The sequence below is a fragment of the Paenibacillus sp. 2RAB27 genome (assembly GCF_052115445.1).
Classification (GTDB): Bacteria; Bacillota; Bacilli; order Paenibacillales; family NBRC-103111; genus Paenibacillus_E.
Map to the genome: position 1 here is coordinate 1 of NZ_JBFRGR010000004.1, position 115,343 is coordinate 115,343.

Consider the following 115,343-nt stretch of genomic DNA (forward strand, 5'->3'; position numbering starts at 1 on the left):
ACCAATATCGCAAAATGAGTAACTTGGAAGCTATTAACACGACTCTGTAGAAGATAGAACGCCGTGTGCGGTTAAAGTCGCACGCACGGTGTGGCGGAGGGGAAAAGACGGAGATTATTTCAAAGTCTTACCTATTCCAATCTTATGATCTAGTAAAGTCAGTTAGAGGGAACGCCGGATGCCGGGAAACTGGCACGTCCGGTGTGGCGCAGGGGAAAAGCTGGAGATCACATCAAAGGCTTACCTATTGCAACCTATAGTTCAAGCACAACACAACGGCAGCCAGTACTTTCGGCTGCCGTTTCCACGCTGAGGGGACAGTATTGCTAAAGTGTTATTCGGAATAAGAGGAGAATTATAGTTATCATCGATATCCTGATATTTTGGTGCAGAAAATGCACGGTATTCACTTTTGAACTGAGATAAAATTTATCTTGAAGGGAGGGAAAACGATGGATTGGTTGGATAGGATGAAAAGCGCCATGGAATATATTGAAACAAACCTAGCGGACAATATCTCATATGATGAAATAGCGCAGAGAGCCTGTTGCTCTACTTATCATTTTCAACGAATGTTTCCTTTTATTACTGGGGTATCGTTATCTGAGTACATTCGACGTAGGCGGTTGACATTGGCAGCATTTGAACTACAGACAACAGATGCAAAGGTTATTAATGTAGCTTTGAAATATGGATATGATTCGCCAGAAGCGTTTGCACGGGCGTTCAAGAATCTTCATGGGATAATGCCAATATCTGCGCGCGATAAAGGTGTTACTCTAAAAGCCTATCCTCGAATGTCCTTCCATATTTCAATAAAAGGAGATGTCGAAATGAATTACCGCATCGAACAAAAAGGTCCTTTTGAGATGTTTGGAGCATATGGTATGGTCAATTCTGATCCCCAAAAAGTATATGCTGAAGTTGCTCAGTTCCGTCAACAATGTGATGTAGATGGAAGTGTTGAAGGGATGAATGGATTATTGGGACGTTTTAGTAACACCATCTTGCACGCTGCCTTATATGATCATACTGGAACATCTTTTAAATACATGGTGAGCTATTTCTTACCAAGAGGACTTGAAATTCCGGAGAGATTTACAAAACTTTCTGTCCCGGCACTAACGTGGGCGATTTTCCCAGAACCGCAATGTGATTTAATTAAGTTATGGGGAAGGATTTATTCCGAATGGTTTCCGACATCGGAATACGAACAGGTTGAAGGCCCTACCTTTGAAATGTATTATGGAACGGCAGGGTATGTGTCTGGGGAGATTTGGATTCCGGTTAAGAAAAAATAACTTGTTACCCCAAACGCTACGCATGTGTTTCTCATCATGCTCATGTTGTACTATATTGCACTAACGGATAATGAGAGTTCAATAACAAGAAGAGTAGGCGGCTGATACAATTGGATCGGCTGCCTTTTCTTAAAAAACGGGCAGAAGAGTGGAAAATAGACCCATTAAAGTTGCACAAATTATGTTAGTATTGATCTGGGATTTAAATGACGAGTATATCCGAGGTGTACTAATGGACAATTGGGTTCCTTTATCAAATGAACTTTATCGGCTAGTATGGGATAAATTTTATAAACATTTCAATTTTAAACCAAGTGTTCATAGTAGCGATTGGCCTTCCTTTAGTTTACCATCGCCATATATTACTTATAAATTGACTAGTTATACGGATGACGACATAGACGATTTAGAGAGAAATTGCGTTGCATGCCTTAAATTAGTAACTGAACCTGATGAATATCTTTATGCCTTAGACTGGCAACACGAATCGTTTCAATATAATCCCCATTTGGGTCCACCGAGTACTATTTCCTTTTACCCAGATGGTGATTATTATCTATTTATTAATAAAGATTTCAAATGGGGATATTTAGGGCATCCATGGGAACAAACAATTAGCATCTTTGGCGAAGTTTTAATTCAACAGTTTGAAATTAATAAACCAAAATTATTTGGAGAAGTAGTACGAAGTAGTAAATAACGGATTAAGCTATAGAGGAACGTTACTTAAATAGAGGGATCGTCTGCTGCCGCGTAGTCAGACGATCCCTATTTTTGCTGAAGTTACTGGCAGATTTGCTGAATTACAAAACTCCATATTTAAGTCATAAAATTCCATTTATAACCAAAAATAAGAAGCATATAATTAGGTCACTTAGTCTATGAATTGAGGGGTAACAATGGCAGATTACATTCAAGATTTACGGCGACTAGTTGGTCAAACGAAAATAATTATGGTGATAGCAGGGGCTTTTGTCTTTAATGAAAAACATCATATATTATTATATCGTCGTTCAGACAATGGTTATTGGGGACTTCCGCGAGGAATTATAGCTCAATCACTACATGACGGTAGCTGGCACACGAATCGGCTGCCGTTGTCATTGAAGTATCAGGCAGAAAAGCATAATGGATACAAGCTGCACGTACCATAAATGTGGTTGCTGAAACATTGAACTGCTTATTAATACTCCGTTTTTCTGCTATTGAGGATCATTTATCAATATTAATTCAACCAACAGGCAGCTTTTTATTTATTGTAGATATTAGAAAAAAAGGTACATTTTTATATTATTTTGTAAAGGGATGTGAAGGAGAGAGGATGACAAGGAGGTTTTGGCATCTGTATTTTACTGTTTTTATTAAATCGCCAATAGCTGCAATTCTTATTATTGGTTTTCTCGTCTGTGGTCTTATTTATCTTGTGAATAGCGTTTCTGTCAGTCAATATATTTCGGCAAAGGGAATGATCTCGATTGTAGAAAGTCAAGTTGATATAGTTGTACCCATCCCTGACAAACAGACAGAAGTAAACATCGGCGATCGAGTAACCTGGTTTGTACAAGAAAGCGGGGATCGCTATGAAGGTATAATAACAAGTATTAAAACCGAGGCGGACAGTAGCCGTACGGTTAGGATTGTCGTGAGTCATGAAGAGTGGTTGAAAGATCAACTGGAGCTAGCTTCTAATGAAAGAAATGTACATGTAGAACTGCCAGTTGGGAAACAAAAGGTTAAAGATCGATTGTTTTATTCGGGAGAGGTCAGACAATGAAGCAACCGCATGTTTGGATATATCTAAAGGCATTGTGGCCGATTATTCGGACATATAAATGGAGCTTTCTGAATTTGTTTATCTGTGTACTGGTAACTTCTGTAATCGGTATGCTTTATCCATATATATTCGGTTTGCTAGTCGATGAAGTGTTCTATCACCGCAATTTGGCTTTTCTAAAGGTTATCGTTATCGGTTACGGGATGATTTATCTTGGCGAACAAGGTCTTCATCTAACCTTGAACAGTGTCTGGTCGTACTTGGTTACCCGGTTCTCTTTTGATATCCGAAAAAAGCTATATGACAAAATGTTATCCCTGAAAGCTCCCTTCTACCATGGAAGCCAGACGGGAGATTTGATGACGATTATTAATCGAGATGCTAGTCAAGTCATGGAATTGATTCATTGGAATATCTTTTACCTGTCGGCTAATGTACTCCGTCTATTGACTGCAATTATTTTCGTATTCTATATCAACATCTATATCGGACTGATGATGGTGATCGTGATACCTGTCGTTGTAGTCACCACGTTACTCTTCAGTAAGAAAATGAAAATGGGGATGAACACCCAGCGTTCTAATTACGGTAAGCTTATGAGTTGGTGTGTAGAGATGCTATCCGGCATGCGAGACATTCGACTTTTAGCTGCTCAAAATTATACGTCTAGGCAGTTTGTTCATCTAGTAATTGAATTCATCCGATCCAATAACAGCATTAGTCGCGTTCAATATGTATCCGAGCGAGCTGTTAGTTTGATTACATTGTGCTCCGATTTGGCACTGTATACGGCTGCTAGCCTGCTCATTGTTCATGGACAACTTACAGTTGGCGGGTTTATCGCTATGATCGAGTATTTCTCTCGGGCCAACGGACTGTTGAAAAACATGAGTGGTGCTAATGGACGGCTGCAACAAAATAAAATCTCACTTGAGCGGATGTTCCACTTATTGGCCGAAGAGGAAGAAGACATACGTAGAAGCAGCGGCAAACCACTGTTTATAACGGAGGGTGCTATCGAGTTTCAACAGGTAACTTTTCAATATCATTCGGATACACCTGTTTTGGATGGCGTTAGCTTTCGGATAAAAGGTGGCGAAACGATAGCTGTCGTTGGGAGAAGCGGCTCGGGGAAAAGCACGTTGGTTTCTTTGCTGTTACGGTTTTACGAGCCAGCGGAAGGTCGCATTCTTGTTGATGGTACGCCGATTGATGCGTGCAGCCTGTATTCATTACGTCAGCAAATTGGTGTTTCGTTGCAGGAACCTACGCTTTTCGAAGGTACGATCCGCGATAACTTGCGATGGGGAAGCAAGTCGGTTAGTGATGCTGCACTTTGGGCGGCTTGTGACCGTGCTGCTATTTAGAAGTTTGCCCCGTGGCTTCGACACGATAGTTGGAGGTTCAGGTATTCAGATGTCTGGTGGGCAAAAACAAAGAATCGCCATCGCAAGAACGTTCATAAAAAAGCCGGGCATACTCGTGTTTGACGAAGCGACGTCAGCGTTGGATGGAGAGGCGGAAGCAGCTGTTAGACAGGGCTGGAGAGAAAATGGCGGGCAGGTAACGACAATGATCATTGCCCATAGACTTTCGACCATTTTGGATGCAGACCGGGTGGCTGTTCTCGAAGAAGGACGGATAGTCGCGTTTGGACATCATACGGAATTACTTAATTCCAGCAGTACATATAGGAAACTATTCGAGGAGCAATATTCAGAGCATAGGGAGGTCGCTTCGATATGAAGTTGTATGTAGTAAGCCACCGGCGGAAGTGGTTAAAGGCCTTTGCACGTGAGCTGAAACCGCATAAATCCCTCCTTCTCCTACTACTTACGCTCAAAATAGGGTTGATTTTGTTGGGGCTAACCTCTCCACTTCTCTTCAAGGTATTGATCGACGATGTAATGGTAGCTCAGAAATCGCAATTATTACTCTATGTTTGTCTTGGGTATATAGGTATCTATGTAATTGAAAGCTTCATTATGGCTCTCTATGCCAAGAGTGGGAATGCGCTGACGAATAAATTATCGTTTACTTTGCGCAGTACCATATGGAAATATTACTCCCGCATACCGCTTAGCCGATACGAAAAGATGAATGCCGGAGATTTGAAAAATCGGATTGATGGTGATGTTGAAGCTGTGGATCGGTTTGCTAAGCTTTACCTCTTAGAATACAGCTATAGTATGCTTTTTGTTCTGGTAAGCGGCTTCATGATGTTTACTTTTAATTGGAAGCTTGCTTTATTCGGCATGCTGATGGTACCTCTTTCCTTTTGGATGACGCGCTGGTTAGGCAAGGGAGCCAAAATAGCAGCAGAAAACTATCGGGAAGTAGACGGGAAATATCAAGGTTGGTTGCAACATTCACTTCGAGGATGGCAGGAGATTAAAGCAGGTGGGTTAGAAAAGAGAAGCTCACTTACATTCACTGAATATTGGCATCAACTAAGCGAAGCATTCTTCAGAAAGCATCTATTTTGGTATGGTAATCGGACATTCCAAGCTATCAAAGATTTTTTTATTACACGGATGAATTTGTATTTTGTTGGAGGACTGCTCATTATCTACGGTGAAATGTCGATCGGGACACTGCTCGTATTCATGAAATATTATGAGCAGTTTTTCACGGAAATGGCGAAAATCAATGATCTTGATATGCAATTCGCCAGCGATATCCCTTCTTTGGAGAGAGTGAGTGATGTTTGTAGAGGGCAGGATGAAGAAATAACGAGTACGCTTCCCTTTAAATTGGAGAATGGAAGCGTGTCGTTTGAGAAGGTTAGCTTTACATACGAAGAAGCGAACGAAACGGCGGTTAAGCAGGTGTCCTTCCATATTCCTGCAGGTAAAAAGGTGGCCATCATCGGAAGAAGTGGTTCTGGAAAAAGTACACTGATTAAGCTACTGTTAGGCCTATATGAGCAAGAGTCAGGACGAATTGTTGTTGATGATACGGATACACGGCTCATCCGACCGGTAGAGCTTCACCGTGCAATCGGCGCCGTCATGCAGGATCCTGCCGTATTCAATATGTCCATTCTCGATAACGTTCGATTGGCTAATCCTTCGGCAAGTAACGATGAAGTGATGGCAGCATGCAGGAAAGCTTATATGGATGAGTTTATCAGCAAGCTACCGGATAGGTACTCAACCTTGATTGGCGAGAAGGGGGTTAAACTTTCCGGCGGTCAGAAGCAAAGGCTTGCAATGGCTCGCGTCATTCTAAGTGGTGCGCCGATCATTGTTTTTGACGAAGCAACATCGCAGTTGGATCATGAGTCGGAGAAAGAAATTCATTCCATGATTGATCAGCTAGCCGGCGATAGGACAATGATTATCATCGCACACCGGCTCTCTTCGATCATTGGATCGGACCATATCATTCTGATTAATAATGGAGAAGTGGAAGATCAGGGTAAGCATGAGTATTTATGGCACAACAGCGAGACCTACCGTTCCTTGTTTCGCAAACCGATTAATGCAGCGGGTGCATGAATGGAGTGATGGTGTGAATACCTGCTTTTTGAATGCCCGAAAGAGGAATACAACAACCATACATTACTGGGTAGTTCGAGGGAACGCTAACAAGAAAACTATAGAGGAGGTGCTTGCTTAGCGGCAACACCTCATTTGATTTATTAAAGTAACGGTACAAGGGAGATGATTTGCAGCAACTCCTTTTTCATTAATGAAAACTGACACTTAGTATGCAACTTCTACGATGGTAGAGTAGGTATTTCTGTTGAATAAAAATATGTTATGGTAGTAAACAACCTAACCATAAGTAAAAGGGGAAGTATATGATAAAAACTAAGTTCATGGAAAACAATCTTGAAAATAGCGTCGTTACCCAAATATTAATCGAGGCAAATGATATTGGATTTAATCTTTCATGTGATAGTCATACTGGTTCACTATTAATGACTTTAGCAGCATCCAAAAGAAACGGACGATTTCTTGAATTAGGTACAGGGGTTGGTAGCTCTACAGCTTATATTCTTGCTGGTATGGATTCTAAATCCTCTCTTATAACGGTCGAATTCGATGAAAAATTGCAAGACATAGCAAAGAAATACCTAAGTGTGGATGAAAGAGTGCAATTCTATTTAGGCGACGCTGGTGAGTATATAACGAAAACATACGATCAAAGGTTTGATATCATTTTCGCTGATACATATCCAGGTAAATATACATATTTAAATGAAACCTTAGAATTATTAAATATAGGCGGGCTATATGTAATAGACGATTTGCTTCCAGTAGATGAAGATGATGATGATCCCAAAATGGAGGAATTAGTAAGAAGTTTGGAAAATCGATTGGATTTAATAATTACAAAACTAAATTGGTCTACTGGGTTAATCATTGCCACGAAGATTAGTAACTGATCATATTTTTTTAACAAGAATGTAATGTAGCACTTGATGAGTTCCGCTAACACAGAACGTTTGTTCAATAAGCATCTAAACCAGGTTGACGCATAAATAAATCGCGGCAGCCTATTTCGCTAACGGGCAGTTTAGCACGGTAATTAGTCAGTTCAAATTACGTCCCCAATAATGTTGTTATGTGATACGCTAATGGGAGAAGATACTCCAACCCATATCGCAGTTAGAAGGAGATTATCATGAAAATTTGGAAGATGACGAATGTTTCCGAGCAGTTGCAGCCGCTGGAGAAGGTACAGCAGCAGCAGCAGGCATCTTAGGGAAAATCATAAATTGGGTTAAAGGGTTACCAAACTAGACCAGACTGAGGAGGTTGCATGCATGAAGGATTATAAGTTATATATGCTTTTCCTTCCCGAAAAGATATATTCGATCGAATTTATTAAACAAAATGGAGTATTAGAAGGTACGCTAGCTATATCTGAATTAGTCAGAGAGGTAACGGAGATAATTACTTCAGTACCTAATATATCAAATAGTTCACATCCATTCACAGCCGTACAAGAAGACGAACAAATAACTATTACTTTTGTAGGATATCAGTCAAATTATTTAAATTGGACTGATTGGATGGAAGGAACTATTTGGTCTGGTCATATTTCTAGCAAGAATTTAGTATTAACAGATAAGGATGAATTTCAATATGAGTTTACATCAGGCGAGCTAGAGGAATTTCACAATCGATTAAACAAGTTATACGACCTTATTGGCTGATTTCAACCACCTTGCGACACCATCGTAGAGTGGTTTTCTTTTTGTCTGCCATTGTATCTTAACAGCTATTTCTTATCAATTAACTTAATCCTCTATGGAAACCGTTAATAAACGTTAGATAATGTTAGTTCTATCAAAATTAGGGAGCAGAACGCCGCGACAGTTGCTCCCTTTTTCTATTAAACTAAAGGGCAGATTAGTTGAATTGAAACAAAAAAGAAGTTTTTCTTCTAAGTAAAAAAGGAGTGAATGACGATGAAAAAACCATTTAAAGGTGGGGTACTCATGCTACTGGTGGTCTTGAGTTTAATCAACTTAACTCTGAATGGTTGCAGTAATCAAAAAATCCAGAGTAATAATAGTGGAGATGTTGTCGCCGGAGATACGTTGTATGTGCACGAAGGATATCAAAAAAAACTAGAGTCACTAAAATTAACGGAAGTAGTTGCAATGCCGTATTTTAAAAGCCCCTTTATTTCTGTAGCTCAAGATAGCAATGGAACCCAGTTTGCTGTGATTTTTCGCGAATCTGGAGAAATTTATCGTGAACAACTATCAGTAAGATACCAAGAAATTATTAATCTAATTGAAAGCAAAGTAGGTTATAAAACTTATCTTTCCGACGAAAATTTCAAAAACATCCACCTATTTGAGATTAATGGAAAACTTGTTTGGAGCTATGATGACGGAAAGAATAAACTTTATTTAGACAAAGAGGGTCGCGAAACCGAACCATTTATCAATAAATAATTGAAGAGCCTTGATAAAATTATGTCGGATGACAAAACATTGTCCAATTCCCGAGAAGATTAAAAGGGCGCGTTCAGCTAACGGGCAGGATACCATGGTAATGACATCCATGTTAAAATGTGGTAAACAAACTTAATGAGGGTGACAAACCAATATGGAGAAATACGCTACAGTAATGGGAGTAAAATTTCCAAAAATGACGTTAGACCGAACTATAGAGGTTCTTACTGATGTTATTGAAGAGAAAAGATCCGAACTCTTTCATGTAATAACGGTTAACCCAGAGATCGTCATCGCTTGTCAAAAAAACACATCGTTACGAGCAATAGTTGATGAAGCAGGTCTAATTACAGCTGACGGTATTGGAATTGTAATGGTGTCTCGTTTAAGAGGCGGAAATCTTCCAGAAAGGGTTACTGGGTACGACACGTTGTTACGGTTACTTGATTCTGGTAACCAAAAGAAATGGTCATTTTATTTTTTGGGTGCAGATCCTATCACTAATGAGAAAGTCTGTGAGGTTATTCGCAAAAAGTATCCTGACCTTTCAATATTAGGTAGGCACCATGGTTTCTTTAAGCAAACTGAAGAAGATAAGATTATTGAAGAAATTGGAAACCTAAAGCCTGATATATTAGTGGTTGCACTTGGAGCGCCTTTTGCAGAGAGATGGATTCATAATAATAAATCAAAATTAAATGCGAAGATTGCTATTGGTGTTGGAGGTAGTCTTGATGTAATTGCAGGAAAAGTAAAAGAGACTCCAGAAAGTTGGAAACGGCTAAACATAGAATGGCTTTTCAGGTTGATTCAACAACCTTCACGATGGAAGCGACAGTTGATCTTACCTAAATTTGCATTTCGTGCACTGACGTTTAGAGAAAAGTAAATCGCCGTTCCATTAAACGAACGGAAAACTATAGCTTCATGACAATGGGCTACCGAATCTATCGGTAGCCTGTTCAACTAAAGGGCAGTTTACGCTAACGAAACCTCTTCAAATGGTAGCTAAAAATGCCAAAGGAGCTGCAGCTAGTTAGTAGCTGCAGCTGATGATTTCTACCGGTTAAATATCAAGTTTACGTTCACCAATCCATTTCACCATTGCAGGATCACGATGGGAGAAGAACAGGCTCTCTTTCGTATCCAACGTAGCAATCGACTCCATATCCTGCTGGCTTAACTCAAAGTCAAAGATGTTGAAGTTTTCAACAATTCTTTCTTTACGAACAGACTTTGGAATTACAACAACTTCTCTTTGTGTCAGCCAACGTAAAACCACTTGAGCGACAGATTTATTATACCTTTGAGCTATGGATACCAATACTTCATTTTGGAACAAGTTATTTTTTCCTTCAGCAAAAGGAGCCCATGACTCGATCTGAACACTGTTTTCTTTCATGAATTTTGCATTTTCGATTTGCTGGTTGAAAGGATGCGTTTCTACCTGATTAACGGCAGGAACAATTTCATTATGAATAATCAAATCGATCAGGCGGTCTTCGTGGAAATTACTAACCCCGATTGCACGCACCTTTCCTTCCCGATATAACTCCTCCATAGCACGCCAAGATCCGTGCACATCGCCATATGGCTGATGAATCAAATACAAATCCAAGTAATCTAACTGCAATCTTTGCAGCGATTTTTCAAATGCCTCTTTAGTGCGCTCATATCCCGTATCCTGCACCCAAAGCTTTGTCGTGATAAATAAATCCTCTCTTGCTAAACCACTTCGCTTGATTGCTTTGCCCACGGCTTCTTCATTCATGTAAGAAGCAGCTGTATCAATAAGACGATAGCCTGCAACAATAGCGTCATAAACGCTTTGTTCGCATTCATTTGGATCTGCAATTTGAAATACACCAAAGCCAAGTATAGGCATCTCAACGCCATTGTTCAAAATTACTTTTTGCATAAAAATCCTCCATTGTTTTAAGTATTATGTGTAAATCAACTCGATGTATCCGCGAAACAGAAAGCTTTTTACAGTTTTATTATGCACCTAATGCAAAAGGGTGCGTTATAATGATCTTGTCAAATGTTTGCCTAATTCTCTCACAACTATTTATGTGACAAAAGAATACGACTATAATCGAACTATAAATATGACGGAACGAGGATGGTTAAATGTCTGAAATAATCACTATGCAGCAAAATGAACTTGCCAAAATTATCAATCGCCACGCTAAAAACGAAGGTGTTTACAATACTGCTATTCCATCATTAGTTTTCGTACGTGACTCTAATGGATCTGTACCACGCCATGGAGTCTACAAACCTTCCTTTTGCATTGTAGTTCAAGGCGCGAAGGAGGTCTGGTTGGGGGAAGATTGCTTCAAGTACAATCCTGCAGATTACCTTATTTCTTCCGTTCACTTGCCTGTTATAGCTAAAATCACCGAAGCGTCTCCCGACGTTCCGTATTTGGGTTTTATACTTGAATTTATGGCGAATCAAATTTTAGAGATTTTGCGTGATTCTGAAATCCGGGTTGGGACGAAAGAACATGCAAAGCGAGGTATGTTTGTTAGCCGAATGGAGCCATCTTTATTGGATGCAGTCACAAGGTTGGCTCGGTTGCTTGACAATCCAAAGGATATTCCAATACTTGCGCCGCTGTTCACCAAAGAGATACTGTATAAGGTTTTGCAAGGTCAGCATGGGGGGAGGCTCGAACAACTTGCTATAGAGGGTAGCTCTGCCCATCAAATAAATGAGGTTATTGAACATATCACGAATAACTTTGATAAATCGTTTCGAATTGAAGAGCTAGCGGAAAAAGCGAGTATGAGTGTCTCGTCGCTTCACAGGCACTTCAAAGAGATAACGGCCATGAGTCCTGTTCAGTTTCAAAAACAACTGCGACTGCAGGAAGCTCGTCGCCTGTTATTAACCGAATCAGCAGATGCCGGTGATGTCGCATTTCGAGTTGGGTATGAAAGTCCTTCGCAATTCAGTCGGGAATATTCCCGGATGTTTGGTTATCCACCTAGACAAGACCTGCAGCGTTTAAAAACATAAAATGAAGGTTTGAACACTCCAGTTAATGAATTGTGGCCATTTAACGATTAAGCTAACGGATACGATAGCTCAATGCGCGGTGAACCGTACCATAAATAAGGGAAAGTTTTTTGATGATATGGCATGTGTAACAAAAATGTCTAGAAATGGTTCTAAGCTAATGGGAATATAGCCCAAGAATTCATTGAATTAATGAAAGAGGTGTTTTGCTTTATGGATCGGATTACTCTTCACCAGTCCGAATACTCTGATGTTGAGACAATTGCAAATTTACGGGCAATAGTACTACATGATGATTTAACAAGGTTAGGTAGATTTAATGAAGACAGGGTTCGCCAACGTTTTCGGGATTCATTTGATCCGAATCATACATGGATCATAAAAGCAGAGTCTAACTTTATTGGGTGCATTGCTTTCAAAATGATATCTGATAGGTATTTATTAGAGCATTTTTACATCCATCCTGATTTCCAAGGTAAAGGAATTGGCAGCCAAGTATTAACTTATTTCCTGAAACAAGATTATGTCGTAGGAAAACGGGTTACTCTGAATGTTCTTCAAGGAAGCGCGGCTAAACGCCTGTATGAACGGTTCGGGTTTGCAGTGGATAGTGAGGATCCCGTAGATATTTTTATGTCTATTGTAGTAGGCTCGCAAAAAATTCCGGGGTTGTAAATCCTGCAAAAGATACCGAGAAAAGATTCATTTTCCACGACACTAACGGGGAACGATTGTTTTAATCACAACACGACGACAGCCAGCACGTTTAGCTGTTTGCTTAAAAGCCACTACAATTTAGAAGTGGCTTTTGCTGTAGATATATAAACTTTAAGTTTGAATAACTTTATGCGTCTCCGGCCATTTGGCACGAAGGATGGGAAGGCAGCATAACGGTAAGTTTCAGTTGAATCAAAGCATTGAAAGATAAATAAAGCGAAGATTACCTCTTCTCCTCATCATCATTCATATATTCTTCGACAGTATTGTTAAACCCGATAGGTCCTTCAACACCTAGACGATCATGAATAAAGTCAGCTTTTTCCGCCATACCTTCATAAAAATCGTTTTCATTGTCATTTTTCCCTTTATCAGCCAATCTTGAACACCTCCATAATTTATCGAAGATAGTTTACACAGAATTAGGAATTTTATCCAAGCGATGAACTCTTTGGCGACTACGCTTGCGAGAAACGTTAGTGCAATGTCGAACTACTACCAGGAGTTGCCAGTGGGCTTCTCATAAGTTGAATGTAGTAAATGCGAAGGTGGAATGTATGACTAAAAAACTGTTTATCTCCTTGTTCGTATCCTGTGTATTGATTCTATTGAGTATCGGGATAGTTTTATTGTCTGCTTTTGGTGTGCCAACAAAGTACAAAGTTACGAAGATATGAAAAATGCTCAATTTGGATTTCCTATCTCCTTTATAAAGCAGGATCTTATAAAATCAGGAATTACAGGATATGAGGGTGGATTTCCACATCGTTTCGAAATGCAAACAGACTTTCTTGATAATGATATAACCATGGATTTTTCAATGATGAATTTTATCTTCTCCACGGTCATTGTTTTCGGAATGGTACTGCTACTATACATACTATTACGAAAATTTGGGTCAAAATTATGGTATGGCTGACGATATGAAATTAATGAAGTTGATATGATTTAACATGAATCTTAAACACCGAAGAGGTCAGAGGGGCGGCAGTCGTTCACTCCGCTAATGCAAACTATAGCACCACAACATTAAGCTAAAAAGGAGCAATTTAGCGATGTACGAACATCTCGTTGTATTCAAGTTCAATACTAATGTCACGCCAATCAAGCAACAGGAATTGCTGGATCAATTGTTAACGTTTCGGGATCGTATCCCCGGGATATTTGATATAAGTGCAGGCATCAACGTAACTGAAGAAACGGAAAATATTAAGGGCTATACTCTCGGATTGCGGGTAACGTTTGAAGACCTTGAGTCGCTGCGTTCATATGGTCCGCATCCCGTTCATCAGGAATTTGTTAAATCGCTGGATGGTATATTGGAAAATGTTATTGTAGTTGATTACCCATTGGTTTAAGCAACCACAACGAGGCTGCCGATATAGATCGGCAGCCTCGTTGTGCTAACGGGCAGTTTAGCGCAACTTCCAGTGTATGGAAACGTATAATAATTAGGTTATAAATGGAAAAAATTGATTGTATGTATAGTAGATGCTAATAATCATTAGTAAAGGTGGGCAATCAATGCAAGGAATTACCTTAAATATAATAAGCTTTTTTATTGGCAGTTTCCTTGTGCTGCGTTTGTTCAGTCCATGGGCGAAGACTTATTGGAAAAAGGAATTAATTATTGCCCTAATACAAGCAGTGGTTTTCACAATCGTTCTTGTCTCCATATCTCATCATAACAATAATAACACTAATAAATTTCCTTTAATCATCCATCTATTTGTAAAAAATACTACGGAATTAAACAGTCAACCAGGTATCATTCGCACTGGTATAGCAAGTGATCAAAATAAGAACTTAATAAAAGTGGGTATAGGTGTTGACCACACAAAAATAACAGACTATCGTCTAAAACAAGTCGTTGAATCTTATTTAAGTAATTCTGCGGCATTAACCAATGAACATGATTGGAAGAAATTACTGCTACCTTACACATTGATAATAGAAGACATCGGAGATGCCAATAGCGGTAGAATATTAGCTCAAAAAGAGTCTGGAAAGACAGATTTATTATGGTCAGAATAAATAAAAACAAAATAAAGAATTATGAGAAGTGTAAATACGATTCTTGTAGTATTATGGGAGTATTTTTAAGCTAACGGGAAACGATAGTTAAACAAACCTAAACAGACTGCCACGGGTAGCTTATTGTGCTGAATGGACACGTATCTCTAATAAGAAACCATAAAAGTATATGCAATTAGATAATTTATAGAGGTGTTAGAACACAAAATGATACGTTTAGTACAAGCATTTCTATTAATTTTAATAGTGTCACTTTCTGGATGTTTTATGGAGGATGATTCAAAAATGAAAATAAAAAAGAGTGAATTTAAAAACGTCGCACTAAGGTTTTTGAAATCCATACGCTAACTTGGGAACGATAGCGTGTCGATGGAACCGATCCATCGTTTGTTTTCTTTTCTGTGCGATCCACTCATCTATCGGGCAGTTGTCTTCAACTTACTATGTTATAATTTGGTAAACTAGTAGGAGAGAAATATGATGGATATATTGCGTTATCCGATTGGATCGTTCACAATGGTGCTGGAACCTACCGAAGAGCAACGAAAACAATTCATTGAATCAATTGATGGGCTGACTGATAAGCTTCGCCAAGCGGTTGAGGGTTTGAGTCTGGGTCAACTGAATACGCCTTACTGTCAAGGAGGATGGACTCCGCAACAAGTAGTTCATCATTTAGCCGATGCAGAAATGAATGCATATTTTCGATTTAAACGTGGTTTAACCGAAGTACATCCTATTGCTGGGACATTTCGGGAAGAACTGTGGGCAGAGTTGGACGACTGTAAGAACACACCGATCGAAACTGCAATAATACTTTTGGAAGCTCTTCACATCAGGTTTGTGACACTAAAATAAGTCGATTAAAGCCTTCGGACTTTAAAAGATTAGTTACGAGTCCAGCATACGGGGATATGACTTTAGATGAAGCTGTACAGAGGTTTTCCTGGCATGCACGACATTATATTGCCCAAATAACTGCTTTACGGGATCAAATGGGATGGTAAATTGTTTTTTTTACATTATTGCACTAACGAAAGAACGAGAGCTCAATTAGCAAAGTTGCCGTCCAGTAAAAGAAATAAAGCCTCGATTTAGACATTTTTAAAATTGAAAGAGACATGAAAAAATATTTGTGGCAGTAGACGATCTCATGTTTGTAAATTCGATCTTATTATGTCCTCACTGGTACATTATTATTAGATTAACATATAATAAACGAACTACTAATCTCAAAGAGATCAATAGTTCGTCAACTGTTCTGTGATAAAAAATTATTATTTTGACTATTTAATCACGCGTCGTGCTGTCATGTAGTGAGAATTCCAGTAGGAGTTAATCGTAGTAATTTTCACACCACCAGCACCATAAGTGTTTAACATTTTGTTATTTCCAAGATAAATGCCTACATGACCGACGCCTGGTCTGCCAGGGACGGAGAAGAATAGCAGGTCGCCTTTCTTCCAATTTTTTTTCGAAACATAACTACCGACTTTAGATTGCTGAGCAGCTGTCCGCGGTAGGCTAATGCCGTATTTTCCGAAAATGTATTTCATTAAAGTCGAGCAGTCGAAATTGCGTGTTTGTCCAACTTTAGCACCGAATTTATAAGGTGTGCCTAGATATTTTTTCCCTAAAGAAATAATACTATCAGCTTTCGTCGATGCGGTTATTGTAGCAGTAGCAGCTTGAGTAGGATTTGGACTACTGATTACCCCTCCTGAGATCGCAACGGTTGCTCCAATTGTCATAATTGCCAAGCGTTTGCTCCATTTATGATGTAATTTCATAGTTGTTGTCCTCCTCCTTGTTTTTGAGCGCTGTTTTCTTAGCTAAGCCTAGTATAGCAGAATGGAATTCTCCTATAATTTGCTAGAAGTGAAGAAAACCGTGGAGTTGGAGAGGACAAGCCCACTTTATTAGAAAACCATGAGAATCTCCTTTGAAAATTATTCTTGACAAGCTTAGATTAACAAAAAGCTTGATCTATCAACGGTTTTATTTAAGCTATCGTAGCGATAACGATAGTTAACAAGCAAGGGGTTATCGCGTGGTTGCTCTTAACCCCGCTAGCGGGTAGTTTAAGGGAGAGTTGCCGCGTTGCATGACGAACGGCTGCCTTTGCCACGAACGGGCAGGATAGTAATAACCACTGGCGTATTATTATGTAGATATAGTTGCTTGAAAATATACGAAAAGTATAGGAGTAATCATGAAATTTCAGATAATCTGGAATGCATTTTTTAACGTTAAGAATGAGGAAAAAGCAGTTCGCCTTATTAGTCAGATTGAAAATAGAACAGGTCACACAATTGTGTCGAAACAATTTGAAAGATCTAAGAGGGATCCATCACTTTTAGGAGCAACGTTTGTAAGTAAATTAAAAGATGATATGACTATGGAGGCAGCTGTTTTCCAAACACTTCAGATAATTAATATGCTCGGTACTGCCTGGACCGTCTACAGTCCTTCAATAACTAATGATCCTGAGAATCCATCACAGGTTCTGCTTTCTTTTGAAGGCTTCCACAACAAGCCAACATTTACTGGTCTGTCGTGGGTTCGATTCCAATTAGAAACGGACACGAAACACGAATATGGATGGGAGCATACCAGCGCTTACGGGACTTATTTTGTAAATCAGTTAGAATAACAAGTGTTTGTTAATCTTCAGAGATACCATCAGACGAGGTTAAGCTAACGGAGAACTTTAGTTCAATATGTTTGAGGTGAGGTATATGCTTGAAGAGATACTTTCAATTATTTTTGGTGTTGTAATATTCCTAGTTTTTATATTGAAATTAAGGAAGACAAATTTTCATGGAGAAATACATATTTGAATTAATCGGGAATAATTTCAAACAACTATATTTCCACTATATATATTTTACTAAGTAAAGTTTAGCGAAATAGTTGTTTGACATCAAAATTAGAATCATTCACAAAGCCTTTGTGAATGATTGGCTTGGTATAACGCGTTAAAAAAGTTAGGATACTTCTAAAATGGTAACAACCTAAGTTTTGTCATCGAGGATGTGTCGATTACCTATACCCGGCACAACAGACCAGTATCAAATTCTAGGAACCATCCAGTCGCGGATGGTTCTTTTCTAATTACCAATAACGATTATTTTTCAAACGCTAACTTATCTCTATTAACAGCAAAGGGTGGTTGCTCCATCCATCCGTTATCAATCAAAATTTTCGCTGCATCTTCAACAAATGATGAGATTTGCATTAATGACTTTGCATAGAGGACTCCCATATCATGTCTTCCGTTTACAGCCGCAGAATTTCCAAACGCTCTAATTTTCATTGAAAACATATCAATCTTATGAAATAACATTAACTTATCTGAAAATGGAGAAAACGTTGATGTTGTAACCAAATGATCAAGAAATGATGGTGAAGGTAGATTTTCATTATGTAGTTTTTCCATATATTGTTCAATGCTTTTATGAGTCAGATCCTTACCTTCTATAAACAATTTTCGAATCTTTTCCGATTTTACTACTTGGCTAAATGCCATGATTAATGCTTTGCTTGTTGCATTGTTTTCAATATTATCATATAAATGAGCAATTTCTAATGCGTGTAAAGGACGTACATGTCCCCAAAAACCATTTAAAAAACCATGATGAACAAATTCCACTTTATCTGGAACTGGAATAATAGGTGGTTTAATGATTAATCCTTTATTCATTAATATATCTTTGATTTGTCCCATCAAAGCCATGGTAGATTCCATAGAATAAATAAAAAACTCCTTTACATCTTTCCTATAAACAAGTGGTACGGCTACGTTATAAATACTCATTCCTGCTTTACATGCATATTTCAAGTAATGAACATAGTATACATCTTCAAACAAACGAGGAGCACCAAGGTTAACGTCTTCTTCTGAAAAACCGTTAGGAATTGGGAAGTTTTCTTTCTTAAAAATTTCTTTCGTTGTTTTCATGAACTCTACGCTTAATTTTAAAGCATTCTCTAATAAAGTCTTGATCTCTTCGTCTTCAACGTGTTGAAGATAAAAGCTTAATATACATTTTGACATGCTGTTTCCCATATATGTAGCCCAAAGTTTACCCATTTCTGCTGATGTTAGTTTTTCACTGATATTCGATTTAGTTGAACCAAGCTGAATGGGTTTAAGTATTTCCATGATAAAAACTCCCTAATTAAATTTTTGATTAGTATTTTCCTTCATTCGAAATCATATTCTTAACGCAACAATGAAATTGGACTGGAGTATTAGCCTGAGAAAAAAGGCAGCCGAATTGAAGGCAGGCCTTGTCTTATCTTGATGTTAATTGATCAAATGAAATAAAAAGCCGCCATTAAATTTAACCGTGTTAGGAGGTCGTGAAATGGCGTTTCCGACACATATTGTATCCGCAGGCGGAATTGTAGAAGATGGAAATGGAAATTAGTATATATATAGTTTAGTTTTAGTGGGCGACCAGATTGGAAAGGGGTGTTTTTGTATTGGGTTACATAATGGAATTAAGGAAGTTAGTTGGGTCAAGACCACTTATAATGACAGGTGCTTGCGTTTTATTGTGTAATAATCAACGACTATTATTACAACGTAGAACCGACAATGGTTTGTGGGGATTACCTGGTGGTTCTATGGAACCTGGAGAAAGTCTTGAGGAGGTTGCTAAGAGGGAACTCTTTGAGGAAACAGGGCTTGAAGCTAAGTGCCTTGAAATGTTTAGCGTCTTCTCTGGAAAAGATCTGTATTATAAATATCCTCATGGTGATGAAGTATATAATGTTGTTTCCGCTTATTTATGTTCCGACTTCGAAGGAACCCTTAAAAAAGACGGAGTCGAAGTGCAAGAATTAAGATTCTTTAGCTTTTCTGAAATTCCAAACGAATTATCGGCCCCAGACAAACCTGTAATTTATAAATTCCTCGAATCATTAACCTAACGGAAAACAATAGTTCAATATCAAAAGAGCTGCCGCGAGGCCAATGTCATTAAGTTACGCTCAAAAACTAGGATGAGAATAAAATTGTAATCTGGAACGGCATGGAATAAGCCCTGTGCCGTTTGTTTTTTTTGCAAGCAAGAAAAAACGCGCACAGCAAACAAAGCGGATGGAATATCCACTTAAAAAATTTTCATGGAGCCGAATTATGCTACTCTGTAGACGAAGCTAACAGCTGATTTATAACGGATTTTGCGCGTATTCTGCTGTCCTGGGCGGATGGGTCGAATTGGCAAAATGTTTTTGCAAATCAGTGCTTCAACATCGTGCGGGGGTTCATCGTCCCTTGAGCGCAGGAGATGTCTACAAACATGAACGGCAACCGTGAAATTGACTTGATAGTGGTGCCGTTTATCCATTTGGGAAATGACGACATGAGAGGTCATCATTTCAACAAAATTGTACATGATCAATCTTGCGAAAATTTCTTGGGTGATGGACTCTTGTTTCTTTGCATGAAAACTCGTCAACCCGACGGTGTATTTCAACGCTCTGAAAGAGGTTTCAATGCCCCAGCGCATGTTGTAAATGGACTTGAGCTCCTCGGGTGGGAAATCATCAGCAGAAAGATTCGTGATAACGGTTTCATAAGCTCCACTCGGCAGGACGAGACGAACAACCCGAAAGGAAATAGGGTAAAAAAAGTTCTCATGCAAATCTAAAAAATCAAAGGTAGACGAGGATGGGACGTATTTGTAAATCTCGGGATGAGCCTTGATCGCTTTTGTTTGTTTTTTGGTGAGTATCAGTTGAATGTTTCGATCAAACTCTCCGCCAGAGGGCAAACACAAGCCCGAAAGAATACCACTCGAATCCAAATCCTTTACTCTTATGACATAGTTCCATCCTTTGCGTTCAATATGCGCGAAATTATTGTAACTTTCATAACCTCGATCGGCAATAACAATGGTTTTGCCCTTGATGGGGGAACGGTCGACCATAGCAGCCAGAGCCTTTCCCTCGTTACGCAACCTTCGCGGTTGAACATTGGCATCTAAGTACAGTCTGTTGCAGAGGTCATAGGCTGCGTTCAAATGCAGAAGGTTATAGCCTTTCGTGTTGGGTTGACTTTGACAGTAAGTATCTCTGTCCGCAGGGTCCGTTGCGATATGCAAATCCGAACCGTCAATGGCAATTAATCGATACCCTCGGTAGTTCTTGATATCCGTATGCGATTGCGTAAATTTGTGAAACAAGCATTCCACAGCAGACGGCAGGATTTTATTTCTCTGCTGGACAAAAGCAGAAGTGGTTGCGGTATTTACGTCATAGCCTTGTGATTCCAAGATCTCCTTGTATATGCTGTTGCCACCCATGGAGATTAGGAGTTGCATGACCGTTTCAAAGGGAAGCTTTTTCTTTCGGGTAAAATCTTTCTCAGGGTTTTTGACATATGGTGCTGGTGTGGCTGACATTTCTCGTATAAGTGATGTCAGCGTTTGTTTTAGCGAATTTGCGTACTCATTCATTGGCGTAACCTCCTCGTTTTTCAAGGGGCTTCGCCACACATTTATACGTACTTGTCAAGTCTTACTTCTCTTCTTCGTGCAAAAAAAAGAACGGGCTATCTTTTCGATAACCTGCTCTTTTTCTTGATATTTGAACCCGCGCCTTAACTAAATGACATTGGCCGCGAGGCAGCTCTTTGCTTAACAAATTTATGAGTCATGGTAACCATATTCATTACATTGGGCATGGACTAGATTTAAAGTTGAATCTTTTGCAGCACCAGAGAAGGCAGTCGGTCATTTTTGGCTCGATTGCCTTTCCTTATGTTAATTGCAGGGGAATCTTATTTATCCACGAATAATCAATGTATGGAAAATTGTATTAATGTGAAGTATGCGTATTGGTAATCGAGGATTTCGATGATTCCTGCTTAGAGAGAATTTACTCAAACATTAGATGATATGCCCCTTAATCATTGTCCATTGCACTTGGAATTGTTCATTTAACAAGACAAGATCAGCGTCAAAGCCCGTGGAGATTCTGCCTCGGTTATCAAGGCTTAATATTCGTGCAGGTGTGGTTGAAGCCATTTGAACCGCGTCTTTTAAAGAAATGCCGGTTTCTACGGTTAGACGAAGTGCCTCATTCATCGTAACCGTACTGGAGGCTAAAGTCCCATCCTCTAGTCGAGCTACACCGTCGGAAACAGTAACATGATGTCCACCGAACACATAATTCCCATCACCTAGTCCCATGGCTTGCAAAGCATCTGTGATAAGTACCATGCCATCTGGTCCTTTCAGACGATGCATCATTCTAACGATCGCAGGATGCAAATGAATACCATCCACAATTGCTTGGAGGCTTACATGTTCTTCTTCAAAAGCGGCTACAACCAGACCGGGATCACGATGATGAATCGGACGCATGCCATTGAAACAATGCGTAACGTGACTCGCTCCGGCTTCAAAGGCTTGCTTTGCTTCCTCATATGTGGCATCCGAATGCGCAACCGCGATTATAATGCCATTTTCTTTCAGAAAAGAGATGAGCTCCATCCCGCCAGGTAATTCTGGGGCTATTGTAACCATCTTAATCAGTCCATCTGCTTCGTTAAAAATTTCTTTCATTTCAGTAAGATTCGGATGTCGTAAAAATCGTTCATTTTGCATACCTTTACGCTTCGGATTCAGGTACGGACCCTCTAGATGAAGCCCGGCAATTTTGGCCCCGACTTCACGCCCAATTACACGTTTCACACTACGAATCATGGCTAGTAATTCTTCAATTGTAGAGCTAACGGAGGTAACTAGAAATGAGGTGCAGCCCGTTTCAGCACAAGCACGCGAAACCTCCTGAATACTCGCCTCACTGCCATCCATCATATCGAACCCGTTAGCACCATGGATATGCACGTCGATCATACCAGGTATCAATAAATGTCCTTGTCCATCCATAAGTTCATATTCGCCCTCCGGAAGAGAAGAAAGACCACTTTCTAGCTTTTCAATAATTCCGTTTCTTATCCAAAGTGTGGCAGGTAGAACAAGGTCGTCTGGTTGGATCACGTTTACATTGTGCAAAATTTTAAGACTCATCTTTGTTATCCTCCTCGTATTTGTCATTCTCTTCACATTGAATAATCGCTATATTTTTATTATGGAGTACTTCTCTTATTTCGTTAGGCACCTCTTGATCGGTAATCAAAATATCCACAAAGTCAAAATCTAAACGATAAACCGATTTGCTTGTAAACTTCGTGAAATCAGCCACGACGATTACCTGATCCGATCTGCGGGCCATCTCTTTTTTTACAGAAACATCATCTTCGTAAGGAAAGTAAAGCCCATCAGTTCGTATAGATGTAGCGCCGATAAATGCCTTATCAGCTCTTAATTCTCTTAGTTTATCAATGACGGAAGGTCCATATAATAACCGATTTTTGGTATGTAAATAGCCACCTAGCACATATACTTGCAAATCTTCCCGTCCTGAGAGAATCCCTACAATGTCTATGGAATGTGTGACAACTGTAATATTTTTAGCTGAAATTTGTTCTGCTACAGACTGTACCGTAGTTGATACGTCTAAAATGACTGTTTCCCGATCTTGAACTAGTTTAGCTGCTATCTTCCCAATTTTACTTTTACTGTCTGTTTCGTCAATTAAACGTTCCTGATAGGAGGCAATTTCCTTCTTCAATTGAGGTAAAGCGACGCCTCCATGTGTACGAATAACGACCCCTTCTTGTACTAATTTAACAATATCTCTTCGGGCTGTATCCCTAGATACATCTAGAAGAGAGCAGATGTCCATAACACTCATCGCATGGTGTTCATTAATATAGTCGAGTATTTTCAGTAACCGTTCTTCTTGATACATCATCATCACCTCTTATAAGTAATATTATCATGAATTATAAGTTAATTAAAGATATTTTTAAGTATATTTAAGTATTTTAGTAATTCCCCTATTTCATTTGGCCAATTGATAGGCTTAATTTGTAATTGCCGTATATTAAAAGCTCTTCGAGCAAAGCATTCAATTCTATGGCTGTTGTGACACTTACCCTTATCCAGTAGTAGCCTTCTTCGCTTACGCGGTGCGCTTCAATGACATTATTGTTTTGTTGAACAAACGATTGAAAAGATTGTGTTAATGTTCAAAATTCATGAGCGTAGAACGAAATACGAGGTTTGAACAATAAAAAGGCTCCTTGGTATGATGTTAATGGATCTCAGTTGCTGGCGAGCGTCGGATCCAAAAACAAAACCAAGGAGACTACAACATGCATTCTACTCAGTTGTTCATGAGTTGGTTCCAGGAGATTTCAATGGAACAAGGGCTCCAAGACGTGACAATTATAGTGACTATGAGGATACTAGGGGAGATTTCGAAGAAGGTGAGTCAGGCAGTCAACCCTGAACCACCTAACCGTATCGATATTACTAGACCCACAGCTCGTAGCTGTGGGGTCTCCTTTTGTTATCCAAGGACTGTTTAATGGAATTATGTGGTAAAAAGTTTTGTAAAAGAATTGGAATGGTAAGAGCAACTTTTACTTCATCGTACCGTCTATAATTCGTAATGGTAAATAAAGGGAGTGTTTGAATTTTGGGATAGTTTGTTTAGGTCTAACTTAAGGAGTTGAGATTTTTGAGGAAATTTATTCTTGGAATAGTTGTAGGAATGTTTTTATCCATCTCTACTGCGGTGTTTGCTTCAGAATCAGTTCAAACATATTTGTTTCCAGCATTTTTCAATATCAATGGTCAAAATGTCCCTTTAGACGACAAAGAGTATGCGGTACTTAATTATCAAGGGCACGCTTACGTTCCTGTCCGATTTATAGCTGAACAGTTAGGGGCTTTTGTAGATTACACAGACCAAGGTATATACAAGGACATTATAATTAATCATTTCCCTTCAAATGTTCCCATACTTAAAGATGATAAATATGCCAATATTCACTTTGGTTTGCTCGACTTATACTTAGATGGCGGATATACGGGTATTCGAGGATTATTAGCTTTAGATCATGACAAAGATTCGATTACCGAACATGACATTGAGTTTAAATTGCATTTTTATGATGCGAACGATAAGCTGATTGGGACGGCATCAGGCACGTCCAAACCTGGTAGCTCTGACCAAAAGCAAACCATTAGCATGGGCGAAATTAAGTGTGTTTCGGCTGGCGAAGTTGGTGATTTCTCTAAATATGCAAAAGTGGATTTTGAAGTCACAGCCTATAAATAATCCTCGTTGGAGGCTAAGGATTTAAGTTCCGTGATGCTGATGTAACAAAAGATATGGGCGAAAATCAGTTTAAATAAGAAAAACTATTGGCGAAAAGGTTACATGTCTGAAATATTGAAGTTGCTTATATATCTAAGTAGGTACAGTCAGGAGGAGTTTGAATGAATTCCAGTCTTATAGTACGTGAATATGATCCTAGTTGGATTCAGTTGTTTGAACAGTTACGAGGCTTTGTACTTCCTGTTCTAAGCGATTTTGTAGTCACAATAGAACACGTTGGCAGTACATCCGTTCCGGGGTTAGCAGCGAAACCGATTATTGATATCGACGTGGTGGTGTCTACGCAGTCGGATGTTCTTACAGCTATTCAAAGGCTAGCTACCATTGGCTATGTTCATGAAGGCGATTTAGGAACTACGGGACGAGAGGCATTTATTCCTCCCGTCGATGTAACTTGGCATCACTTATACGTATGCACTATGGAAAACGCTGAATATAAGCGTCATATCCTCTTTCGAGATTATTTGAGAAATCATCCAGAGGATGCCAAGCAATATGGTGACTTAAAATCGGAACTCGCGCAACGATTCCAGAATGACCGTTTGGCATACACGAATGCTAAGGGGGACTTTGTGAGAGAGATATTACAACGTACGGGTTGGAAATGATGTCTATTACTGCTTCTTCAGAAACAACGCTTCGCTCTTTTAATGGACTCTCTCCAGTTTCTCTTGTGAATATCGATAACTCGTCAGAACGGAATCAAATCTTTCGTCATTAATGTAGAATTCGAAGAATGGCGGATCCAAGTTTTTGGAAATTTTGACGTATATTTTGCTTTTGTAATCGGAAAGACCAGCGGACCAGCTGCTCTCTTCTGCTAACGTATCGGCAAAGGCCGCACTTCGTTGAAGGTTGCCGTTATGCATATGGATGACCATTACGTCCGGCAACTGCAAATGCATGCCTTGAAACTCGAAGACGAATTCATTTTGTCCATCGGCGTCGAGGTCCTTAAAAGAGGGGCTGCCCCATTGATCAAAAGTATACCAAGCTTTTTGCGAGAAATCGTAGACGATGTAAAGCATGAGCCCCGGACCGTTCGCAGACAACTCAACCCCGCCTAAGAAATAATAATCCTTTGAACCGGACGAATATGTTTGGTTGAACACGACTGTGTTATTGACTGCTTCTTTATCTAGTAGATCGTGGGAAACGTTGTTAATCAGGTATGTTATTCCTTGCAGGTTCATTTCAATGTCCAACTGTTGCGGTAGAAGCGAAGCTTCGTCTTTCGGTTGTTGATAAACGGTCAACTCGATTGGCTTTCCTTGGAAAGCGCCAAACGAAAGGCTACGCACACTTGCCCATTCTGCTTGTGGCTTACCTACCTGTAACTGGCTCAGCTGAATAGGTTGAAAGGACAGATTTACTGTTTGAGGGAATGCCTCCGCAACAGGTGGAGCTGTGTTTGACAGCTGGTTAGGCTGAACCGATGCGACGTTCGGTTGGGGAGTGCTTGCAGGCTCGCGTACAGTTGCCTGATTGCCTGATGAGCAGGATGCAAGAAGTATGCTTAAACAAAGGATGACGAAAACAAGAAGCTTCTTCATGATTGGAACCACACCTTTACATATTTAGCATCCATTTTTCGTTTCTTTCCCAACAAATTAGACGACTCTTCAAAATAATAGTTGCATCGAAAATTATAAAGAATCTCTATGTTTCAATTTAATTAATCCTCAAATGCGGAATTAACTGAGTAAAGATTTTGTAAATTATATTTGTAATTAGAAATAATTGGTATAATTACCCAAGTGAAATTATTTAATAAATTCGAAATTTTATCAGAGAAAGGTGTATGTGCATGAAAAAGGCGGCTAAGTTTGCACTGGCGGTGTTAGTATTTTACGGTGGGTTCAGTTTTTTAAGCACCTCAGCTGCGGCGACAATCGATTTGATGTCAAATAGACAGTTGGTTGTTCTATCGGAGACGAAACTGCTAGATGACTATAGAAATCCAAATTCTATCGTAGGCTCGATTTCTGGTATGCAGATGGTAGAAGTGGCTTGTACTCTGAATGAACCGAACTGTTTAGCAAGCATCCTAGGTAAAGATTATATACGTATAAAAACCTGGATGGGAGAAAAATGGATCGAGGATGATAACAAAATTACTGCTGGCGGCTATTGGGAAAAAGATAGGGACATTACCCTTGTTGACGATATGAAGTTATATGACCAACCCGATGTCGGTATTTATTCCAAAGCCGAACCACCTAAAGATATAATATCACCACAAAAAGTGCATGTAACAGCCGTTTATAATTATTTATACAAAGGGGCTCATACAGGAAAGGCAATGTTGGAAGCTCCAATGTGGTATCGAATTTCTACTAAACAACAGGGGCAGAAGTGGATTGTTGATCCATTTATCCCTGAAGACTTTCAGCATGTGGAGAGATCAACTGACAGAGTCGTTAAAATGACTGGGAACGAATTGCTTTATGATCATCCCTATGAAGTTGAGGGAAAAGGAGTGAAAGCAACTCCTGGAATAGTTCAAGCGGTTGCAAGCTCCATTTTCAACATGAAGACTCAAATTTATGGATGGTTCAAGATTCAATTACAGGATGGAACTTTTAAATGGGTTAAATCGTTTCCCCTATTTGAATCTGAGAGTGGTCCGATAATGCAAACCGACTTAGATAATGAAAAGATCACCCTGCGAACCGCCACACGTTATTTCGACATCGACAGTGACGCAAGTATTAATTTACAAAATTGGCTACAGCCGGGAACATATGTAGCTGACAAAATAATGAAGGTTGGGCACGTATCCAAACCCCATTCGGTTGGAAAGTGGTCAATCTGGATAGAGCACCATTTGAACGACCACAAGGCATTACAATAACACAAGAGAAAGTAAAATTAACCTCAGAAACTAAAACCTACTATTTTCCACGAACAGGAGAAGTTCTCCATCAAGCAGGCACCTTCAAAGATCAGGAAGTCCTATCTTTTGAAAAGTGGATTTCCCCAGAGGGGGTCAATTGGTATCATATTTCAACTTATAGTGGCATCGTTTGGGTACCGGATAAACCGTTACAGGAATGAACAAAATACGGAAAGTAAAGCACAGGAATCTCGCAAAAAGTCGATTTTTGCAAAAGGTCATCGTGGATGATTGGATTCTTAGCTTTTAGGTTGATCAAAGAATTATTTGGAAGAGAAGAAGGTTACACAGATGGGAAGCAGTTGCTAGTGGGAAAATCGCCAACAACCTGTTTGAATCATATTTTAACAAGTAATTTCATTCTGAGATGCTATAAGTCTATATGCGTTTAAATAAAAAACAAAACACTGCGGTGTTTTGTTTTTTTATCTCCATTTTGACGTCAGCCGACCGTGATTTATCTTGATTTCGCAAGGATGTGCAAACCCGACAAGATAGTTGCAGGCGGAAATGCACAGTGTCAAAATAGTGCGATTGTTAGGGCAAAGTGACTTCCTATATAGTGCTTATATAGAAGGAAGTAGTTATTCACTTATCAAGGAGATGAGCTTACATGGCCCAGTTTACGATGCAATCTTTTGCACAGCCGGAAGCGACTTACCGGATTCATCCGTTTTGGTTTTGGAATGGAGATATGAACGATGAACAGATTCGTTATCAGATCGATGAGATGGCGGACAAGGGGTTGGGGGGATTTTTCGTCTGTGCGAGACAGGGGCTTGAGGTACCTTACTTATCCGATGCCTGGTTTCAAAAAGTACGCGTAGCGGTTGAAGCGGCGGAGCGCCGCAATTTGCAGGTGTGGCTCTATGACGAGTACCCATATCCGAGCGGGATCGCGGGCGGTGAGGTGACGCTTGCGCACCCGGAAGCTAAACACTACACACTCGAGCATCGAGCAGAGCGGGTGCAAGGTGGAGAGCACTTGTCCATGGAGCTGCCGTGGGCGCGTATTTTATATGCAAAAGCGATTCCGCTCAGTCCGGAGGGCGCTAAGCTGTGGAATATGGCGATAGACGTCCGTTCGTCGATCGGGAACTTCCAGGCGGAGCCGATTTTTCAGAAAGCAGGCTTGACGGCTTACAACCAAAAGCGGTTCTTTACGTATCGCACCGTTCAGAAAATGGAATGGACGGCGCCTACAGGCGATTGGGAAGTGCTGATTATGCAGGAGAAGGAAATCGAAGATTTCAAATACTACGGTACGTTCGTCGATCCATGCAATCATGAAGCGATGGCAACATTTATTCGATTGACCCACGATAAGTACGCACAGCATCTGGGTGAATACTTTGGCGGTACGATTAAAGGCATGTTTACCGACGAGATCGGGCTGTTGGGCAAGTTGCCGTGGTCTCCGAGGCTGCCGCAATTTTTCCTGGAACGCAACGGCTATGATTTGCGGGAGCACCTTCATGCGCTGTTGTATGAAGAAGGGGAACAATCAGCCCGTATTCGTTATGATTACTATCAAGCTATTCATGAGCTGCTGCTCAGCACTTACCATAAACAGGTGCACGACTGGTGCGAACGGTACGGCTTGCAGTACGTGACCGAGGTGCCTTCTGTGCGGCATACGACACAGCGATACAGCCATGTGCCTGGAGGCGATACCGCACATGAGAAACTCGGACGTTCGCTGGATTGGATTTTGAATAACCAGGCGGAAAGCTTTCGCTCGAGTGCCAAAATGGTCAGCTCCATTGCCCGTCAATTCGGTCGTGAGCGCAATTTGATTGAGTGCTTCCATAGTGTGGGATGGTCGATGACGCTTCAGGATGCCAAGTGGATGATCGATCGTATGGCTGCGCAAGGCACGAATTTCTTTAACTTTCATGCCTTTTTCTATACGCTCGATGCATTAATGAAGCATGACGCGCCGCCGTCACAGTTCTTACAAAATCCGTATTGGCCGCATTTTAGACAACTCGGCGATTATGTCGGCCGGATCAGTTACGTCATGAGCTGCGGCGAAGCAGACATTCGAACAGCGGTGCTTCAGCCGACAACCTCGCTGTGGGCACACATGGGCAATCCCTTCCACCATTTTGATTACGGTGGCAATAACGCCGATGAGAAGCTTAAGCTTAGCGACTTGAAAGCGTGGTGGACACGCATTTGCAACGAGTTGACCTACAGTGGCAGGGATTACGACCATCTGGATACGGAACTGCTAGCGGAAGCCGTAGTAGAGAATGGTCAGATTCTGCTTGGCAATGCCAGCTATTCAATCGTGATTGTGCCGCCAATAACTAATTTGGAGAGCGGCGCATGGGCGAAGCTGGATGCATTCCTTGCGCAAGGCGGAACGGTCATCAGCATGGGGCAATTGCCGTACCACTCGATTGAAGTAAACGGCTGGGACGTAGCTTCAACGGCGAGTACTTTCGGTTTGCCACAGCCTGTCGCCGAGCTTTTCTGGAACGAAGGCGCCGAATCGGCCTTGTCGTGGTCCAAAGGCACAGGAAGCGCATATCACTTGCCGTTCGCGGCGTCGGCAGACGAAGCTGCGACGCTGGGCAGCATGACAGCGCTCCTCGAAGAGCTACAGCCGCTGGCTGTGAAACTGAACCCGGCATACGGCGGGCGCAGTATTCTTATGCAGACGCGCCGGATTGACGCGGACAGCTTCCTTGTTTTCATCAGCAATCAGGAAGAGGCGGAACGTGATTTGTCTTTACAAATTTCCACGGCTCTTTGGGAGGGGAATGACGTGAATGCCGCTCAGTTTACTGAGCTATCCTTAGATCGCGGTGACGAGGCACCTGTTGAGGCTGAGCTCTTCGTCAACGGCTGGACATTGCCGGCTCCGCTCGGCGCGTACGAATCCAGACTGTTCCGCATCACGCGCAGCAAAGCTCTTGCAGTCACAGAAAGCAAACCATGGACTTTCAAAATCGATACGTCCGACTCAACTTTATGGACGATGCAGACCGATGAAGATAATGCGGTACGTTTGGATGCTTTCCATCTATCCGTGCAAGGTGTAAACAGCTCGGAATTAGGTGCACAGGACGCACTTCCAAAGGTACAAGTGAAGACATTCATTGATCAGTGTGCCGACCTTGCTGATTCGACAAAACTGCCAGTGAACATGAGCCAGTTGTTTGGGACGCCGATGCGCATCCAGCTAGCGTACCCACTACAGGCGAACTATACGGCAACCTTTGTTATAGAGAAGCCGCTCGATCGGGTTCACCTAGTGATGGACCAAGGCGCGATCTCTGGTGAGGGATCGATTTTGATAAACGGCCATCGTCTCCATAAGTCGGATTTTATGCGACACAATGTGTATGACTTTATGAACGTGGGCAGCGAGATTACCGCTTATTTGAAGCCTGGTGTCAATGAAATTGCGGTAGAGGTTACGATTGAGCAGGATTGGAACGGCCTGATCGATGCGCTGTATGTAATAGGGAACTTCCAAACTGGCTTTGACGCGGAGCAACGTCCTATCTTGAAGCGTCCGGTTGTTCAGGTACAGCCGCTCGCTGCGAGTCCATACGCGGGTTATCCGTATTTTGCCGGAACCATGAGCTTTAAGCGTGAGCTGAAGCTTGAACGATTGCCAGTGGAAGAGAGTTTCGAACTTATGTTCGAAGGGCTGGACAGGGAGTTCCACGACGTGGCTGAAGTGCTGGTGAACGGTGTTTCCCTTGGCGCACGCACATGGATGCCCTACCACTTCCGTGGCCAGACATCCATGTTGACGGAAGGTATGAATCGTATTGAAGTGCGAGTGACCAATACGTTAATAGGTTTGCTGGAAGGGAAGTATTTCGATTATGCGAAACACGAACTGAAGCCGGTATACGCTGCTGAGCGCGTGCGATCATACCAGAGCCAGGAAGGGGAGTGAGACGTCTATGCCACACAACACAGAACATGCTGCGTCTAAACCTAACATTATTTTTTTCATGACGGATCAGCAACGCTGGGATTGTATCGGTACATACAACTCACATATCCATACACCGAATATCGACAAGTTGACTGCACAGGGCATCACTTATAGTCAGGCCGTATGCCAGGCACCAATGTGCGTGCCGAGTCGTACTTCAATGATGTTTGGCTATTATCCATCGCAGCTCGGGGTTCGAACTAATCATGGCGGTTTATATGATGAGGATAAGCTGCCAAGCGATCCGCTCCCGGAATTGATGCGCCAAGCGGGGTATCAAACTGCAGGCTTCGGGAAAACGCATTGGAATCACGGCGTGAAAACTGAGGTCCCATCCACGCGAGGCTTCGAGGTGCGGGCTATCGGGCTGTCCCGTGATAGTGGACATTACGAAGACGGCGCCGTCATGATGGGGGATGTCGATCCGGAGGGACTCGCTGCTTATTATGAAGAAACGAAAGACTACGGCGGTGGCGAGGAAAATTCGAAAGGCTACATCGGCTGCACGAGTCAAGTGCCGACGCCTTGGCACCGTGACGGCTGGGTGGCGGAGCAATGTTTGAATTTCATCGACGAGGGGCTGGATGAGTCGCGCCCGCTGTTTCTATATCTTTCCTTTCTAAAGCCGCATGCCGGCTTCAATGTGCCGAAGGAATTCGAGGATCTTTACGATTTGAACGACATCCCGGATATCGTTCAACCCCCTTGGGAGCTCGAGCAGGATACACATCTAGCCGCGACGGACGCTGTTAATGAGAGCAGTCAGATCAACTATTGGGAGAAGCGGCATGTCTGGGAAGCGATGACACCGGAGGAACGTAAGCGGACGACGCTTCGCTATTGGGCGAATTGTTCCTGGCTCGACGATTATTTGGGCCAAGCATTGGAAAAGTTAGAGCGGCAAGGGCGGCTGGACAATGCCCTGATTGTCTTCGTCTCCGACCATGGCGAGATGATGGGCGAACGGCAGCACCGCTTCAGCAAATACTGCTTGTACGAGAGCAGCGTACGTGTGCCGATGATCTTGGCCGGCAGCTATTTGCCGCAAGTGGCGCACGGCACGGTGGACGATCGTCCGGCTGAGTTGGTGGATCTCGTACCGACTTTGTCGAAGGTAGCGGGATTGCCACGTAATCCGCAGCTGCCCGGACTCGATTTACTAGGCGAGACCAAGCGTCTTGGGACTTTCTGCGAGTTTCATGGCAAAGGGACGGAACCGCATCATTCGGCTCCCGCTTTGATGTGGAGAAAGCAGGACTACAAGTTGATCATGTATATGCCAGGCACGCTTGGAGGGGCGATCGGCCGAATCGGCGAGTTCCAAGGGGAGCTTTACGATCTGGCTGCGGATCCGAATGAATGGCACAATGTATATGGCGATGAGAAGTATGCGGCGATCCGTGAACGGATGACCGGTGAGCTGCTTATGCATTTGGCCTGCGTCTGGTCCCGCGGCCCGGTCTTTTATGACCGGCATGGGCTTGCGGCGCTGGAGTAATCGTCTTTTTTGAACGTCTTGAATGAAAGAAGGGGCTGTCCCACACGTCAATGACGAGGGGGATTGCCCCTTTTCATTTGGACGGGAGCTCAGCGTTAAAGAGTGGCAGTCTCCAGCAGTATGGCCCTCCTTGCACGCCATTTTCCCCGTCATGACGCCATTCTTAGGCTACTGTACAATATTGTCTCAATCGGCAAAATAGTCGCAATCCCCATTCCAGTTGCGACAAAATTGCCATGTACCCAAACAATATTGTCTGATTGTAAACGGTATGAAACTAGTCTAAGTTGATAACATTCGATAACATAACTGGAAAGGGGAATGAGAGGATGGCAATGGTACAACCAGAATCTGCAGCATCCGGCAATTCTGCGAAATCCCGAACTGTTCGCAAGGGAGGTCTTTTACGGGATTTAAGGCGTGACAAATATTTATATGTACTGGCGTTGCCAGGTGTGTTGTTTTTTATAATTTTCAAATTTGTCCCGATGTGGGGCGTGGTGATTTCATTTCAGAACTTTTCTCCGTTTGCCGGCATTACCGGCAGCGAATGGGTGGGATTCGAGCACTTCCAACGGTTTTTCACCAATCCGGACTTTATGCTGCTCTTCCGTAATACGATGGCGATCAATCTGATGAATCTCGTCCTCTTTTTCCCGCTGCCGATCGTACTCTCGCTGCTCTTGAATGAGCTGCGGAGCGTGTTGTATCAACGGGTGATTCAATCGATCGTGTATATGCCGCATTTCTTGTCGTGGGTCATCATCTCTGGCTTAACATTCCTGTTATTTGCCAAGGGAGAAGGTTTGGTCAACAAAATGCTGGAAGGGTTAGGCTTTGCTAGAATGGACTTTTTAACGAATCCCAATACGTTTTGGGCCATGCTCACTGTTCAATCCATCTGGAAAGAATGTGGTTGGGGGACGATTCTGTTCCTGGCGGCGATGGCCAGCATTGATCCTGGGGTTTATGAAGCAGCCAAAATTGATGGAGCGGGACGTTTTCGCCAAATGTGGCACATTACGCTCCCGGCGATTCGCACGGTTATCATCACGCTGCTCATATTGCGGCTTGGACATATGTTAGATGTCGGTTTTGAACAGGTATTCCTGATGTACAATGGCGCTGTTTCGCAAGTGGCTGAAGTGTTCGATACGTATGTGTACCGGGTTGGGATTCAGCAAGGTGAGTTTAGCTACAGTACCGCTGCAGGTTTGTTTAAATCGATAGTCGGCTTAGTATTGGTTGTCATAGCGAATTGGATTTCTAAAAAGATGGGCGAAGAAGGCGTATATTAAACGTCACTTCTAATCGAAAGACGTAGCTATAGCAATGTCCTTAGGAGGGAATTATATGAAAGTAGGGCTGAGCAACCGGTTGTTTAACATAGCAAATATTGCTGTGCTGGGGCTGGTCGGTATCATCACTTTTTTTCCATTGTATTATGTGTTTGTCGTTTCTTTTACCGACCCGACGGAATATCTGAAAGAAAGCTTCGTGCTTTTCCCAAAGACGTGGTCGCTGGAATCGTATAAATTTCTAATGGCGACGGGCGCTTTCCCGAGATCGATCGGTGTGAGCGTCTACGTAACCCTTGTCGGTACGGCATTGAGTTTGGTCGTTACCGCTTCATTGGCGTATACTTTGTCTAGAAAAAGGCTTCGCGGAAGACGATTCGCTCTGCTTGCGATTCTCATCACCATTTTGTTTAATCCCGGTATGATCCCGAACTACATGTTGGTTCGTGAGCTGCACCTGATTGACAGCTTATGGTCGTTGATTTTACCGGCACTTGCCAGTGGCTGGAATGTGATTTTGATGAAAGGCTTTTTTGACAGCATCCCCGCTGAGCTGGAGGAGTCCGCTTCGATGGACGGGTGTAACGATCTGTCGACGTTTTTCCGGATCATTTTACCGCTGTCACTTCCTTCGTTGGCCGCATTCGGATTATTTTACGCAGTCGCGTACTGGAACCAGTTCTTTAATGCACTGATTTATATTAACGATGCAAGCAAATGGCCGCTTCAGGTTATGCTGCAAAACATTTTGCTCAATGCCAATAATGCGGACCTCCGGATGGATGTCTCTAGTGTTCCGCCTCCATCTGAAACGTTAAAAATGGCAGCAGTGATCGTCGCGACGGTTCCGATCTTGCTGGTTTATCCTTTCTTGCAAAAGCATTTTGCCAAAGGGGCTATGGTAGGCTCGGTCAAGGGGTAGCAGCCTGAGGGGAGGGATTCCAGTCCAAGATGTCGAAGCGTGTAGAATATTAGTGATTGGAAGGTGAACATCTTGGCTGGAATCTTCAAACATGCACTCGGCTATATTCAGAAATATAAATATAACAAGCGGTTTTTCCGGAAGAGCCTTGTCATGATTCTGATTATGGCAAGTATTCCTGGATTGATTATCGGTCTGAGCATTTATTGGATCGCAACGAAGAACGTGGAAAAAGAACTGCAAGGGCTCCACCAGAACCAAATTTCTAATCGGGCGGCCAATATTGACGATCAGCTCGCATTTCTGGAAATGACAGTATCACACTGGGCGTTCGATTCCAAGTTCGATGAGAAGCTGAAAACGATTAATTTTGCTTATAATTACGATACGGTTCAGGATATGTACCGAACCCTCTTGTCGCTGGAGAGCTCACATCCTTTTCTGCAAAAGGTGGAGTTGTTTCTGGACAAGCCGCGTCCGCTTGTGTTCTCAACGGAACGATACACATTTCTCAGCAATCAGTCCGACATCGAAAATTATGAAAACTTGCTCCAACATGATAAGTCGATGTTCTGGATGTTACGGAAGCCGCAAGGAACAGGTAAGCAGGGCCTTGCCATTATAAATAAAATCCCCGGCGACAGCACCGAACCCTTCGGTGCTCTTGTTGCCACATTGAATCAGGATAAACTGCTGAAGGTGTTGAAAACGTTGACTCCCTATGATGAGGGGGTCACAATGCTGTTCAACGAGAAAGACGAATGGAATTTATCAAGCAGCGGACCCGGAGGATCGGAATTAGATCTCGCGCTCAAAGAGGCCTATGCGAAGCATCAAACGGAGCTTGGCGAAGCGGCAGTGAAAGATGCGAAACCGGAATCATTTTTATTTGATTACAACAAGGTTTCGTACTCGGTTTCTTACGGTCATTTTAATCGGTTGGGTCAAAAATGGGTTTATATCTCTGCTGCGCCGCTATCGTCCATTACCGCGCCGGTCATTGCTATTTCCAAATGGATCTTGGTGATTAGCGTCTCAGGTCTGCTTTTTGCATTGCTCCTTTCGTGGTTCGTATCCCGCCGGATCTATCATCCCGTGCAGCGTTTGATGACGCTGTTGTCTGGTGAAAAGAACGATGAGGTGAAAGACGAATTCGCCATGATTGAGAAACATTGGCAGCATATGTCCAGAGAGAGCGAAACGATGCGTCATAAGCTTGAGGAGCAAATGCCGCTTTTGCGTGAAGGCTTCTTCTTGCAACTGGCACAGGGTTACTTGATTTCCCTGCAAGAGAACGACATGAAGGAACGGATGAAGCGATATGGTTGGGAAACGGAGGATCGTCAATTTGTTGCGTTGGTGTTTCAATTGACGGGTTTCGCAAACCTAGAGGGAAGGTTCTCTCAGGGGGATGAGAGCCTCGTAACTTTCGCTGCGTCCAACATTATCGATGAGTTGATTAGGAGCCAATATGAGCAGGCAGAGATTATTAATTTCCATAATTTTTCAATTGGCGTCCTGCTCTCCTTTCCGTTATCTCATCCGTCGACATGGCTCGAGGACGATTTGGAGCAGGTGTGCCAAGAGATCATTCGGGCCATTAATGGGATTCTAAAAATGCAGGTTACCATATCGATCAGTAAATGGGTCCACACCGTGAAACAAATTCCACATTTGTTCGAGGAAGTGAAGCAAGCGTTGGTCTATCGGGATCTGCTCGATGAGAATCAGATTATTAAGACGGAACAGCTTTCCAAGTTAAACGTTTATAAGGAAACGGGCTATCCCTTCACCTTGGATAAAGAAATTATTAATGCGATCCGCAACGGCCAGGAATCAGGTGCCATCGACCTTATCGCTCAGTTCATGAAGGAGTTGGCTGCCAATGGTTCTACGGAATTCATGCTTCAGCAAGGCATGCTTCAGCTTCTGGGGAGCATCCGCTACGCATCCCTGCAATCCGGGATGAATCCGGTGCAGTTGTTCGGCAGCGTGAACTTGTTCGAGCAGTTGGCGCAGATTAAAGAGCCAGAAGAAATGCTCAAGTGGTTCCAGCACAAAGTGATCGGTGTTTTCGTGCAGGAGATGATTTCCCGGCAGGATTATCACTTCAAACAAATCATTGAACAGGTCATCGTTCATTTGCGCGAGCAGTACATGACGCAGCTGTCGCTGGAATCGTGCGCAGATTTATTTGGCACCAGTCCATATACATTAAGCCGGGCATTCAAGCAGATCACAGGCATTAATTTCATCGATTTCTTGACGAACATTCGAATCAGCAACGCCAAGTCGCTGCTTATTGAAACCGATATGAAAATCAATGAAGTCGCCGATGCCATAGGCTATCAGCACAGTTATTTTAACCGGCTATTTAAAAAGTACGAAGGCATTACACCAAGTCAGTTTCGCGAGCTAAACCGCACGGAATAAGGGTTTTCTGGCTTTATGCATCGATGTGCAAGTTGCAAGATAGTCCTAAACCTGCTGAAATGGCCGTACAAAAAAGTCCGATTGTCGATCAAAGCGGAATGTACTAATGTCTACCTTGTGCTCTGTTGGAGCGATTGATACGAAGAAGTTCAGAAGTTCATAACAAGGGAGGATCACTCATGAAAGTAAGAAAAAGCAAAAAAGTTGTCCTAGGTTCCATGGTTCTTATGTTGGCGATTTCTAGTCTCGTTGCAGCATGCGGAAATAAGAGTACGACAGGAAACAGCGCAGCAGGCGGGAAAGAAGCACCGCTAGACGTCAGCATCATGACGATCTTGCTTACGCCGTCTCCGGCAGCAGATGATAACAAGATTAAGCAGGAGATTGAGAAAGCCACGAACTCTAAAATGAAAATTCAATGGGTGTCTGGCAACAACTATACAGATAAGCTGAATGTGACGCTGGCTTCCGGCGATATTCCGGATTTGATTACGATTAACGATCCGTTCACGCCAGTGTTCCGCAACGCGGTAACGCAAGGTGCTTTCTGGGATTTGACTCCCTATATCAAAGATTACCCTAACTTGAGTTCCAAGGTTTCCAAAACAGCCTGGGATTTGACTAAAATGCAGGATGGCAAAAATTACGGCATTCCGCGTCCGCGTCCAGCTGAAGCTGATTCTTTCTTCATTATTCGCAAGGATTGGCTCGACAATCTGGGACTTAAAGTGCCGACAACAACTGACGAACTGTACGACGTTATGAAAGCCTTTGCGGAGAAAGACCCTGATAAAAACGGCAAAAATGATACGACTCCGCTAGCAGCCTTTATGACACCTCCAGCCGATATGGGCACGCTGGCTACAATCGAGAACAGCTTTACTGGCGCGAACGTGAAGAACGACAAGTGGAAATTAGTTGACGGGAAAATTGTAAATACAGCGCTGCTGCCGGAAACTCGCAAGTCCATTGAATATTTGACTAAAATGTACAAAGATAAGCTGCTTCCGGAAGACTTCGCATCATTGAAGCTTTCCCAGGCCTCTGATTTGTTTAACGGCGGTAAAGCAGGCATCATCATGGATAAAGCGGGTACGATGAACGATCACTATGAACTGCTCAAAAAAATCGATCCGAATATGAAGCCGACTGATTTCTATCCATTGACCAACATGAATGGCTACAATCCGAAAGGTCCTGGTTTTTCCGGGATGGTTTCTATTCCGAAATCCGTACCTGAAGCTAAAATGAAGCGCATCTTGAAAATGGTAGATACGTGGATGAACGACGATGTGTTCGCGATTCAACAGTACGGTATCGAAGGTGTGGATCATACGGTCAAGGATGGTCAAAAAGTGATCAACACCGAGCAATTGGCGAAAGATAACGGTCCTGACTTTAACCAAATCGTCTATGTCGCGGATCCTTATGCGAGCTCCACGAAGGTATATTTCCCGAAAGAAGCCAACGATTTGTTCATGAAAATTCAAGACGAACGTGCCAAAACAAGTGTCGCCGATATCAGTATCGGTCTATACTCGCCGACGGCGCAAAAGCTGTTGCCTGAATTTGAGAAAAAGGTGCAAGATTTGAAAACGAAGATTATTCTTGGCCGCGAGCCGATTACGGCTTGGGATGATTTCGTTACCAAAGCGAAAGCAGATGCAGATTTGGCGAAAATGAGCCAAGAAATGACGGAAGCTTATCAAAAACGCAGCGGCGGCGCTGCAAAATAAGATCTTGTTGTGCGAATGAATTCTAGCAAGGGGCGGGGAGACTCCGCCTCTTTATTTATTGAAACGGGAGAGGAAGCGACCATGACGGAGCGTTACATCGACATCAACGAAAGCATTTTTACGAAATGCGGAGACCGTGTAAGCGAAATTTTAGCTACAGTAGCTGACAGATATGTAGGAAACAACCCGCCTCATCCGATGGCATACCGGGCTTTTTGTGCCAACGGGATTAGGAAGAACCACGATTACAGTTATGATTTTAATTTCGTAAAACGGTTCCCCGAACTGCAGAACGGACAGACCGTCTATGCATGGTCGCAATATTGGAGTGATGTGGAAACGCCGCTCAATTTCATTTTGCATTGCTACGGACCGCTCATGTTGTATGCGAACGGGCAGCCCATTTATAAAGCGAATATCGCAGACGAACTAAATCCGAAACGAAGAACGGTCGTTACGATTCCGATGCATAAAGGCTGGAATCACTTGGTGTTCCAGTTTACCAAAACGGAAGCGGGCTGCGGAGGCTCTCTAGGGCCAGGTTCCTATAAGAGTAATCCGGTGCATTTCCTGGCACCTTCACCCGAGCGATTCGGCCACGAAGGTTGGATCTACTCTGCGCCGCAGGATCATGTTTGGAGCGAGCTTCCCGGCGAGGGAAGCTCGGAGGCTGATCACGGCGTCGCTTGGTATCCGAAGTTGGCGTGGAGCGATGACGAGCAGGCGAAGACCTCTGTTGCACGCATCTTCGGAGAACTGAACGGCAAGTATGCAATGGCTTGGACGAAGCTGCGTTCATTCTCGTCTGAACTGCGGAAGGTTGAATTAAGCGGTCATGCGGAAGGAAGCATTGCGATTTATGTGGATGGGAAACTGCAAACCCGAATCGACCAAGCAGGCGCTTTCCGTGTTGAACTGCAGGTAGCGTACGGAGAGCATAACCTTGTCATGCAATGCTTTGGAACGAATGGGGGCGCAGGCTTTCGTCTGGATCCGCTTTCGGTTGGCGTTCAGCTCGTGGAACCATATCCTGTACATGGTGCTAAGGATGCTTGGCTATATTTGGGTCCGTTCCTTGCAGATGAAACCATCCCTGATGTTGAGAATTCGCTCCTTGCCTTGGTGGAGACGCAGGAGGGCGGAACGTTCTGGCGGCTGGATCAGCCGAACACGTGGGTGCGACCGTTCACGGAGAATGCGTTGTTTGGCAAGTGGAACTATCCGCTTGGCGTAACGCTGTATGGGATGCTCCAAACCGGGAAGCTGCTTGGTCGTGTCGATTTGCTGCAGTATGTGTATAAGCATATTGAAACATGCACGCGGCTGTACACTTATGCCAATTGGGATAAAGCGCAATATGGCGCTTCGGGTGTGCTGAACACACTAGCTACCCTGGACAGCCTGGATGACTGCGGCTCGTTCGGTGCAACGATGCTGCTTGCGCTGCAAGATCAGCCGCTTCAAGGCGCTGAGCGGATTGCGGATGTGATCGGGGATTATATTAGCAACAGACAGGATCGGCTGCCTGATGGTTCCCTGTACCGGAGGCCGAAGCATGTTGATTTCCCGAATGCGACGTTGTGGTGCGACGACTTGTACATGAGCGTGCCGTACTTGTGCCGCTGCTACCAGCGGACTGGAGAAATTAATTATCTGGAGGATGCAGCCAACCAATTTATCCAGTTCAAGAAGAAATTATACATCCCTGAGCTGCAAATCATGTCTCACGTTTATGACTTTGGTATCGACAAGCCGACGAAGATTGCTTGGGGCCGCGGCAATGGCTGGGTCATTTTCTCCTTATCGGAATTGCTGGCTGTGCTGCCGGAAAGTCATGAGCAACGGGGCGAACTGCTGCAGTTCTTTAATGAATTGAGCGAAGGCTACTTGCGTCTGCAAGGGGAAAACGGCCTGTGGCACCAAGTGCTGACGGAGCCGGCTTCATATGAAGAAACCTCGTGCACCTCGATGTTTTTGTATGCTTATGCGCGCGCTGTAAGATATGGCTGGATAACAGATACAGAGAAGTATATCGCAGCGATCTATAAGGGCTGGAACGGCATGGCCCGCGTCTCTATCGATAAGTTCGGCAATGTGTATGGTGTGTGCCGCGGTTCAGGTTACTCATACAGTGTTGGTTATTATAAGGACGATCTCTCATGGCTGCTTAACGATACGCATGGTATCGGCATTGTTTTGCTAGCTGGCATTGAAGTGCTGCAGTTGGAACGACATTTGGTAGCAGGGGAGGTCTAGGTAAAACTGAATATACGATAAGTGAAGCTGGCCTTACGAGAAATCGTGGGGCTAGTTTTTAATTCTAGTCAAGGTAAATAGCAAGAGACCTTTGAACAAACTTAGATTCCATCTTGTTCATTTTTTGTTTATCCGACATTTGTATAATAATCCCGATTACTGTCGAAAAGTTTCGTGAAGTTAGGACTAGAGGCCGGGGGTTGGTAGGTCTATAAGCTGCTATGCCTACGGATACTGTTGATGAAAACTAGGAAAAGAGGGATGAATGTTGAATAGACGTCGGAAAGCCGGATGGGCCAAACTATTAATTGCTGCATTGCTATTCCAGTACATACCGTTTCTATACGGCGGTTCGAGTGTAGCTCAAGCTAAAGATGTGGCTCCCGGGACTAACACAGTGCTGCAGAATACATACGGTCCTGCAACCAAAATTACGGATTATACTTGGCAGAGAGTAACAACGAATCTTTCACCTGGTGCAAGACAGGGTGCAGCCATGATCTTTGATGAGATGGCTGAGAATGTGGTTATGTTCGGAGGTCAGGGTAACAGTGGCCTTTTCGATGAGACTTGGATATGGGACGGCTATGAGAAAACTTGGCGGGAAGAATTGCATCTTGCTTCCTCTCCGTCCAAACGCAAAGGCGCAGCCATGGCTTATGATCCATCCACTGGAAAAGTTCTTCTATTCGGAGGCGAGGGTCAGTCCGGAGCGTTGCTAGGTGATACTTGGCTGTGGGATGGCATGGATGCCAAGTGGGAGCAAGTTCAAGGGCTTACGGACTCCCCGATAGCTCGCGGAGGGGCTCAGCTTGCCTATAACGGCGATCAGTTGGTTCTGTTCGGCGGATATTCAGGCAGCGGAAGTTCTAAGCATCTTCAGGACGATACTTGGCTGTGGAATGGAACTGGCTGGACTCAGGCTACGCCTGATGATAAGCCACCTGCAGCGTATGGCGGGCAAATGGCTTTTGACGGCCAAACGGCAGTGCTTTACGGTGGGAACAAAGGCCAAATCACTGCGTCCTACACAGGTACCGCTACAAAAGAAACGAAGACGATCACGCATGATGATAGCTCTCCGTTATTATGGAAATGGAACCGGGAAGCAAAGAACTGGAGTTCGATAGCTGGTCCAGAAGCTTATGGTCGATGGGGACAGGCAATGGCCTATGATGGGCGTCGAATTGTCTTCTTTGGTGGAGAACGAGACTATGTACATGATAACAATGCGGTATTGGTTGAAAAATTAAAACTGCCATCCAGCACATACCCTCCGACGAGGGGGAGTATGGCTTATGGATGGAATGGAAGTAAGTGGGAAACTTCTCCATTAAAATTCTCCACCGGAGTTATGTATAAAAGTAATATGGACGAAAAGGGAAAGGTTTATGAGGTCCAGGGGCAACCCAATCAGGTGCCTTTCCCATTAACCAATGCGAACATAGCGTTCGATGGTAAAAATTTTGTCATGTTTGGTGGAAATCGCGACGAAATTATGATCATGGATAAAGTTTTCGGCTCTAAAGTCGGTGTTGAGCCTGCAGCGATTATGAACGAAACTTGGTTGTTCGGGTATACACCTCCGACAGCGCCAAGTGTTAAGCTTACGGTGGATCCGATTCTTCAGTTTGATCTCAAGCATATCGATGATATTGTCAGTGTGATTACAAATGTCTATGATGATGGAACAAAAGACATTACAGCACGAGGGGTCGAGTATCGAGAGTACTCAGATAAGGGCGATAATAATTGGGTTCGAGTACCGTACACAGGTACAGAAGAAGGAACAAGCTCATTTACGGTTGTTCTAAAAGGCCTTACGTGGCATAAAGAATATGAAACACGTGGCTATGCAACGAATATCATTGGTACAAGCTACACAGATATAAGACGATTTATCATGAAAGATGATCCGAACATGTTACAACCGGATGTTGATTATGACCGTGTAGGCGCTTCGGTTCTGCATGTGAAAGACAAGAAACGATTGGTTGCAGTCGGTACGGGTATTCCTAATTTGCTTCGTAAGCCTTTAGCCGATATTCATTACTATTTACAAAGTAAGGACGGCACCAAATATACACTTTCTTACAATGTCATTAATGAACGTCAGTTAGAATTGACATGGAAGGATGAATTGCCACCGGGCAAATATGATGTACACCTGGAGCATGATTTCTATGAGGATTATGTATATACGGAAGGTTTGATGATAACAGCACAAGACTTCTACAAACCAAGAAACTTCGCTAGAGTAGATGTGCCAAGCACGTCTGCTAGCAACGAGGCAAACAGTCTTGGTCTGCAAGGGCCGTTCACGGAGAATCCGGATACGGCTGGTCTCTATACACTTAATGACACTACCGAACCGGTAATCATTAATGACTCGGTCATGTTCAAGGGAACCAGCCTTACTGTGGACAAAAGAGTAAATCCAGCGACAATAACCGGCGATGGCCGCTTATATGTCAACGGCGGTGGAGCACTCGGTTCGAATGTGTCTTATACGATTCATGAGGGGCCTTTTACCATCACGTCAGACAAGTTCGCTTTGGATTTGAGCAGCTCGCAAGCGACGGACTACTTGAACATGGATATGCCGGTCAAGGCAAGCTCGTTTATTTTTACAAAGGACGGCCTGCGTCTAACTGGTGATCTGGAAATCGGTTTGCAAGTAGGAACTCAAAAAGTTAAGGAAACGGTGCCGTTTGAAGGCCTGCAATTCCGTAACAACCGCTTCGATTTGTCGGGTACCTACACGATGAAGAATAGCTTTCAGGTGGGCCCAATCAAAGCTAGTGATACTAAATTCGTTGTGGAAAGCCGCATTCCTTATGTCGGTGTTCAGGGAACAGGCAGCTTGCCAGATACGAACTTAAGCTTCGATTTGAATATGAAAACCAAACAAGGACGTTTGGATGGCGTAAGTTTTGGGATGTACAAGAAAGTGAAGCTTGCTTCGACAGGTCTACAAGTCAATTATCTATTCGGTAATGTGGACAAACTTGCAGAGAAGTCGCAGATTCCTCAGAAGTTCAGTGTCACTGGATCTGTGAATGATCTCATTGTCCCTGAACTGAAGCATCCGCAGGCCAATTACAAGTTTAATCTAATCGGTACCGATTCCATTGATATGAATCTATCGAACTACGGCTTTAATGGCAGTGGAATTGAATACTACTATTGGCTGCCAGTGAAAAACATGGACATGCAAACAGTAGTGAATCCAGCAACCGCTGGAATCAAAGGATTTTCTGCACCGGGCTTTGCAACGAAAGGCGACATCAACCTTTTTGAAGTCGTCAAAGGAGCAATTGGCACGTACTCTTTTAATCAAAAGGGATTCAACGGTGCTATTAAAGGAACGGTTTATGTTCCCAAAGGGATTCCGCGTATTGGTGGAGCGACGGTGAGTAACGTTGCACTTAGTGTAAATGAAAAAGGCATTAGTGGTACTTTCAGACATAACGGGGTAGGCGCTAATCTGAAGTATACGTTCAATAACAATACCATTCTGTTCGAAGTGGAAGCAGAGCCGCCTAAGAAGTCTTGGTGGGAAAAGGGTCTGGATTTCGTGAACAGTGTTTCTGATTTTATGGACGCAGCAGAACCATGGCTGGACATTGCGGAAGAATTGTTCCTAAGGAATACAGATTCGGGCAAAACGGTGAATGATGTTAGAATTGCTGCTGCCAATCCGCTGAAGCGAGTCTTTGATCTAACACCGGTTAGTTTGTCTTTCCAACCGGATGAGTCAGTTCATATCGATGCGAAAGCGCGCATTGTGAATGGACAGCTTACGTCAGTGGATCAAACACCTCTGATCACAACAGAAACAAATGCTTCAAGCGGGAAGTCGACAGCTACTTTTACGGTAGATCGTTCCTACACGGCACTTATTGCCTTAAAAGGAGATCAACGAACTGCTGCACTGAAAAGTACTGCATCTAAGCAAAGTTATGAGCAGACTATGTATCCAGAAATCAGCTATGATGCTGACAGCCAAATGACATATATGCGTGTAGCGTTGTTTGCAGGCAAATGGAGTCTGACAACAAGCGGTAATAGTCATATCCAAGTGAATGAACTGTTATTTGCCAGCGAGTCGCTGAAGTTGGATGAATTGGCGAAGCTGTGGTCGCAAACACCAGATCGCTCGGTTACTTCTCTTACAGTGAAAGAGCGTGGAAGCTACATCCTTAAAGTTGGTGAAGCTCAAGGTGATATTATTGTGTACAAGCCAGATGGACGTCCTTATAGTCTACAGACGGCACAGAACGAACCAGATTGGAATGCTTTCGAAGATAAGGGTTACGTGTACACGTTGGTGGATGCGGTTGAGGCAGGAACTTGGATGATCAGCGCAGGCACAAGTCCAAGTGCCGTATTAAACAGTGTTCCGTCCAAAACGAAAATAGAGGATGTTCAGCAGTGGGTGCAGGATCAAGTTTATCCTACCGTGTTTGACATGACTCAAACAGATAATGGCCAAGCGATCGTAGAGATTTATGGCGCAAATGAACAGACAAAACTGTATACGCCAAAAGGTGATCTTTACAAGCTTCAACCTAATGCGGATTTGCCAGGAATGAATGTTCTGTATGACGAATCGCAGCAGAAGAAAACGATTTTCCTAGATGATGTTGATTTGAAGGGACAGTGGAAAGTTGTAAGCAGCAGTCATACAAGTGTTGTTGCCTACAAGTCAACTAGGAAGTTAAAGTCCATTAAACCATTGGCGATGGAAGGCCGATTCAGCAAATATCTCGAAATCGCCGAGAATGGCAATTACATGCTAACGGTTAGCGGCGGCAATGCCAATACTGTCATTACAGCGCCTGACGGTTCGCCATACACACTGAACTTCGATGCTCCTGATGGCAACGCCTATTTACAACCGGCGTTAGATCGAGTATCAAGTACAAACTCAAGCGGAGATCCGCTCCAACAGACGAAGATCTCGACACCAAATCCAGTGAATGACGGCAGGGATACACTATATGTTTCGCTGTTGAATGCGCCAGCTGGCAATTGGATGATTCAAAATGCTACAAAAGTTGATCTGCAAATTCAAAAATTAATTCCTCTGCCTGAGATTAAAGCTTCAGTAAATGCTGTAGCTGGCGTGGAAAATCGTATTCAAGTAACGTGGTCTATGGAGAATGCATCGTCTGATGCGCAAGTAACCATGATGTTAACAGACAGTGCTGATCAATGGGTTGGAGAAGTTATTCAAAGCAGTTTGCCATCATCCGGCAGTAAAGCTATTGATCTTCCGACTTCCTTGCTGCCTGGAACTTATTATCTTTCTGTTGTAGGAGAAAGTGCAGATCAAGCACCGATCCATGCTATTACGGATGCAACTGTAGAGGTGACTGCTCCTATTTCGCTGGATACACCTGAGCAACCTGAGGTTCTTTCTACTGGGAATGGAGAAATATCCTTGCGCTGGGCTTCTATTGCAGGAGATGTGACAGCTTATCGCATTTGGGCTAGTGAAAGCACGAGTGGTAAATCTGCAGTTCCAATCATGGATCTGCTACCTCAAGTGGGAAGTGAGCAGAATGCTGTTATTACCGAGTTAACTTCTGGTAAAAAATATGATATCTTTGTCTCAGCTATTGGTCATGAGCAAGGACGTATTGTGCTTAGTCCAATGTCTACGAGTGTGTTGACAGATTTGCCAGTTCCACAACCGCCAACGTTATCAGTGGTGATTGACGCAGGTGCAAAAGCAGTCATTGAACAAGCGTATACGTCATATGACGGAAATAAAGAGAAGCTAATGCTTACAACAGCTGAACAAGCCTCCTTGAAGGTGACTGCTGATCAAGACGCAACTGTGACTTTATTCGTAAACGGACAGCAGCTCGGCAGCCATGAGCAAGTAACAGCAGGAGGAACTGCCACATTTGTTCTGCAAGATCTGCTTGGAGTTGCCGTATTGAAAGAACGGGAATATAACGTGTTGGTTGAATCTGTGAATGTGCGCGGTGACCGCTCTACGGCATACCGCAAGTTGTTCATTGACCGCACAGGACCGATGTTGATCGCTTCCGGAGGCAATGATGCTCAGGGCAACCCGATTTCACTGAATGGTATTGTCACAGATATCAGCAGAATGTATATAACCGGCCAAACAGATGCGGGAACTAAACTTGTTGTTAATGGTACGAATGTTCCATTGGATGATAAAGGGAAATTCTATTATTACGCACCATTGGCGTGGGGAGATTCGACGGATCGCGTAAAGATGACGATGACGGCTACTGATGGAGTTGGCAACAAAACCGAGTATGGATTTGAAATCATCCGAGGTATACCTGAAGCGATTCCGGCAACCCCTAGCGATCTTGCGGCACTGACAACGGGCAATGCACAGATGAGTGCTCCGTATCAATTCGGTACAACTGCTTATCAAGCAGTAGCTTATTCAGACAATGTTCGTGTATATGCAGTTCCGATGGCGGCTACTTCGGTCGTGACGATCGACGGCACGACAGTTCCTGAGAGCGGTTATGTCGATGTCGCAGTACCTGTTATTGGGAAATCGGTATCCATCAAAGTTCGTTCTGCTAGCGCAGGTGATAAGTTCTACACACTTACTCTTGATGGAACGGGTTCCAAAGAAGCCCTATTGACGTCATTGAAGCTGAATAATGCCACGGCTTCGCAACCGGGAGATGTACTTCCGGCGAAAGCCTTCACAGGGACGGAAGAAAACTATGCCGTTTATGTGGATAATACCGTGGACACAGTAACCTTGACACCTGGTGCTATGAAAGCCGGTTCAGGTATTAAAGTGAAAGGTCAATCCGTTCAGGGCGGGCAAGCTTCTCAGGCGATTCAGCTGCAAGTTGGCGAGAATCAAGTCCCTGTGGTTGTGACCTCACCAGACGGATCGGAAACACGCAACTACCAAGTAACTGTAGTTCGAGAACTAAGCGGTAATGCACAACTGCAAAGCTTGGGACTTGCTACTGACGGAGCTCAGTTGTTAACTGACTTCAACCCGACAGTAGCAAATTATGAGGTTCTTGTACCTTATACAGCTGGTGAGTTTAAGCTTCTACCAGTTGCTGCAAAATCGGATGCAGTCATCTACATCAATGGTCAAAAGGTAACGAACGGAACAGTCTTGTCACTTCCATTTACGAAGGATGTACAATCCTTTACTATTAAGGTGGAAGCTCAAGACGGTACCGCACTCACCTATATTGTATCTGTATTGCGTAAGCAGACAGTGCCTGGTCAGCCACCATTATTGGCGAGTTTGCAGGCAGATACCATCTTGGACGGTGCTTTTACGCCATACAAGCTTAAATACGGAACGATTGCACCAACCGAAAGCTCCAACGTGGCAATCAAGGCGATTACCGATGATCCAGAGGCGACAGTAAGAGTGCGGAATGTAAAAATTAAAGGCGGTGGCACCTTTACACTTGCTATAGGAATTGGAAGCAATACCATAATCGTCAATGTGGAATCAGCCGATCTGATGTCTTCACAGACGTATTCCATCGACGTAAAACGTGTAGAGGAATCAAGTACTGGCCCTAAGGTTCGCCAAACGACGGTTGCAGGAAGTTCCGGAGGTTGGACATTCGAAACCAACATCCTGAGGACTCAATCGTCAGAAGGTAAAGCGCTTGATACGGTGAAATTGAATACTACAGATGCACGTAAGATCTTGGAAAAGGCTGCAGAGAATAAGGATCATATTGCTCGCATCTATGTAACGGACTTGCCAGAAGATCCTGCAGATGAGCGAATTGTCAGCTTAAATGCCGAAACGGTAAGCTTGCTTGCAGATGGAGGAATGGCGCTGCAGTTGGTGCTGCCTGATGGGCAGATCACCGTATCCGTAGAGTCCCTACAGCAAATGGGCAAAGACGGAAAAGATGCCTACTTCCGAATTGTTCCGGTCCGTGCAGAGGCTGAGCGCAGTGAAGTAACAACACGCGTGAAAGCTGCTGAGCTTGTGCTCAAAGATGCAGGAGGTCGATCGATTACCATAATCGGTCAACCGGTTAAGATTGAAACCAACTATTCGGGATACAAGACGGAAGTCGTGTTCCCACTGAATAACTTGAGTTTGCCAGAAAACGCAGCAGCGGCCAAACAAGTACTGGATGGGCTTGCTGTGTACATTGAACATAGCGACGGCGAAAAAGTGCTTAAGCAAGGAGAAATCCGTTATGATGCGGATGGCAAACCAATCGGTATTGCTATTGAGATCAGTAAATTCAGTACATTTACGATTATTCAGAAAAATGGAGCGGGAGCGCTGAAACCTTATTTGTCCGGTTATCCAGACGGCACATTCCACCCATCGCAAGCCATTACGCGTGCGGAATTGGCGACAATTTTGAATCGTATTGGCGCTGGTAAGTCGAGCAATGCTTCGGCTTCGGCACCTAGTGGTTATCCGGACGTTGCCAAAGGACATTGGGCTGCAGAAGCTATTGCCAATATGCAGCGCGCAGGAGTGATGCTCGGGGATGATACCGGCTTCCGCCCTAATGATGCGATTACTCGCGGCGAGATTGCCAACATTGCTGCTAGACTGCTTCAAGTTGGAGCAACTGGAAACACTTCTTATGTAGGTTTCAGCGATACGCAAGAGCACTGGGCTTTTGAAGCGATTAAGCAAGCTTCGCAAGCAGGCATTTTGCAGGGCTATTCCGACGGCACCTTCCTGCCGAATAATCAATTGAATCGTGCGGAAGCAGTAACGATATTAAACCGATTGTTCGGGCGGCCGACAGCCGACGTAAAGTCATCAAGCTGGCCGGACGTTCCGCAAGAACATTGGGCACTTCGGGAAATTGAATCAGCCTCGGGCACTGTACAAGTGTTGTCTGATGGCAGTGTTTATGTGGTACCTAATCATTAATAAGTTTTAAACATGACAGCCAATGAGCTGGTCATACCCTTGTCAAGTAGACAGATGAAAAAAGCTATGCTGTGAGCGCGTGCCGATACTCAATTGGCGCGCGCTTTTAAGTTTGAAGCGGTTTTATTTTCATTTTAAGCCGCATACCGAATAGGAATTCACGATGTCGACAACGAAATAGTTTATATCATTAAGTAATTGTCTAGGGAAGAGGAGGCGAACCTGATTCGAAACGAAAGAATATCTTGGCTTGCAAGGGTCTTGCTTGTCACTGTGATCGGATTGATCGGTTTTTCGCTCGTACCTCTTTCTGGAAAGATCACAGGTGGCGAGCAGCAAAGCCAATGGATCGTTCAGCATGGCAACTTGGATCTTGAGCGGTGGAATCCCGAAATCGATCCAGTTATCCCGTTGGACGGAGAGTGGGAGTTCTACTGGAACCAGTTGCTTACGCCGGATGATTTCCGACAGCCATCGAAATTGCCCGATGCCAGCGGTGTTTCTTATATGAAAATCCCATCCCCCTGGAACGGAAAGCAGCTTAACGGCGTTAAGCTGCCGGTTTACGGAGCGGCTACATACAGGATGGTGTTGACTGGGCTTTCCTATGCCGGAGAGTTGGCGCTGAAGAAACCGAATATTCGTTTTGCCAGTGAGATTTATGTGAATGGAGACAAGCTGCTGGCTGATGGGCAAACGTCCACTGACAAATCGGGCTATCGCTCGGGTAACCGCCCACAGCTTGGCGTTTTTTCCGCGAAACAGGGGCGCATCGAAATTATCGTGCAGGCGGCCAACTACGATTATGTAAATTCAGGTATCGTCGACTCGCTGCGCTTTGGGCCTGCCGATCAATTAATCTCTGAACGGCAGTTAGCGCTCAGTAAAGATTTTTTCGTATTGGGCATTCTTGGTACTCTGACGCTGATTTATTTGATCTGTTTCGCGGCTGCCTCCGCTTATCGCATCAGAGACCATTCACTCTTGCTGTTGGCGTCGATCTGTCTGATGTTTGGGCTGTATCACGGACTAATGGGAGAGCGATCGCTTTTCTTTTTGTTGGAAGGCCGACTATCTTTCGAAATCCTATATAAAATCAAGGATTTCGTTTCGGTTTCCGGTTGTTTGGCATTAGCGCTTTTTTACCATCATTTGCATAGAAGCAAGCTGTCATTACGTATTACACTAGCGGTAACGTTCGTGCTGATTGGATTTATGATCCTTATTCCGATGCTATCCATCCGGGCGTATACGCCAATTCAGTTCTATATTGTTCTCCTGTACCAAATCGTTCAATTTTGGAATTTTCTCGTATCTGCCCAATTGTTCATGAAAGGCGAGCGAGGAACACGGTTTAAATTACTGATGCTGTGTGTGGCTGTACTGATGATTAATATGTATTCGCTGGATGTAATATTTTTCGCACTTGGGATCTATAAAACCGCCTGGCTGGCACAGTTTTGCATCATTATTTTTAATGCCGTGATGGTACCTGTTGTCGTACTGCGATTTTTTGAAGCTTACCAGACGGTCGACAGGATGAAAGACCAATTGCTGCGGCTCGATAAAATCAAAGACGACTTTCTGTCGAATACATCTCATGAATTGCGGACACCGCTGAATGCGATCGTTAATATTTCCCAATCACTGCTTAAGGGAGTGGAGGGGACACTGACAGACAAACAGGCTCGCAACATGTCCATCGTGGTTGACAGCGGCAGAAGGCTGATGATGCTCGTAAACGAATTGCTCGATTACTCAAAGCTTAAGCACGGTGATCTGGCGTTACAAAGAAGAGCAATCGATGTGAAATCGTATGTCGAATCGGTTATCCAGATTCACAGCTTTTTGCTAGAGGGCAGAAGCACGAAGCTGATCAACAGCGTGCCGGATCATTTGCCTCTTGTTTATGCGGACGGTAATCGACTCATTCAAATTTTGCACAATTTAATCGGTAATGCGATTAAGTTTTCTAATCAAGGGACCGTCGAAGTGAGCATCGAAACTAGGGGAGAATGGATGGAAGTGCGAGTGAGCGATACCGGGCTTGGGATCGCTGCAGATATGCGCGAACGCATTTTCCTGGATTTCGAGCAAGACGGAGCGGCCGATTACGGCGGCACCGGGCTTGGGCTCAGCATTACGAAGCGTCTGGTGGAGCTGCACGGCGGACATATCGAAGTTGATTCGGAGACTGGCAGGGGGGCGGCTTTCCGCTTCACACTGCCTCTAGCAGATGATAATTTGAAACTGAACGGCGACGGAAGGATGGCTGAATCAGTCGAATTGCCATTGTCCAGAACTGTCAGTGTGCACTCTCAAGAGTATCCGCTATATGTTGCGGGTAAGGAAAAGGAACCGATTCTACTGGTGGATGACGATTTTGCGAATCTGCAAAGTATGATGAACATGTTCAAATTGGAAGAACGCACCTTCATCGTTGTTGACCGAGGGCAACTAGCTTTGGAAACGTTGTTCAGTTATCCGGATATTTCTCTTGTCGTGCTGGATCTCATCATGTCGGACATGTCCGGCTACGAAGTTCTTGGGCGCATTCGAGAAAGATTCTCGCCGTTCGAACTGCCAGTGCTCGTGCTGACGGCCCGAAACAGCAGCGAGGATATTCGAATAGCGTTGGAGAACGGAGCGAACGATGTTGTCGCGAAGCCGTTCGAATCCGAGGAACTGATGGCCCGCGTACGTAATTTGACCGAGCTGAAATCTTCGGTCAAGCTAGCCAGGAATGCAGAGATCGCTTTTCTACGTTCGCAGATTAAGCCGCATTTTCTTTATAACGCGCTTACGGCGATCGCCGAACTGTGCGTGATCGATGCCGGACAGGCAGAGCAGCTTACGCTTCGATTGTCGAGCTATTTGAGAAGCAGCTTTGATTTCAAGCACCTCGAAGCCTTGACTACGCTGGAGAACGAGTTGGAGCTCGTCCAGTCTTATGTAGCCATTGAACAGGCGAGATTTGGTGCGAGGCTGCAGGTGGATTACGTTTTGGAGGCAAATCTGGGGGTAATGATTCCCCCTCTCGTTATTCAGCCGATTGTGGAAAATGCGATTCGACACGGCGTTATGTCCCGCTCGAAAGGGGGGACGGTGAAATTGACCGTTATCGAACGGGCACAAGGTGATGTATTGATACGAATTGAAGACAATGGCTGCGGGATGAAAGAAGGTCAGTTGGTGTCAGTTATGAAGCCCGACACGGCAGTCGGGGGCATCGGATTGTGGAATATTAGCCAACGTTTGCGATTGCTGTATGGCACAACATTAAGCATCGACAGCCGAGAGGGTGAAGGCACGCGTGTGGAGATGGAATTGTCGACAAGACACATTTTAGAAAGAGGGGAGACGTAGCGTATGCTGCGATTGATGATCGTAGACGACGAGGAAATGGCGATAAGGAGACTGAAGCGTCTCTTGTCGGAAATCGGTGGAATCGGAAGTATCGAGACATTCTTAGATCCCCAGGATGGATATGAATATGCCAAAGAGCATGATATCGATGTCGCCTTTCTCGACATTTCCATGCCCGATATTAACGGAATGAGATTATCAGCGTTGCTAACGGATATGCGGCGGAATATCGATATTGTGTTAGTGACAGGTTCTGATGAGTATGCGGTAAGAGCTTATGCGATTAACGTGCTGGACTATATCGTAAAACCTGTTACGTCGGAGAGGCTAGCCGTCACCATGGAGAAGATTCAAAGGGTTCGACGGCAGGACGATCCCATCCCGAATCTGGAGGTGCAACTGTTCGGTGGTTTTAAAATTATACGCCGTATGACTGAAGGGAAGAAAGAAGCGGTTCGATTGCGAAGTCCGAAAACCGAGGAATTGTTTGCTTTTCTGGCGTGCAAAAGAACAGTGGCCAGGGAGGAAGTAACGGAAACGTTGTGGCAGAATCTAGCCCCGGACAATGCATTGAAGAATTTGAATTCGACGCTGTACGCTATCCGCAAAGCGGTCGGATACGACCGGTCTGGCGGGGGGATTACAACGACGGGAAACGAAATACGCTTAGAAACCGATGATCTGAGGTGCGATCTGTATGAGTTCGAGCGGTTGATCAAGGAAATTAGACGAGCACCTAGTGAGCGTGCAGCTTTGTTGGAACAGGCGGAAGCTCTGTATAAGGGACCGTTGTTGAAAGGCAGGTCCTATGAGTGGGCTATCGAGATGAGTCGCTCGTTGGAGCAACAATACATTGATTTGTTGGAGTTGACTGCTCAGCATCACTGGACACATGACCGTCCACAGCAAACGCTGCATTACTACGGTGAAATGTTGAAGATCGATGCGATGAGAGAAGACATTCATTACAAAATGATGCGATTGTATGCTGATCTAGGCCGGAAGAACGAAGCGATGAAGCAATATCGTGAATTGGAGCAACTGCTGCAGCGAGAGCTTGGAACGTCGCCTGATCTTCGGCTGGAGGATGTGATTTCATAAATAAAGACAAGCTCTTCATTCAAAAGGGAAGGGCTTGTCTTTGCTCGTTTTTCCTTATGGATGCTAGGTCCTGCCACACAGTCGCCGTCAGCAGCTCTTCGATGAGCAATTACAAGGTAGATTCCTAAATCTCCTGTCCTCCAGATGATTAGATGGTTTTTATACAGTTAAATTTTGGTTATTTCTGATCTAACTCAGAATAGATGGATAACCTACAGTTAATTTTAACCATTTTAACCGATCTGAACAAAAGAGGAGGTTTTAGCTACATATTTTACAGTTAAATCGAGATTTCGAGCGAATTTCGCATAAATAGCTGTATATTTTCCAGTTAATAGAAATACTACAGAGTATCTGTCCATCAAACCGCGCAATATGTGCCAAGGAGAATTCAATTCAGCCGTCCCTTTTGGTATCATTATAAGTACAACAACGCGAAAACAAACTCACAACATTAACGGAGGGATTTAGTAAATGGAAATTAAAAGAGTAGGATCCCAACCTTCGGGTAAAGGACCATCTGATTATTTTACGGGAACTGTTCGGATCGATCCATTATTTGAAGCAGCTGAGCCCGCACGTGTAGCTGGTGCAAGTGTTACATTCGAGCCCGGCGCGCGGACAGCATGGCATACGCATCCGCTGGGTCAAACGCTGATCGTAACGGCGGGGATGGGACGGGCTCAACGATTGGGAGGTCCGATCGAGGAAATTCGCCCCGGAGATGTAGTCTGGTTCCCACCTGGTGTGAAGCATTGGCATGGTGCTTCTCCCACCACAGCTATGACCCATATCGCCATTCAAGAACGTCTTGACGGCAAGACGGTCGAATGGTTGGAGCAAGTCACTGAAGATGAATATCAGTCCTAAGTCGTCGGGTATATGTGGAAGGATCTTGAGCCTCATATCGATAAATAAAGCCCTGCGATTGGGGCTTTTATTTTTTTGTAGTAACGATCGATTGAGTTTGAATGATGCGCAGAATGGGTATAGTAACTTTAATAAGTAGGAGGATTAGGTTTATTTGAGTCTACTAATATAGGTTAGGAGTGAAACCATTGCCGTGCAAACATTGCAGAAATCGTTGATGGTACTACCCGATTTAAAGGACAAGGTTGCTTTGATTACCGGAGCAGGATCCGGTATTGGGCGTGCTGCAGCCGTGATGCTGGCACAGCAAGGAATGAAAGTATGCCTTGCTGATTTGAAGGACGACCGGCTAGAGCAGACGAAACAAGAGATAGAAGCTGCAGGCGGTCAGGTGATAACAGCCGACGTCGACATCTCCGACTCGAACCGAGTTCAACAGGCGTTCGAGCAAACGGCAAAGACATGGGGACAGATACATGTTGTCTTTGCCAACGCTGGCATCAACGGGGTTTTGGCGCCGATTGAAGATATGAAGCCTGAGGACTGGGATCGTACACTTTCTGTCAATCTAAAGGGGACGTTCCTCTGCATTAAATATGCAATTCCTCATATGAAAGAGAGTGGCGGCAGCATCGTTGTCACGAGTTCAATTAACGGAAGTCGCACCTTCTCCGGGTTCGGGATGTCGGCCTATAGCTCATCCAAAGCAGGGCAAGTTGCCTTTGCCAAAATGGCCGCGTTAGAATTGGCCCGGTACAAAATACGCGTCAACGCCATCTGTCCGGGCTCAATCAAGACCAATATCGGTGAGAATACCCAGACTACGGAGGAACTTGAGAAAATTAAAATTCCAGTCAAGTACCCACAAGGAAGCCAACCATTAGAACATGCGCCTGGACAGCCTGAGCAAGTCGCTAATCTGGTAGCTTTCCTGGCCTCAGACGCTTCTAACCATATTACCGGTACGGAACTGTTCATTGACGGCGCGGAATCGCTGCTATAATAGCAATAGCGCTATACAAAATGATCGTTCCAAAAACACGAGCCAAACTGGTATCGTGTTTTTTTTGTGCTGCAAAAAGTTATCAATTTGTTGTTTCAATCTATCCATATGTGTGTAATTAGCATTAAATTCAACAACGCAGGGGAGGAAAGAGCATGACAACGATCGCCTCGAAATCAAATACGGACGCATTCTATTTGCTGCATGAAGGCACACAGTATCAAAGCTATCAATTTCTTGGAGCACATTTAGAAGAACGCGAAGGCTGCAAAGGAGTCAACTTCGCTGTGTGGGCGCCGAATGCCAAGCAGGTGAACGTATCCGGCAGCTTTAACGGTTGGGATGGCAGCCATCATGCGATGACGATGCAGGAAGGCATTTGGACACTATTCATTCCCGAGCTTGATGAAGGCACTTTATATAAATATGAAATCGTTACGCAAGACGGAGATCATTATCTGAAGGCGGATCCCTATGCGTTTCAAACGGAGTTTCGACCGGAAACCGCTTCCATTATTGCTTCGCTTGAAAACTATGAATGGCAGGATGAAGACTGGTTGGCGAATATTACATCGAATCAACACTTGCAGCAGCCGCTTCTTATCTATGAAGTGCATTTGGGCAGTTGGAAGCGCAAGGAGGACGGTGGATTTTATAGTTATGTGGAATTAGCTGATGAACTCGTCGATTACGTTCATGAGCGAGGGTATACCCATATTGAGCTTATGCCGTTAGCCGAGCACCCGCTTGACTCCTCGTGGGGCTATCAGGTAACCGGTTACTATTCGGTGACAAGCCGTTATGGATCACCAAAAGATTTCATGTACTTCGTGGATCGTTGTCATCAGAAGGGAATCGGCGTAATTATGGACTGGGTCCCTGCTCATTTTTGCAAAGATGCGCATGGTTTATCCCGATTTGATGGCTCCCCGCTCTATGAGTATGCGGATAGTCGCAAAGGTGAGAATCCGACTTGGGGAACGTATATTTTCGATTATGGTAAGCCCGAAGTCGTTAGTTTTTTAATTTCGAATGCCCTCTTCTGGATGGATATGTATCATGTGGATGGATTAAGAGTCGATGCCGTCTATAGCTTGTTAACGTTGAATTTTAATCGGCCAGAAGAGGAATACATTAAGAACGAACAGGGGGGAGAGGAGAATCTGGAAGGGATTGCGTTTCTACAGAAATTAAATGCAGTCGTATTCTCCAGGTATCCTAATATGCTCATGATTGCAGAAGACTCGAGCGCTTATCCGGGAGTGACTACACCGGTTGAGTATGGCGGACTAGGGTTTAATTACAAATGGAATTTAGCCTTTACCTCGGATACGCTGGCATTTATGAAGAAAAATCAAAGCGAACGCAGCGGACAGGAAGATCGGTTAACGCGGTCATTGCTGGGGACAACGGATGAGAATTACATCTTGCCTTATTCTCATGACGAAATGAATTATCCGAGCAAATCCTTGCTAGGTAAAATGTCTGGGGAAGATAATTGGCAGCGTTTTGCTAATCTGCGTGTGCTTTATACGTATATGATGGGACATCCGGGTAAGAAACTGCTTTTTATGGGCACTGAATTCGGTCAAATGGACGATTGGAATGCAGAGGATTCCTTGGCATGGGGATTGTTGGACATTGAAGAGCATCAGCATTTTGCGGAATTTGTGAAACAGATGAATCATTTTTACATAGCAGAAAAAGCATTGTGGGAACTTGATTTCGAGTCGAACGGCTTTACCTCACTGGTTGCGGATGAGAAAGAGGATAGCCTGGTGACGCTCTTGCGAAAATCGAAGACGAACAATGAACAGCTTATTATCATAAGCAATTTCAAACCTGAAACGCATGAGGGATATCGCCTTGGGGTCATGGAGCCTGGGCACTATCAGGAGGTTTTTAATAGCGATAAGTTGGAATTTGGCGGATCAGGAGTAACCAATGACAACATGTTGGAAACCGAGGAATGGCTTTGTCAGGGTTATCCGCAAAGTATTTCTGTTAACATACCGCCACTTGCAGCGGTTATCCTCAAATATAAGCCTACGGAAGGATGAGATTAGCGTGAAGAAACAGGAATGCGTAGCGATGCTATTAGCTGGTGGTGAGGGTAGTAGACTTAGTCCGTTGACGAAAAATATCGCAAAGCCAGCTGTCCATTTTGGTGGAAAATATAGAATTATTGACTTTTCATTAAGCAATTGCCGCCATTCAGGTATTGACACGGTAGGCGTGTTGACACAGTACAAACCTGCTGTTCTGCATGCTCATATTGGAAATGGGGATGCGTGGGGGATGACAAAAGAGCGAGGTGGGATCTCTCTATTTGAAAGACAAGTAGGTGCGCCTAATGCTTACTCGGGAACAGCGGATGCCATCTATCAGAATTTGGCTTTCCTGCGGGAACAGAATCCTAGCTATGTCTTAATTATTTCCAGCGACCATATCTATAGCATGGATTACCGCGCGATGATCGAGCATCATAAGGCTTCTGGCGCGGATGTTACCATATCCGTTACCCCTGTGAAGTGGGAGGAAGCGAGTCGATTTGGCATTATGAGCACGGAAGAAGATCACCGGGTCACAGCTTTTGCAGAGAAACCGCTGAAGCCTATTAGTAATCTCGCTTCTATGGGCGTGTATTTGTTCAATTGGGATGTTCTTCGGTCATCTTTGGAAAAAGATGCGGAAGATCAATCTTCGAGCCATGATTTTGGACAAAATATCATTCCCGGACTGCTGGCTGAAGGCGCCCACTTATCGGCATATCCATTCGAAGGATATTGGAAAGATGTAGGTACGATTCAAAGCCTATGGGAATCCCATATGGATTTACTTGGATATACGCCTAAATTGCAATTGGAACAGGAAATGTGGCCTATACTGACCAAAACAAGGAATCTCTCGCAAACTCACGTTTCCTTAACAGCCAGAGTAAATAATGCGATAATCGGCGATGGTTCGACGATTTATGGAAATATCAGTCATTCCGTGGTATTCGATAATGTTCGTGTTGGAGGAAATAGCAGAGTACTCAATAGCGTCATCATGCCAGGTGTGCAAATTGGCAAAAACGCGCTCATTAGTAATGCGATTATCGGGGAAGGCGCAATCATTAAGGATGGAGCTGTTGTAGGTCAGCTAGACGGGGCAGAGATCACGACAATTGCGGAGAGAACAACGGTAAGACGCCAGTATCCAGCTGTTATTCCGGCCAAGCTGACCAATCAGGTGTATTTCGGATAATCCGAGGAGGCGTATAGGATGAAGGATGTTCTTGGGATGATCAATTTGATGAATGAACAAGATGACTTATCTACTCTTACACGTAATCGATGTGTAGGTGCCGTACCTTTTGCCGGACGTTATCGGATGGTCGACTTTGCGCTCTCCAATATGAGCAATTCGGGTATTCAGAAGGTTATGCTTTTGGCGAATGACAAAGCGGACTCCCTGCTTGAACATGTGGGTGACGGGCATCATTGGGGCTTAGATACGACCGCGGAAGGCGGCGTAACTGTGCTCTCTCCTAACCATCTCGCTAAGGATATGCGTGGAGATCTATTTCATCTATACAGCCATATTGATGTATTGAAAAATTGCAACGAAACGTATGTGCTGCTTGCTCCTAGCAGTGTGATTTACCATATGAATTTTGAAAATATGATCGATTACCATCTGGGCAACAACGCTGATATGACGATTCTCTATAAGCATTTAACCGAGATGGATCGCCATGCGCATATTGGTCATGCCTATAGCCTGGAAATGAACGAGCAGGGCAGAGTCGTCCGTGTTACGCCAACGTTCCATGCGTTACCAAGCTTAAAGCCGCAAAATATCGATTTGGATACGATGGTTATCAAACGGAGTCTGCTTATTGAGCTGATTGAGCAAAGCATGATGCTTGGCAGTGAGAGGTACCTGAAAGAAGTCATTTGGAGCCACTTAGCTGATATTCATGTTCAAGGCTATGCCAATCATGGATATGTGGCTATTATGGATTCGATCGATAGCTACTATGCCCATAGTATGCACCTGTTGCAACCGCATGGATGGCATGAATTTATGATTAACCATGAATCTGTCTATACTAGGCATGAAGAAGAACTGGCAACGGCCTATCATGACCAAGCGTTGATTCGTAACTCGTTTATCGCTCATGGTTGCAGCATTGAAGGCTATGTGGAAAATAGCATTTTGTTTCCAGGTGTGAAGGTAAATCGAGGCGTTAGCATCAAAAATAGTATCGTGATGCATCAATGCGCGATCGAAGCGAATGCTTATTTGGATCATGTAATTTTGGACAAACAAGTGGTGGTGGAACAAGGAGCTATCTTGCGCGGCGAGTTCGCCCACCCCATTGTGGCGGAAAAAATGGTTGAAATCAGCTAATGAGCCAATGACAACAAGGTAGAGGAGGTCAAGTATGCCTAACAGCCATTTCCGATGGGAACCCGGTAAAAAAGTGCAATTATCGAACTTAGATCCCAACGATACGAATGCTCATCATGATAGAGAAGAAATAGAGCCCAATATGACACGTTTGAAGGACCGCTTGCAAGAGCTTCAAAATATGCTTTATGCAGAAAAGCAACAGTCTGTTCTGTTCGTCATTCAAGGCATGGATTGCAGTGGTAAAGATGGTGTCGTGAAGCAGGCACTCGGGTGCTTGCATCCGCAAGGGTTCCAAGTAACGAGTTTCCGAACGCCAACCGAAGAAGAGGCATCCCATGATTTTTTGTGGCGTGCACATAAAGCGACGCCTGCCAAGGGCATGATTGGAGCTTTCGTAAGATCCTACTATGAAGATGTACTGATCACGCGTATACATCGATTAATTGATGATTCGGAAGCCAAACAGCGGTTCAAGTACATCAAACATTTTGAGAAACTGCTGGAGAGCAATGGTGTGAAAATCGTAAAGATTTTCTTGCATATCTCGCAAGATTTTCAGCTAGCCAAGCTTAGAAATCGACTCAAGGATCCAACAAAGCGTTGGAAATTCGATAAGAACGACCTGGTTGAACGTGAATCATGGGACGAATATCAAGCGGCTTATGAGGATGTGATCAAACGGTGCAGTTCGGAGTCAGCACCTTGGTATATTGTCCCTGCCAACCATCGCTGGTATCGGGATTGGGCAGTTCTACAAATTGCCGTGTCAGCGTTAGAAAGCATGGATTTAACGTATCCGGAATCAGACAAGGACTTTGATGATAAGCTGCTTGCCACATTGGAGTAAGATTGGCAGAAGGAAGAAGGGACAAGAAAATGGGGAAAGAGATGGAAGGGGCTCAAGTCGAAGGTGATTTCACACCTGAGAAGTTGTTTCATGAATTAGATAATGATCCTAACTTTAAACTGGACAATGACCAATTAGAACGCATTGCCGCTATAGTAAATGCGTATAAAGGGAACATTAAGTCCCATTTAATTGAGCAGCAGGAGAAGAAGACTTCTTGGGCTGATCGGCTTGCTGATGACATTGCAACGTTCGGGGGAAGTTGGGCGTTTATTCTGCTTTTCAGCTTGTTCTTAGTCATTTGGATGACGATTAATTGCTTGAGCTTTGCCTTCGATAAACCCCCGTTCATCCTGCTTAATCTTATTCTCTCTTGTATTTCAGCCTTCCAAGCTCCAGTCATTCTCATGAGTCAGAATCGACAAGCTTCCAAAGATAAGCAGGAGGCGATCCTTGACTTCGCCATTAATTATCGTGCAGAGCAGGAAAATATGGAGCTCAAGGTCATGCTGGAAAGGTTGGATCAAAGGCTTGAAAGAATCGAGCAACAAGGGCGGTAAGTAGTGTCTTTAAAATAAGGAGCTATCTAGTAGTTGAATTTCTACTAGATAGCTCCTTATTTCTGTTGCACAACGTCTACCCCATCGGCTCTTTATTCCGATAATGCAGAGGAGCGACACCTTCGATCTTTTTGAACATACGGCTGAAGTAAAAAGGATCCGGATATCCCACTTCACTGGCAATTTCCTGAACACTTTTATCTGTAGTGCGCAGCAGATGTTTGGCGCGTTGGGTTTTGAGCTGGTGGATATAATTGTGGATGTTCGTTCCGGCATACTTTTTGAACACCTGACAGAGATATTCATATTTGCGATCCATTAATCGTTCTAATGTCTCTTTGGAAATGTCCGAATCGTAAAAATTATTCAAGTAATTGACTAGATTGCGAAAAGTAAGGTAGGAAGCGGAGAAAGCGGTGTCCAATTGGCTTTGCTTTAAAAAATCATTGGCCATAAGACGAAGGATTTCACCAAGTAATAAGGTGGCATGAAAACGAAAATAGCCCGTCGGTTGTTTCATTGTCTCGACTAGCTCTTCAAACAAGCCGAGCAATTTAAAACGTTGCAAAGAACGAAACTGACGTGGGATAACAAGCAAATCTTCATGAAGGTTTTCCGTGGTTCTAAGCTCGGTTCGTTCGGCATGGACAATATTAAGCTCTGCGGCTCGATCCAGCACGAATTCATTAAGGGTAGGATTGCAGGAAAATTGCACCCAAAAAAATTGACCTTGTCGTTCTTGGGAATTCCAACCAGTGTGTGTTTCCCAAGGCTTCAAAAGAAGCGACTCCCCAGCATGTAAGGTCATACGTTCATCAGCAGTCTGCAAATGCACCGTTCCGTCAGCAATGACGATAAGCTCATAATAGGGATTATGATGCTGACCGAAGAAATGGGGGGTATTTGCATCGAAAAGATCCGCCCATTTGACATCCAATGTGGATAATCGCGAAAGAGAGTAGTGCATGGCATGACATCCCCCGATGTTTTTTCTTTTTAGAACAAAACTATGTACATGGCACTATAATGGAACCGCTTTTATACTAAATTCAATGTCCATTATATCAAACAACGGAGGTTTTCACATGTCTATCAGCATTTTAAATGAACAAGATTACTATCGTATCGTATTTGGGGGATGGCTGGGGAAAAATATCGGAGGAACGCTGGGTGCACCGGTCGAGGGCAAGAAGGAGCTGCTTGAATTGAGCTTTTATCCGGAACTGCCGGACGGTCCACTAGAGAACGATGATTTGGACCTGCAATTGGTGTGGCTGCACGCTTTGGAGCAGTATGGTCCGGGATTGACCGCAACTGAACTTGGACAGGAATGGTTAGAGCATGTCTTTTTCCCATTTGATGAATATGGCTATGCATTGACGAATTTAAGAAGAGGTTTACTTCCACCGGTTGCGGGTTGGTTCAACAATCCATTCAATGACTGTATGGGCTCACCTATTCGTTCCGAAATATGGGCAATGGCTGCTCCAGGAGCCCCGGAAATTGCAGCTCACTATGCGTATCAGGATGCGATTGTAGATCATGCTGGCGGCGAAGGTGTCTATGGTGAAATGTTTTTGGCTGCGTTGGAAAGCGCCATTTTCTTCGAGAAAGACAGGGATCGGTTGATTGCGATTGGAATGAAGTATATCCCAGAGGATAGTCGCACCTCCAAGGCCTTGAAAGATCTGCTTCGGTGGCATCAGGAAGGGAAGAGCTGGATTGAAACGCGTTTGCTCATTCTCGAGCACCATGGCAGTGACAATTTTACCGATGCCCCTCAAAATATTGCCTTTACCATCCTTGGATGGTTGTATGGGGAAGATTTTGAAGACGCCATCTTGAAAGCCGTCAATTGTGGTTACGATACAGATTGTACCGCAGCAACGCTGGGTGCGATATTGGGAATGCTACTAGGACCGGAAGGCTTGCCTGCCAAATGGGTAAAGCCGGTAGGTGACCGTATCGTCGTCAGTCCCCCAATTAAAGGATTCCCAGCGCCTCGAAATTTGGATGAGTTAACGCGCCGTACAATCCGAATGGGCAAACAGATTCTCGCGGCATGGGATACCGAGATTTGGGTGCATCCAGAGCTCCCTACTTCGTGGAACAAATCATTGGTTGAGGGAGAAGCAGAAGAAGCAATAAGGGCGCTCTGGGAAAGTAAAATAACGTCCAATTGTTACTTGCTGCCGCATGGAACAAAAAGAAACCCGGATGCAGAATTAATCATCGATTTCGGAGCGGATGGCCCAGCTATCGGTCCGGGTCAAAGCAAGGTACTGCAGTTTACGCTGACGAATCACTCAATGACCCGAATCGATGGACATATAGCAGTAGAGCTGCCTTCAGGTTGGCATGGACCAACAACGGTTGAGATTAGCCTGCAACCAGATGAATCCTTCCAGTGGGATACGGAAATCATGGCTGGGCCAATTGCAGCTGCAAGTCATGAGCTAACGTTTAGTTGGACACGAATACATGACCGTGCGATATGGTCGATTCAAAAAGTACCGTTTGCCATGGTCAACTCCTCCAGATGGATCGTCAGGGGTCCAGAAGATGGCGAAGGAGAAGTGATCTATTTCCCGGGGAATAGCGTACATTGGAAGAAAGTTGAAGTAGGTGGCGTGTATAAGGCGGAAACAAAGCTTACTAATCCGATTGAACGCAAACTGAGACTTATTGCAGCAGCGAATAGTCCTGTAACGCTGAAGCTGAATGGTCAGACGGTGATTTCATGCAAAGAAACGTTGGAGTTCATGCCAGCGTATCACCGTGCCCCTGAACAACAGTATGTGGAGTTGACTCTAGCGGCTGGAAGTCATCTCGTGGAAGTTGAGGCCATTAGCGATGGCTCACCGCTTGAGGTGTATATCATGCCGGTGGCACTTCTCGATACAACATCACCGGGGCCTCACTATTATTATACGGATATATTATTGGGATAAACGATGTGAATTTGTCAAAGTAGCAGTGACTAAAGAGATTGCCAATCACCTAGCCAGGAAGGCCGGGATGAGTGGCAATCTTTTTATTACTTTAAATGAGCTTTAGATTCGTTCGTTATTTACATTAGCGTTGTAGCTGAGCGTCATTATCAATAAATATCTGCCCTTGAAATGGAGATTACCGCATTATAACCAATGGCCCCAGTTGTTATAATGAAAAAGTGGAAGCGCTGACATCCTTGCAAAAGTCAGCGAAGCTATTCAGGGGGGAATGAACAGATGATAACAATGAATCGATTTTTCAGTATGATCATGGCGGTTGTTTTTACGGCAGGGTTTCTTTGTAACCCTCTAACAACAAGCGTGGAGGCAGCAGTGACTCCAGAAATTAATGCAGCAGCGTCGAAAGCAGTCATATATCCCTATAATCAACCAGCGAAGTATGCGGCTTCCGTTAACTACACGCTGAAGGCGAACGGAGTGGATATTCCCGTAGTCAAATCTTTTGACGATTATGATTATGCGAACTTTTCCATGTCCAATGGACCGGTTACCTTCGAGGTTACGATACTAAATACGGACAAGGTTCACGATTACGCAATTAGTCCTAAGAAACTGGGAATTCAGCCGGACAGCGTTGTGGGTCGAACCTTGACGTTCACCACGCAGAAAGATGAATATTTGATTGTTACGATGAACAGCAGGAAGACGCGCCTCGTCATTGCGGCTGATCCGGCAGAAACCGATGTGCCTGCATCTTCAGGGACAGGAATTTTCAATGTAGGACAAGCCCCTTATCTTGTTAATTCAACCGGGGATCAAACGGGCGTGGCAGCTAGGACAGCAGCTATTCAGCAAGCCATTGACGATGCTAGCAGCTACGGTACACTTGCAGGGAATGGCGTTCAAGGAATCGTGTACATTCCTGCGGGACAGTACTATATTGGCAATCTCGTGCTGAAAAGCAATACAGCGCTGTATATGCAGCCTGGGGCTGCTTTTATAGGGAAAGACAGCTGATTACAAGGAACATTGGTACAAGGATTCTATGGGCAGGCCGGCAACCTGGTGGATTTCCACCGCATTTGATTCGACGAACATCAAGATGTATGGACGTGGAACGATAGATGGGAATGGCGCTGCGCTATATGCCGATAAATCAACCAATGCCAAAGGTATGATTAACAATCTGGTTGTGCCCATCGCGACATCCAATTTCATTATGGATGGGATCATCATCCGTGAATCCGCGTCTTGGGCGGTTACGCCAGTTCGATCACATGATCTTAGTTTTACGAATGTGAAGTTTTTTAACAGTTTGGGCATGGGTGAAAATGACGGGATTGATGTGTGCGAGTCGCAAAATGTCGTAGTGAGAAATGCGATCGGGATTGCGCTGGACGATCCCTTCTCGACGAAAGCTTGGAAAGAAACGACGGATATTGCCTCAGGCAAAGTACCTTGGCCCGGCAGTCCACAGCCTGTAAGTAATGTGCTCTTTGAGGATGCCATCACTTGGACATTGTGCTACGGCTTCAAAATTGGCCAAGGGGTCATGCAGGATCAGAATAATATAGTCTTTCGAGATGGCGTCGTGTATAAGGCGGCTGTCGGGTTTGCCATTCATCACAAATATGGCACTGGTGCTGTGAGCAATGTCACCTTCGAGAATATAGATGTCGAGGATATTAGCGGCTTCAACGAAGATAACAGTGCGTGGATGACGCTTTTTACGGTAAATGGCAGCAATTCGGGTGTAGGTCCGATTTCAGGAATTACAGTTAAAAATATTACTGTGCGTGATGCTGGCGAGGGTGTTGCCAAAATAAAAGGGCTGCCCGATGCGCCCATAAGCGGAATCACATTTGAAAATGTCTATATGCCGGGAAAAGCCCAACCTGCGACAAGCTTATATGAAATGAATTTCGCGAATAAGGACAATTACAGCGATATCACCATTAAACCGGTGCAGAATCCGGAACCACGGCCGCAGACGAATTTGGCCTTGAATCAGCCAGCGGTGGCTTCCTCTAATGACAGTACAGTTGATACGGCGCCTTGGGCTTTTGACGGAGATATGTCGACCCGGTTCGGTTCCAAAAGAGCCGTTGATCCAGGCTGGATTTATGTTGATTTGGGAACTATTAAATCCATTAATGAAGTGCGGCTTTACTGGGAGGCTGCGTATGCAAAAAGCTATCAAATTCAGGTATCGAATGATCTGCAAACCTGGAGTAACGTGTATAGCACAACCACTGGCAAAGGTTTGATGGAGAAAATTACTTTTAATCAGACCGATGCTCGATATGTAAGGATGTACGGTACAGTAAGGGCTACACAGTATGGATATTCGATCTGGGAGTTTGAAGTCTATGGTCCCGAAGTTTTTCCGGAAACCATCTCTTTGAACAAAACAGCATTTGCTTTGCTTCCAGGCGAAACGGAGTCCTTGACGGCAACGGTGCTGCCAGCAAATACAACGAACAATAAAGTAATATGGTCGTCGAGCAACAAGAATGTAGCTGCGGTAGACAGCAACGGACTTGTTACTGCGACGGGATTGGGAACCACTTCCATCACAGCAAAAACCGCGAACGGTGAATTCAAGGCAGTGGCAACGGTTACGGTAGCTGAACTGAATAAACCTCAATTGCTATCTGCCCTAGCAGGAGATGGTTACGTGAATCTGAGCTGGAGCAACGTAGACAGGGCCACGAATTACCGTATCTATGCTAGCGAAACAGCGGGTTCATATGGTTCCCCGCTAGCAACGGTTAGCAATGAAGTTTACAATTACAAGGCTGAAGGGCTGAATAATGGCGATACCTATTACTTCGTCATTAAGGCAGTTCGTGGTGAAAGAGAGAGCGGCGTTTCCAATGAACTGTTAGCAGTGCCGCAAATAGCAACGCCGGGAGTACATCAAGTAACGTCCGCGTTGCCGGGCGATGCCCAAGTGCGTCTCACTTGGGAACCAATGGATTCAGCCACGAATTATCATATTTATGTCAGTGATCATACAGGTTTATATGAAGATGAACTTGCAACTGTGAGCGGCTCTGTTTATGCGTATGATGTTATGAATTTAACGAATGGAACGCCGTACTACTTTGTTCTAAAGGCCAGCAATCTAGGAGGATTAAGTGGAGCATCCCAGGAAGTTAGTGCAACATCACAAATATCCCCGCCTGGAGTACCAACCGTTAAAGCCCCAGTTGTTAGCAATAGACAAGTAAGTCTCAGCTGGGACCCGATGGATCATGTGACGAATTATCAGATTTATGTCAGCACGAATTCAGGTGAATATGGAAGCGAACTTGCAACCGTCAGCGGCTCTGTTTATACGTATGATGTCGTGAATTTGATCAATGGTACGAAGTACTATTTTACCGTTAAAGCTGTAAATCCGGGTGGAGTCAGCGAAGCATCGCAAGAAGTAAGTGCGGTTCCGTATACGGAAGAACAGTCAAATAGTGGGGATGGCGATCAATCTAGTACACCATCGGGACAAGCTCCTGTTTCCTCACCAATAGGTGAGTTGGGCTCCACAGTCAAGGATGAACGAGGAGGCAAATCCACAACCACCTATACCGTGGATGCTCAAAAGTTGGAGAAGCGTTTATCCACAGGTGGAGAGGGTAGTCATATTATTTTGTCGACTTCGGGTTCAACGGACGGGTTCATAGGTAAACTGACCGGACAAATGATTAAAAGCATGGAGCAAAAGAATGCTGTGCTAGAATTACAAACCGATGCAGCTAGGTATACTTTACCAGCAAAGCAAATTCAAGTTGAAAGTTTACAGAGTCAGTTTGGCGAAAATGTAGAGTTTCAAGATATTACAATCCAGATTGAAATTGTGAAACCAAATGAGGATATGGTGCAGCTTGTAAAGAATACCATTTCCACTAACGAGCTGGAACTGAAATCTTCGCCAGTTGACTTCAAAGTGACTGCAAGCTTTAAGGACCAAACTATAGCGATTTCTCAGTTCAGCAATTATGTAGAAAGAATGCTGTCTATCGAAGATCAAGCCGATGTGGGGCAAATCACGACAGCAGTCGTGATCGACCAAGACGGAACCTTACGGCACGTACCGACCAAGATAGTTAAAGTAGACGGGAAATATTGGGCCCAAATAAATAGTTTGACGAATAGCGTCTACTTTCTGGTCTCACACCGCATCGAGTTTGGAGACGTTCAAAATCACTGGGCGAAAAAAGAAGTGAATAATTTGGCAGCCAGAATGGTTATTCAAGGGCAAGACGATAATCACTTTAACCCGGATCATAACATTACACGAGCGGAGTTTATTGCTATTATCGTTAGGGCGTTAGGACTAAAGCCGCAAAATGGAAGTAGCTTATTCGTTGATGTTGCTCCTTCTGCGTGGTACCATGATGCGATTCAAACTGCCTCTGCCTACCAACTTATTGGGGGTTATGAGGATGGCACTTTCCGGCCGACGAATACCATCGACAGGGAACAGGCAATGATGATCATGGCTAATGCCATGAAATTAACAAACATGAAGGAGAACTTGTCGGACGCAGCACTTCTTACCAAGTATCAGGATGCCGATCAGGTATCGGAATGGGCGCAAAGAAGCATAGCCCTTTGTTTACAGGGAGGCATAGTTGCTGGCCGAACGGACAGCACGCTAGCACCGAAAGGGCAATTGACACGAGCAGAAGTTGCTGTCATGTCGCAACGTCTTCTGCAGCAGGCCGGGTTGATCAATCCGTAAGAGGAAAGACGTTTTCATCGAAATTGATGCTCTTTCGCATTTATGACCACTAAGACGGAAGAACAATAGCAACAACAAGAACACGGAACCCGATTTAGGGTTTCGTGTTTTTTGATAAAAAATCATTTTTTACGTCAAAGACGCTCCATGTAAAAACATTTATATTGAAAATGAGTTCAATAAAAAGGAGTGGATCAATGCGATGATCAACAAAAAAGTAGTATTTCTCAGTCCGTGGCAGGTAGAAACGGTGGATGAGAACATCTCCGGGCAAATTGGCGTAGAGGAAGTGCTGGTTAAGAAGCTGTATACCTTAATCAGTCCAGGAACTGAACTGGCCATGTTGTCGGGGAACGAAGCTTGGTTCCAGATGCCTGGTATTCCAGGTTATGCAGCTGTAAGCGAGATTGTGGAAGTGGGGGCAGGCGTAACGGGGTTTACATCCGGCGATATTGTTTTTCATTATGGCACCCATTCCAAGTATGAGGTCGTTTCAATAAGGGGGACTTTCCTTAAAGTTCCGGAGAACTTGGATTTGAAATGGGTACCTTTTACTCGCATGGCAACCGTCGCAACGACGGCGATTCGTGTGTCGACTATTGAATTTGGGGATTATGTTAGTGTAACGGGGCTTGGACTAATTGGGAATATGGCCGCACAGTTGGCGCAGGCGCAAGGTGCTACTGTGATTGGTATCGATTTATCTGTGGAACGACTTCGAATCGCAGAACAATGTGGTGTGATCTATGGAGTGAATGGTGGACAAGACAACGTGAAGGAGCAGATTGCCGAAATTACCCATGGAAAAGGGGTTTCTACGCATATTGAAGCAACGGGCGTCCCGCAAGTTGCAATCCAGAGTCTCCCCTACATCGCCAAATTAGGCGAAATTATTTTCTTAGGAAGTCCTCGCGGTGAATATAACACGGACGTAACAGATGTCCTGAATTACTGCCATTTGTATGGCAGGGGCTGCATTACGTTCAAGGGTGCGCACGAATGGCGTTATCCGATTGAGGCTACCGAGTTTGTCAAACATTCGTTGGTCAGAAACTCGAGCGTCATATTCGAGATGATGAAGCAGAAACGATTGCAGATTGAACCTCTAATCAGCCATGTGCTGAAGCCGGAAGAAGCCAAGCAAGCGTATGAGGGTCTGCGATTGCATAAGGATCAATACAGTGGTGTATTATTTGACTGGAGCGAGACATGAGTCTTCCAAGAAAAGTTCGCGTCGGCATGATCGGTTACAAGTTTATGGGCAAAGCGCATAGCCATGCGTATCGGGATCTCCCTTTCTATTTTGATACAGAAATCGAACCTGTCCTGCAAACGATCGTTGGTCGTGATGAAGTCAATGTTAAACGAGCGGCTGAAAAATTGGGATGGCTATCCTATGAAACTGATTGGCGTCGTCTGATAGAGAGGGATGATATTGATGTTATTGATATCGGTACTCCAAATCATTTGCATGCGGAAATCGCCATAGCTGCGGCTCAAGCGGGGAAGCATATCATCTGTGAGATGGAGCCTTTGGTGTATTCGAAGCATCACGATTTGGAATGGGAAACCGCAACGGGAATCGCTTCGAAATCAATGGCTCCAAAGGTTCTTTACGTTGGGATATGGAAAATATGAATACGCTTCAGTTATACTTGGACAATGATGTATTCGGCATGCAAGGCTTTAGAACGATTCATTGTACGGAAAGCGTACACCCGTATGCCGGGGCTTATTGGCCTGCTGGCCATTGGATTGGCTATGAACATACGTTTATTAATCTGATGCATGCGTTTATGCAAGGAATTTCAACAAATGTGAATCCGTCTCCAAGTTTCGAGGATGGGTATCGGAATCAAGTGGTGCTGGATGCGATTGCCAAGTCGGCGTCAAAGGGAGCACGGATTAAAGTTACCTATTGAGGGCAACCTTCAATCATTCCGCAGGAGGGAAGAACATGGAGTCTTGGATGAACAGCATGACACCTTTCGTTAGAGTGGTCAAAATTCATAAATCCTTCTCTTTGGCGGGTGAATGGATGGATTATGACCATGTGTTTACCTATATCGAGCAAGGTGAAGCGGAGTTTTTTTTGGACGGAGTCAAGTATCAGGTGAAGGAAGGGGATATTCTCCTTATGCCTCCCTTTATGGCGCATATTATTCGCTCTACGTCAGAGGTGCCTTTGATCCAATATATTGTTCATTTTGACTTGTATTATGATGAAAAACGAAGTGCTTGGGAGGACCAAGCAATTACGGAAGAGCGAAAAGCGATTACAGAGAAAGAGATGCAGTTCGCATCGAGAAACCCCATTTCCCGCCTACAGTTACCGGACCAGATTGAGTTAAAGAAAAGATTCCTGATTATGCAGAAGGAGTTTCTGGATAGGAGATCGGGTTTTTCGTTGATCCTTAAGGGGATTTGTTTGGAATTGCTAGTCCTTTTTATGAAGGGACAAGTGGGCCATAACGATCGAGAAGGGAAGATGACGAAGGGGTGGATGTTTATTGAAAACACCATCACATTCATTAATGAAAGATATTGGGATCCTGAACTGGTTAATCATACGATAAGTAAACATGTCGGAATATCGACCAATCATTTGTCGTTTTTATTTAAAGATCAACTTGGCATTACGATTCATAAATATTTGACACATATTCGAATCGAGCAATCGAAAATAAGAATGATCGAGGGGACTCATACGATAACCGCTATTGCTGAGCTTGTGGGCTTTTCAAGCATTTATTTATTCAGTCGATCTTTCAAGGCGACGGTCGGAGTTATGCCCAGTCAGTTTATGGCGATGAATTCTAATATTGGCAAGCGTTGAAATAGTCCGTCCTTTTGTCGTAGATATCTTACTTCTGTCCTGTTGTGGACACACCCATCCATTTCTTAGAATAAGATCATACCCATGAGAGCTGAGGTGACTGAGGTCTTATTGCTGGTGTGATCATAATCTATGGAGGTGGATTTTTTTCTATGCCCAGAAAAGCAAAGGTAATTACCACATGCTTTAACGAAGAATTAATTAGAGGCTCTTCGCTGGAAGAAAATCTGCAGAGAGCATTGAATATGCTGGATTCGTTTTCAGACCTGCAACCTGATCTTATTTGCTTCCCCGAAGTGTTTCTTGTCTCAGGAAACGATAATAATAATGAAAGCTCAGTGGAAATTACGCAGCTAGCCTATCAGGCTCTTTCTGCACAAGCCATTAAGCTCAATAGCTACATCATCGCTAGCGCTCATGAATGGATCGATTCCAAGAAATATAATGTTGCTTGGTTGTTTGACAGGGAGGGGAAGCTAGCTGGAAGATATGTCAAATATTATCCTACCGATGGCGAAATGAAGGACCATGACATATCACCGGGAAATGAAATGCCTGTGTTTGAGACTGATTTCGGAAAAATAGGCATAGCGATTTGTTATGATATTGGATATCCCGATATATGGAGCACATTGAGATCAAAGGGCGCTGAGCTTGTAGTATGGCTTGCTGCCTATGATGGAGGTTTTCCGCTTGAAGCTTATGCATGGTTGCATGCTTATTATGTTATATCCTCAGTAAGAACTAACCATTCGAAAATTATTGACAAGACCGGTAAAATTCTTGCCTCTACCTCCAAATGGGTAAGATGGACTTCAAAAACAATCGATCTAGATAAACAAATTTTTCATATAGACAATCAGTATAACAAACTTCTTGAGATCCAAGGAAGACTAGGAAGCAAAGTTGCGATCGAAAGCTTTTCTCAGGAAAATATTTTCACAATCGAGTCCCATGACCAAGAATGGTCAATGGCGAGAATACAAGCAGAATTCAAGCTTGAAACGTATAGGGAATATCATATGAGGTCCGAGAACATTCAGCATGCAAGAAGGTGAACAGATGTTTAACCAATAGAAGGAGTGTTAAAAATGGCTCAAGCGCCCGTACAATTTTCTGTTTTTACCAAACCGTGGAGGACGACTCCCGTGCAAGATTTAGTTAAGCTTGTGAAAGAGAGTGGATTTGACGGCGTAGAGTTCCCTTTGCGAGAAGGTTTCCAACTGGAGCCCGCTAATGCGGAAAAAGGCTTGCCGAAGCTCGCGTCTTATTTTGCCGATCATGGTTTACGTATTTTTAGTGTGGCAAGTCAGACAGATGAACGAATTTTTTCGGCCTGTGCAGAGGCAGGGGTTTCTAGCATTCGAATTATGCCGGCGATTTCACATGAAGAGGGCTATCTCCAATCTGTAGCAAATCTTCGTAAGAACTTAGAAGAGGTGTCTCTGCTCTCTGAGAAATACGGGGTTAAAGTTGGCATTCAGCAGCATTACGGTGATTTTGTTCCGGATTCTTCGGGTCTGAAGCACCTATTGCAAGGTCTAAATCCCAATCATGTCGGAGCTGTCTGGGATTGCTCACATGATGCGTTGGCTGGACAGCAGCCTGAATTTGGACTGGATATTGTCTGGTCATATCTTCATATGGTCAATCTCAAAAATGTTTTTTATACCCGCACCAACGGGCCGGAAGCGGAACAGGCGCAATGGGAGCGTCACTTTACTTCCGGGCGGCAGGGGATGGCTTCTTGGAAGCGTGTTGCCGATTATCTGAAGAAGGGGAAGTACGAAGGAGTGATCTGTTTGACGGCAGAGTACACTGCGGAAGCTGAAGTAGATCGACTTATTCGTGAGGATATCCGTTATGCGAAATCACTCTTTCAATCACAATAACTAGAACTGGAAAATGAAAGGTAGGATTTAAGTGGCGGACAAATTGCGTTGTTGGCGAACTTTACATGGCAGCTGGAAGAGTTTGTCGATACTGCGGAAGAGGGGAATGACCAGTGACTAGAAGAATAGTCGTACAAATCCCGAGAAACGAGCAGGCAGATTTCTTGGAGCCGAATGTACTGGGTAAGCTAGAACAATTGGGTGAGCTTGTTTTAAATCCGTTTGATCGGCCATATACACCAGTGGAACTGAAAAGTCAACTCGCCGATGCCTCCGCATGTATCTCTACGTGGGGCAGTTCATCGATTACACATGAGATTCTTGGCTCAGCGCCTAAGCTTGAGCTGTTTGTGCATATGGCAGGTTCCGTCAAAAACGTAATTACGGCTGAAGCCTATGATAGGGGTGTAACGGTGTTGTCTGGCGGTCATGCCATTGCAGAATCGGTTGCGGAGTCCATATTGGCTATGATATTGAGTGTAGGTCATCGGATCAAGCTAGTTGATGAGTCGATGCGAGGGAATATAAGCTGGAAGTCTTCCGCGATGGAGGCGGACGAGCTGCGGGGCAAGACGGTAGGTTTTATTGCACTCGGCATGGTGACTCGAGAGGTGATTCGGCTGCTGCAGCCGTTCCAATTGCATTTCATCGGCTATGATCCTTACATGAAACCGGAAAAAGCTGCGGAGCTTGGCGTGGAATTAATGCCCTTGCATGCTGTGTTTGAACGTGCTCAGATATTATCGCTCCATCTTCCACAAATACCCGAAACTTACCGAATGATCGGGCGAGAGGAACTTCGCTTGATCCAAAATGGTGGTCTGCTGATTAATACATCACGAGGCAGCGTGATTAACGAGCAAGCGTTAATTGAGGAATTAAGTACGAATCGCTTTTTCGCTGCGTTGGATGTATTTGAACAGGAGCCATTGTCACTGGAAAGCGAGCTGCGCCGATTGCCAAATGTTCTAGTCAGGCCTCATATTGCAGGGGTGAATCCTTCTTCACGAAAAAGAATAGGAAGATCGCTTGTAGAGGATATGCATCGTTATTTTAACGGGCAAGGTATCTTGCATGGAGTGAGCAAGGCTCAATTGGCGCTAATGACATGAAGAGTTCTCCACAGGAGAATATTAACTTGTTAAAACTGAAACTTATGATATCGAAGCCTGCGCTAGTTTATGCGGCTTCTTTTTTCTGTATATGAAAGGCTACGGTCGGAGTGATGCCCAGCCAGTTATGGCGATGAATTCCGATATTGGCAAGCGTTGAAATAGTCCGTCCTTTTGTCATAGATATCTTACTTCTGTCCTGTTGTGGACACATCCACTCATTTCTTAGAATAAAAGCATACCCATAAGAGCTGAGGTGACTGAAGTCTTATTACTTGTGTGATTATAATTAATGGAGGTGTGTTTTGAAATGTTGAAGAGGATGACAAAGGTACGAGGAAGTCGAGTTGTCAAAAAGGTAATCGCCCTGATCATGATTGCGACGCTGCTTATCAGCATCATACCGATCGGAATGACAGCCGTGTATGCAGCTACAGGTGATGTGCTGGGTGCTGAGGAGATTGGCGTAATCATTGACGATCAAGATCCGAGTGTAACGTACACGGGGCTTGCAGCTCCGCCAAGCGGAGCGAACTTTATTCAAGGTGCAAGTGGAACCTATCAAAGCAGATTTTCTTATGCGAATTTGAACAAGGCTGCACCTCAAAGCATGACGTTTGCACCTCAGTTTCCGCAGGATGGGATGTACGCTTTCTACGTAAGGAAACCTGCTACTACGCGCTGGTATGCGGGGAACGTTCCTTATAAGATTACGCATGCAGCAGGCGAACATGTCATTAACAACCCGAGTTCAGGCAACGGAACAGATGCATGGGTGCCATACGGTGTATACCCTTTCCGAAGCGGGCAGACTTATCCCATTATAGCGGGCGGAGCCGGGTACCAATATTTCCCTCCAGTAGCGCCTGCAGCTAACGGTACGATTCCGATAGCAATCGACGGCATCAAGTTTGTCAAAGTCGGAGAGCTGCCAGACCAAGCAGGACTGGATGCAATCAAAGTCGCGCGCGATACCGACATAACGTCTTCTATGAATCAATGGGCGATTGATCTGGAAAAAGTGAAATACGAAGCAGCAGGCACGGTTGCTGCTAGTACGACAGTTGGTTCGAGCGTATATGAACAGGTTCTTCGTTTGAAGGCGGGGAATACAAGTAACCCTAATGTTCAAATTACCGCAGTAGCTCCTGTTGACGGTACATATTTGAAAGTGGTAGACGGTAAGCTCCTACTAAAAGCTAAGAATTTGACAACTTCGAATGTAAATGAAAACGCTGTCATCGAACTGAGTAAGGGGAATGCGTCGGCAACGATCAACCTCACGGTAACGATTGCTCCGAGTCCAGTCGTCGTCGGTGGCGATGACGGAAATTTCACGGATACACCTACGTGGTACCGCGATTACGCGCCGGGGATATTCAATCCGAAAGAAGGAACGATAGAGCTTCGGGTGCGTCTGGATAAACCCTATGAGGAATTCGGTAACACATGGGATTTCTTGTTTAAATTAATTCCAGAACAGAGTGGTCCTGGTAATACATTAATTCAGGCTCATATTCCGCCGCCGAGTAAGAAGCCTACCGGTGTGAATGCGGTGTATGAACAACCGCTAACCTTCTTTGTGAGAAACGGGGAAGGAACCAATGGTGCATATGCGTATGCGCAGCCAAATCAGCTCAATTATCAAGTCGGTCAACCGTTCAATTTAGCATTTTCTTGGAAAATGGGAACTGGCGGTTATGCCGCTATTTATAAAGATGGTGTTGAAATTACACCTCCTACGCCTGTAACTGCAGCAGCGGTATTGGAGAAGTTCATGCCCTACGAATTCATGGTAGAACGAAGCAGTCCGTTCAATGTTAGTCAAGTTAAGGTTTCTACCAAAGCCCTAAGTGCAGGTGAGCTGGAGCACACAGCACAGACTTTCAGCCGAGGAACGGATACAGCACTACTTGCTGACATTACCTATGGTCAAGACATTCAATCACAAAAGTTTATTACACCATGGCATAACACCTCTAAATATAGCGTAGTCAAGCCCGCATTTCGCAATGAGAAACAAGTTTACTATGCGGGAGAAGATGCGGTCTATCCCGTTATGACGGTGAATTATGGGGATAGCGCCAAGACCTTCGACGTGAGTATTAAAGCAACTGATCCTTATGGGAAGGTGGAATTTACCGAGTCTTACCCTAATGTGGAAGTAGCTGCCGGAGGTACGTATCAAGTCGAAAACCTGGCCCTTCCCAAGTTGAAGAATAAGGTAGGTTTCTGGTATTTGGAAACGACGGTAAGTTCAAGTGATTCCGCCCCAATCGTCTATAAGAGTGGGATATCGAAAGTACCTGCTGACGAATCAGGAGTAGCTGACGGTAAATATGCCAATTACTATGGGCAGCACGCCAATTACGACTATGATATGTCCGCATGGACCAAAATTCATACGAGCGCAACACGTGGTTGGGAAGGTGCATTACAGTTCTTATGGTATGCAGTTGAGCCAACCAAAGGTAATTTCGTGTGGGACAAAAGCGATGCTTACGTCGAGAAAGCACAAGAGGCAGGAATGGATGTGCTCGCCGTGCTTGGTTACCCTTCCGATTGGGCATCCTCCAGACCTCCCGTACAGGATATTCCGGCTGGCCTGAACGAATTAATCTATCGAGCGGAACGTTGGGTGCCTAAGGATATCAAGTATACGAATGGAACTCCAGGAACTGGCGAGGACTGGTCCAACTATGTCTACCAGACGATGAAGCGTTATGCCGGTAAGGTAAAGTATTGGGAAATCATCAATGAAGTGAATTTTCACTCAACTTCTAATCCCAAGACGATCCCAGCGGCCTTCTCAGGTACGAACGAAGAGTACATCCTGATGCAAAAAATAGCCTATCAACAAGCACAACGGGTAAAAACCGAATACAAGCAGGCAACAGGTCAAGACCTTGAGTTATTTGTAACAACTAGCGGATTTGCAACCCCTGACCCAGCTGCGGATCGTCAGTTGGCAGTTAATATGCTGAAGGGGGATAACGTTAACTACTACGATATTTACAATGTGCATGGGTATGTCGGAACACAAGGAATATCGGATATTCTTACGGCTTATGCACAAGCGAAAACGACACACCCTAGTCTGCAACTGTGGCAGTCAGAGGTGTACCCACTTAATAGCACCTATACGCCATGGCGCATATATGACACTGTGTGGAACTACATGGATTTCTTGGCAGCAGGTACAAGCAAATATTTCAATATGGGCACGCCAGGCGAGGATACTTTTGTTACACGGCATTCCCAGTCGCCAACTGAAATGTATCAGACACTGGCGACACTGCAGCATCATATTCGTAAAGCTGATGAGTATTTAGGTTCTTATAGCGGCTTTGAAGGTGCTAATTTCCTGAAAGCTAATCATTATCTGAAGCGTACGGATGGCAAATATCTAAGCGTACTCTCAGCGGATGACCTATTACTCTATGTGACTGTCGCCAACGCTGAGCAAATCGTTAGCGCGCAAGATGCCTACGGAAATGCCGTTCCGGTTACGGATTTTGATGGAACGAAACGATTGATGAAAAAGAATAGCTTGTTTATTGTCAGTCAAGCTCCATTACAAATCACGAAAGTTACGGGAGATGTGCCACTTGCGACAGTGAAGAATGGGGACTTCGAACGCGTAAGCGGAGACCCGGCAGGCGGCCCGTCCGCTGTGCTACTACCAGATTGGACGATGGGCTGGAACAGAGGTGTATATGGAACCAATGCCTATGTGACGAAGACTTCTCAATTTGCAGGACAGAACGCGGCTGAATTCAATTCGGCGGGAGCGCCGAACAATCGAACGTTCATGTACCAGTCGGTATCCATCAACCAACCTGGTACATACGTACTCTCTGCGCAAATCAAAAAGTTGGACGGCAGCGATGTACAGCCAGAATTGAATATCTGGGACGGGACTCAGGATCATCAGCTTGCACCTGTTACGTTAACGAATCAGTATGTCAATTACAGTCAAACTTATGAAGTCACCGGGCCCATAAATCTGGTGCTCAATGTAGGTATCTTATCAGGATTAGGTAAAGTTGTGTTTGATAACATTAGCTTTGAGATGGTGCCAGAGAATGTCACAATCACAATGGATAATTCGGATCCCACTGGTGTAACTCTCTTGGGCCAATGGGAAAGCAGAACGAATGCAGATGCGAATAAGGGTAATTTTGCTTTGAATACAACGAAAAACGGAGCATCCAGCGTGAGCTACAAGCCAGTCATTCCAATCGATGGTATGTATGATGTATATGTATGGCACCATTATACGACTGGAACGCAGAACGCTCCTTTTACAATTCATCATGCGAGTGGATCCGAAACAGTAGCCGTAAATCAATCCCAAAACGGCAAAAGTTGGTTTAAAATAGGCAGCTACCCTTTCCATAAAGGGGAATCAGGCAGCGTTGTGGTTACCAATTCTTATACACAGGGCAACTTTATTCTAGCTGATGGCGTTCGCTTTACACGTACAGGACCAATACCGATTCCGAATCAGGACTTGAACAATAAGCTGACAGGTCCGGCAACAGTAGATGGTGGGCAAAGCTTCAAAGTCAAATACAGTCTGGATAGTGTGACCGACAGCGTATATGCGCTGGATGCGACCATAACTTATGACGCGACCAAGCTGGATTTCATTTCAGCGGCATCCTTGAAGGAAGCTTTTGATATTGTTTCGACGAAAACGTCAGTCCCGAATCAGGTCCGCATCATTGCATCAAGTCTAGGTGTAGCTAAAGCCATCAAGGCAAACAGTGATGTATTGGAGCTGACCTTTACAGCAAAGCCAGCTGGAACGAACGGTACCGTTGATCTTCAAGCAGCATCAATTGCCGTTATCGGTGCTGGACTTGAAAGCACTCTGGCATCCTTTAAGCTCACGGTCAACGTTCAGTATGCGAACAAAACGAACTTAACTGCAGCAATTGTTTCCGCAGAAGCGCTTTACAATGCTTCGGTAGAGGGAACGCTGATCGGACAGTTTCCGGCAGGTTCCAAAGCGACTCTCCAATCGGCGATTAACGCTGGGAAAGCTGTTGAGACTGACACTGCTGCGACCCAAGCACAGATCAACGCGGCAACGAGCTTACTTGTAGGAGCTGTAGACGCCTTTAAACTGACTGTGAATAAGCAGAAGCCTGAGGACTTGAATGGTGACAATCGCATTAGCGTCAGCGACTTGTACCCAATTTTAATCTATTATGGCAAAACTTCGGCAAGCTCAGATTGGTCGACGGTTCGTCAATACGATGTTAATCAGGATCTGAAGATCGATTATCTCGATATGGCCGCAGTTGCTATGAAAATCGAATAGCTATCCAACTTCGGGAGATTGGTTCTATCATGCCAAATCTCCCGAATCTTTTATTTTGTACAAAGGAGCTATGAATATGTTATCCCTACATAAACCTAAACGTAAGCAAAGCGTGTTTTTCGTATTTATTTTAATGATCCTATGTTTTCTTATAAACCCTATCCCAGCTTATGCCAATTCGTTGCCAGCATCTTCCGCTCACACACTATCAGCAAGTACAAGTACACCGCAGGTAGGGGGCAGCTTCACGGTAACAGCGACAGCGAACGTTTCGGAGTTATTCGCATTCGAGACGATATTTACCTACGATCCGCAGAAGGTTAAACTGATCCGTGCGGATGCAGCTGCAAACGGTAATCTGATAAAACCTGTTGGTGATGAGGGGGAAATCATACTTGCATGGTCAAAAGAAGGCAATGAACAGCCGACCAACGGTACGATGAGAATGGCTGAGCTGACTTTTAACGTGCTGAAAGCAGGGGAGACGGAGATCATCTGGCAATCACTGAGGATTGCAAATCGCAGTTTGCAAGAAGTGGCTGTATCCCCAGGAGTTTCACTTCGGACTAATGCTCGAGCTGAATCTGGTTCAGGTGACGTAGGGAATGTTGGTGGTGTAAACGTGCCTAATACGAATGGGAGCGGGAAAGCGCAAGCACCTTTGACTCCAGAAGTGGCCATTATTGCGGGCAACGCCCCAGCCATGACATTATCTGAAAATGCGGTTAGCCTCACATCCGAATCAGGAAATCGTATACACGTCGTCTTGCATATGGCGCAAGCTTTGAAAGAGATCCATGAATCCTCGAAGGAAAAATCAACTTTCGTTGTCATGATTCCAGCTCAGGAGTCGGCATCTATCACGGTGGATGTACCATCCGAGGTTCTACAAGCGATCCAATCTAAAAGTGGGGGAACTGGCTCTCTTGTTATTTCAAGTTCCGTCGGCATGTATAAGCTGCCAATTGATCAATTGAAACTTGATGCGAATGCGAAGGTCACAGTAACAATAGCGACCGTATCGGAAGAACAAGCGCACGCGATAGATAAGCTTGTTACGGCAGAAGGCTTTACGCTAACTGGATCGCGAGTCGACTTCTCCGTTTCGATCCTAGATGCCTCCGGTCAAGTAACGGAGATGCATGACTATGAGAGCGCGTTTGCTGCTCGAACTTTACCAGCAGGGCATATAGATCCAGATAGAACAGCAGCAGTTTTATTCCGTACAGATGGCACGATGGCCCCGGTTCCAACCTTGTTCGTCAAGCAACCAGATGGCATTTATATCGCACTTATCCACCGAATGGGCAATAGTACGTATGGGCTTATTACGGGGAGCCGAACATTTGCGGACTTGAACGGTCACTGGTCCCAAAAGGATATTGAAACGATGGCGGGCCGTTTGCTCGTGAATGGGGATACGGAGGGAAGATTCCGTCCGGATGATGCGATAACTAGAGTTGAATTTGCCAAGTTAGTAACGGATGCGCTTGCTTTGCCGGAGAAAGGTGACAGCATGACCTTCCGTGATATTGACCCATCCGCTTGGTATTCGAGATCTCTCTTAACTGCGGTGTCCTTCGGCTTAATTGAAGGCTATGACGGAGGGATATTTCGTCCTGATTCATTCGTCACGCGGGAGGAAATTGCCGTCATGCTGGATCGTGCACTGCACGTAACGGGATTTAAATACGATCCACCTGCCCATTTCGTTCAACTGTTAGGTATGGAGCATCTAAACGACTGGTCGAAGGACTCTGTTCACATGATGGTAGGACTCGGCATCCTAACTGGGGATGATGGAAACATGATTCAACCCTCACAATCAGCGACACGTGCGGAAGCCGTTGTTATGCTGAAACGCTTGTTGATTAAGCTTTCATTCATGAATGAGTAAGCGGTATTTTCACCAGGAGTCTCTTAACATGATCTTATCCTACATTGTGATTGAGTAAATCGATCAGAGTAAGATACAATTAAGAGAACGCTCTCAAATTGCCAAGGAGGTCCCTGCCCATGTATACAATGATGCTGGTCGACGACGATTATATTTCAAGGGAAGGCCTGCGAGATCTCATCGACTGGGATCGTCTAGGTATCGAGATTATTGGTGAAGCAGAAGATGGAGCGGAAGCGATGCTCGTTGCCCGTGACCTCAAACCGGATATCGTAATTACCGATGTTGTGATGCCTGTGATGGATGGCATTCAATTTATAGAGGAGTTGAAACATGAGCAGCCTGCGGTCATGGTGATCATGATTAGCGCTCATCAAGACATTCAGTATGTGAAGGCTTCGATTAAATTGGATGCGATCGATTATATATTAAAACCCTTCAATCGGGAGGAATTAAAACAGGTTGTAGCCAAAGTTGTCGCTAAGTTGGATAAAGAAAGAGCGGAGAAGCGATTAAAGGATGACGTTAGCCAATATTATTCAGGCAGTATTTCATCTACCGGGTTGCCGGTAATTGTGGAGTCTGTGGAGAAGATCATAGGATTATGCAGCACAGGGCAAACAGAAGCACTGACAGCTGAGGTCCAGCAGCTCTTCATTACGATTAGACAATTGAAAATGGAAAGCATGCTGTTTCTTACAACCATCTGCAGTGAGCTTCTTATTAAAGCGATTCGAAGCGCATCCACGCATATTGAGCCTGCCATTGCGCAAGAGGTGAAAGAATCCTTGCACCAATTCAGAACGATGCAGAGCCCTCAGCAAATCGAGATATTTGTCATGGAGAAGCTAGTCTATTTGGAGATGGCTTCCAATGAGTTGCGCAACAACAAGTCCCGAAGAATTATCCGAGATGTTGAGGGTATTATTCATAAAATTTACTGTCAGAATCTGACCATTGGGCAGCTGGCTGCAGAAGTATTCATGTCTCCTGGACATCTTCAGACGTTATTCAAAAAAGAAACGGGCCACACGATTAACGATTATATCACGCATGTACGTATAAAGAAGGCGCAGGAGCTGCTCAAGGACGCCTCCATTAAAATATATGAAGTAGCCAATCAGGTCGGCTATCAGGATACGCACTATTTTACCAAAATATTCAAAAAAACAGTGGGCGTCAACCCTATGGACTATCGGGAGAAAATGCTATGAGAACAGTGATGAACAAGCTCAGTGGCATTTACTATAACATTAACTTGCGGACCAAGCTGGTTATTTCCTATTTAATTTTGATCATTATTCCAGTCATGGTATTGGTCTATTTCTCCTATATTACGATTCATAAGTCTGTGGTTGAACAGACGGGTAAGGCTTATTTGGAAACCTTGAAGCAGGCGGAGAAAAACATTTCATTCGGCATTGAAACCGCCTATAACATTGCCGATCTGACGCAAAGCAATTACGATATTCAGCTCATTCTAAGAACGGTATCAGAACGCGCTTTGACTTCGGGGGAAGTGATCGATTTTTTTAATCTGCTGAACAAAAACGTGAGCAATTACGTGGGCAAGAGCAATGTGCTCAAGGTTAGCTATTTCATGAAAGGGAACCCAACCTTCGTCTCGGCTAGCCCGAATTTCTTTGGGATAGATCAGCTTCAACTTGAAGCTGGTGTACAGCCACTTTTGGAAGGGAAAATCAGAGAAAAGTGGTTCTATGCAAGTGAAGTGGAACATCTCAGCATCGTTCAGAAGGATGAGGTCATCTTTATTAAAGAAATCAAGGATATTAACCGATTTCAGCATGTGCTTGGCTATGTGATGGTGGAGCTGGATGCCAAATTTATATGGTCTATTCTGAATGGTATTCGGCTTCCAGATGGAGCGGAAACACTCGTTAGGTCCCCTAACAAGCGAATTGGCTTCGAGCAATTAAAGGCAGGTGGCAGTGGTGTAAGTGACATGTACTTGAAGTCTTTGCCGGAAGAGGAAGAGGGGATTATCAGTTTCGGACCTGCGGAGAGGGCCAATTATGCTGTCTTCAGTACAACGAAAGGTCTGGAATGGCAAATTGCACTGCTAATGACGGAGAAGCATCTTGGCATGAACAGTAGGTGGATTCAGAACTTCATGCTCGCCTTGGCGGGGGTAGTCTCAATTATTGCTATCATTACCGCCTTCATCATTTCAGGGAGCATTACCAAAAGGTTGAAAAAGTTGGTGAAGCTCATCAAGCATGCCGAAAAAGGGAACTTTGAGACAGAGGATAATATTCGAGGAAATGATGAATATGCTCGGCTGCAGCGCTCTTTTAACAAAATGAGTACGCGTATTAAAGCCCTTATTGAAGAGGTGTATCAGGCACAAATCAGCAAGCAAGAGTCGGAAATGAAACTGTTGTATGCGCAGATCAACCCGCACTTTTTGTATAACACGTTAGACATTATTCAATGGAGCGCTTTACGAATCGACGCGAAAGAAATCGCGGAATTGACCGAATCACTAGCCAAGTTTCTGAGGTTGAGCTTGAACGAAGGCAAGGAGCATATCTCCGTGGCCGAAGAGGTTATGGAGGTCAGCAAGTACATGCAGATCATCAATTATCGCTATCGGGGAGCCATCCAGTTTAAGACGGACGTCGATGAGGGTCTGGAAGAGAAGATTATGATCAAAATGATTTTGCAGCCACTCGTTGAAAATGCAGTTATTCATGGGATCAGGCCTAAAAAAGGGAAAGCTGGAACCGTTGTCGTCCGTGCTTATCGGGAAGACGCCTATATGGTCTTGGAGGTCATCGATGATGGCGTAGGGATAACGGCAGAGAGGCTTCAGGAAATGTTTGAAACGGAGAGCAGAGGGTACGGGGTGAAGAACGTACATCAGCGTATACAAGTCTATTATGGTGAGGAATGTGGCTTGCAATTTTACAGCGAACCAGGCAATGGCTGCCGTGCCGTTGCGAAGCTAAAGATTTCGGGGAGCGTATAATCCGTGTTTTTGTCAGAGATATCTTACTTCTGTCCTGTTGTGGCTGATGGGTACATTTACGTAAAATAAAGCTATACAACAAGGAGCTGAGGTGATGAAATGGCAAAGATTACACCCTCCCATGCGATAAACTCTCTAGAAGCAGGTGTGATCCCCAAGAAAAAAAATCGCCTGAAGGCAAGAGTCGCACATAATCTGGATCTATATCTGATTATTTCGATCCCCTTACTGGTGCTTTTGATTTACAGTTATGTCCCGATGCTGGGGATCGTCATCGCATTTAAGAACTATCGGGTATTCGACGGCATACTGGATAGCAAGTGGGTAGGGCTGGCACATTTTCGAACATTGTTGACCGATCCTAAATTTTTTAGTGTGTTAAGCAATACGATGCTGATCAATCTGTTCAAATTTATTTTTCAGTTTCCTCTGCCTATTATCTTGGCGCTGCTGTTGAATGAAGTCAGAACGGGCGTTGTTAAACGCATGACGCAAACGCTTACCTATCTGCCACATTTTCTATCGTGGGTCGTTATTGCAGGGATTTTTGTGGATATCCTGTCCCCAAGCACAGGCATTATCAATGGCATCCTGAAGGCATTCGACATCTCGCCAATTACGTTTCTTGGCGACGATAGTTACTTCCGCAGTGTGCTCGTCGCATCGACGGCTTGGAAAGAAACCGGTTGGAGCGCCATTATTTACTTGGCCGCATTAACGTCAATTGATCCCGATCTGTACGCCGCGTCCAGCGTTGACGGTGCAGGTAAGCTCAGACAAACGTGGCATATTACGCTTCCAGGCATATCCAGTACGATCGTATTCATCATTATTCTAAGGGTGTCTACCTTATTGGGCAGCGATACGGAACAGGTACTACTGTTGTACAATCCCCTTGTATACGGTGTTGGGGATGTCATCGGCACCTATGTGTACCGCGAAGGGATTCAGAATGGCAGTTACAGCTATACAACCGCGGTCGGTTTGTTTGTATCTGTAATTGGATTTACCTTAATGATTCTGGCCAATAAAATTAGCCGCAAGTATTCGAACCGAGGGATATGGTAAATGGGCAGCAGAGAGGAGCAAATAGCTTTGTTCGACAAGAGGATGAAGACCGGGGAAAAGGTATTTACGGTTGTTAATTACACATTGTTGATTACAGTAGGTCTCATTTGCGTCCTACCGTTTATCACACTGTTAGCGAAATCGGTTAGTGAAGAAGCTTATGTCGTCAGCGGTCAGGTCAGCTTATGGCCGATGGGTTTTCAGTTAAAAGCTTACGAAGTGTTGTTATCCGGTATTGATTTTCGCACTGCGTTTACGAACAGCTTGTTTGTAGCCGTTCTAGGTACAGCCATTCAAGTGTTTTTTACAGCTTGTGTGGGGTATGCCATTGCGAAGAGGGATTTAGTAGGTCGTAAAGCCATCAATATTCTTTATGTGTTCACGATGCTGTTCAACGGGGGAATGATCCCTACCTATATGGTCATTAAAAATACCGGATTAATTAACCATCTGTGGGTGCTTGTCATTCCGGGGATGGTGAGCGCTTTCAATCTGATTCTGGTGCGAAATTACTTCGAGTCTCTGCCCTATAGCCTAGAGGAATCTGCAAGAATTGATGGAGCTGGCAATCTCACGATCCTATTCCGCATCATGCTTCCGATCTCCAAGCCGTTGCTTGCGACAATCGCTATTTTCAGCGCGGTAGGGATTTGGAACAACTACATGGACCCTTTGATGTATTTGACGAAAAAAGAAGTGCAGGTTTTACCTTTATTTTTGCAAAACGTAGTGGCAGCAGCCAATAAGAACGGTTTGGAAAATCCCGAGCAATTGGCTAATATCGCTTCCGAGACATTCAGGGCCGCAGCCATCTTCGTTTCTTCAATACCGATTCTAATCGTCTATCCATTTCTACAAAAGTATTTTGTCACAGGCTTAACGCTAGGTGCTGTTAAACAATAGCTACATATTTGAAGGGGGAAAAAATATGCGGAAGAGATTAAACAAATGGTCAACGACAACTTTATTAGTTACACTTGCAGCCACGGTGTCCCTTGCTGGCTGTAGTAATGAAACCAACAAAGCGACGCCAGAAGCCAAGGCAACGAAAGAGGCTGCTGCGACCCAAGGACCGAAGCTGAATAAGGCCGCCAAAATCAGAATCGCTGTTCCCGATAATTCAGGAGTCAAAGGCTACGAGCAAGGAGCAAGTGCAAACGATAACCAATTCCTGAACATGATCAAAGAGAAAACAGGCTACAGTAATATAGAGTGGAATGTCATTCCGGCTGCAAATCAACTGGATACGTACAATTTGATGTTTGCGTCTGGTGATGTGTATGATCTGATTTATACGAATGATTTGAATATTTTCAAACGTTTCAGTGCTCAGGGAGCTCTCCTGCCAGTAGACGATGCGATCAAGCAATTCGGCAGCGAGGTCGATAAATTAGTTACCGAGAACGCATGGACGGCAGTATCGCTGGAAGGGAAGAAATATGCCATCCCGGTTCCTCCGTTTCAGAAATTCGAAAATGTAGATCTAGGATCAGGATTTCTAGCTAGACAGGACTGGATGGATAAGCTGGGGCTGAAGGCGCCTAAAAATCTTGATGAACTATATACGTTCTTGAAGACGATGAAGGATAAAGATCCAAGCGGCAAGGGAACCATACCGTACGTAGCAGCAGCCGGCAATAATGGTAATCCGCTTGATGGGCTGGATGTCATTACCGCAGCTTTTGGATTTTCCGGCATAAATAACCTCGCTGTCCCTTTCATTGTTAAGGATGGTAAGCTGGTTGATGCACAGGATGTGAATCTAAAAGACTTGCTGACATACCTGAATAAGCTCTATAAAGAAGGCTTGATTGACAACGAGTACCTATTCAACAAAACACAGCAAGTGACCGAGAAGATATCGGCGGGGAAAGCAGCTGCTGCATATGCGGGTTATTGGGACCCTGCTACTTACCAGGCAGGCTTAAGTAAAATTGATGCGAATGCGAAGTTGAGCTTCTTGCCTACGGTGGAAGGAAAAGATGGACAGAAAGGCTATACAATGCCTGCTCCTGTATCCAACTTCTATATCATTCCTAAAAGTTCGAAAAATGTGAACGAAGCTGTGGATCTACTGAATACCTATTTGAAAGATAAAGATCTGCAGAAGTTTGTGAATTTCGGTAAGGAGGGTGTCCACTATGATATGGTCAATGGCGCGCTGAGTCCGAAGAAACCTGCGTATGATCAGATCATCTATAAACTGTATTATAGAATGTGGAATACACCGGACATTTGGCTGCCTAACGCCTTACTTGGCGGATATGAGCCAGCTATGAAAAGTTTTGCCCAAGCGGGTGCGCAACTTACTGCTTTCAATATTAACCAGTACAGACCGCAGACGGAAGTCGAACTTGCCAAAGGTAGAGCATTGATTGACCTGAGAAATGAGTACGTTGCCAAAATCATCAACGGCGCGTTACCCCTGACGGCATTGGATGAGTATTTTAAAAAGGCGGATGCTGCCGGCAGACAAGATGTTATCAAAGCATCGCAGGATTGGTTTACCAAAGATGGTAAGGCTATTTATGATAAATTGAATAAGAAATAGGATGTCGGTTTTCGGAAAAGAGCAGTTCACCTTCGTGGTGATCTGCTCTTTTAAGTGCGCCCAGCTCCAGAAACTCTGTTGTCTGAATTAAATTTTTCGAGAAGCTCGGCTATGGCGTTGGTGATCTCACAAGTAAATTTATTTTATGGATAGCTATTCCGTATAGAGGAACATTCGCGTTGTTCGCTTTGAACATTCCTTGTATTATTCATACATCGATATTAGTCAAAAAGTAAGAGTAGCATGCTAGTGAAACTAGTATAGGCAAACATGTTGATACGCGAATTGGAGGGATTTCAGTGAAATATATGGAGAAAGATTATGAATTTGTTGCGATTAAAAATGAAAGTTTTGGCGGGTATATTAAAATACTGGCCTTTGTAACGAAATTTTGGTTGAAAAGAAATGTGAAAAAAATCCGAGCAATGATGGGCGGAGAAAGTAAGGATATTAGTGTAAGAAAGGTTCGTACTGAAGATCGTCAGATTAAGGGTTACAAGAGTGATTTTCGCATTCGCATTTATACACCTGAGGGTGAAGCAACACGTCCTTTGATGATTTTTATACATGGTGGCGGCTGGGTAGAGGCTCTATAGATGCTGTTCACGACTACTGTCTCGCCGTGGCAGATCGGGCAGATTGTGTAGTGATTTCTGTTGATTATCATTTAGCGCCGGAGGCTCCATATCCTGAAGGTCTTGAAGATTCATATGCAGCTCTAAAGTGGGGCGTAGAGCACGCAGAGGAGCTAAATATTGATAAAGAAAACGTGATCGTATCTGGTGATAGCGCAGGGGGGAATTACTCCGCGGTATTGTCAATCATGGCCCGCGATCGTGGGGATTTCCGCATTTCGAAGCAAATCTTGCTTTATCCAGCTACAGATTTATCAGAAATGGAATCTGGTGGTAAGAACAAAACAGAACGTGCATTTGCTGAAACACTCATTGAAATGTATTTGAAGGAAACGGAGGGAACTGTAAGAACTCCGCACGTTTCCCCGATATTCTGTGAAAATCACGCCAATTTGCCGGATGCTTTGATCGTTGTTGGCGATTTAGATTTCTTAAAGGAATCTTCTTTGAGCTACGCTAAGAAGCTGGAAGAGTCAGGAAATAACGTTCATTTCTCTCTATATAAAAATACGAGACATGCCTTTATCGATAATACCGGAAATTGCAAACAGGCTGAAGACTTTATCGATGAGGTAAAAGAATTTATCCATACAAATCGTTGAATTCCAATCAATCTAATCATGATCAGGATAAATTCGGGAAATATGCCAAAACAGTAAAAGGTCGGAAAATCAAAAGTATAGATCGTTTTTTTGGTGAGTGGCTCAATTTTGAAACAAGTACAATGAAATAGAGGTGAGTACGATGTGAAATTAATTTTTTGAAAGCGCTTCACATGGGTGGATTCATAATCATAGGGGGGAATCGAATGGTCAAGAAATTGAAAGTGGCTGTTAGTTTGCTGACACTCGTATTGGCAACATCAACTTTACTTACTGCATGTGGAGATTCGGTGCAACAAGGGACTGTCAGCGAGCAAAAAGAGGATTCCAAGCCATACGAAATTTCGATGGCGTTTCTTACTTTTCAAAACTTACCCGATGTTGGCGCTGTTCAAGACGAAATTAATAAAATTACGAAGGAAAAACTGAATGCTACCGTCAAATTAACGCCAATTAACCTCTCGGCTTGGACCCAGCAAATCAATCTGATACTGGCAGGCAATGAGAAACTGGATCTCGTCGTTTCTTCTACGTTTTTTAATTACAACAGTCAGGTTGCCAAAGGGCAGCTGCTTCCTCTTGATGATTTGATTGCCAAGTATGGACAAGGAATTAAAAGCGCAGTAGACCCAGACTATCTGAACGGTACAAAAATTGGAGGGAAAATGTACGGGGTTCCCAGCATGAGGGATTTGGCTGCAGATTTTGGCATCGTCATGCGGAAAGATCTCGTCGACAAATATCATATCGATGTCAATCAAATCAAATCGTTCAACGATCTGGAACCGGTATTCAAAAAAATTAAAGAGAATGAGCCTGGCATGGCTCCTTTGGTTCAACAGGCTCAGTCGCAAACTGTCGCACAAGCTATTCTAGGTGCATCATTCGATTCCCTGGGTGACTCGCTGGGTGTACTTGCAGATGCGGGAAGTGATCTCAATGTGAAAAATATGTTTGAATCCAAAGAATACACAGATGCGTTGACGATGGTCAGATCATGGTACCAAGCTGGCTATATTATGAAAGATATTGCGACTTTACAGGAAACTGGACAAAATTTGGTGAAGTCCGATAAAGCTTTCGCTTATGTGGCCAACATGAAGCCGGGATTTGAAGTGCAGGAATCCAGAGCTACAGGTAAAGAAATGATTGGAGTTAGATTAACCAAGCCGGTTACCTCAACGAGCGGTATCACTTCTTTCATGATGTCCATTTCGAAGAATAGCGGTAATCCGGAAAGAGCGATGCAGTTCATGAATCTCTTGTATACGGATAAAAATCTCGTGAATCTGATCGATAACGGCATAGAAGGAAAACATTATGTAAAGAAATCCGATACGATAATCGCCAAGCCAGATGGAAAAACGGAAACTGGCTATTATCTAAATGAGTGGGAAATCGGTAACAACTTCCTGGCTTATGTGTGGGAAGGCGAGGATCCGCAAATTTGGGATAACATGCAGAAGTTCAATAAATCTGCTTTTAAATCGAAAGCGTTAGGCTTCACATTTGACGTCGAACCTGTGAAAACGGAAATTGCCGCTGCTATGAACGTATTAAATCAATACCGAGTAGGTTTGGAAACAGGGACGTTGGATCCGAAGTTGAGCTTGCAGGAATTCAATAGCAAGCTTAAAGCATCAGGCTTGGATAAGATCATTGCGGAAAAACAAAAACAACTGGATGTTTGGGCGAAAGGAGCACAAAAATGAAGAATCAACTATTACGCTTACTATCGATTATGATGGTTGCTATTTTTGTAATTACGACTAGTGCGACGGCCTCTGGCCAAAATGTCGACAACAAGAAACAAGAAGACAAGACGCTGACCCTCTATTTCGTGCGTCACGGCGAAACGTTATTTAACAAACAAAAGCGTATGCAAGGTTTCTCGGATTCGCCACTAACCGAAGAAGGAATTGAGGTAGCCGAGAATTTGGGAAGAGGTATGAAGGATATTCCGTTTACAGCAGCCTACAGCAGCACGAGTGAACGGGCACTGGATACAGCCGATTTGATCTTGAAAGGCAGAAACATACCTCTGAAAACAGACAAACGTCTGAAGGAGATGTATTTCGGTAATTGGGAAGGCGAATATACAAGTGACCTCTTGAAACAACATCCTGATATGTATACAAATCAGAATATATTTAAAAGTGTTGGTGGAGAAACCCAAGCGGAGCTGCTTGCACGAACCAAAGAAGCTGTTAACCAAATTGTAGAGGAAAATAAATTAACCGGTGGTAATGTGCTAGTTGTCTCTCACGGATTAACCATATTGACCTATATTCTTGGTCTAGACCCAACAAGCTGGGATATGAGTAAAGGCGGCCTGCCAAACTCTAGTGTGACAACCGTGCAATGGAAAGACGGTAAATTTACCGTTCAGAAAGTCGGTGATCAGAGCTACGCGGAAAAAGGTGAACAGAAGCTTACACTCTATTTGGTACGCCATGGAGAAACACTATTCAACAAGCAAGGACGTATGCAAGGATACTCGGATTCTTCATTGACGGAAGAGGGAATCAAGGTAGCTGAGAACTTAGGAAAGGGATTGAGGGATGTTCCGTTTATCGCGGCCTACAGTTCTACGAGTGAACGGGCATCCGACACGGCCGACTTAATTTTAAAAGACAGGTACGTGCCCTATAAAGAGGATAAACGTCTTAAGGAAATGAATTTCGGGAATTGGGAGGGTGAGTATACCAAAGACATCCTGAAATTACACCCGGATTTAAATACGAACTTTGATTTGGTGAAAAGCTTGGCTGGTGGGGAATCCCAGGCGGAACTGGTAGAGCGAGCCAGTGCAGCCATAAACCGCATCATAGAAGAAAACAAATCAGCGAGCGGTAATGTGCTTATTGTCTCTCATGGCATTACGATATTGAAATACATCCTTGCGCTTGATCCGAAAAGTTTCGACATTAGTAAAGGCGGATTACCTAACTCGAGTGTGACGACGGTAGAGTGGAAAAACGGTAAATTCAAGGTGTTAAAAGTTGGTGATCAAAGTTACGCAGAAAAAGGTCAGAAAATGAATAAATAAATTTAATAAATGAACAAACGTACTCAGATTTGGTTGGAGTACGTTTGTTTTAACTTGGAGACCTGCCCAATGCGGAATTATAAACCTTTTTTCAATTCGCTGCGTTTCAAACTGTTAGGTATTATTTTCATCATTGTGCCTCTAGTCGTTGTGCTTGTTGTCATTAATTTTTATTCCACACAAGTTGTACGTAACGAGGTCGCGGGATCCAATAGGAATTTGCTTAGTCTCTACGTCGGGCAAATTGATCAAAATCTAAAGCAGGTTGATAATTATTTGTACAGTTTATCACAGCTCAACACAGATCTACTGGATCTTGAGGTGACGTCACAAAATAGCGAGAATGACTACAATAAAGCGAAACTGAGGCTCTTCAATTCGATTTCAAATGAAATCAGCTACTATAAATCGATAGATTTATTTTTTATCTATTCTGAAGTGAACCAAGATTTGATCTGGAATCAAAATTTTGGATCCAGCTATCAGGAGAGGGACGGTGTCAAAAAGGCGCTTCTCCAGATGCTTCAAGGCGATACGTCCAAGTATGACAATACGCGATGGTATTACTGGCGTGATGGTCAAACCTACTCCTTATTTCACTTGATCAAGACAGGAAATGTGTATGTCGGAGCGTGGGTCAATGCCGAAAAGATAATGGTACCCTTCAGTATGATTGACTTTGGTAAGTCCGGAGTTGCGCTCTTGGCGACAAATCGTTTAGAGCCCATGAATCATGCGGGATTCATTCAAGAGAAGAATATTCAATTAATAAAAGTCTCAGATAAGCCGTATTATTTATCTGGAGAACACAATCAATATCTGGTGATGAGCCAGCCTTCCTCTGTGGCGGACTATAATTTAGTAGCCTTAATTCCTGATGATACCATCCTGGAAAAACTCCCATTTGTGCAGCGAATTGCATCTATAATATCGATTGCCGCGTGCGGCTTCTTGATCATATTTTTGTTAGTGATGAGGAAAGTGTTTCTGTTGCCAATTAATCGAATGATCGCAGCCATGAGAAAGCTGCGAGACGGACATTGGGAATCACGTTTGCAGCAGGTTCCAGCTTCAACCGAGTTTGAGATGATGCACGAAATGTATAATGCGATGATATCTGAAATCCGTGACTTGAAAATTCATGTGTATGAAGAAAAGCTGAACGCACAGCGGGAAGAGCTTAAGCATTTACAACTGCAGATTAATCCGCATTTTTTTCTGAATTCACTTAATATTATCTACAATCTGGCTACCGTAAAAGATTATGCGCTCATTCAAGAAATGAGTAAGTGTCTGGTAGCTTATTTTCGCTTTATGTTTCGAAGCTACTCGGGATTAGTTACGATCAAAGAAGAATTGAAACATACCGAAAACTATCTGCGAATTCAGCAGCTGCGTTTTCCAGAGAGTTTATCTTATAGAATTGAGGTCATTGACGAGCTGCTAGCAAATGAAATTCCGCCATTAGTTATTCAGACGTTGGTGGAGAATTGTATCAAGCATGCCGTTACGTTAGATGAACCTATCGAGGTTCAGATTGTTGTTGAGAAGAAAGTAATGGAATCAACTGATGTTCTAAAAATCATTATCCGGGATAATGGACCGGGTTTCGCCCCTCTAATCTTGAAGAATCTGCAGTCAGGTGAAGAGCTTATAAATACACAAGGAGAACAAGTTGGCTTGTGGAACGTCAAGCAAAGGCTGCGCCTCTTATATGCGTCTAAGGCACATATTTATTTTTCCAATAGGTTACCCAATGGAGCCATAGTGGAAATCGAGATTCCGATCACTTCAGAGAAAAAGGAGCAATAATTTATGTATCATGCACTCATTGTGGACGATGAAGCTCACGCCATAAAGGGCCTTCAAGTAGGAATAGATTGGGAAAAGCTACATATTTCTGAGGTCTATAAGGCTTTTAATATTCGGCAGGCCAAAGAAATTTTCGAGAGTAATAATGTTCATATTCTCCTTTGTGATATAGAAATGCCGCAAGGCACTGGTTTGGAGCTTCTGGAATGGGTCAGGCATTATTATCCCGAAACGGAAACGGTGTTTCTGACCTGCCATGCAGATTTCTCGTATGCGAAACAAGCGATTCAATTAGATAGCTTTGACTATTTGCTCAAGCCGGTTGATTATAGTGAGCTTGAAGATGTGGTAAGCAGAGCACTGAGCAAAATGGAAAAAGCAGCACAACTGAAAATCTTTGAAGCTACGTACAAGCATTATCATCACTTATGGGAAACGCATCAGCCTCTATTGCTGGAACGATTCTGGCAGGATTTGCTCGCACAGTCGATCCCCTCTAAGCCAGAGGCGATTCGTGAGCATTTGGCAAAGCAAGGAATTACATTCACTGATAACCAACGTTTTATGCCCATATACATCCACGTTCAGCAGTGGCACAAGGTACTTTCTGAGCGAGAGCAACGCATCATGGAGTATGCGCTTAAGAATGTGGCAGAAGAGCAGATCCTACGACATATTCCGAATGCGATGGTGATTCCCCTTCAGCGAGGGAAGCTGCTTGCTGTCATGCCTATGCATGATGATGTATCGTCAGAAGACGTCGCATCGGAATGTAGCTTGTTTATCCAATCTTGCAATAAGTATTTCTACTGTGATTTATGCTGTTATCTCGGTGCAGAATCGGCTATTCATGACATGCTCGCCATGGTGCAGCAATTGGAGAAATTGGATGAGAATAATGTGACACTTGTAAATCAGACTTTGCCCCTCCTTGTAACAAGGAGGCCAGCAACTCAACCTCACTTCTCGCATTTAGCCGATTGGGCAGAGCTGATGGAGCAAGGGGCGAGGGAAAAGCTACAGATGGAAGTTAAGAAATTTCTAGATTCCTTGAGAGATGAGCGCAACGGAATTGATGCCAGCTGGCTTCATGCCTTTTATCAAAATTTTATGCAAATGGTATTTTATGTGCTGCAGCTCAAAGGACTTCAGGCACATATGGTGTTTGCCAGTAGCTTGTGGACGGAAAAGCCGGAGAAAGCGCTGCGCTCTTTGACAGCTACGCAGGAGTGGGTGCCATATGTGATTGAAGTGGCTATGAATCATATTCAGCCGATGCAAGAGAACCTCTCGATCGTGGAGAAGGCCAAGAAATATATTAGTGAACATATCGGGCAACAGACTTTGAGCCGGGAGGATATTGCCAATGCGGTGTACCTCAATCCGGATTATTTAACGCGGGTTTTCAAGAAAGAAACTGGCGGTTCGCTTTCAGATTATTTACAGCAGCAGCGTTTAGCGCTGGCAAAAAATTTACTCCTAAGGAATAAACAATCGGTGAGTGATATCGCTTTGACTTCGGGTTATTCAAACCTTTCCTATTTCTCTACCGTTTTTAAGAAAGCGTATGGCGTCGCTCCTGCTGATTATCGGAAACAGCAAAAACAGAAATAGATAAGAGGTCGGAAAAACGAAAGATGAGGTCGTTTCATTGGTGGGTGCTTGTTCTGCAATTCCACTACAATGGGAGCATACCAACTAGAAAGAGAGGGAGCTAACGTGAAACCAAACGTGAAACCAAACGTGAAACCAAACACATGGAGAAGTACATGGAAATCGCTTAAACGATATCGCGCATTGTTTCTTATGGTGCTGCCGGGATTCATCTATTTGTTCATCAACAATTACTTGCCAATGTTCGGGATTATTATCGCATTCAAAAATATTAACTACCGGAAAGGGATACTGGGCAGCGATTGGATTGGTCTCAAAAACTTTGAGTACTTGTTCAAAACATCCGATGCGTTCACGATAACGAGAAATACAATTCTCTATAACGGATTGTTCATTATCCTCAATCTCGCTCTGGCTATAGCGGTAGCGATCTTGCTTAATGAAATTAAAAACAAGTTCTTATCGCGTTTTTATCAAAGTGTCGTTTTGCTGCCTTATTTAATCTCAATGGTAATCGTGGCCTATTTGGTCCTTTCCATGCTGAATGTGGACAATGGTTTCATGAACCATCATGTGTTACCAATTTTGGGGATTGAGCCGATTTCTTGGTACGGCGAAGCCAAATATTGGCCTTATATTTTAACGATTGTGAACATATGGAAGGGCGTTGGGTACTTGTGCATTATTTTCTTAGCGGCCATTGTCGGTATCGATCATGAATATTATGAGGCAGCTACTATCGACGGAGCTGGCAAATGGATGCAGATTCGCACAATTACGGTACCGCTCCTGATGCCGACCATTACGATTATGGCGCTGCTTGGCATTGGACGCATCTTTTACTCCGATTTCGGTCTCTTTTATCAAGTTCCGCTCAATTCAGGGCCGCTTCAATCGACCACGGATGTTATTGATACTTACGTATACCGTGGGTTAATGAATCTGGGGGATATCGGTATGTCCTCGGCTGCAGGTTTGTATCAGTCCGTGGTTGGATTTGTATTGGTGATCATTTCGAACTATCTCGTTGGCCGTCGAAACCGAGAACGAGCATTATTCTAACAGAGGGGAGCCGGAACTATGAAATCAAATCAAATGAATCAATATGCGGTGAATCTCTTTTTTCTACTGCTTACTTGCGCTAGCTTGTTCCCGTTTGTTCTGCTCGTAATGGCCTCTATATCAGATGAGAAAGCGATTGTTCAGCATGGGTATTCACTCTGGCCAAGCAAGTTCAGCCTGGATGCGTATACATTTCTTCTGAATGATTCCAGCTCAATGATTAGAGCATATGGTATCACGATCTTTATTACAGTCATTGGAACGTTCGGTGGACTGCTTATTTCGTCCCTGCTTGCGTATCCGTTATCACGGGAAGATATGCCGCTACGAAAAATCATGTCATTCCTCGTGTTTTTTACGATGTTGTTCAATGGAGGACTCGTATCCACCTATCTGATCTACACAGAAGTATTTCATATTAAAAATACAATCTGGGCGCTTATTCTTCCAGGATTGCTGACGAATGGCTTCTACATTATGCTGATGCGAACTTTTTTCAGCACGTCGATCCCGACGCCTATAATCGAGTCTGCTTATATGGACGGGGCAACGGAGTTTAAAATCTTTTACCGTATTATCCTGCCACTGTCCTTACCCATCATGGCTACAATTGGCTTAATGCTGATGATTTCGTATTGGAACGATTGGTTTAATGGTCTTATCTTCGTAACTGACAGCAAGCTGTTTAGCTTGCAAAATATGCTGAACCGAATGCTCACGGACATTCAATTCCTGCAGCAGACCAGCTTAGGAAGCAATCAGTCCACGGCTACCGCCAAAATTCCACTGGCTACCGTGCGCATGGCGATGGCAGTGATCGGAATCGTCCCTATCATCTGTGCATACCCGTTTTTTCAAAGGTATTTTGTCAAAGGTCTTACGATTGGTGCTGTCAAAGGGTAAGATATCATCCGAATTAGCCACTCGACACACACATATACAGATACACAGGGGGAATTTTAAAATGGGAAATAAATTGAAAATGATTGCAGGTACAATGGCAATAACCGTAGCTGCAGCTACCTTGCTGGCTGCTTGCGGCACCTCATCGGATCTCAAAGCTGAGAGCACCCAAGATAGCAAGAATAAGGATAATTCCAAGCCTTACGAAATTGCGCTGGCGTTCATTAACTTTCAGAATATGACTGATGTGACAGCTGTTCAAGAGGAAATTAGTAAAATTACGAAACAAAAAATCAATGCAACGGTTAAACTCATTCCGATCAGCATCTCTGCTTGGACCCAGCAAACCAACCTGATGCTCGCCGGCAATGAGAAGATGGACCTAATGGTCAGTTCCTCTTTGTTCAATTATGGCAGCCAAGTCGCTAAAGGGCAGCTGCTCCCTCTGGATGATTTGCTTGAGAAACGCGGTCAGGGTATCAAAAAGGTATTCGAACCGGAAATACTAAACGGAACGAAGATCGATAATAAAATCTATGGGGTCCCAAGTACTAGGGATATGGCAGCAGATTACGGCATGGTAATGCGTAAGGATCTCTTGGACAAGTACCATATCGATCTAAGCAAAGTAAAAACATTCAGTGATTTGGAGCCGGTATTTAAAATTATTAAAGACAACGAGCCAGGCATGGCACCGGTCGTTCAACAAACGCAAGGGCAGACCGGCCAAACCATCAATCAAGTCTTGCTGGGAGCAGCCTTCGATCCTTTGGGTGATTGGCTTGGCGGTCTGAACGATACGGGCAGCAGCTTGAAGGTTGTTAATTTGTTTGAGACGAAAGAATATGCAGATAGCCTTGCACTCGTAAGGAAATGGTATCAGTCAGGCTATATCATGAAGGATATTGCAACTTCGCAAGAAACCGGTCCAAGCCTGGTTAAAGCGGGCAGAGCGTTCGGGTATATGGCCAACTTAAAACCCGGCTTTGAAATACAAGAATCACGCAATTCAGGAACGGAGCTTGTGGGGGTCCGACTCACCAAACCAATCACAGGTACAACGAATATTACTTCCTTTATGATGTCTATCACGAAAAATAGCGATAACCCAGAGAGAGCGATGGATTTCATGAATTTGATGTACACGGATAAAGACATCGTGAACTTGATCGACAACGGGATTGAAGGCAAACATTATGTGAAGAAGTCCGATAATCTCATTGCCAAGCCTGAAGGTATGAAGGAATCGGGTTACATGCTCAATCAATGGGAAGTCGGCAACAATTTTCTTTCCTACATTTGGGAAGGAGAAAACCCACAGATATGGGAACTTATGCAGCAGTTTAACAAATCCTCGATTCGTTCTAAGGCGCTTGGCTTTACGTTTAACGTCGATCCGGTCAAAACGGAAGTTGCTGCGGCTACAAACGCACTGAACCAATATCGCATTGGGCTAGAAACGGGGACAATAGATACCGCTATGCTTCAAGAATTCAATGCCAAGCTGAAATCAGCTGGATTAGACAAAATTATTGCCGAGAAACAGAAGCAACTAGACGCTTGGGCGAAATCAGCGGGTAAATAATAGCTTGAAAATTGAGAATCAGTAAGGAGAAAAGCCTATGCCTAACGAACGAAATCAAGCTGCCATTCAATTTGTGAAAAACCCTAAGGGTCCCACTCTTGGTTATTCAACCACATCGGGGGTACGCATCATTGAAGTAGATGGTTTAGTATTTAAGGATTTGAATCAAAACGGACAGCTGGATAAATACGAGGATTGGCGTCTTTCTCCGGAGGAGAGAGCGCGAGATCTTGCCTCCAAATTGTCTATTGAGCAAATCGCTGGCCTCATGCTGTACAGCAGCCACCAAGCTGTTCCAGCAAGCTTGGGCTGGTTTCCCGCGACCTATGGCGGTAAGCCATTTAACGAAAGCGGAGCTCACCCCTTTGACCTTACGGATCAGCAGATCGCATTTTTGTCGAGTGACCACGTACGGCATGTATTGGTAACGATGATGGAAAACCCGGAGACGGCTGCCAAATGGAACAATAAGCTACAAGCATTCGCGGAAAGTACGGGGCTAGGTATCCCTGTGAATACGAGCACGGATCCGCGTCACAGTGCAGATTCTTCCAAAGAGTTCAACGCGGGTGCAGGTGGATCAATATCGATGTGGCCGGAAACATTGGGTCTAGCTGCGACGTTTGATCCAGCCATGACCAAGAAATTCGGGGAAGTCGCATCGAGTGAATATCGGGCTCTGGGGATTTCGACTGCGTTGTCACCGCAAATCGATATCGCCACGGATCCACGATGGAACCGGTTTGGCATGACCTTCGGCGAGGATTCGCGACTGGCCGCCGAAATGGCTAGAGCTTATGTAGATGGCTTTCAGACATCATCAGGAGAGAATGAAATTGCTGGAGGCTGGGGCTATGACAGCGTGAATGCCATGGTGAAACATTGGCCGGGTGGAGGCTCAGGCGAAGGGGGACGCGATGCTCATTTCGGATATGGCAAATTTGCCGTGTATCCTGGTAACAATTTCGATGAGCACTTGATTCCTTTTACAGAGGGGGCATTCCAATTAGACGGACCGACGGGGAAAGCATCGGCTGTCATGCCTTATTACACGATATCCTATGGCCAAGATAAGAAAAATGGTGAGAACGTCGGAAATTCGTACAATGCGTATCTTATTCAAGATTTGCTGCGTACGCAATATGGCTATGATGGGGTCGTTTGTACGGATTGGGGAATAACAGACGATGAGGCAAAAGATATCACCAAATTATTTCCCGGCGGACGTAGTTGGGGCGTAGAGGAGGACTTTACCGTCGCACAGCGTCATTATAAGCTGCTGATGGCAGGTGTCGACCAGTTTGGAGGCAATAATCAAGCTGGGCCCATTCTGGAAGCTTATGAATTGGGGTGTGAAGAGCACGGCGAAGCCTTTATGCGTGTGCGGTTCGAGCAATCTGCCGTTCGACTGCTGATTAATATGTTCCGATTGGGACTTTTCGAGAATCCGTATTTGCAGCTGGAGGAGACGATTGCCAAGGTAGGCAGCCCGGAATTTGTTGCTGCAGGATATGCGGCGCAGCTGAAATCGATTGTGATGCTCAAGAACGACAAGCAAGTGCTTCCCTTACAGAAACATAAAAAGGTGTATATTCCGAAACGATATCGCTCAGCTGGCGTGAATTGGTTTGGTATTCCGACTCCTGAAAGCCTAGGATATCCAGTTAAGTTAGAAATCGTTAGTCAATATTTTGAAGTCACAGATCAGCCGGATGAAGCTGACTACGCGTTGGTTTTCATCGAAAGTCCGTACTCTACGACCGGATACAGCAAAGCTGATGCGGAAGCAGGCGGCAACGGATATGTGCCGATCAGCTTACAATATAGCGCTTATACGGCGAAGTATGCCAGAGAAACCAGCATCGCAGGCGATTCGCGAGATGTGCTGAATCGCAGTTATAAGGATAAAACGGTTTCGGTCTTAAACGCCACCGATCTGGATATGGTGCTTCAAGCCAAAGCAGCAATGAAAGGAAAGCCGGTTATTGTTTCTTTATTGCTCTCTAATCCAACCGTTATGGCTGAATTTGAAAGTGAAGCGAGTGCGATTATCGCCAATTTCGGTACACAGGATCAGGCGATTCTTGATATTTTAACCGGAGCCGTAGAGCCTTCAGCGTTGCTTCCTATGCAGCTGCCCGCTCACATGAAAACTGTAGAAGAGCAGTTGGAGGACGTTGCACATGACATGGAGGTTTATGTGGATGCCACAGGTAATTCTTATGATTTTGCCTTTGGATTGAACTGGAGCGGACGCATTCAAGATGAGCGGACGGCTAAGTATGCTAGGACAGGCAACACCATTAGTAAATAATGGTGACTTCTGATCGATGAGAATACTTTTTATAATAAAATTAGGCTTAAGAGGCTAAATGTATTTTTTCGGAGTAGGTAAGATTGTCGAGTATAAACCCTATCACCTTAGAAAACCGAACTGACGCGATATTTCTTTCGCCGTCTTCACGACTTTATTCGTGTAGGAAATGATACTGTTTTCGTCCAACCGATGCGCTGAAGCAATTAAAGTAAGTGCAGATATGACATGACCGGTCGAGTCCCGAATGGGAGATGAGATGGAAACCATATTCTCGATGAATTCTCCGAAAGAGACGCAATAATCTTGTTTCCGAATATGTTGAAGCTGCTCTTTCAACTCCAAAGGGTCCGTAATGGTTTTAGGTGTATAAGCCTTAAGAGATCGGTTCAACATTTTATTGAGTAGGAGTTCATCTTGAAAGGCCAAAAGCATTTTGCCGGAACTTGTGCAATGGACAGGATTTCTTCCCCCTACGTAAGCTGGTATATCTTCTTTTCGTTGACCTTCTACTTGAAAAATGTACACGACCTCGTTTTCTTCTAATACAGCTACTCGGAGAGCTTCGGAAGTTTCACGAGCAAGACGCTCGATGATAGGAATAGCCGTTTCTGCTAAATCCAAATAGGTGGTCGCCATAACTTGGTACAGGGATACGATTCGCTGCCCGAGTCTGTATGTATGCGTAACAGGATCTTGATAGACAAACCCCTCACTCAGCAGAGTTGACAACAATCGACTTGTTGTGCTTTTGCCCAGCCCTAACTCTTTGGCTAACTCGGTCAGTTTTTTTTCAGGCGTGTTTACGGTAAACAATTTTAAAAGACTTAAGGCATTTTTAACAGAAGAAAGAAGTTGTGGATTTGTATTCGGCACGAATTAATTCTCCTTCTTCGATTATTATTTAACAGTTCCGCATACAGGAACAATCACATTGTTGAAGTCGGCAACTGCCTATTATTATACATATATAAACGCATGAATCCAATCAAGATTCACTAAACAAGAAGAGGGAGATGTTCAACATGGACAACAAAGAACAATATGGAAAATTGGTTTCATTACTCGAAGAAAATACGGTAGTTTCCAAGCGGGACAATTACGATTATGCAGTCAAACCTATTCCTGACTCGGATGCTTTGGGGCAATTAGACCCTCGGGTATATGATGTTCAGATGCAGCAGGCTGCCGCTATGGCGTCTGCGGAAAGGCCGAGTTTTGACCCTTCAGATATACCTACTTTTGTGAAAACGATTAGAGCTATGTTCGGATGGAAGAATGAAGACATTACATTAACACAAATTGATACCGTTTACAAAGTAATTAAAGGAGCAAGTAGTTCGATCCCCATTCGTATTTATAGCCCCTCGGTAGAAGGTCGATTACCTGTAGTCGTGTTCTTTCATGGCGGCGGCTTTATTGGTGGAACCGTAGATGTCGTCGAAAATCCTTGCAAAGCGTTAGCTGAAAAAGCTGGAGCTGTCGTCGTCTCGGTAGATTACCGACTAGCGCCAGAGCATGCATTTCCTGCCGGACTTAACGATTGCTTCGCAGCGGTTCAATGGGTTTACGAGCACGCCGACGAAATCGGCGCGGACCCTCAGCAAATCGCGGTGGCTGGCGACAGTGCCGGCGGTAACTTGGCTGCAGTGTGCTCGTTGATGGATCGTGACCAAGGTACGAACATGATTAAGTATCAGGCACTTATTTATCCGACCGTTAACATGGGGGCAGTCGAAACGGAGGATTTCAAATGGAGCCTGGACGAATACGATATTCGCAATCACCGAGAGCTCATTATGGCTGGGGTTGAAGGAATAGGTGGAATGAGCAATTTAATTGTTAATCTGTACTTGCAAAATAACGCGGAGTCATCGGATCCTTATTTCGCTCCATTATTAGCAGCAGATTTAAGCGGCATGCCGGAAACACTGATTGTGACGGCAGAATATGACTACTTAAGGCTAGAGTGTGAAGCGTACGCTCGTAAACTTACTCGGTCAGGCGTCGCAACGAAGCTGATTCAGTATAACGGCATGGATCATGCGTTTCTGGATAAGACAGGATTATATCCGCAGGCGGAAGATTGCGTCCATGAAATCTCCAAAGACATTAAACGTATTTTTTCAGAAATGAGTTAGCAGGGCTGCGTCCCAGCTTTCCGTTTTTTATTGAAAGGAGCAACCCTAGATGGCGACCAGAGGGACAAAGCGATTTGTATGGGGATTTATTATGATATGGGCCGCTTTGATGGTGTTATTTACATTTGCTGATTTGAACGTATCCAAAGCGCTTTACAACGAGGAGCATTCACGGTTTGGTTGGTTTTTTGAAGTATACGGGGAGCATCCAGCATTCATTGTGTTATTTGCAGCGGGTAGTATTCTTTTCAGCACGGTCAGAGATGAACGAGTGATTAAGAAGATCTTGGTTCGCCTGGTAGCTGGTTTTTTCATCCTATTAAGTGGATTTAGCATCATATTTATTGCTCTCAACCGTGGATATGAGCTGGCCGGGGGGAGCGTCATGCTCATCAGTTTAGCTGTAGCTGTTCTGATCGCAGTAATTACACAGTGGCTGCTGAGGCAAGTTCCTGTTGAAATGTTACGAATGTATAACAGAGCAGCTTGGGCAGGAATCGCCATCGTATTTGCGGAGATTATGGTGGTGAATGTCCTTAAGATTTTCTGGGGTAGATTACGCTTCCGCAATATGGAGGGAGACTATTCTCAGTTTACAAGGTGGTTCCTTCCGCAAGGCATTCAGGAGAACGGGGTCACGGCTGAGGCGCACAAATCGTTCCCTTCGGGTCACTCCGCTAATGGCTGGACGATGATGATATGGATGCTGTTTATGCCCTTCGTGAGCAAATGGCGCAACATTATGCTTGTCATCGCAGTGGCATGGGGACTATGTACATCAACGAGCCGTATTATTATGGGAGATCATTTTGCAACGGATGTGCTGACTGGCGCCTTTATCACGATCACCTGTATGCTGCTGTTGTGCAAGCTGTTTAAGGTAGACCTATATCCGGACGTTCAATCACATGCCACTTTTGTACGAAAAGATAAAAATGCCCCCTATTTTCGTTAAAATACGGACGGTTTTAAACGAACCTTACATTACAATGAAATTAAGAAAGCGCTAACAAAAGGTATCGGGGAGATGCTAGCATGAATCAAAATCAAGTGCCATGGAGAGAGCGTATTAGCTACGGTCTGGGCGATACAGCATCCAATCTGATTTTTCAAATGACAACGCTTTATCTGATGTATTTCTACACGGATGTCTTTGGACTGAACCCTGGAGCGGTAGCGACATTATTTCTAGTTGCACGTGTCATTGACGCGATTGTCGAGCCGTTCATTGGCGTCATGATTGACCGTACTCAAACGAGGTGGGGTAAATGCAGACCGTATTTCCTTTGGCTCGCCGTTCCATTTGGGCTTACAGCCGTACTCATGTTTTTAACGCCGGATTTTGGCGATACAGGTAAACTTGCATACGCATACATCACATACACCATGCTTGGAATTATGTACTCTGGCATTAATTTGCCTCTGTCGGCGATCCTGCCGAGTTTGACGAGTGATTCCAATGAACGTACGGTGGTCAACACGGTTCGGATGGTTTTCGCTATATTTGGAGTTATCACAGTGAGCGCAGGAACAATGCCTCTTGTGAATGCGTTTGGAGGAGGAAACCAATCAAAGGGATTTATTGTGACTATGGTTTTATTCTCGGTCATCGCCATACTGCTCTTCCTGAACATGTTTGCTAACACCAAAGAACGCGTCAAAGCGATCGATGAGAAGCCGCTCCCAATGCGTGAAGGGGTCAAGGCTCTTAAAGGAAATATACCTTGGCTGATCATGCTGCTGCTTGGCTTGTTCCTATGGATCACAACGTCCATTCAAGGTCAGACCAGCATTTATTATATGACATACTATCTGAAAAAGCCGGAACTCATTCCGATTGTGAATTCGATGCAGCTTCTGATGATTGTTACGATGGTGTTCGCTCCAATGGCAGTGAAAAGAATTGGGAAAAGAAACACGATTATTATTGGATCCTTTGTTTCCATCCTTGGTTATATTATCGCAATTATTGGGGGGAACGCGCTTTCTGTGCCTATGCTTTTGACTGGGCTACTTATTAGCGGGCTTGGCATGGGCGCAGGCGCAGGTCTTCTTTTTGCAATGATGGCGGATACGGTTGATTATGGTGAATGGAAATCCGGCGTGCGGGCACAAGGTCTGCTATATTCAGCTTCAAGCTTTGGGGTCAAAGTCGGAATGGGGCTTGGTGGAGCGCTCGGTGGCTGGATATTGTCGATGGGCGGTTATGTGGGTAACAGCACGTCACAATCGGACTCCGCTTTGGCGGCGATCTCGTTTAATTACTTATGGGCGCCAATTATCGGTCAAGTCATCATGATTATTTTGCTGTTGTTTTATCGTCTTGACAAGATTCAACCCATCATGTTGGAGGAGTTACAGGAACGACGCAAACAAGCGCTAATTTTCCTAGACGAAAAGGAGAGAAACATACATGAAAACACACATACAACAGCTTATTGAACAAATGACTTTAGAGGAAAAAGCAGGCATGTGCTCCGGGTTAGATTTCTGGCGGACCAAAGCCGTCGAGCGTCTTGGTATTCCATCCATCATGATGACAGATGGTCCGCATGGGCTGCGTAAGCAGAGAGCCGGCAGCGATCATTTGGGTATTTTCGACAGCGTGCCTTCGACGTGTTTCCCGGCAGGGGCCGGAATGGCCTGCTCTTGGGACACGGAGCTGATTCATCAGGTTGGCGCCGCGATTGGGGAAGAGTGTCAGACAGAAGATGTCGCAATTTTGTTGGGACCTGGGGCTAACATTAAGCGCTCGCCGCTATGCGGTCGCAATTTCGAATATTTCTCCGAGGATCCGTTTCTGTCCTCCGAGATGGCAGCTGGCCATATTAATGGCGTACAAAGCCAAGGTGTAGGCACCTCGCTCAAGCATTTTGCCGCGAACAATCAAGAGCATCGGCGTATGTCTGTAGACGCCATTGTGGATGAACGCACACTCAGAGAAATCTATTTGGCTAGCTTCGAAGGCGCGGTAAAGAAGGCGAAGCCTTGGACCGTTATGAGTGCTTACAATCAGGTGAATGGGGGGTACGCTTCGGAAAATTCGTATCTGCTTACAGATATTTTAAAAGAAGAGTGGGGTCATGAGGGTTTCGTTGTTTCCGACTGGGGCGCAGTCAATGATCGCATTAATGGGCTAGCGGCAGGATTGGAATTGGAAATGCCGACAAGTAATGGCGTCGGCGATCAGAAAATCATCGAGGCTGTGCGCAGCGGGGCATTGTCGGAAGAAACGCTGGATCGAGCGGTGAGCCGACTGCTGGCTGTGATTTTCAAAGCGGTAGAGCAGCGTAAGCAGGACGCTTCCTTTGATCCGGAGACACATCACCAGTTAGCCAGAGTAGCTGCAAGAGAAAGTATGGTACTGCTCAAAAATGAGAGCAGCCTACTTCCTCTGAAACGCGAAGGCTCCTATGCGGTGATCGGCGACTTTGCTCGTAATCCGAGATATCAAGGCGGCGGAAGCTCGCATATCAAGCCTACCCAGCTGGATGATATTTACGACAGCATCTTGAGGGAAGCAGGAGCATCTGCGCTGTTATCCTATGCGCAGGGCTACGCCACTGACAATGATGAGCCGGATGCGGAGCTCATCGCACAGGCTGTGGAAGCAGCTTCGCAAGCTGACACCGCGATTGTGTTCGTTGGATTGCCGGAGCGCTACGAATCCGAGGGCTATGACCGGAATCATATGCGGATTCCGGAAGGCCATGTCCGTCTCATTGAAGCCGTCGCGGACGTTCAACCGAACATCGTCGTTGTGCTGAGCAACGGCTCCGCGATTGAAATGCCTTGGCTCGGCCACGTCAAGGCAGTACTGGAGGGCTACCTCGGCGGGCAAGCTCTCGGAGGTGCAATTGCTGACTTGTTATTCGGCAATGTCAGTCCGTCAGGCAAGCTTGCGGAGACGTTTCCGCAGCAGCTTGAGCACAATCCGTCCTTCCTGAATTTCCCCGGCGAGGGGGACCGTGTTGAGTACAAGGAAGGTTTATTCATAGGGTACCGTTACTATGACGCCAAGCGGATTGAGCCACTTTTCCCATTTGGCTACGGTCTCAGCTATACAACATTCGCGTACTCCGATCTTTCGGTAAGCACGCACAGCATGAAAGATACCGACACGCTGCAAGTTAGCGTAAAGGTTACGAATACTGGCGCTATGCAAGGTAAAGAAGTCGTGCAGTTGTATGTTAAAGATGTGGTCAGCAGTGTCGTACGGCCGGAAAAAGAGCTGAAGGGTTTCACGAAGGTAGCGCTTTTACCTGGTGAAACGAAGACAGTGACGTTCACACTGGATCAAAGAGCTTTTGCCTATTACAATGTCGAGCTAAAGGATTGGCATGTAGAAACGGGTGAATTCGATATTCTCATCGGACATTCATCCCAAGATATCGTACTCACAGAACGTGTTGAAGTGGAATCCACGGTTGCACTTGCCAAGATGTACACGCGTAACTCGACAGTCGGCGATCTGATGGGTGATCCGAAGGGGGCCGCGATCATTCAATCCATGTTGAGTCAAGCAGGAGGGATGATGGCGATGATGCAGGATGGTTCGGAACTCATGATGGCAATGATGAAGAATATGCCGCTCCGCGCGCTTATCACATTTAGCGAAGGAGCTTTTACGGAACATGGATTGGACGATTTGCTGAATCATCTGAACAGTAGAACGAATTAAATGTATATATGCATTGGCATTTAAACGGCATAATTTTTTTCTAACGAATGCTGCAACAAATCCTCATTTTCGCCGCGGGTACTTAAATTTCTATTTTAGTTCTGAAACAACAAAAACGGAGTGCCGCGGATTAGCGGGCTCCGTTTTCTAAGTGCGCCCAGCATGGGCGCTATCTCTAGGGTTCAAGTCCCGAATGCGAAGGCAGTAGTAATCGCTGTGAATGAAAACTCCCTTACCCATTATCAAGTGGTAGGGGAGTTTCGTGCGTTCACTTCAGATTGAACAACTGCCGAGCATTTTCGCTGAAAATTTTCTTCTTCTTCTCAAGCGGGAGCCGTTGCAGGATCTTCGTCGGATCATCGAAATCCCAATGGGGATAGTCGCTGGAGAAGAGCAGCATGTTCTCAGCGTCGAACATATTGAACATCGCTTCGAGATGCTTGAAGTCATCCGGTTCCTCGATCGGCTGCGTCGTCATGAAGCAGTGGTCGCGCACATACTCACTCGGCATGCGCTTCAGCCATGGTGTGGATGAACGTAAGGCTTTAAAGTTTTTGTCCAGCCGCCACAACAGTGGAGGCAGCCAAGTGACGCCACCCTCGCAAAACACCACTTTAAACCCTGGATACTTTTCAAACACGCCTTCGCAGACAAAACTAACCAAATGAGCCATAAAGGTTTGGGGCAAGCAAGTATGCCACTGCAAATAGTTCGACACATACCCGACCGCAGTCGGTGGGTTAAAGGTACCTGCGCCTTCGGCGCCCGGATGGATTACAAGTGGAAGCCCATTGCGCTCACAAACTTCGTAGATCGGATGGAAGAAACGCTGGCCGTACGGCATTCGAGCACCTCCGATCACACTGACAGCGACGATGTCTGGATGCGAACCGACCCGGTCGATCTCGCGCGCAGCTTCCAAGGGATCTTGGGTACCGATGCACAGATAACCCTTGAACTTCGGGCTAACCGGCAGCCATTCGGCGATTAGATAATCGTTGTAGGCCCGGCATACGGCTGCAACGTGATCGCTGTCCGCATAACCAGACATGCCAATTATTGCATCGGAACAAAGCAACGCGTAATCAAGGTTGAATGGTTCGACCAAGTGTTCGAGCATGTAATGCGGATCGGATCCCAACGGTAGCCCGCTAGGCGGATCTGCATCTTTGCGCTTGCTGCCAATCGGCGACGAATAGGGCAGCCCAGCTCCAGGAATGCCGAACCTTTCGGCATGACTTTTCCACGGCTCATCGAGGTATGGGATCAAGTCGCATGCATGGTGAGAATGCTCAGGTGACGGTAGCGGCTTGGGTTAAGCGCAGAAAGAAATCCAATAATGAATGCGAATTTGTTGCTGGCATTTGGAATGAAACGAATAAGAGACGCCAGTATGGACTGTTTCTGAATTTATCGATTTGGGAGAGTGGCCAACAGGTGTGCGGCCATGTATCATCCCTAGGTGGCCCGACACCTGGCTATCGTTGGTGTATGGATTCATCCATCGGTAAAACGGAGATTCCTCTTGAAGAATGGCACTTTGTTGCTTTTACATACGACGGCCAGTATGTGCGATCCTATGTAAATGGGATACTGGATGAACGCCCGATCCGTAATCCTTATCATTACCCAGGCGGACTTTTCGATGGCGGGCAGGATGGTGCTGATTTTACCGTTGGTGCAGTGGATCGTTCTCATGAGATCGGTAATTTCTTTGTTGGCAGCATCGGTGGATTAGCTATTTATAACAAAGCGTTATCCAATGAGGAGATGTATCAACTCGCTTGTTTGTAAGGGAGTAAGATGAGGGGCCCCAAAGCCATGGATGTGGCGGGGGTCCCTTTTTGTGCTGTCTTAAATTCAGCTTGTTCGTGTCGGGAGTTAATAAAGTTGCGTGGCATGCACAAGTGTCCAAAAATGCAAAAGGGCATCCTTTTTGAATCAAACGTAGCTCATAATCTAAATTGATGCGAAAGTGCAACTATTTCTGCCTACTCTCATCGTTATGACACACTAGCGGTCCTCAAAGATGTACTTCTGCACGTATTCATCGATATACGGGCGTTTTTCTCTGAAATGGATGCCTTTTAGCATCTTTGACCATAGTTGTTTGCATTCGGGGGGCGTATACCACAGGAATATCGATAATTCTCAACCTCTTAACATCAGAACTCAAAGATTTGGTTTATACTAATAAGATCTGGTTAGGATCGTGCCGTAAATCGTATTCGAAAGGAGATGGATTAATGTTAAAGCAAAGGAATGATGGATGCGATCACTTCGTTATGACTGCCATCGAAACAATCGAGGATGCGGATCTATTGTTCATTTCGGAGTTAACGGTGTGGTTTGTTCTTTCTGCCTATTTGGAATTGATCCGTAATGGTTCGGATGTTTTGATTAGGACCGGTGATATTTTCGTTTTGAATAAAGGGGATATGGTTCGTGTGATCGGCAGCGCAGAGAATGCGACGCTTACTGTGAAGTTTCTGATCAATGAGTATCAGGAGGAGTTTCCACCATTTAAACTGAACATTCCGCTATCGATGGTATACAAGAAGGACGGATACGAGCTTGTGCGAAATTGTATGGCGTATTTGTACATCGAAATGAGTTATCCTGGAGACGGCTCTGACTACATGATTGAAGGGTATTCCAAACGGTTGATCGGACTGCTGTACCGGTACATTGGGCTGGTGGACGAGAGAGAGCAAGCACACGCGGCTACAGATAAGGTGAAAGAAATCGTATCGTATATCAATCTCAATTATGGAGAGAAATTGAGCTTGGATAAAATTGCTGAGAAGTTCTATAGCAGTAAATATTATCTTGCGCATTCTTTTAAAAATCAATTAGGGATTTCAATCGGAAATTACATCAAAGAAGTCCGATTGTTTCATAGCTACCGTATGTTGGGAAGCACGAATGACAAGATTGTCACGATTGCCTTGGCCAACGGTTTTTCCAATGTACGCTCCTTTAATGAAGCATTCAAAGAGAAATATAAGGTTACACCTGCTGAGTTTCGAGAAGAGAATCAAATTGTAAATGTGCGCAATCGGGAAGAGAGAGCGCCGGAAGAATATAAGCGTCTGTTGGGTTACGAACCGCCACAGCGTTTGTGGGATCCGAAACGGGATTTGGGATTAAACGATACCATTGCACAAGCGAAATATAAGAACTGGTTGGGAAAAACGATCTATGGCGTTGTAATCTTCTTTAACAAATTTTTTGACGCAGTCAACAAACCTTTGCTAGCGAATAATGTCTACTTCGTTATGAATATGCCATTTCGTCAAATCGACCGCTTTTCCGGCGGTAAAATAAGTCGGAAACAAATTTTGACGTTGTTGAGATGGATAAATAGGTGAGAAATTAACATGGAGTTGTAACTAGAATGAGCGAAATAAATATCAAAAGATATATCGGGTTGGTAGGTTTATGGAATAGCTATAAGGAACGACATCCTGCTATTGCTCAATTCCTGCTATTCTTGATTCTCAGTGTTGGCATGACGGCATTACAACTGATTCTAATGCCTCTCATTAAACTCATATTCGCACAGACATCTTTGCTTACGATAAGCTTCCAAATTTTCCAGTTGGGGCATAACTTTGATGGAAGTACTTATTATGTATTCGACTATGCGGCTGGTTCGCTTGCCTCAGGCGGTGGAGGAGGGATTGGTTATTTCCTTGCCGTCCAAATAACGCTCGGAATTGCACAGATTATTAATTTTTTCGCCCAGCGAAATATTACATTTAAATCAAACAGTAATATTTGGAAGGCTGCTTTTTGGTACGTATTAGCGTACATGGTGATAACGATTGGTGCCGCCGCTGCGCAAGGATTTTACAAAGCACCGATATATAACTTATTCATCAACTCGTGGGACATGGGTTCATTAGGTGAAACAACAGCAGACGTGATTACCATGGGGATCAATAGTACAATTTCATTCTTCGTGTTCTATCCGATATTTAAAATCATTTTCAAACAAGAGCCTGACTTACAGGGCTCATAAGCCCTGTGAAGGGCTTTTTTTTGCGTTATATGCTGAATTTGTAATTGATTGCCGTCATAAAATGAAGGAGAAAGTAGTGGTAATGATCCTGCAAATATGAAAAATGAATGTAAAGGGGAAGATGAATATGCAAATCACACGTAAATTTGCTTCAGTACCCTCCAAGTTACAGGGCGGCCGCACCCAAGAACTCATGGATAAAAGACAAGCATTCGTACCCAGAGGTGTTGGCAACAATACACCGATTTTTGTTGAAAGGGCAGAAGGGGCTTTGATTTATGATGTGGATGGTAATGTATTCATTGATTTTGCCGGCGCGATCGGTACGCAGAATGTTGGCCATTGCCCGCCTGAAGTTGTCAAAGCTTTGCAAATACAGCTTGAAAAATATATTCATCCTTGCTTTCATGTGGCTATGTATGAACCCTATCTAGAGCTAGCAGAGAAATTGGCACAAATCACGCCAGGC

At 44.3% G+C, this 115,343-nt stretch carries 82 protein-coding genes and 1 pseudogene (1 of these 83 running past the window's edge); 72 read left to right on the forward strand and 11 right to left on the reverse strand.

Going from position 1 to position 115,343, the window contains the following annotated elements; genetic code table 11:
- Positions 1–452: 452 nt before the first annotated feature.
- The 11 genes from AB4114_RS07270 (at position 453) to AB4114_RS07320 (ending at position 9,881) form a co-directional block, all read left to right on the forward strand.
- Positions 453–1,301 carry an AraC family transcriptional regulator gene (locus AB4114_RS07270; RefSeq protein ID WP_441987851.1) on the forward strand — a complete coding sequence of 283 codons (849 nt, stop codon included), beginning with the start codon at positions 453–455 and terminating at the stop codon, positions 1,299–1,301.
- A 232-nt stretch (positions 1,302–1,533) separates the two neighbouring features.
- On the forward strand, positions 1,534–2,001 hold the full coding sequence (locus AB4114_RS07275) for a DUF2716 domain-containing protein (protein ID WP_441987852.1): 468 nt from the start codon (positions 1,534–1,536) through the stop codon (positions 1,999–2,001).
- Between the two features lie 199 nt (positions 2,002–2,200).
- Positions 2,201–2,455: a hypothetical protein gene (locus AB4114_RS07280; RefSeq protein WP_441987853.1), complete on the forward strand. Its 255-nt coding sequence runs from the start codon at positions 2,201–2,203 to the stop codon at positions 2,453–2,455.
- Positions 2,456–2,622: 167 nt separating this feature from the next.
- Entirely contained in the window at positions 2,623–3,075 is a 453-nt protein-coding gene (locus tag AB4114_RS07285) for a hypothetical protein (RefSeq protein ID WP_441987854.1), read from the forward strand.
- Entirely contained in the window at positions 3,072–4,442 is a 1,371-nt protein-coding gene (locus AB4114_RS07290) for an ABC transporter ATP-binding protein (protein ID WP_441987855.1), read from the forward strand. Before AB4114_RS07285 ends, AB4114_RS07290 begins: the two co-directional genes overlap by 4 nt.
- Complete coding sequence (locus AB4114_RS07295) at positions 4,429–4,821, forward strand: ATP-binding cassette domain-containing protein (RefSeq protein WP_441987856.1); 393 nt, start codon at positions 4,429–4,431, stop codon at positions 4,819–4,821. The genes AB4114_RS07290 and AB4114_RS07295 overlap by 14 nt, the downstream gene beginning before the upstream one ends.
- Positions 4,818–6,575, forward strand: coding sequence for an ABC transporter ATP-binding protein (locus AB4114_RS07300; protein WP_441987857.1), 1,758 nt, complete (start codon positions 4,818–4,820; stop codon positions 6,573–6,575). The genes AB4114_RS07295 and AB4114_RS07300 overlap by 4 nt, the downstream gene beginning before the upstream one ends.
- Before the next feature lie 305 nt (positions 6,576–6,880).
- On the forward strand, positions 6,881–7,468 hold the full coding sequence (locus AB4114_RS07305) for an O-methyltransferase (protein ID WP_441987858.1): 588 nt from the start codon (positions 6,881–6,883) through the stop codon (positions 7,466–7,468).
- A gap of 381 nt (positions 7,469–7,849) precedes the next feature.
- Positions 7,850–8,242, forward strand: coding sequence for a hypothetical protein (locus AB4114_RS07310; protein WP_441987859.1), 393 nt, complete (start codon positions 7,850–7,852; stop codon positions 8,240–8,242).
- Between the two features lie 255 nt (positions 8,243–8,497).
- Positions 8,498–8,992, forward strand: coding sequence for a hypothetical protein (locus tag AB4114_RS07315; protein WP_441987860.1), 495 nt, complete (start codon positions 8,498–8,500; stop codon positions 8,990–8,992).
- 154 nt (positions 8,993–9,146) lie between these two features.
- Positions 9,147–9,881 carry a WecB/TagA/CpsF family glycosyltransferase gene (locus AB4114_RS07320; RefSeq protein ID WP_441987861.1) on the forward strand — a complete coding sequence of 245 codons (735 nt, stop codon included), beginning with the start codon at positions 9,147–9,149 and terminating at the stop codon, positions 9,879–9,881.
- A gap of 177 nt (positions 9,882–10,058) precedes the next feature.
- Here the strand turns inward: AB4114_RS07320 and AB4114_RS07325 are convergent, their stop codons facing one another.
- Complete coding sequence (locus tag AB4114_RS07325; RefSeq protein WP_441987862.1) at positions 10,059–10,910, reverse strand: aldo/keto reductase; 852 nt, start codon at positions 10,908–10,910, stop codon at positions 10,059–10,061.
- A gap of 212 nt (positions 10,911–11,122) precedes the next feature.
- Here AB4114_RS07325 and AB4114_RS07330 point away from each other — a divergent pair, with 212 nt between their 5' ends.
- Both AB4114_RS07330 and AB4114_RS07335 read left to right on the forward strand, forming a co-directional pair.
- Entirely contained in the window at positions 11,123–12,016 is an 894-nt protein-coding gene (locus AB4114_RS07330) for an AraC family transcriptional regulator N-terminal domain-containing protein (protein ID WP_441987863.1), read from the forward strand.
- 213 nt (positions 12,017–12,229) lie between these two features.
- On the forward strand, positions 12,230–12,691 hold the full coding sequence (locus AB4114_RS07335) for a GNAT family N-acetyltransferase (RefSeq protein WP_441987864.1): 462 nt from the start codon (positions 12,230–12,232) through the stop codon (positions 12,689–12,691).
- Between the two features lie 265 nt (positions 12,692–12,956).
- Here the strand turns inward: AB4114_RS07335 and AB4114_RS07340 are convergent, their stop codons facing one another.
- Positions 12,957–13,112 carry a hypothetical protein gene (locus AB4114_RS07340; RefSeq protein WP_441987865.1) on the reverse strand — a complete coding sequence of 52 codons (156 nt, stop codon included), beginning with the start codon at positions 13,110–13,112 and terminating at the stop codon, positions 12,957–12,959.
- A 676-nt stretch (positions 13,113–13,788) separates the two neighbouring features.
- Here AB4114_RS07340 and AB4114_RS07345 point away from each other — a divergent pair.
- From AB4114_RS07345 to AB4114_RS07355, 3 genes are all read left to right on the forward strand, one after another.
- Positions 13,789–14,091 (forward strand): Dabb family protein, encoded by a 303-nt coding sequence (locus AB4114_RS07345; RefSeq protein ID WP_236291356.1) that lies wholly within the window; start codon positions 13,789–13,791, stop codon positions 14,089–14,091.
- 166 nt (positions 14,092–14,257) lie between these two features.
- Positions 14,258–14,767, forward strand: a complete 510-nt coding sequence (locus AB4114_RS07350) for a hypothetical protein (protein WP_441987866.1) — start codon at positions 14,258–14,260, stop codon at positions 14,765–14,767.
- Positions 14,768–15,244: 477 nt separating this feature from the next.
- The gene (locus AB4114_RS07355) at positions 15,245–15,625 is read left to right on the forward strand and encodes a DinB family protein (protein ID WP_441987867.1); all 381 of its coding nucleotides are present in this window, start codon (positions 15,245–15,247) and stop codon (positions 15,623–15,625) included.
- 428 nt (positions 15,626–16,053) lie between these two features.
- Here AB4114_RS07355 and AB4114_RS07360 read toward each other — a convergent pair whose 3' ends face one another.
- Positions 16,054–16,557: a C40 family peptidase gene (locus tag AB4114_RS07360; RefSeq protein ID WP_441987868.1), complete on the reverse strand. Its 504-nt coding sequence runs from the start codon at positions 16,555–16,557 to the stop codon at positions 16,054–16,056.
- Between the two features lie 422 nt (positions 16,558–16,979).
- Here AB4114_RS07360 and AB4114_RS07365 point away from each other — a divergent pair, with 422 nt between their 5' ends.
- A complete protein-coding gene (locus AB4114_RS07365; RefSeq protein ID WP_441987869.1) occupies positions 16,980–17,420 on the forward strand; it encodes a hypothetical protein in 441 nt (146 codons plus the stop codon).
- Positions 17,421–17,894: 474 nt separating this feature from the next.
- On the opposite strand, the gene AB4114_RS07370 is transcribed toward AB4114_RS07365, so the two are convergent.
- Positions 17,895–18,932: a DUF3231 family protein gene (locus AB4114_RS07370; protein WP_441987870.1), complete on the reverse strand. Its 1,038-nt coding sequence runs from the start codon at positions 18,930–18,932 to the stop codon at positions 17,895–17,897.
- A gap of 323 nt (positions 18,933–19,255) precedes the next feature.
- Between AB4114_RS07370 and AB4114_RS07375 the strand changes: the two genes are divergently transcribed.
- Positions 19,256–19,705 (forward strand): NUDIX hydrolase, encoded by a 450-nt coding sequence (locus AB4114_RS07375; protein WP_441987871.1) that lies wholly within the window; start codon positions 19,256–19,258, stop codon positions 19,703–19,705.
- A gap of 206 nt (positions 19,706–19,911) precedes the next feature.
- On the opposite strand, the gene AB4114_RS07380 is transcribed toward AB4114_RS07375, so the two are convergent.
- From AB4114_RS07380 to AB4114_RS07390, 3 genes are all read right to left on the reverse strand, one after another.
- Entirely contained in the window at positions 19,912–21,234 is a 1,323-nt protein-coding gene (locus AB4114_RS07380) for an IS4 family transposase (protein WP_441987872.1), read from the reverse strand.
- 432 nt (positions 21,235–21,666) lie between these two features.
- On the reverse strand, positions 21,667–22,812 hold the full coding sequence (nagA, locus tag AB4114_RS07385; protein ID WP_441987873.1) for an N-acetylglucosamine-6-phosphate deacetylase: 1,146 nt from the start codon (positions 22,810–22,812) through the stop codon (positions 21,667–21,669).
- Positions 22,802–23,602, reverse strand: coding sequence for a DeoR/GlpR family DNA-binding transcription regulator (locus tag AB4114_RS07390; protein ID WP_441987874.1), 801 nt, complete (start codon positions 23,600–23,602; stop codon positions 22,802–22,804). The genes nagA and AB4114_RS07390 overlap by 11 nt, the downstream gene beginning before the upstream one ends.
- Positions 23,603–24,370: 768 nt before the next feature.
- Here AB4114_RS07390 and AB4114_RS07395 point away from each other — a divergent pair.
- Both AB4114_RS07395 and AB4114_RS07400 read left to right on the forward strand, forming a co-directional pair.
- Positions 24,371–24,973: a stalk domain-containing protein gene (locus AB4114_RS07395; RefSeq protein WP_441987875.1), complete on the forward strand. Its 603-nt coding sequence runs from the start codon at positions 24,371–24,373 to the stop codon at positions 24,971–24,973.
- Between the two features lie 161 nt (positions 24,974–25,134).
- Positions 25,135–25,641 (forward strand): GrpB family protein, encoded by a 507-nt coding sequence (locus AB4114_RS07400; protein ID WP_441987876.1) that lies wholly within the window; start codon positions 25,135–25,137, stop codon positions 25,639–25,641.
- 39 nt (positions 25,642–25,680) lie between these two features.
- On the opposite strand, the gene AB4114_RS07405 is transcribed toward AB4114_RS07400, so the two are convergent.
- The gene (locus AB4114_RS07405) at positions 25,681–26,586 is read right to left on the reverse strand and encodes a hypothetical protein (protein ID WP_441987877.1); all 906 of its coding nucleotides are present in this window, start codon (positions 26,584–26,586) and stop codon (positions 25,681–25,683) included.
- Between the two features lie 254 nt (positions 26,587–26,840).
- Between AB4114_RS07405 and AB4114_RS07410 the strand changes: the two genes are divergently transcribed.
- The 18 genes from AB4114_RS07410 (at position 26,841) to AB4114_RS07495 (ending at position 63,080) form a co-directional block, all read left to right on the forward strand.
- On the forward strand, positions 26,841–27,887 hold the full coding sequence (locus AB4114_RS07410; RefSeq protein WP_441987878.1) for a hypothetical protein: 1,047 nt from the start codon (positions 26,841–26,843) through the stop codon (positions 27,885–27,887).
- Positions 27,888–28,542: 655 nt separating this feature from the next.
- Positions 28,543–31,848, forward strand: coding sequence for a glycosyl hydrolase (locus tag AB4114_RS07415; RefSeq protein ID WP_441987879.1), 3,306 nt, complete (start codon positions 28,543–28,545; stop codon positions 31,846–31,848).
- Positions 31,849–31,855: 7 nt separating this feature from the next.
- The gene (locus AB4114_RS07420) at positions 31,856–33,388 is read left to right on the forward strand and encodes a sulfatase family protein (protein ID WP_441987880.1); all 1,533 of its coding nucleotides are present in this window, start codon (positions 31,856–31,858) and stop codon (positions 33,386–33,388) included.
- A gap of 329 nt (positions 33,389–33,717) precedes the next feature.
- Entirely contained in the window at positions 33,718–34,686 is a 969-nt protein-coding gene (locus AB4114_RS07425) for an ABC transporter permease (protein WP_441987881.1), read from the forward strand.
- A 55-nt stretch (positions 34,687–34,741) separates the two neighbouring features.
- Positions 34,742–35,608, forward strand: a complete 867-nt coding sequence (locus tag AB4114_RS07430) for a carbohydrate ABC transporter permease (protein ID WP_056623712.1) — start codon at positions 34,742–34,744, stop codon at positions 35,606–35,608.
- A 72-nt stretch (positions 35,609–35,680) separates the two neighbouring features.
- On the forward strand, positions 35,681–38,041 hold the full coding sequence (locus AB4114_RS07435; RefSeq protein WP_441987882.1) for a helix-turn-helix domain-containing protein: 2,361 nt from the start codon (positions 35,681–35,683) through the stop codon (positions 38,039–38,041).
- 179 nt (positions 38,042–38,220) lie between these two features.
- Complete coding sequence (locus tag AB4114_RS07440; protein WP_441987883.1) at positions 38,221–39,777, forward strand: extracellular solute-binding protein; 1,557 nt, start codon at positions 38,221–38,223, stop codon at positions 39,775–39,777.
- A gap of 81 nt (positions 39,778–39,858) precedes the next feature.
- On the forward strand, positions 39,859–42,033 hold the full coding sequence (locus tag AB4114_RS07445; protein WP_441987884.1) for a glycoside hydrolase family 88/105 protein: 2,175 nt from the start codon (positions 39,859–39,861) through the stop codon (positions 42,031–42,033).
- Between the two features lie 265 nt (positions 42,034–42,298).
- Entirely contained in the window at positions 42,299–50,932 is an 8,634-nt protein-coding gene (locus tag AB4114_RS07450) for a cadherin-like beta sandwich domain-containing protein (protein ID WP_441987885.1), read from the forward strand.
- A 273-nt stretch (positions 50,933–51,205) separates the two neighbouring features.
- Positions 51,206–54,298, forward strand: a complete 3,093-nt coding sequence (locus AB4114_RS07455; protein ID WP_441987886.1) for an ATP-binding protein — start codon at positions 51,206–51,208, stop codon at positions 54,296–54,298.
- Positions 54,299–54,301: 3 nt separating this feature from the next.
- The gene (locus tag AB4114_RS07460) at positions 54,302–55,399 is read left to right on the forward strand and encodes a BTAD domain-containing putative transcriptional regulator (RefSeq protein ID WP_441987887.1); all 1,098 of its coding nucleotides are present in this window, start codon (positions 54,302–54,304) and stop codon (positions 55,397–55,399) included.
- 474 nt (positions 55,400–55,873) lie between these two features.
- Positions 55,874–56,269, forward strand: coding sequence for a (R)-mandelonitrile lyase (locus AB4114_RS07465; RefSeq protein ID WP_441987888.1), 396 nt, complete (start codon positions 55,874–55,876; stop codon positions 56,267–56,269).
- 217 nt (positions 56,270–56,486) lie between these two features.
- Entirely contained in the window at positions 56,487–57,272 is a 786-nt protein-coding gene (locus tag AB4114_RS07470) for an SDR family oxidoreductase (protein ID WP_441988142.1), read from the forward strand.
- Between the two features lie 155 nt (positions 57,273–57,427).
- Complete coding sequence (gene glgB, locus AB4114_RS07475) at positions 57,428–59,332, forward strand: 1,4-alpha-glucan branching protein GlgB (RefSeq protein WP_441987889.1); 1,905 nt, start codon at positions 57,428–57,430, stop codon at positions 59,330–59,332.
- Between the two features lie 7 nt (positions 59,333–59,339).
- On the forward strand, positions 59,340–60,521 hold the full coding sequence (locus AB4114_RS07480) for a glucose-1-phosphate adenylyltransferase (RefSeq protein WP_441987890.1): 1,182 nt from the start codon (positions 59,340–59,342) through the stop codon (positions 60,519–60,521).
- Positions 60,522–60,539: 18 nt separating this feature from the next.
- Entirely contained in the window at positions 60,540–61,670 is a 1,131-nt protein-coding gene (gene glgD / locus AB4114_RS07485) for a glucose-1-phosphate adenylyltransferase subunit GlgD (protein ID WP_441987891.1), read from the forward strand.
- A 34-nt stretch (positions 61,671–61,704) separates the two neighbouring features.
- Positions 61,705–62,520 (forward strand): PPK2 family polyphosphate kinase, encoded by an 816-nt coding sequence (locus tag AB4114_RS07490; protein ID WP_441987892.1) that lies wholly within the window; start codon positions 61,705–61,707, stop codon positions 62,518–62,520.
- A gap of 29 nt (positions 62,521–62,549) precedes the next feature.
- Positions 62,550–63,080 (forward strand): DUF1003 domain-containing protein, encoded by a 531-nt coding sequence (locus tag AB4114_RS07495; RefSeq protein ID WP_441987893.1) that lies wholly within the window; start codon positions 62,550–62,552, stop codon positions 63,078–63,080.
- A gap of 76 nt (positions 63,081–63,156) precedes the next feature.
- Here the strand turns inward: AB4114_RS07495 and AB4114_RS07500 are convergent, their stop codons facing one another.
- Entirely contained in the window at positions 63,157–64,047 is an 891-nt protein-coding gene (locus AB4114_RS07500) for an AraC family transcriptional regulator (RefSeq protein ID WP_441987894.1), read from the reverse strand.
- Between the two features lie 118 nt (positions 64,048–64,165).
- On the opposite strand from AB4114_RS07500, the gene AB4114_RS07505 reads away from it, so the two are divergent.
- The 26 genes and pseudogenes from AB4114_RS07505 (at position 64,166) to AB4114_RS07630 (ending at position 104,028) form a co-directional block, all read left to right on the forward strand.
- Positions 64,166–66,031, forward strand: coding sequence for an ADP-ribosylglycohydrolase family protein (locus AB4114_RS07505; protein WP_441987895.1), 1,866 nt, complete (start codon positions 64,166–64,168; stop codon positions 66,029–66,031).
- 279 nt (positions 66,032–66,310) lie between these two features.
- Positions 66,311–67,051 (forward strand): hypothetical protein, encoded by a 741-nt coding sequence (locus AB4114_RS07510; protein WP_441987896.1) that lies wholly within the window; start codon positions 66,311–66,313, stop codon positions 67,049–67,051.
- Between the two features lie 28 nt (positions 67,052–67,079).
- Positions 67,080–70,778: an S-layer homology domain-containing protein gene (locus AB4114_RS07515; protein ID WP_441987897.1), complete on the forward strand. Its 3,699-nt coding sequence runs from the start codon at positions 67,080–67,082 to the stop codon at positions 70,776–70,778.
- Positions 70,779–70,980: 202 nt separating this feature from the next.
- Positions 70,981–71,991, forward strand: a complete 1,011-nt coding sequence (locus AB4114_RS07520; RefSeq protein ID WP_441987898.1) for a zinc-dependent alcohol dehydrogenase — start codon at positions 70,981–70,983, stop codon at positions 71,989–71,991.
- A pseudogene (locus AB4114_RS07525) lies at positions 71,988–72,700 on the forward strand (Gfo/Idh/MocA family oxidoreductase). The gene AB4114_RS07520 and the pseudogene AB4114_RS07525 overlap by 4 nt, the downstream one beginning before the upstream one ends.
- 35 nt (positions 72,701–72,735) lie before the next feature.
- Positions 72,736–73,614, forward strand: coding sequence for a helix-turn-helix domain-containing protein (locus AB4114_RS07530; protein ID WP_441987899.1), 879 nt, complete (start codon positions 72,736–72,738; stop codon positions 73,612–73,614).
- Between the two features lie 152 nt (positions 73,615–73,766).
- Positions 73,767–74,672, forward strand: a complete 906-nt coding sequence (locus AB4114_RS07535) for a carbon-nitrogen hydrolase family protein (RefSeq protein WP_441987900.1) — start codon at positions 73,767–73,769, stop codon at positions 74,670–74,672.
- A 90-nt stretch (positions 74,673–74,762) separates the two neighbouring features.
- Positions 74,763–75,506, forward strand: coding sequence for a sugar phosphate isomerase/epimerase family protein (locus AB4114_RS07540; protein WP_441987901.1), 744 nt, complete (start codon positions 74,763–74,765; stop codon positions 75,504–75,506).
- 113 nt (positions 75,507–75,619) lie between these two features.
- Positions 75,620–76,618, forward strand: coding sequence for a hydroxyacid dehydrogenase (locus tag AB4114_RS07545; RefSeq protein WP_441987902.1), 999 nt, complete (start codon positions 75,620–75,622; stop codon positions 76,616–76,618).
- Positions 76,619–76,928: 310 nt separating this feature from the next.
- On the forward strand, positions 76,929–81,947 hold the full coding sequence (locus tag AB4114_RS07550) for a golvesin C-terminal-like domain-containing protein (protein WP_441987903.1): 5,019 nt from the start codon (positions 76,929–76,931) through the stop codon (positions 81,945–81,947).
- A 76-nt stretch (positions 81,948–82,023) separates the two neighbouring features.
- Entirely contained in the window at positions 82,024–83,844 is a 1,821-nt protein-coding gene (locus tag AB4114_RS07555; RefSeq protein WP_441987904.1) for an S-layer homology domain-containing protein, read from the forward strand.
- Positions 83,845–83,963: 119 nt separating this feature from the next.
- Positions 83,964–85,058 carry a response regulator transcription factor gene (locus AB4114_RS07560; protein WP_441987905.1) on the forward strand — a complete coding sequence of 365 codons (1,095 nt, stop codon included), beginning with the start codon at positions 83,964–83,966 and terminating at the stop codon, positions 85,056–85,058.
- Positions 85,055–86,833 carry a sensor histidine kinase gene (locus tag AB4114_RS07565; RefSeq protein WP_441987906.1) on the forward strand — a complete coding sequence of 593 codons (1,779 nt, stop codon included), beginning with the start codon at positions 85,055–85,057 and terminating at the stop codon, positions 86,831–86,833. The genes AB4114_RS07560 and AB4114_RS07565 overlap by 4 nt, the downstream gene beginning before the upstream one ends.
- A 99-nt stretch (positions 86,834–86,932) precedes the next feature.
- Entirely contained in the window at positions 86,933–87,901 is a 969-nt protein-coding gene (locus AB4114_RS07570) for an ABC transporter permease (RefSeq protein ID WP_441987907.1), read from the forward strand.
- Between the two features lie 27 nt (positions 87,902–87,928).
- A complete protein-coding gene (locus AB4114_RS07575; protein ID WP_441987908.1) occupies positions 87,929–88,804 on the forward strand; it encodes a carbohydrate ABC transporter permease in 876 nt (291 codons plus the stop codon).
- A 25-nt stretch (positions 88,805–88,829) separates the two neighbouring features.
- Positions 88,830–90,452, forward strand: a complete 1,623-nt coding sequence (locus tag AB4114_RS07580; protein WP_441987909.1) for an extracellular solute-binding protein — start codon at positions 88,830–88,832, stop codon at positions 90,450–90,452.
- Positions 90,453–90,751: 299 nt separating this feature from the next.
- A complete protein-coding gene (locus AB4114_RS07585; protein ID WP_441987910.1) occupies positions 90,752–91,048 on the forward strand; it encodes a hypothetical protein in 297 nt (98 codons plus the stop codon).
- 50 nt (positions 91,049–91,098) lie between these two features.
- A complete protein-coding gene (locus AB4114_RS07590) occupies positions 91,099–91,689 on the forward strand; it encodes an alpha/beta hydrolase (RefSeq protein ID WP_441987911.1) in 591 nt (196 codons plus the stop codon).
- Positions 91,690–91,895: 206 nt separating this feature from the next.
- Positions 91,896–93,401, forward strand: a complete 1,506-nt coding sequence (locus tag AB4114_RS07595) for an ABC transporter substrate-binding protein (protein WP_441987912.1) — start codon at positions 91,896–91,898, stop codon at positions 93,399–93,401.
- Positions 93,398–94,738, forward strand: coding sequence for a histidine phosphatase family protein (locus AB4114_RS07600; protein WP_441987913.1), 1,341 nt, complete (start codon positions 93,398–93,400; stop codon positions 94,736–94,738). Before AB4114_RS07595 ends, AB4114_RS07600 begins: the two co-directional genes overlap by 4 nt.
- 69 nt (positions 94,739–94,807) lie before the next feature.
- Positions 94,808–96,550: a sensor histidine kinase gene (locus AB4114_RS07605; RefSeq protein WP_441987914.1), complete on the forward strand. Its 1,743-nt coding sequence runs from the start codon at positions 94,808–94,810 to the stop codon at positions 96,548–96,550.
- Positions 96,551–96,553: 3 nt separating this feature from the next.
- Complete coding sequence (locus AB4114_RS07610) at positions 96,554–98,164, forward strand: response regulator transcription factor (RefSeq protein WP_441987915.1); 1,611 nt, start codon at positions 96,554–96,556, stop codon at positions 98,162–98,164.
- Positions 98,165–98,356: 192 nt separating this feature from the next.
- Positions 98,357–99,226: an ABC transporter permease gene (locus tag AB4114_RS07615; RefSeq protein WP_441988143.1), complete on the forward strand. Its 870-nt coding sequence runs from the start codon at positions 98,357–98,359 to the stop codon at positions 99,224–99,226.
- Positions 99,227–99,244: 18 nt separating this feature from the next.
- Complete coding sequence (locus tag AB4114_RS07620) at positions 99,245–100,129, forward strand: carbohydrate ABC transporter permease (protein WP_441987916.1); 885 nt, start codon at positions 99,245–99,247, stop codon at positions 100,127–100,129.
- Between the two features lie 61 nt (positions 100,130–100,190).
- A complete protein-coding gene (locus AB4114_RS07625; protein WP_441987917.1) occupies positions 100,191–101,714 on the forward strand; it encodes an ABC transporter substrate-binding protein in 1,524 nt (507 codons plus the stop codon).
- Positions 101,715–101,751: 37 nt separating this feature from the next.
- Positions 101,752–104,028 carry a glycoside hydrolase family 3 N-terminal domain-containing protein gene (locus tag AB4114_RS07630; RefSeq protein WP_441987918.1) on the forward strand — a complete coding sequence of 759 codons (2,277 nt, stop codon included), beginning with the start codon at positions 101,752–101,754 and terminating at the stop codon, positions 104,026–104,028.
- A gap of 102 nt (positions 104,029–104,130) precedes the next feature.
- On the opposite strand, the gene AB4114_RS07635 is transcribed toward AB4114_RS07630, so the two are convergent.
- The gene (locus AB4114_RS07635) at positions 104,131–104,904 is read right to left on the reverse strand and encodes an IclR family transcriptional regulator (RefSeq protein WP_441987919.1); all 774 of its coding nucleotides are present in this window, start codon (positions 104,902–104,904) and stop codon (positions 104,131–104,133) included.
- Positions 104,905–105,053: 149 nt separating this feature from the next.
- On the opposite strand from AB4114_RS07635, the gene AB4114_RS07640 reads away from it, so the two are divergent.
- The 4 genes from AB4114_RS07640 (at position 105,054) to AB4114_RS07655 (ending at position 110,850) form a co-directional block, all read left to right on the forward strand.
- On the forward strand, positions 105,054–106,169 hold the full coding sequence (locus AB4114_RS07640; RefSeq protein WP_441987920.1) for an alpha/beta hydrolase: 1,116 nt from the start codon (positions 105,054–105,056) through the stop codon (positions 106,167–106,169).
- 49 nt (positions 106,170–106,218) lie between these two features.
- A complete protein-coding gene (locus AB4114_RS07645; RefSeq protein WP_441987921.1) occupies positions 106,219–107,124 on the forward strand; it encodes a phosphatase PAP2 family protein in 906 nt (301 codons plus the stop codon).
- An 80-nt stretch (positions 107,125–107,204) separates the two neighbouring features.
- Positions 107,205–108,611 (forward strand): MFS transporter, encoded by a 1,407-nt coding sequence (locus AB4114_RS07650; protein ID WP_441987922.1) that lies wholly within the window; start codon positions 107,205–107,207, stop codon positions 108,609–108,611.
- Positions 108,583–110,850 (forward strand): glycoside hydrolase family 3 C-terminal domain-containing protein, encoded by a 2,268-nt coding sequence (locus tag AB4114_RS07655; RefSeq protein ID WP_441987923.1) that lies wholly within the window; start codon positions 108,583–108,585, stop codon positions 110,848–110,850. Before AB4114_RS07650 ends, AB4114_RS07655 begins: the two co-directional genes overlap by 29 nt.
- Before the next feature lie 268 nt (positions 110,851–111,118).
- On the opposite strand, the gene AB4114_RS07660 is transcribed toward AB4114_RS07655, so the two are convergent.
- Positions 111,119–111,991 carry an amidohydrolase family protein gene (locus AB4114_RS07660; protein WP_441987924.1) on the reverse strand — a complete coding sequence of 291 codons (873 nt, stop codon included), beginning with the start codon at positions 111,989–111,991 and terminating at the stop codon, positions 111,119–111,121.
- Between the two features lie 134 nt (positions 111,992–112,125).
- Between AB4114_RS07660 and AB4114_RS07665 the strand changes: the two genes are divergently transcribed.
- The 4 genes from AB4114_RS07665 to gabT all read left to right on the forward strand — a co-directional run.
- Positions 112,126–112,644 (forward strand): LamG domain-containing protein, encoded by a 519-nt coding sequence (locus AB4114_RS07665; RefSeq protein WP_441987925.1) that lies wholly within the window; start codon positions 112,126–112,128, stop codon positions 112,642–112,644.
- Positions 112,645–113,096: 452 nt separating this feature from the next.
- On the forward strand, positions 113,097–114,221 hold the full coding sequence (locus tag AB4114_RS07670; RefSeq protein ID WP_441987926.1) for a helix-turn-helix transcriptional regulator: 1,125 nt from the start codon (positions 113,097–113,099) through the stop codon (positions 114,219–114,221).
- Between the two features lie 26 nt (positions 114,222–114,247).
- Positions 114,248–114,874 carry a hypothetical protein gene (locus AB4114_RS07675; protein ID WP_441987927.1) on the forward strand — a complete coding sequence of 209 codons (627 nt, stop codon included), beginning with the start codon at positions 114,248–114,250 and terminating at the stop codon, positions 114,872–114,874.
- A 127-nt stretch (positions 114,875–115,001) separates the two neighbouring features.
- Positions 115,002–115,343 carry the 5' end (the start) of a 4-aminobutyrate--2-oxoglutarate transaminase gene (gabT, locus tag AB4114_RS07680; RefSeq protein ID WP_441987928.1) on the forward strand. Its footprint extends 1,014 nt past the window's final position, so 342 of the gene's 1,356 nt are visible here — the first part of the coding sequence; its start codon is at positions 115,002–115,004; its stop codon lies beyond the right edge, outside the window.

Excerpts from the sequence above, each read along its gene's own strand:
- AB4114_RS07350 (WP_441987866.1), top strand. The coding sequence starts at position 14,258 with ATGCAAGGAATTACCTTAAATATAATAAGCTTTTTTATTGGCAGTTTC.
- AB4114_RS07420 (WP_441987880.1), top strand. The coding sequence starts at position 31,856 with ATGCCACACAACACAGAACATGCTGCGTCTAAACCTAACATTATTTTT.
- AB4114_RS07330 (WP_441987863.1), top strand. The coding sequence starts at position 11,123 with ATGTCTGAAATAATCACTATGCAGCAAAATGAACTTGCCAAAATTATC.
- AB4114_RS07450 (WP_441987885.1), top strand. The coding sequence starts at position 42,299 with ATGTTGAATAGACGTCGGAAAGCCGGATGGGCCAAACTATTAATTGCT.
- AB4114_RS07555 (WP_441987904.1), top strand. The coding sequence starts at position 82,024 with ATGTTATCCCTACATAAACCTAAACGTAAGCAAAGCGTGTTTTTCGTA.
- AB4114_RS07655 (WP_441987923.1), top strand. The coding sequence starts at position 108,583 with ATGAAAACACACATACAACAGCTTATTGAACAAATGACTTTAGAGGAA.
- AB4114_RS07345 (WP_236291356.1), top strand. The coding sequence starts at position 13,789 with ATGTACGAACATCTCGTTGTATTCAAGTTCAATACTAATGTCACGCCA.
- AB4114_RS07440 (WP_441987883.1), top strand. The coding sequence starts at position 38,221 with ATGAAAGTAAGAAAAAGCAAAAAAGTTGTCCTAGGTTCCATGGTTCTT.
- nagA (WP_441987873.1), bottom strand. The coding sequence starts at position 22,812 with ATGAGTCTTAAAATTTTGCACAATGTAAACGTGATCCAACCAGACGAC.
- AB4114_RS07305 (WP_441987858.1), top strand. The coding sequence starts at position 6,881 with ATGATAAAAACTAAGTTCATGGAAAACAATCTTGAAAATAGCGTCGTT.
- AB4114_RS07390 (WP_441987874.1), bottom strand. The coding sequence starts at position 23,602 with ATGATGATGTATCAAGAAGAACGGTTACTGAAAATACTCGACTATATT.
- AB4114_RS07580 (WP_441987909.1), top strand. The coding sequence starts at position 88,830 with ATGCGGAAGAGATTAAACAAATGGTCAACGACAACTTTATTAGTTACA.
- AB4114_RS07355 (WP_441987867.1), top strand. The coding sequence starts at position 15,245 with ATGATGGATATATTGCGTTATCCGATTGGATCGTTCACAATGGTGCTG.
- AB4114_RS07570 (WP_441987907.1), top strand. The coding sequence starts at position 86,933 with ATGGCAAAGATTACACCCTCCCATGCGATAAACTCTCTAGAAGCAGGT.
- AB4114_RS07665 (WP_441987925.1), top strand. The coding sequence starts at position 112,126 with ATGCATGGTGAGAATGCTCAGGTGACGGTAGCGGCTTGGGTTAAGCGC.
- AB4114_RS07280 (WP_441987853.1), top strand. The coding sequence starts at position 2,201 with ATGGCAGATTACATTCAAGATTTACGGCGACTAGTTGGTCAAACGAAA.
- AB4114_RS07520 (WP_441987898.1), top strand. The coding sequence starts at position 70,981 with ATGATCAACAAAAAAGTAGTATTTCTCAGTCCGTGGCAGGTAGAAACG.
- AB4114_RS07465 (WP_441987888.1), top strand. The coding sequence starts at position 55,874 with ATGGAAATTAAAAGAGTAGGATCCCAACCTTCGGGTAAAGGACCATCT.
- AB4114_RS07365 (WP_441987869.1), top strand. The coding sequence starts at position 16,980 with ATGAAATTTCAGATAATCTGGAATGCATTTTTTAACGTTAAGAATGAG.
- AB4114_RS07360 (WP_441987868.1), bottom strand. The coding sequence starts at position 16,557 with ATGAAATTACATCATAAATGGAGCAAACGCTTGGCAATTATGACAATT.
- AB4114_RS07430 (WP_056623712.1), top strand. The coding sequence starts at position 34,742 with ATGAAAGTAGGGCTGAGCAACCGGTTGTTTAACATAGCAAATATTGCT.
- AB4114_RS07550 (WP_441987903.1), top strand. The coding sequence starts at position 76,929 with ATGTTGAAGAGGATGACAAAGGTACGAGGAAGTCGAGTTGTCAAAAAG.
- AB4114_RS07445 (WP_441987884.1), top strand. The coding sequence starts at position 39,859 with ATGACGGAGCGTTACATCGACATCAACGAAAGCATTTTTACGAAATGC.
- AB4114_RS07560 (WP_441987905.1), top strand. The coding sequence starts at position 83,964 with ATGTATACAATGATGCTGGTCGACGACGATTATATTTCAAGGGAAGGC.
- AB4114_RS07310 (WP_441987859.1), top strand. The coding sequence starts at position 7,850 with ATGAAGGATTATAAGTTATATATGCTTTTCCTTCCCGAAAAGATATAT.
- AB4114_RS07640 (WP_441987920.1), top strand. The coding sequence starts at position 105,054 with ATGGACAACAAAGAACAATATGGAAAATTGGTTTCATTACTCGAAGAA.
- AB4114_RS07510 (WP_441987896.1), top strand. The coding sequence starts at position 66,311 with ATGATAACAATGAATCGATTTTTCAGTATGATCATGGCGGTTGTTTTT.
- AB4114_RS07400 (WP_441987876.1), top strand. The coding sequence starts at position 25,135 with ATGAATTCCAGTCTTATAGTACGTGAATATGATCCTAGTTGGATTCAG.
- AB4114_RS07300 (WP_441987857.1), top strand. The coding sequence starts at position 4,818 with ATGAAGTTGTATGTAGTAAGCCACCGGCGGAAGTGGTTAAAGGCCTTT.
- AB4114_RS07620 (WP_441987916.1), top strand. The coding sequence starts at position 99,245 with ATGAAATCAAATCAAATGAATCAATATGCGGTGAATCTCTTTTTTCTA.
- AB4114_RS07325 (WP_441987862.1), bottom strand. The coding sequence starts at position 10,910 with ATGCAAAAAGTAATTTTGAACAATGGCGTTGAGATGCCTATACTTGGC.
- AB4114_RS07530 (WP_441987899.1), top strand. The coding sequence starts at position 72,736 with ATGGAGTCTTGGATGAACAGCATGACACCTTTCGTTAGAGTGGTCAAA.
- AB4114_RS07670 (WP_441987926.1), top strand. The coding sequence starts at position 113,097 with ATGTTAAAGCAAAGGAATGATGGATGCGATCACTTCGTTATGACTGCC.
- AB4114_RS07320 (WP_441987861.1), top strand. The coding sequence starts at position 9,147 with ATGGAGAAATACGCTACAGTAATGGGAGTAAAATTTCCAAAAATGACG.
- AB4114_RS07425 (WP_441987881.1), top strand. The coding sequence starts at position 33,718 with ATGGCAATGGTACAACCAGAATCTGCAGCATCCGGCAATTCTGCGAAA.
- AB4114_RS07490 (WP_441987892.1), top strand. The coding sequence starts at position 61,705 with ATGCCTAACAGCCATTTCCGATGGGAACCCGGTAAAAAAGTGCAATTA.
- AB4114_RS07505 (WP_441987895.1), top strand. The coding sequence starts at position 64,166 with ATGTCTATCAGCATTTTAAATGAACAAGATTACTATCGTATCGTATTT.
- AB4114_RS07380 (WP_441987872.1), bottom strand. The coding sequence starts at position 21,234 with ATGAATGAGTACGCAAATTCGCTAAAACAAACGCTGACATCACTTATA.
- AB4114_RS07335 (WP_441987864.1), top strand. The coding sequence starts at position 12,230 with ATGGATCGGATTACTCTTCACCAGTCCGAATACTCTGATGTTGAGACA.
- AB4114_RS07535 (WP_441987900.1), top strand. The coding sequence starts at position 73,767 with ATGCCCAGAAAAGCAAAGGTAATTACCACATGCTTTAACGAAGAATTA.
- AB4114_RS07565 (WP_441987906.1), top strand. The coding sequence starts at position 85,055 with ATGAGAACAGTGATGAACAAGCTCAGTGGCATTTACTATAACATTAAC.
- AB4114_RS07615 (WP_441988143.1), top strand. The coding sequence starts at position 98,357 with ATGGTGCTGCCGGGATTCATCTATTTGTTCATCAACAATTACTTGCCA.
- AB4114_RS07500 (WP_441987894.1), bottom strand. The coding sequence starts at position 64,047 with ATGCACTACTCTCTTTCGCGATTATCCACATTGGATGTCAAATGGGCG.
- AB4114_RS07370 (WP_441987870.1), bottom strand. The coding sequence starts at position 18,932 with ATGGAAATACTTAAACCCATTCAGCTTGGTTCAACTAAATCGAATATC.
- AB4114_RS07275 (WP_441987852.1), top strand. The coding sequence starts at position 1,534 with ATGGACAATTGGGTTCCTTTATCAAATGAACTTTATCGGCTAGTATGG.
- AB4114_RS07405 (WP_441987877.1), bottom strand. The coding sequence starts at position 26,586 with ATGAAGAAGCTTCTTGTTTTCGTCATCCTTTGTTTAAGCATACTTCTT.
- glgD (WP_441987891.1), top strand. The coding sequence starts at position 60,540 with ATGAAGGATGTTCTTGGGATGATCAATTTGATGAATGAACAAGATGAC.
- AB4114_RS07610 (WP_441987915.1), top strand. The coding sequence starts at position 96,554 with ATGTATCATGCACTCATTGTGGACGATGAAGCTCACGCCATAAAGGGC.
- AB4114_RS07285 (WP_441987854.1), top strand. The coding sequence starts at position 2,623 with ATGACAAGGAGGTTTTGGCATCTGTATTTTACTGTTTTTATTAAATCG.
- AB4114_RS07415 (WP_441987879.1), top strand. The coding sequence starts at position 28,543 with ATGGCCCAGTTTACGATGCAATCTTTTGCACAGCCGGAAGCGACTTAC.
- AB4114_RS07625 (WP_441987917.1), top strand. The coding sequence starts at position 100,191 with ATGGGAAATAAATTGAAAATGATTGCAGGTACAATGGCAATAACCGTA.
- AB4114_RS07315 (WP_441987860.1), top strand. The coding sequence starts at position 8,498 with ATGAAAAAACCATTTAAAGGTGGGGTACTCATGCTACTGGTGGTCTTG.
- AB4114_RS07270 (WP_441987851.1), top strand. The coding sequence starts at position 453 with ATGGATTGGTTGGATAGGATGAAAAGCGCCATGGAATATATTGAAACA.
- AB4114_RS07650 (WP_441987922.1), top strand. The coding sequence starts at position 107,205 with ATGAATCAAAATCAAGTGCCATGGAGAGAGCGTATTAGCTACGGTCTG.
- AB4114_RS07290 (WP_441987855.1), top strand. The coding sequence starts at position 3,072 with ATGAAGCAACCGCATGTTTGGATATATCTAAAGGCATTGTGGCCGATT.
- AB4114_RS07595 (WP_441987912.1), top strand. The coding sequence starts at position 91,896 with ATGGTCAAGAAATTGAAAGTGGCTGTTAGTTTGCTGACACTCGTATTG.
- AB4114_RS07460 (WP_441987887.1), top strand. The coding sequence starts at position 54,302 with ATGCTGCGATTGATGATCGTAGACGACGAGGAAATGGCGATAAGGAGA.
- AB4114_RS07630 (WP_441987918.1), top strand. The coding sequence starts at position 101,752 with ATGCCTAACGAACGAAATCAAGCTGCCATTCAATTTGTGAAAAACCCT.
- AB4114_RS07495 (WP_441987893.1), top strand. The coding sequence starts at position 62,550 with ATGGGGAAAGAGATGGAAGGGGCTCAAGTCGAAGGTGATTTCACACCT.
- AB4114_RS07675 (WP_441987927.1), top strand. The coding sequence starts at position 114,248 with ATGAGCGAAATAAATATCAAAAGATATATCGGGTTGGTAGGTTTATGG.
- glgB (WP_441987889.1), top strand. The coding sequence starts at position 57,428 with ATGACAACGATCGCCTCGAAATCAAATACGGACGCATTCTATTTGCTG.
- AB4114_RS07410 (WP_441987878.1), top strand. The coding sequence starts at position 26,841 with ATGAAAAAGGCGGCTAAGTTTGCACTGGCGGTGTTAGTATTTTACGGT.
- AB4114_RS07515 (WP_441987897.1), top strand. The coding sequence starts at position 67,080 with ATGGGCAGGCCGGCAACCTGGTGGATTTCCACCGCATTTGATTCGACG.
- AB4114_RS07605 (WP_441987914.1), top strand. The coding sequence starts at position 94,808 with ATGCGGAATTATAAACCTTTTTTCAATTCGCTGCGTTTCAAACTGTTA.
- AB4114_RS07645 (WP_441987921.1), top strand. The coding sequence starts at position 106,219 with ATGGCGACCAGAGGGACAAAGCGATTTGTATGGGGATTTATTATGATA.
- AB4114_RS07470 (WP_441988142.1), top strand. The coding sequence starts at position 56,487 with ATGGTACTACCCGATTTAAAGGACAAGGTTGCTTTGATTACCGGAGCA.
- AB4114_RS07600 (WP_441987913.1), top strand. The coding sequence starts at position 93,398 with ATGAAGAATCAACTATTACGCTTACTATCGATTATGATGGTTGCTATT.